The 111693-nt window shown below is 68.7% G+C and carries 109 protein-coding genes and 1 pseudogene (1 of these 110 only partly in view); 67 read left to right on the top strand and 43 right to left on the bottom strand.

Annotated elements, in window-relative coordinates; all coding sequences use genetic code 11:
• Positions 1 to 281: the 5' portion of a winged helix DNA-binding domain-containing protein gene (locus tag ACIA58_RS04580; RefSeq protein ID WP_396402195.1), read on the bottom strand. The gene continues 805 nt to the left of window position 1, outside the view; 281 of the gene's 1086 nt are visible here — the first part of the coding sequence; its start codon is at positions 279 to 281; its stop codon lies beyond the left edge, outside the window.
• A 155-nt stretch (positions 282 to 436) separates the two neighbouring features.
• Between ACIA58_RS04580 and ACIA58_RS04575 the strand changes: the two genes are divergently transcribed.
• Positions 437 to 1315 carry a hypothetical protein gene (locus tag ACIA58_RS04575; RefSeq protein ID WP_396402194.1) on the top strand — a complete coding sequence of 293 codons (879 nt, stop codon included), beginning with the start codon at positions 437 to 439 and terminating at the stop codon, positions 1313 to 1315.
• On the opposite strand, the gene ACIA58_RS04570 is transcribed toward ACIA58_RS04575, so the two are convergent.
• Entirely contained in the window at positions 1284 to 2456 is a 1173-nt protein-coding gene (locus tag ACIA58_RS04570; RefSeq protein WP_396403308.1) for a glycine C-acetyltransferase, read from the bottom strand. The genes ACIA58_RS04575 and ACIA58_RS04570 overlap by 32 nt on opposite strands.
• An 11-nt stretch (positions 2457 to 2467) precedes the next feature.
• On the bottom strand, positions 2468 to 3517 hold the full coding sequence (tdh, locus tag ACIA58_RS04565) for an L-threonine 3-dehydrogenase (RefSeq protein ID WP_396402193.1): 1050 nt from the start codon (positions 3515 to 3517) through the stop codon (positions 2468 to 2470).
• An 84-nt stretch (positions 3518 to 3601) separates the two neighbouring features.
• On the opposite strand from tdh, the gene ACIA58_RS04560 reads away from it, so the two are divergent.
• The 6 genes from ACIA58_RS04560 (at position 3602) to ACIA58_RS04535 (ending at position 10348) form a co-directional block, all read left to right on the top strand.
• Positions 3602 to 4222 carry a class E sortase gene (locus tag ACIA58_RS04560; protein WP_396402192.1) on the top strand — a complete coding sequence of 207 codons (621 nt, stop codon included), beginning with the start codon at positions 3602 to 3604 and terminating at the stop codon, positions 4220 to 4222.
• Positions 4223 to 4434: 212 nt separating this feature from the next.
• Positions 4435 to 4980, top strand: a complete 546-nt coding sequence (pyrE, locus tag ACIA58_RS04555; RefSeq protein ID WP_350865334.1) for an orotate phosphoribosyltransferase — start codon at positions 4435 to 4437, stop codon at positions 4978 to 4980.
• Positions 4980 to 5708: a DUF3137 domain-containing protein gene (locus ACIA58_RS04550; RefSeq protein WP_396402191.1), complete on the top strand. Its 729-nt coding sequence runs from the start codon at positions 4980 to 4982 to the stop codon at positions 5706 to 5708. The genes pyrE and ACIA58_RS04550 overlap by 1 nt, the downstream gene beginning before the upstream one ends.
• Positions 5709 to 5748: 40 nt before the next feature.
• The gene (locus ACIA58_RS04545) at positions 5749 to 6645 is read left to right on the top strand and encodes a LemA family protein (RefSeq protein ID WP_396402190.1); all 897 of its coding nucleotides are present in this window, start codon (positions 5749 to 5751) and stop codon (positions 6643 to 6645) included.
• A gap of 216 nt (positions 6646 to 6861) precedes the next feature.
• The gene (locus ACIA58_RS04540) at positions 6862 to 9843 is read left to right on the top strand and encodes an AfsR/SARP family transcriptional regulator (protein WP_396402189.1); all 2982 of its coding nucleotides are present in this window, start codon (positions 6862 to 6864) and stop codon (positions 9841 to 9843) included.
• Positions 9844 to 9937: 94 nt separating this feature from the next.
• A complete protein-coding gene (locus tag ACIA58_RS04535) occupies positions 9938 to 10348 on the top strand; it encodes a hypothetical protein (protein ID WP_396402188.1) in 411 nt (136 codons plus the stop codon).
• A 3-nt stretch (positions 10349 to 10351) separates the two neighbouring features.
• On the opposite strand, the gene ACIA58_RS04530 is transcribed toward ACIA58_RS04535, so the two are convergent.
• A complete protein-coding gene (locus ACIA58_RS04530; protein ID WP_396402187.1) occupies positions 10352 to 11062 on the bottom strand; it encodes a DedA family protein in 711 nt (236 codons plus the stop codon).
• A gap of 60 nt (positions 11063 to 11122) precedes the next feature.
• Here ACIA58_RS04530 and ACIA58_RS04525 point away from each other — a divergent pair, with 60 nt between their 5' ends.
• The 4 genes from ACIA58_RS04525 to ACIA58_RS04510 all read left to right on the top strand — a co-directional run bounded on the left by ACIA58_RS04525 (position 11123) and on the right by ACIA58_RS04510 (position 13836).
• Positions 11123 to 11749: a TrmH family RNA methyltransferase gene (locus ACIA58_RS04525; RefSeq protein ID WP_396403307.1), complete on the top strand. Its 627-nt coding sequence runs from the start codon at positions 11123 to 11125 to the stop codon at positions 11747 to 11749.
• A 423-nt stretch (positions 11750 to 12172) separates the two neighbouring features.
• Positions 12173 to 12367: a hypothetical protein gene (locus tag ACIA58_RS04520; RefSeq protein WP_396402186.1), complete on the top strand. Its 195-nt coding sequence runs from the start codon at positions 12173 to 12175 to the stop codon at positions 12365 to 12367.
• A complete protein-coding gene (locus ACIA58_RS04515) occupies positions 12357 to 13514 on the top strand; it encodes an alpha-amylase family glycosyl hydrolase (protein WP_396402185.1) in 1158 nt (385 codons plus the stop codon). The genes ACIA58_RS04520 and ACIA58_RS04515 overlap by 11 nt, the downstream gene beginning before the upstream one ends.
• Before the next feature lie 136 nt (positions 13515 to 13650).
• A complete protein-coding gene (locus tag ACIA58_RS04510) occupies positions 13651 to 13836 on the top strand; it encodes a hypothetical protein (protein ID WP_130442589.1) in 186 nt (61 codons plus the stop codon).
• On the opposite strand, the gene ACIA58_RS04505 is transcribed toward ACIA58_RS04510, so the two are convergent.
• Genes ACIA58_RS04505 through ACIA58_RS04495 form a run of 3 tightly spaced genes read right to left on the bottom strand, consistent with a single transcriptional unit; the run spans position 13833 to position 17528 of the window.
• Entirely contained in the window at positions 13833 to 15578 is a 1746-nt protein-coding gene (locus ACIA58_RS04505) for an FAD-dependent oxidoreductase (protein WP_396402184.1), read from the bottom strand. The two genes, ACIA58_RS04510 and ACIA58_RS04505, sit on opposite strands and share 4 nt — an antisense overlap.
• Positions 15575 to 16420 (bottom strand): intradiol ring-cleavage dioxygenase, encoded by an 846-nt coding sequence (locus tag ACIA58_RS04500; protein WP_396402183.1) that lies wholly within the window; start codon positions 16418 to 16420, stop codon positions 15575 to 15577. Before ACIA58_RS04500 ends, ACIA58_RS04505 begins: the two co-directional genes overlap by 4 nt.
• A gap of 16 nt (positions 16421 to 16436) precedes the next feature.
• Entirely contained in the window at positions 16437 to 17528 is a 1092-nt protein-coding gene (locus tag ACIA58_RS04495; RefSeq protein ID WP_396402182.1) for a maleylacetate reductase, read from the bottom strand.
• Positions 17529 to 17592: 64 nt separating this feature from the next.
• Here ACIA58_RS04495 and ACIA58_RS04490 point away from each other — a divergent pair, with 64 nt between their 5' ends.
• Positions 17593 to 18375: an IclR family transcriptional regulator C-terminal domain-containing protein gene (locus ACIA58_RS04490; protein ID WP_396402181.1), complete on the top strand. Its 783-nt coding sequence runs from the start codon at positions 17593 to 17595 to the stop codon at positions 18373 to 18375.
• On the opposite strand, the gene ACIA58_RS04485 is transcribed toward ACIA58_RS04490, so the two are convergent.
• From ACIA58_RS04485 to ACIA58_RS04475, 3 genes are all read right to left on the bottom strand, one after another.
• Entirely contained in the window at positions 18372 to 18791 is a 420-nt protein-coding gene (locus tag ACIA58_RS04485; RefSeq protein ID WP_396402180.1) for a VOC family protein, read from the bottom strand. The two genes, ACIA58_RS04490 and ACIA58_RS04485, sit on opposite strands and share 4 nt — an antisense overlap.
• An 87-nt stretch (positions 18792 to 18878) precedes the next feature.
• Positions 18879 to 19463 (bottom strand): GNAT family N-acetyltransferase, encoded by a 585-nt coding sequence (locus tag ACIA58_RS04480; protein WP_396402179.1) that lies wholly within the window; start codon positions 19461 to 19463, stop codon positions 18879 to 18881.
• A 4-nt stretch (positions 19464 to 19467) separates the two neighbouring features.
• A complete protein-coding gene (locus ACIA58_RS04475) occupies positions 19468 to 20487 on the bottom strand; it encodes an SIS domain-containing protein (protein ID WP_396402178.1) in 1020 nt (339 codons plus the stop codon).
• A gap of 139 nt (positions 20488 to 20626) precedes the next feature.
• Between ACIA58_RS04475 and ACIA58_RS04470 the strand changes: the two genes are divergently transcribed.
• Together ACIA58_RS04470 and fbaA are read left to right on the top strand one after the other, a co-directional pair.
• Positions 20627 to 21346, top strand: coding sequence for a GntR family transcriptional regulator (locus ACIA58_RS04470; RefSeq protein ID WP_130388014.1), 720 nt, complete (start codon positions 20627 to 20629; stop codon positions 21344 to 21346).
• A 207-nt stretch (positions 21347 to 21553) separates the two neighbouring features.
• Positions 21554 to 22579: a class II fructose-bisphosphate aldolase gene (gene fbaA, locus ACIA58_RS04465; RefSeq protein ID WP_396402177.1), complete on the top strand. Its 1026-nt coding sequence runs from the start codon at positions 21554 to 21556 to the stop codon at positions 22577 to 22579.
• 78 nt (positions 22580 to 22657) lie between these two features.
• On the opposite strand, the gene ACIA58_RS04460 is transcribed toward fbaA, so the two are convergent.
• Genes ACIA58_RS04460 through ACIA58_RS04450 form a run of 3 tightly spaced genes read right to left on the bottom strand, consistent with a single transcriptional unit; the run spans position 22658 to position 24874 of the window.
• On the bottom strand, positions 22658 to 23626 hold the full coding sequence (locus ACIA58_RS04460; protein WP_396402176.1) for a type IV toxin-antitoxin system AbiEi family antitoxin domain-containing protein: 969 nt from the start codon (positions 23624 to 23626) through the stop codon (positions 22658 to 22660).
• 45 nt (positions 23627 to 23671) lie between these two features.
• Positions 23672 to 24412 (bottom strand): N-acetyltransferase, encoded by a 741-nt coding sequence (locus tag ACIA58_RS04455; protein WP_396402175.1) that lies wholly within the window; start codon positions 24410 to 24412, stop codon positions 23672 to 23674.
• Between the two features lie 12 nt (positions 24413 to 24424).
• Positions 24425 to 24874 (bottom strand): HNH endonuclease, encoded by a 450-nt coding sequence (locus ACIA58_RS04450; RefSeq protein ID WP_396402174.1) that lies wholly within the window; start codon positions 24872 to 24874, stop codon positions 24425 to 24427.
• Positions 24875 to 25017: 143 nt separating this feature from the next.
• On the opposite strand from ACIA58_RS04450, the gene ACIA58_RS04445 reads away from it, so the two are divergent.
• The 3 genes from ACIA58_RS04445 to ACIA58_RS04435 all read left to right on the top strand — a co-directional run bounded on the left by ACIA58_RS04445 (position 25018) and on the right by ACIA58_RS04435 (position 27555).
• On the top strand, positions 25018 to 25425 hold the full coding sequence (locus tag ACIA58_RS04445) for a DUF3151 domain-containing protein (RefSeq protein WP_396402173.1): 408 nt from the start codon (positions 25018 to 25020) through the stop codon (positions 25423 to 25425).
• Positions 25426 to 25468: 43 nt separating this feature from the next.
• Positions 25469 to 26206 (top strand): 2-phosphosulfolactate phosphatase, encoded by a 738-nt coding sequence (locus ACIA58_RS04440; RefSeq protein WP_396402172.1) that lies wholly within the window; start codon positions 25469 to 25471, stop codon positions 26204 to 26206.
• 149 nt (positions 26207 to 26355) lie between these two features.
• Complete coding sequence (locus ACIA58_RS04435) at positions 26356 to 27555, top strand: MFS transporter (RefSeq protein ID WP_396402171.1); 1200 nt, start codon at positions 26356 to 26358, stop codon at positions 27553 to 27555.
• On the opposite strand, the gene ACIA58_RS04430 is transcribed toward ACIA58_RS04435, so the two are convergent.
• Entirely contained in the window at positions 27542 to 28360 is an 819-nt protein-coding gene (locus ACIA58_RS04430) for a DUF6597 domain-containing transcriptional factor (protein WP_396402170.1), read from the bottom strand. The two genes, ACIA58_RS04435 and ACIA58_RS04430, sit on opposite strands and share 14 nt — an antisense overlap.
• 54 nt (positions 28361 to 28414) lie before the next feature.
• On the opposite strand from ACIA58_RS04430, the gene ACIA58_RS04425 reads away from it, so the two are divergent.
• Together ACIA58_RS04425 and ACIA58_RS04420 are read left to right on the top strand one after the other, a co-directional pair.
• The gene (locus tag ACIA58_RS04425) at positions 28415 to 28900 is read left to right on the top strand and encodes a VOC family protein (protein ID WP_396402169.1); all 486 of its coding nucleotides are present in this window, start codon (positions 28415 to 28417) and stop codon (positions 28898 to 28900) included.
• Between the two features lie 296 nt (positions 28901 to 29196).
• Positions 29197 to 30477: an adenylosuccinate synthase gene (locus ACIA58_RS04420; RefSeq protein WP_396402168.1), complete on the top strand. Its 1281-nt coding sequence runs from the start codon at positions 29197 to 29199 to the stop codon at positions 30475 to 30477.
• A gap of 24 nt (positions 30478 to 30501) precedes the next feature.
• Here ACIA58_RS04420 and ACIA58_RS04415 read toward each other — a convergent pair whose 3' ends face one another.
• Positions 30502 to 32367: a protein kinase gene (locus ACIA58_RS04415; protein ID WP_396402167.1), complete on the bottom strand. Its 1866-nt coding sequence runs from the start codon at positions 32365 to 32367 to the stop codon at positions 30502 to 30504.
• Positions 32368 to 32457: 90 nt separating this feature from the next.
• Here ACIA58_RS04415 and ACIA58_RS04410 point away from each other — a divergent pair, with 90 nt between their 5' ends.
• A complete protein-coding gene (locus tag ACIA58_RS04410) occupies positions 32458 to 32790 on the top strand; it encodes a DUF1330 domain-containing protein (protein ID WP_396402166.1) in 333 nt (110 codons plus the stop codon).
• 78 nt (positions 32791 to 32868) lie between these two features.
• Positions 32869 to 33465, top strand: coding sequence for a DJ-1/PfpI family protein (locus tag ACIA58_RS04405; protein ID WP_396402165.1), 597 nt, complete (start codon positions 32869 to 32871; stop codon positions 33463 to 33465).
• Here the strand turns inward: ACIA58_RS04405 and ACIA58_RS04400 are convergent.
• Complete coding sequence (locus tag ACIA58_RS04400; RefSeq protein ID WP_396402164.1) at positions 33454 to 34155, bottom strand: SDR family oxidoreductase; 702 nt, start codon at positions 34153 to 34155, stop codon at positions 33454 to 33456. The two genes, ACIA58_RS04405 and ACIA58_RS04400, sit on opposite strands and share 12 nt — an antisense overlap.
• 88 nt (positions 34156 to 34243) lie before the next feature.
• On the opposite strand from ACIA58_RS04400, the gene ACIA58_RS04395 reads away from it, so the two are divergent.
• Both ACIA58_RS04395 and ACIA58_RS04390 read left to right on the top strand, forming a co-directional pair.
• A complete protein-coding gene (locus tag ACIA58_RS04395; protein WP_396402163.1) occupies positions 34244 to 34828 on the top strand; it encodes a TetR/AcrR family transcriptional regulator in 585 nt (194 codons plus the stop codon).
• Between the two features lie 16 nt (positions 34829 to 34844).
• Entirely contained in the window at positions 34845 to 35240 is a 396-nt protein-coding gene (locus ACIA58_RS04390) for a PPOX class F420-dependent oxidoreductase (RefSeq protein ID WP_396402162.1), read from the top strand.
• Here the strand turns inward: ACIA58_RS04390 and ACIA58_RS04385 are convergent.
• Positions 35218 to 36327: a glycoside hydrolase family 88 protein gene (locus ACIA58_RS04385; RefSeq protein WP_396402161.1), complete on the bottom strand. Its 1110-nt coding sequence runs from the start codon at positions 36325 to 36327 to the stop codon at positions 35218 to 35220. The genes ACIA58_RS04390 and ACIA58_RS04385 overlap by 23 nt on opposite strands.
• A gap of 177 nt (positions 36328 to 36504) precedes the next feature.
• Between ACIA58_RS04385 and ACIA58_RS04380 the strand changes: the two genes are divergently transcribed.
• Positions 36505 to 37701 carry an alginate lyase family protein gene (locus ACIA58_RS04380; RefSeq protein WP_396402160.1) on the top strand — a complete coding sequence of 399 codons (1197 nt, stop codon included), beginning with the start codon at positions 36505 to 36507 and terminating at the stop codon, positions 37699 to 37701.
• A 52-nt stretch (positions 37702 to 37753) separates the two neighbouring features.
• Here the strand turns inward: ACIA58_RS04380 and ACIA58_RS04375 are convergent, their stop codons facing one another.
• Positions 37754 to 38560: a siderophore-interacting protein gene (locus tag ACIA58_RS04375; RefSeq protein ID WP_396402159.1), complete on the bottom strand. Its 807-nt coding sequence runs from the start codon at positions 38558 to 38560 to the stop codon at positions 37754 to 37756.
• A gap of 150 nt (positions 38561 to 38710) precedes the next feature.
• Here ACIA58_RS04375 and ACIA58_RS04370 point away from each other — a divergent pair, with 150 nt between their 5' ends.
• The 5 genes from ACIA58_RS04370 (at position 38711) to ACIA58_RS04350 (ending at position 48058) form a co-directional block, all read left to right on the top strand.
• The gene (locus ACIA58_RS04370) at positions 38711 to 39784 is read left to right on the top strand and encodes a FecCD family ABC transporter permease (protein WP_396402158.1); all 1074 of its coding nucleotides are present in this window, start codon (positions 38711 to 38713) and stop codon (positions 39782 to 39784) included.
• A complete protein-coding gene (locus ACIA58_RS04365) occupies positions 39781 to 40818 on the top strand; it encodes a FecCD family ABC transporter permease (protein WP_396402157.1) in 1038 nt (345 codons plus the stop codon). Before ACIA58_RS04370 ends, ACIA58_RS04365 begins: the two co-directional genes overlap by 4 nt.
• Before the next feature lie 3 nt (positions 40819 to 40821).
• Complete coding sequence (locus tag ACIA58_RS04360) at positions 40822 to 41742, top strand: ABC transporter ATP-binding protein (RefSeq protein WP_396402156.1); 921 nt, start codon at positions 40822 to 40824, stop codon at positions 41740 to 41742.
• A 137-nt stretch (positions 41743 to 41879) separates the two neighbouring features.
• Complete coding sequence (locus tag ACIA58_RS04355) at positions 41880 to 43031, top strand: M48 family metalloprotease (protein WP_396402155.1); 1152 nt, start codon at positions 41880 to 41882, stop codon at positions 43029 to 43031.
• Entirely contained in the window at positions 43028 to 48058 is a 5031-nt protein-coding gene (locus ACIA58_RS04350; protein ID WP_396402154.1) for an AAA domain-containing protein, read from the top strand. The genes ACIA58_RS04355 and ACIA58_RS04350 overlap by 4 nt, the downstream gene beginning before the upstream one ends.
• On the opposite strand, the gene ACIA58_RS04345 is transcribed toward ACIA58_RS04350, so the two are convergent.
• From ACIA58_RS04345 to ACIA58_RS04335, 3 genes are all read right to left on the bottom strand, one after another.
• Entirely contained in the window at positions 48015 to 48659 is a 645-nt protein-coding gene (locus ACIA58_RS04345) for a hypothetical protein (protein ID WP_396402153.1), read from the bottom strand. The genes ACIA58_RS04350 and ACIA58_RS04345 overlap by 44 nt on opposite strands.
• Before the next feature lie 112 nt (positions 48660 to 48771).
• Positions 48772 to 49143, bottom strand: coding sequence for an FKBP-type peptidyl-prolyl cis-trans isomerase (locus ACIA58_RS04340; RefSeq protein ID WP_396402152.1), 372 nt, complete (start codon positions 49141 to 49143; stop codon positions 48772 to 48774).
• A 130-nt stretch (positions 49144 to 49273) separates the two neighbouring features.
• Complete coding sequence (locus ACIA58_RS04335) at positions 49274 to 50134, bottom strand: alpha/beta fold hydrolase (RefSeq protein ID WP_396402151.1); 861 nt, start codon at positions 50132 to 50134, stop codon at positions 49274 to 49276.
• Between the two features lie 107 nt (positions 50135 to 50241).
• Between ACIA58_RS04335 and ACIA58_RS04330 the strand changes: the two genes are divergently transcribed.
• Positions 50242 to 50964: a hypothetical protein gene (locus ACIA58_RS04330; protein WP_396403306.1), complete on the top strand. Its 723-nt coding sequence runs from the start codon at positions 50242 to 50244 to the stop codon at positions 50962 to 50964.
• A 47-nt stretch (positions 50965 to 51011) separates the two neighbouring features.
• Here ACIA58_RS04330 and ACIA58_RS04325 read toward each other — a convergent pair whose 3' ends face one another.
• The 3 genes from ACIA58_RS04325 to ACIA58_RS04315 are packed head-to-tail and all read right to left on the bottom strand — an operon-like array spanning position 51012 to position 54198.
• The gene (locus tag ACIA58_RS04325; protein WP_396402150.1) at positions 51012 to 52424 is read right to left on the bottom strand and encodes an ABC transporter substrate-binding protein; all 1413 of its coding nucleotides are present in this window, start codon (positions 52422 to 52424) and stop codon (positions 51012 to 51014) included.
• 17 nt (positions 52425 to 52441) lie between these two features.
• Entirely contained in the window at positions 52442 to 53284 is an 843-nt protein-coding gene (locus ACIA58_RS04320; protein ID WP_396402149.1) for a carbohydrate ABC transporter permease, read from the bottom strand.
• Entirely contained in the window at positions 53281 to 54198 is a 918-nt protein-coding gene (locus ACIA58_RS04315; protein ID WP_396402148.1) for a carbohydrate ABC transporter permease, read from the bottom strand. The genes ACIA58_RS04320 and ACIA58_RS04315 overlap by 4 nt, the downstream gene beginning before the upstream one ends.
• 76 nt (positions 54199 to 54274) lie before the next feature.
• Between ACIA58_RS04315 and purD the strand changes: the two genes are divergently transcribed.
• Entirely contained in the window at positions 54275 to 55552 is a 1278-nt protein-coding gene (purD, locus tag ACIA58_RS04310) for a phosphoribosylamine--glycine ligase (RefSeq protein ID WP_396402147.1), read from the top strand.
• Between the two features lies 1 nt (position 55553).
• On the opposite strand, the gene ACIA58_RS04305 is transcribed toward purD, so the two are convergent.
• A complete protein-coding gene (locus tag ACIA58_RS04305) occupies positions 55554 to 56066 on the bottom strand; it encodes a hypothetical protein (RefSeq protein ID WP_396402146.1) in 513 nt (170 codons plus the stop codon).
• Between the two features lie 72 nt (positions 56067 to 56138).
• On the opposite strand from ACIA58_RS04305, the gene ACIA58_RS04300 reads away from it, so the two are divergent.
• From ACIA58_RS04300 to ACIA58_RS04265, 8 genes are all read left to right on the top strand, one after another.
• Positions 56139 to 56627, top strand: coding sequence for a SigE family RNA polymerase sigma factor (locus ACIA58_RS04300; RefSeq protein WP_396402145.1), 489 nt, complete (start codon positions 56139 to 56141; stop codon positions 56625 to 56627).
• Positions 56620 to 57231: a hypothetical protein gene (locus ACIA58_RS04295; RefSeq protein WP_396402144.1), complete on the top strand. Its 612-nt coding sequence runs from the start codon at positions 56620 to 56622 to the stop codon at positions 57229 to 57231. Before ACIA58_RS04300 ends, ACIA58_RS04295 begins: the two co-directional genes overlap by 8 nt.
• Positions 57232 to 57246: 15 nt before the next feature.
• Complete coding sequence (gene purB / locus ACIA58_RS04290; RefSeq protein ID WP_396402143.1) at positions 57247 to 58683, top strand: adenylosuccinate lyase; 1437 nt, start codon at positions 57247 to 57249, stop codon at positions 58681 to 58683.
• A gap of 3 nt (positions 58684 to 58686) precedes the next feature.
• Entirely contained in the window at positions 58687 to 59043 is a 357-nt protein-coding gene (locus tag ACIA58_RS04285; protein WP_396402142.1) for a hypothetical protein, read from the top strand.
• A gap of 1 nt (position 59044) precedes the next feature.
• Positions 59045 to 59437 (top strand): hypothetical protein, encoded by a 393-nt coding sequence (locus tag ACIA58_RS04280; protein ID WP_396402141.1) that lies wholly within the window; start codon positions 59045 to 59047, stop codon positions 59435 to 59437.
• 63 nt (positions 59438 to 59500) lie between these two features.
• Entirely contained in the window at positions 59501 to 60721 is a 1221-nt protein-coding gene (locus ACIA58_RS04275) for a glycosyltransferase (RefSeq protein ID WP_396402140.1), read from the top strand.
• A gap of 1 nt (position 60722) precedes the next feature.
• Positions 60723 to 62771, top strand: coding sequence for a glycosyltransferase family 39 protein (locus ACIA58_RS04270; RefSeq protein WP_396402139.1), 2049 nt, complete (start codon positions 60723 to 60725; stop codon positions 62769 to 62771).
• An 836-nt stretch (positions 62772 to 63607) separates the two neighbouring features.
• The gene (locus tag ACIA58_RS04265; protein ID WP_396402138.1) at positions 63608 to 64030 is read left to right on the top strand and encodes a hypothetical protein; all 423 of its coding nucleotides are present in this window, start codon (positions 63608 to 63610) and stop codon (positions 64028 to 64030) included.
• Here ACIA58_RS04265 and ACIA58_RS04260 read toward each other — a convergent pair.
• Entirely contained in the window at positions 64014 to 64607 is a 594-nt protein-coding gene (locus ACIA58_RS04260; protein ID WP_396402137.1) for a TetR/AcrR family transcriptional regulator, read from the bottom strand. The genes ACIA58_RS04265 and ACIA58_RS04260 overlap by 17 nt on opposite strands.
• A 140-nt stretch (positions 64608 to 64747) precedes the next feature.
• On the opposite strand from ACIA58_RS04260, the gene ACIA58_RS04255 reads away from it, so the two are divergent.
• Both ACIA58_RS04255 and ACIA58_RS04250 read left to right on the top strand, forming a co-directional pair.
• Positions 64748 to 65806 (top strand): FAD-dependent monooxygenase, encoded by a 1059-nt coding sequence (locus tag ACIA58_RS04255; RefSeq protein WP_396402136.1) that lies wholly within the window; start codon positions 64748 to 64750, stop codon positions 65804 to 65806.
• A 9-nt stretch (positions 65807 to 65815) separates the two neighbouring features.
• Positions 65816 to 66691 (top strand): phosphoribosylaminoimidazolesuccinocarboxamide synthase, encoded by an 876-nt coding sequence (locus tag ACIA58_RS04250; RefSeq protein WP_396402135.1) that lies wholly within the window; start codon positions 65816 to 65818, stop codon positions 66689 to 66691.
• On the opposite strand, the gene ACIA58_RS04245 is transcribed toward ACIA58_RS04250, so the two are convergent.
• The 5 genes from ACIA58_RS04245 to ACIA58_RS04225 all read right to left on the bottom strand — a co-directional run bounded on the left by ACIA58_RS04245 (position 66688) and on the right by ACIA58_RS04225 (position 70392).
• Positions 66688 to 67176 (bottom strand): hypothetical protein, encoded by a 489-nt coding sequence (locus ACIA58_RS04245; protein WP_396402134.1) that lies wholly within the window; start codon positions 67174 to 67176, stop codon positions 66688 to 66690. The genes ACIA58_RS04250 and ACIA58_RS04245 overlap by 4 nt on opposite strands.
• A gap of 78 nt (positions 67177 to 67254) precedes the next feature.
• Complete coding sequence (locus ACIA58_RS04240) at positions 67255 to 67875, bottom strand: CDP-alcohol phosphatidyltransferase family protein (protein ID WP_396402133.1); 621 nt, start codon at positions 67873 to 67875, stop codon at positions 67255 to 67257.
• The gene (locus ACIA58_RS04235; protein WP_396402132.1) at positions 67872 to 69197 is read right to left on the bottom strand and encodes an FtsX-like permease family protein; all 1326 of its coding nucleotides are present in this window, start codon (positions 69195 to 69197) and stop codon (positions 67872 to 67874) included. The genes ACIA58_RS04240 and ACIA58_RS04235 overlap by 4 nt, the downstream gene beginning before the upstream one ends.
• Positions 69197 to 69877, bottom strand: a complete 681-nt coding sequence (locus tag ACIA58_RS04230; protein WP_396402131.1) for an ABC transporter ATP-binding protein — start codon at positions 69875 to 69877, stop codon at positions 69197 to 69199. Before ACIA58_RS04230 ends, ACIA58_RS04235 begins: the two co-directional genes overlap by 1 nt.
• Complete coding sequence (locus ACIA58_RS04225; protein ID WP_396402130.1) at positions 69874 to 70392, bottom strand: helix-turn-helix transcriptional regulator; 519 nt, start codon at positions 70390 to 70392, stop codon at positions 69874 to 69876. Before ACIA58_RS04225 ends, ACIA58_RS04230 begins: the two co-directional genes overlap by 4 nt.
• A gap of 113 nt (positions 70393 to 70505) precedes the next feature.
• Between ACIA58_RS04225 and purS the strand changes: the two genes are divergently transcribed.
• The 5 genes from purS to ACIA58_RS04200 are packed head-to-tail and all read left to right on the top strand — an operon-like array spanning position 70506 to position 76348.
• The gene (gene purS, locus ACIA58_RS04220; RefSeq protein ID WP_130387955.1) at positions 70506 to 70757 is read left to right on the top strand and encodes a phosphoribosylformylglycinamidine synthase subunit PurS; all 252 of its coding nucleotides are present in this window, start codon (positions 70506 to 70508) and stop codon (positions 70755 to 70757) included.
• Complete coding sequence (gene purQ / locus ACIA58_RS04215) at positions 70754 to 71425, top strand: phosphoribosylformylglycinamidine synthase subunit PurQ (RefSeq protein ID WP_396402129.1); 672 nt, start codon at positions 70754 to 70756, stop codon at positions 71423 to 71425. Before purS ends, purQ begins: the two co-directional genes overlap by 4 nt.
• Entirely contained in the window at positions 71425 to 73548 is a 2124-nt protein-coding gene (locus ACIA58_RS04210; protein ID WP_396402128.1) for a hypothetical protein, read from the top strand. Before purQ ends, ACIA58_RS04210 begins: the two co-directional genes overlap by 1 nt.
• A 1-nt stretch (position 73549) precedes the next feature.
• The gene (gene purL / locus ACIA58_RS04205) at positions 73550 to 75811 is read left to right on the top strand and encodes a phosphoribosylformylglycinamidine synthase subunit PurL (protein WP_396402127.1); all 2262 of its coding nucleotides are present in this window, start codon (positions 73550 to 73552) and stop codon (positions 75809 to 75811) included.
• A 42-nt stretch (positions 75812 to 75853) separates the two neighbouring features.
• The gene (locus tag ACIA58_RS04200) at positions 75854 to 76348 is read left to right on the top strand and encodes a DUF1707 domain-containing protein (RefSeq protein WP_396402126.1); all 495 of its coding nucleotides are present in this window, start codon (positions 75854 to 75856) and stop codon (positions 76346 to 76348) included.
• On the opposite strand, the gene ACIA58_RS04195 is transcribed toward ACIA58_RS04200, so the two are convergent.
• Positions 76337 to 77308 (bottom strand): LacI family DNA-binding transcriptional regulator, encoded by a 972-nt coding sequence (locus ACIA58_RS04195; protein ID WP_396402125.1) that lies wholly within the window; start codon positions 77306 to 77308, stop codon positions 76337 to 76339. The two genes, ACIA58_RS04200 and ACIA58_RS04195, sit on opposite strands and share 12 nt — an antisense overlap.
• A gap of 199 nt (positions 77309 to 77507) precedes the next feature.
• Here ACIA58_RS04195 and ACIA58_RS04190 point away from each other — a divergent pair, with 199 nt between their 5' ends.
• The 3 genes from ACIA58_RS04190 to ACIA58_RS04180 are packed head-to-tail and all read left to right on the top strand — an operon-like array spanning position 77508 to position 81165.
• Positions 77508 to 79904, top strand: coding sequence for a beta-L-arabinofuranosidase domain-containing protein (locus ACIA58_RS04190; RefSeq protein ID WP_396402124.1), 2397 nt, complete (start codon positions 77508 to 77510; stop codon positions 79902 to 79904).
• Positions 79905 to 79963: 59 nt separating this feature from the next.
• The gene (locus ACIA58_RS04185; protein ID WP_396402123.1) at positions 79964 to 80512 is read left to right on the top strand and encodes a GNAT family N-acetyltransferase; all 549 of its coding nucleotides are present in this window, start codon (positions 79964 to 79966) and stop codon (positions 80510 to 80512) included.
• Entirely contained in the window at positions 80509 to 81165 is a 657-nt protein-coding gene (locus ACIA58_RS04180; protein ID WP_396402122.1) for a hypothetical protein, read from the top strand. Before ACIA58_RS04185 ends, ACIA58_RS04180 begins: the two co-directional genes overlap by 4 nt.
• Here the strand turns inward: ACIA58_RS04180 and ptsP are convergent.
• The 3 genes and pseudogenes from ptsP to dhaL all read right to left on the bottom strand — a co-directional run bounded on the left by ptsP (position 81144) and on the right by dhaL (position 84079).
• A complete protein-coding gene (ptsP, locus tag ACIA58_RS04175) occupies positions 81144 to 83003 on the bottom strand; it encodes a phosphoenolpyruvate--protein phosphotransferase (RefSeq protein WP_396403305.1) in 1860 nt (619 codons plus the stop codon). The genes ACIA58_RS04180 and ptsP overlap by 22 nt on opposite strands.
• A gap of 42 nt (positions 83004 to 83045) precedes the next feature.
• Positions 83046 to 83456, bottom strand: a pseudogene (dhaM, locus tag ACIA58_RS04170) (dihydroxyacetone kinase phosphoryl donor subunit DhaM); the annotation flags it as partial.
• Positions 83453 to 84079 (bottom strand): dihydroxyacetone kinase subunit DhaL, encoded by a 627-nt coding sequence (gene dhaL / locus ACIA58_RS04165; RefSeq protein WP_396402121.1) that lies wholly within the window; start codon positions 84077 to 84079, stop codon positions 83453 to 83455. The pseudogene dhaM and the gene dhaL, both read right to left, overlap by 4 nt.
• 113 nt (positions 84080 to 84192) lie before the next feature.
• Here dhaL and ACIA58_RS04160 point away from each other — a divergent pair, with 113 nt between their 5' ends.
• Complete coding sequence (locus tag ACIA58_RS04160; RefSeq protein WP_396402120.1) at positions 84193 to 85374, top strand: RNA-guided endonuclease InsQ/TnpB family protein; 1182 nt, start codon at positions 84193 to 84195, stop codon at positions 85372 to 85374.
• Between the two features lie 36 nt (positions 85375 to 85410).
• Here ACIA58_RS04160 and dhaK read toward each other — a convergent pair whose 3' ends face one another.
• The 3 genes from dhaK to ACIA58_RS04145 all read right to left on the bottom strand — a co-directional run bounded on the left by dhaK (position 85411) and on the right by ACIA58_RS04145 (position 88313).
• Positions 85411 to 86415, bottom strand: coding sequence for a dihydroxyacetone kinase subunit DhaK (gene dhaK / locus ACIA58_RS04155; RefSeq protein WP_396402119.1), 1005 nt, complete (start codon positions 86413 to 86415; stop codon positions 85411 to 85413).
• A 43-nt stretch (positions 86416 to 86458) separates the two neighbouring features.
• Positions 86459 to 87688 carry an MFS transporter gene (locus ACIA58_RS04150; protein ID WP_396402118.1) on the bottom strand — a complete coding sequence of 410 codons (1230 nt, stop codon included), beginning with the start codon at positions 87686 to 87688 and terminating at the stop codon, positions 86459 to 86461.
• 64 nt (positions 87689 to 87752) lie between these two features.
• Positions 87753 to 88313, bottom strand: coding sequence for an RNA polymerase sigma factor (locus ACIA58_RS04145; protein ID WP_396402117.1), 561 nt, complete (start codon positions 88311 to 88313; stop codon positions 87753 to 87755).
• Between the two features lie 52 nt (positions 88314 to 88365).
• On the opposite strand from ACIA58_RS04145, the gene ACIA58_RS04140 reads away from it, so the two are divergent.
• Positions 88366 to 89931: a serine/threonine-protein kinase gene (locus ACIA58_RS04140; RefSeq protein ID WP_396402116.1), complete on the top strand. Its 1566-nt coding sequence runs from the start codon at positions 88366 to 88368 to the stop codon at positions 89929 to 89931.
• A 123-nt stretch (positions 89932 to 90054) separates the two neighbouring features.
• On the opposite strand, the gene ACIA58_RS04135 is transcribed toward ACIA58_RS04140, so the two are convergent.
• On the bottom strand, positions 90055 to 91197 hold the full coding sequence (locus ACIA58_RS04135) for an MFS transporter (RefSeq protein WP_396402115.1): 1143 nt from the start codon (positions 91195 to 91197) through the stop codon (positions 90055 to 90057).
• Between the two features lie 56 nt (positions 91198 to 91253).
• Here ACIA58_RS04135 and ACIA58_RS04130 point away from each other — a divergent pair, with 56 nt between their 5' ends.
• Complete coding sequence (locus ACIA58_RS04130; RefSeq protein ID WP_396403304.1) at positions 91254 to 91997, top strand: ArsR/SmtB family transcription factor; 744 nt, start codon at positions 91254 to 91256, stop codon at positions 91995 to 91997.
• Here ACIA58_RS04130 and ACIA58_RS04125 read toward each other — a convergent pair.
• On the bottom strand, positions 91994 to 92704 hold the full coding sequence (locus ACIA58_RS04125) for a hypothetical protein (protein ID WP_396402114.1): 711 nt from the start codon (positions 92702 to 92704) through the stop codon (positions 91994 to 91996). The two genes, ACIA58_RS04130 and ACIA58_RS04125, sit on opposite strands and share 4 nt — an antisense overlap.
• Positions 92705 to 92794: 90 nt before the next feature.
• Positions 92795 to 93508: a hypothetical protein gene (locus ACIA58_RS04120; protein ID WP_396402113.1), complete on the bottom strand. Its 714-nt coding sequence runs from the start codon at positions 93506 to 93508 to the stop codon at positions 92795 to 92797.
• A 301-nt stretch (positions 93509 to 93809) separates the two neighbouring features.
• Here ACIA58_RS04120 and ACIA58_RS04115 point away from each other — a divergent pair, with 301 nt between their 5' ends.
• The 5 genes from ACIA58_RS04115 to ACIA58_RS04095 are packed head-to-tail and all read left to right on the top strand — an operon-like array spanning position 93810 to position 101435.
• Complete coding sequence (locus ACIA58_RS04115) at positions 93810 to 95105, top strand: extracellular solute-binding protein (protein WP_396402112.1); 1296 nt, start codon at positions 93810 to 93812, stop codon at positions 95103 to 95105.
• The gene (locus ACIA58_RS04110; protein ID WP_396402111.1) at positions 95102 to 96031 is read left to right on the top strand and encodes a carbohydrate ABC transporter permease; all 930 of its coding nucleotides are present in this window, start codon (positions 95102 to 95104) and stop codon (positions 96029 to 96031) included. Before ACIA58_RS04115 ends, ACIA58_RS04110 begins: the two co-directional genes overlap by 4 nt.
• Entirely contained in the window at positions 96028 to 96849 is an 822-nt protein-coding gene (locus ACIA58_RS04105; RefSeq protein ID WP_396402110.1) for a carbohydrate ABC transporter permease, read from the top strand. Before ACIA58_RS04110 ends, ACIA58_RS04105 begins: the two co-directional genes overlap by 4 nt.
• Positions 96850 to 96851: 2 nt before the next feature.
• Positions 96852 to 100601 (top strand): hypothetical protein, encoded by a 3750-nt coding sequence (locus ACIA58_RS04100; RefSeq protein WP_396402109.1) that lies wholly within the window; start codon positions 96852 to 96854, stop codon positions 100599 to 100601.
• 48 nt (positions 100602 to 100649) lie between these two features.
• Positions 100650 to 101435 carry a hypothetical protein gene (locus tag ACIA58_RS04095; RefSeq protein WP_396402108.1) on the top strand — a complete coding sequence of 262 codons (786 nt, stop codon included), beginning with the start codon at positions 100650 to 100652 and terminating at the stop codon, positions 101433 to 101435.
• Here the strand turns inward: ACIA58_RS04095 and ACIA58_RS04090 are convergent.
• Positions 101432 to 102841, bottom strand: coding sequence for a glycoside hydrolase family 43 protein (locus ACIA58_RS04090; protein ID WP_396402107.1), 1410 nt, complete (start codon positions 102839 to 102841; stop codon positions 101432 to 101434). The genes ACIA58_RS04095 and ACIA58_RS04090 overlap by 4 nt on opposite strands.
• A gap of 120 nt (positions 102842 to 102961) precedes the next feature.
• On the bottom strand, positions 102962 to 103168 hold the full coding sequence (locus ACIA58_RS04085; protein ID WP_396402106.1) for a hypothetical protein: 207 nt from the start codon (positions 103166 to 103168) through the stop codon (positions 102962 to 102964).
• A 109-nt stretch (positions 103169 to 103277) separates the two neighbouring features.
• Here ACIA58_RS04085 and ACIA58_RS04080 point away from each other — a divergent pair, with 109 nt between their 5' ends.
• The 10 genes from ACIA58_RS04080 to ACIA58_RS04035 all read left to right on the top strand — a co-directional run bounded on the left by ACIA58_RS04080 (position 103278) and on the right by ACIA58_RS04035 (position 111384).
• Positions 103278 to 103523: a hypothetical protein gene (locus tag ACIA58_RS04080; protein ID WP_396402105.1), complete on the top strand. Its 246-nt coding sequence runs from the start codon at positions 103278 to 103280 to the stop codon at positions 103521 to 103523.
• A gap of 76 nt (positions 103524 to 103599) precedes the next feature.
• A complete protein-coding gene (locus ACIA58_RS04075; RefSeq protein WP_396402104.1) occupies positions 103600 to 104268 on the top strand; it encodes an excalibur calcium-binding domain-containing protein in 669 nt (222 codons plus the stop codon).
• Between the two features lie 311 nt (positions 104269 to 104579).
• A complete protein-coding gene (locus ACIA58_RS04070; RefSeq protein ID WP_396402103.1) occupies positions 104580 to 104813 on the top strand; it encodes a hypothetical protein in 234 nt (77 codons plus the stop codon).
• A gap of 137 nt (positions 104814 to 104950) precedes the next feature.
• Positions 104951 to 106309, top strand: a complete 1359-nt coding sequence (locus ACIA58_RS04065) for an FGGY-family carbohydrate kinase (protein WP_396402102.1) — start codon at positions 104951 to 104953, stop codon at positions 106307 to 106309.
• On the top strand, positions 106306 to 106923 hold the full coding sequence (locus ACIA58_RS04060; RefSeq protein ID WP_396402101.1) for a histidine phosphatase family protein: 618 nt from the start codon (positions 106306 to 106308) through the stop codon (positions 106921 to 106923). Before ACIA58_RS04065 ends, ACIA58_RS04060 begins: the two co-directional genes overlap by 4 nt.
• Positions 106920 to 107720 carry a DeoR/GlpR family DNA-binding transcription regulator gene (locus ACIA58_RS04055; RefSeq protein WP_396402100.1) on the top strand — a complete coding sequence of 267 codons (801 nt, stop codon included), beginning with the start codon at positions 106920 to 106922 and terminating at the stop codon, positions 107718 to 107720. The genes ACIA58_RS04060 and ACIA58_RS04055 overlap by 4 nt, the downstream gene beginning before the upstream one ends.
• A gap of 12 nt (positions 107721 to 107732) precedes the next feature.
• On the top strand, positions 107733 to 109193 hold the full coding sequence (locus tag ACIA58_RS04050) for an FGGY family carbohydrate kinase (protein ID WP_396402099.1): 1461 nt from the start codon (positions 107733 to 107735) through the stop codon (positions 109191 to 109193).
• Positions 109190 to 110209 (top strand): 2-hydroxyacid dehydrogenase, encoded by a 1020-nt coding sequence (locus ACIA58_RS04045; RefSeq protein WP_396402098.1) that lies wholly within the window; start codon positions 109190 to 109192, stop codon positions 110207 to 110209. The genes ACIA58_RS04050 and ACIA58_RS04045 overlap by 4 nt, the downstream gene beginning before the upstream one ends.
• A 22-nt stretch (positions 110210 to 110231) precedes the next feature.
• Positions 110232 to 110930, top strand: coding sequence for an MgtC/SapB family protein (locus tag ACIA58_RS04040; RefSeq protein WP_396402097.1), 699 nt, complete (start codon positions 110232 to 110234; stop codon positions 110928 to 110930).
• Positions 110931 to 110952: 22 nt separating this feature from the next.
• On the top strand, positions 110953 to 111384 hold the full coding sequence (locus ACIA58_RS04035; RefSeq protein ID WP_396402096.1) for a MarR family winged helix-turn-helix transcriptional regulator: 432 nt from the start codon (positions 110953 to 110955) through the stop codon (positions 111382 to 111384).
• The last annotated feature ends 309 nt before the right edge of the window (positions 111385 to 111693 follow it).

Genomic DNA, 111693 nt, shown 5'->3' with positions numbered 1-111693 from the left:
GTGGTCCGGAACCGCAGATAATCCGCCGCTGTCACCAGATGCAAGGTCCCCCGGAACATGGTCGCCCGGACGACTTCCCGCGCCTCGACCGACCGATCCAGCTCCGACTCCTCGAACCCGTCGATCCGCGACCACAACCCGACGTACGGATGCTTGGGCTCCTGCCCCTGCATCCCCGCCAGCCGCGCGACCACCTCGACCGCCGGGACGTTCGCCCGCTCGAGCAGCAGCTGCCTGGCCAGCGTTGCCCTGTTGACCGCCACCGCATTCAGAACCGACATGCTCACATCCTGCCTGTGTGGACCGACAAGTGGGGCAGTGGGCCGTCCGCATATCGCCCCGCCGGGATGAGTCGGGCCTGGCGCCGGAGGTGGGATCTTCGTCGTGAGAGCCCGAGCTGCGCACCATCGAGCCGGAGGGGATGGGGTGGCCACTGATGATGCGAGCGCTTGGTCTGGTGCTGGCGGCGTTCCTGCTCGTGTCTTGTGGCGGGTCCGGTGAGCGGCCGTCCGGCTCGTCGACGCGTACGCCGGCCTCGGCGCCGTCGGTGACCGCAACACTCCCGAGCGCGACCCGTACGCCCGAACGCCCGGAGAAACCGGCCGCAACGACGTCCACGCCAACCGAGCCGGAGACCTCCCGAACGACCAAGACACAGACGGAGACCGAGACCACCAGGGCGACGAAGACAGAGACGAGCAGGGCTACCGAAACCGAGACGACCAGGGCCACGGAGACCAGGAAGGCCACGCAGACCGAGACCACCACGGCGACCCGGACAGCGTCGGTCGTGCCGTCGGCGGCGACCACCTCCTCGACACAGCCCACCTCGGCCGAGACCGGCGGGGCGCCTACCTGGCTGTGGTGGGTACTGGGTGCGATCGCGGTCGCGCTCGCGGTGGGGATACCGCTGATGGTCAGGTCACGCCGTCGTCAGGCCTGGCGCGACGACCTCGCGTCCGGTGAGGACGAGGTGGCGTGGTTCGCCCGCGTGCTCGTGCCCGAGCTCCGCCGGCAGCCTTCGACGGCGCAAGCCGCCGGCGCGTGGAACGTCGAGTCCAGCCGGGTCGTGACGGCCGAGGACAAGCTCACCGCACTCGAACAGTCGGCGCCCGATCAAGCCGCCGGCACCCGTGCCCGCACCCTCCGGGACGCCGTCCGGGCAGCCCGCAGCGACATCGAGAACCTGCTGGTCTCCGCCACGCCGATCACGATGCCGCAGGACCTGGACGCGGTCGCCGCGCGGCTCGAACAAGCCCTCGGACAGCCGCGTCCGGAGGCGGCTACCCCGCCAGGGCCGCCCGGGCCTCGGTGAAGGCGGTGATGGCTCGTTCTACGTCCTCGGTGGAGTGGGCGGCGGAGAGTTGGACCCGGATTCGGGCCTTGCCCTGGGGGACGACCGGGTAGGAGAAGCCGATGACGTAGATGCCGAGGTCGAGGAGCTTGTCGGCCAGGCGGCCGGCCTCGGCGGCGTCTCCGATCATGACGGGGGAGATGGGGTGGTCGCCGGGGAGGACGTTGAAGCCGGCCTCGGTCATCTTGGTGCGGAACAGTGTGGTGTTGGCGGCGAGCTTGTCGCGCAGGGCGCTGGAGCTGCCGATCAGTTCCAGCGCCTTCAGGGACGCGGCGGTGACCGACGGGGCCAGGGAGTTCGAGAACAGGTACGGGCGGGAGCGCTGCCGCAGGAGCTCGACGATCTCGCGGCGGGCGGAGACGTAGCCGCCGGACGCGCCGCCGAGCGCCTTGCCGAGCGTGCCGGTGACGATGTCGACGCGGTCCTTCACGCCGAACAACGACGGCGTACCGGCGCCGTCCGAACCGACGAAGCCGACCGCGTGCGAGTCGTCGACCATCACGAGCGCGTCGTACCGCTCGGCCAGGTCGCAGATCTCGTCCAGCGGGGCGACGTACCCGTCCATCGAGAACACGCCGTCGGTCGCGATCAGCCGGTACCGCGCGTCGGCCGCGTCCTTGAGCTGCGCCTCGAGGTCGGCCATGTCGCGGTTCTTGTACCGGTAACGTCGCGCCTTGGACAGCCGTACGCCGTCGATGATGCTGGCGTGGTTGAGCTCGTCGGAGATGATCGCGTCCTCGGCGCCGAGCAGGGTCTCGAAGAGGCCGCCGTTCGCGTCGAAGCAGGAGCTGTACAAGATGGTGTCCTCGGTGCCGAGGAACTTGCTCAGGGCACCTTCCAGGTCCTTGTGGATCTGTTGGGTGCCGCAGATGAAGCGCACCGAGGACAACCCGAAGCCCCACCGGTCGAGGGCTTCCTTGGCCGCGGCGACAACGTCCGGGTGGTCGGACAGGCCGAGGTAGTTGTTCGCACAGAAGTTCAATACTTCGTTGCCTGAAGCAACTGAGATCAACGACTGCTGCGGTGAGGTGATCACCCGCTCGGACTTGTACAGCCCGGCGTCCCGGATCTCGCCGATGGTCGCCGTCAGGTCGTCCCGCATCCGTGTGAACATCAGTGCTTCTCCTCCAGAGATTCAGCCGTCCAGTCCATGATCACCTTGCCGCACTGACCCTGTCGCGCCACGTCGAAGGCGCGTTCGAAGTCGCCGTACCCGAACCGGTGCGTGATCACCGGCGTCAGGTCCAGCCCGCGCTCGAGCATCACCGACATCGAGTACCAGGTCTCGAACATCTCCCGGCCGTAGATGCCCTTGATCGTGAGCATGTTGAGCACCACCGTGCTCCAGTCGATCGCGATCTCGTCCGACGGCAGGCCGAGCATCGCGACCTTCCCGCCGTGGGTCATGTTCGCGAGCATGTCGCGCAGCGCGGCCGGCTGCCCGGACATCTCCATCCCGACGTCGAACCCCTCGCGCATCCCGAGGCTCTGCTGCGCCTGCGCGATCGTCTCCTCGGCCACGTTCACCGCGCGGGTGACGCCGATCTTGCGGGCCAGGTCGAGCCGGTACTCCGAGAGGTCGGTGATCACCACGTTCCGCGCGCCGGCGTGCAGCGCGACCGCCGCGGCCATCACCCCGATCGGTCCGGCGCCGGTGATCAGCACGTCCTCGCCGACCAGCGGGAACGAGAGAGCAGTGTGTACGGCGTTGCCGAACGGGTCGAAGATCGCGGCGACATCGAGGTCGACCGGATCCTTGTGGACCCACGCGTTGGTGGCCGGCAGCGCGACGTACTCCGCGAACGCGCCAGGCACGTGGACGCCCAGCCCGCGCGTCTTGATGCAGAGGTGCCGCCGGCCGGCCCGGCAGTTGCGGCAGCGGCCGCAGACCAGGTGGCCCTCGCCGCTGACCAGGTCACCGACCGCGACGTCGCGGACGCCGAGACCGATCTCGACCACCTCGCCGCAGAACTCGTGCCCGGTCACCATCGGCACCGGCACGTTCTTCTGCGCCCAGGGGTCCCAGTTCTGGATGTGCAGATCGGTGCCGCACAACCCGGTGCGGAGCACCCTGATCAGGACCTCGTCGGCCTCGACCTTCGGCTCCGGAACATCCTGCAACCACAGACCGGGCTTCGCCTCGGCCTTCACGAGCGCCTTCATGCCCACATCGTGGTCCCGGGCAACCATCCCCGTCCATCGACACGTCGTACACAGCCTTTGCAGCCGAACTGCATACTTGTCCACATGCGGGGAGTAGTCAGAGGGCTCGGAATCGTGTTCCTCGTTGCCGGGCTCGGGTTGCTCGGGTGGGTCGGCTGGCAGTACTTCGGTACCGGCATCAGCTCGAACCACCAGATGGGCAAGGCCGAGGACTCGCTCCGCAACCAGTGGAAAGCTCCCGCAGCCGTTGTGAAGCCATCGGCCGGGAAGCCTTTCGTCCTCCTGCGGATCCCGAAGTTCGGCGCCGGCTGGGAGAAGCCGATCGTCGAAGGGGTCGACGCGGACGACCTGGCCCGCGGCATCGGCCACTATCCACAGACCCAACTCCCGGGCCAGGCGGGCAACTTCGCGATCGCGGGGCACCGGGTCACGCACGGTTCGCCGTTCCGCAAGCTGCTCGAGCTGCAGAAGGGCGACCAGGTCGTCGTCGAGACGCAGGACGCCGTCTACACCTATGAGCTCGACGGCTCGCCCCGCGACCTGACCGTCAAGCCGACCGACACGTGGGTCCTCGACCCGGTCCCCGGCAAGCGCGACGCCCCGGCGAAGTCGATCATCACCCTCACCACCTGCCAGGACCTGTTCCACTCCCCGGACCGCTCGGTCGCGTTCGGCCACCTGGTCAAGGTGAGCAAGAAGTCGTGAAGTGACCCGCGCCATCCCCACCGCCCCGCTCCAACCGCCTCGCGCTCAGAGCTTCCGCCCGCCCCGCCTCCGCCATTTCAGAGGTGAACCCCTTAGCCCGCCCCTTCCACCGACGCATGCGGGCGGTGAAGGGGCCATTTGCGTGGTTCACCACTCGAATGGCGCAAGGGGCTCGGGGGCGGTGGACGGGGGGTCGCCTAGGCTCTGGGGCCATGAGCTACGACCGGGACGGACTGCTGGAGCAGGTCAAAAGCAAGGCGATCGTGCACGGTCGCGTGACGTTGGCATCGGGCAAGGAAGCCGACTACTACGTCGACCTGCGCCGGATCACGCTGGACGCGGCCGCGGCGCCGCTGATCGGCCCGGCGATGCTCGAGCTGACCAAGGACCTGGAGTACGACGCCGTCGGCGGACTGACCCTCGGCGCGGACCCGGTCGCGATGTCGATGCTGCATGCCGCTGCCCAGCAGGGCCGCACCCTCGACGCCTTCGTCGTACGGAAGGCAGAGAAGACGCACGGTCTGCAGCGGCGGATCGAGGGGCCGGACGTGAAGGGCCGCCGGGTGCTCGCGGTCGAGGACACCTCGACGACAGGGGGATCGGTGCTGACCGCGGTCGAGGCGTTGCGCGAGGCCGGCGCCGAGGTGGTCGCGGTCGCGGTGATCGTGGACCGGTCGACCGGCGCCCAGGAGCGGGTCGAGGCGGAAGGCCTGGAGTACCGGACGGTGTTCGGTCTCGACGACCTGGGGCTCAGCTGATGCAGAGCAGCACCATTCTGCTCGTAGCGGTGGCCGTGGTCGTCGGTGTCGGCCTCTTCTTCGTCAACTACTACCGGGAGAAGAAGCGCCGCGAACAGTTCTCCGGTCTCGCCGCGCAGCAAGGCTGGTCGTACGTGCCGTCCAACCCCTCGCTCGCAGGTCAGTGGTCGGGTACACCGTTCCAGACCGGCGACAACTGGCACGTCAAGAACGTGCTGTCGGGTCCGTACAACGGGCACCCGATGGTTGCCTTCGACTACAGCTACCAGACGCACACGACCAACGGGCGCGGCCAGCGGCGGACCACCACGCACCGCTTCGGTGTGGTGGTCATGCAGCTGCCCGGCGCCCTGCCGCATCTCGAGGTGACGCACGAGGGGATCTTCGGCGGCGCGGTGGCGAACGCGTTCGGCTTCCGCGACATCCAGTTCGAGAGCGAGCAGTTCAACCGGGCGTTCCGGGTCAAGGCCGACGACGAGCGGTTCGGGCACGCCGTGGTGACGCCGCGGATGATGGAGCTGCTGCTCGCCCGCGGTGAGATCGGCTGGCGCCTGGAAGGGAACTCGCTGGTCGGCTGGAGCAAGGGCGACCACGACCCGAACCAGCTGATGAGCCGCCTCGACCTGCTCCAGCAGGTGATCGGCAACGTCCCGCCGTACGTCTGGCGCGACTACGCCGGCATCGACCCCCGACCGCAGCAAGCCCACGGCGACACCCCCTACCCGTAGAGTCGCTGGCAGCAGCACTGCCAACCCTCGGGAGCTCGTCATGGTTTGGGTCATCATCGTGATCGTTGCGGTGATCGTCATTCTGGCGATCATGCTGATCACGTCGTACAACCGGTTCGTCAAGCAACGGAACCTGATCCAGGAGTCCTGGCGGCAGATCGACGTCGAGCTGCACCGCCGGTACGACCTGATCCCGAACCTGGTCGAGACCGTCCGGGCGTACGCCGCGCACGAGCGGCACGTGTTCGAGGAGGTCGCCCGGCTGCGTACCCAGGCTGTGAACGTGCAGGGCGCGACCCCGGAGCAGCGGGCCGCGGCGGAGGGCCAGCTGTCCGGCGCGCTGCGGCAGATGATGATCTCGGTCGAGCAGTATCCGCAGCTGCAGTCGAACCAGAACTTCCTCGGCCTGCAGCGTGAGCTGACCGACACCGAGGACCGGATCGCGGCCGGCCGCCGGTTCTACAACGCGAACGTCGGCGACTACAACACCCGGATCGAGGCCTTCCCGTCGAACCTGATCGCGGGCGGCTTCAAGTTCGAGAAGGCCGGGTACTTCGAGGTCAAGGACGAGCAGGTCCGCGCCGTACCGCAGGTGTCGTTCGGCACCATCGGCTCGGTCGCCGGCGAGCAGGCGCCGCCGCAGATGCAGCCTGGTGCGCCGTCGTCGGGGCAGATCCACCCGCAGATGCCGGGGGACCAGGGCAACTACCAGGCACCGCCGCAGCCGATCCCGGGCGGCTACCAGCAGCCCCCGGCGCAGCCGCCGTACCAGGGCCAGCAGGGTCAGCAGCAGGGCCAGCAGGGTCAGTACCCGCCGCCCGGCCAGTACCAGCAGCCGGGGCAGTACCAGGGGCAGGGAGAGCCACCGGTGGGCGGGCCGCCTGCGGGTTCCCCCGCGCCGCAGGACGGTCAGCCGCCATTCACCGGTGGCCAGTAGGCACCGGATCCCCGTAGCCCAGGACCCCCGACCCCGGACTCTCTCCCAGTGCCAGACCCGGAGTGACGGCGGTCAAGTCGCCACGCCCGGGCCTGCCCTCCCCCCGGTACCTGTGTCAACAGTGCCGCAGCGAGATACATCCGGCGTACATCGGGCTTCCGCAAGGTGCGACCGGATGACACGATAGGCCGGTTCAAGAGTGGAGAGGTCGGACGAGTGGACAGTCTGAGGTACGGGATCCTCGGACCTCTGCGGCTCGTCCACGTCCAGGGCCAGCCGCTGAAGGCCGCCAAACCGCGCCAGCTGCTGGCTACCCTGCTGCTGCACCCCAACCGCTTCGTCTCGACCGACCTGATCGCTGACGCGCTCTGGGAGAGCAGTCCGCCGCGGTCGGCCACCGCGAACATCCGGACGTACGTCCGCGCCCTGCGTGGCGTGCTGCAGGACGCCGGGCTGCCCGCGCCGATCGACACCTCCGCCGCGGGCTACAGCATCGAGGTGGGCGTCGACGAGCTCGATGCCAGCCTGTTCGAGTCGCTGCTCGCCGAGGGCGGTCACCTGCGGGACGCCGGTGACGGTCGCCAGGCGATGCAGGTCCTGTCCCGCGCGTACGGCCTCTGGCGCGGCCGTCCGCTCGACGATCTGCCGATGCCCGCGGCCTGGGAGGGCTCGATCGCCCGCCTGGAGGCGCAGCACCGCGGCCTGGTCGACAACCTGCTGGACCTGCGGCTCGAGCACGGCGACGCCAGCGGTGCCGCCGTACTGCTGAGTGCCCGCCTGAGCGACGATCCGTACGACGAGCAGCTCTGGCGGCGGTTGGTCGACGCGCTGGTCGCGGCCGGTCGGGTCGGCGAGGCGCGGGCGGCGTACCAGAAGGCAGTCCAGACGCTCGCGGACGAGCTCGACATCAAGCCCGGTTCGGAGCTCGAGGCGGCCGGTGCCCGGGCCGAGAACGGCCGCTCCGCCAACTGGCCGAACCCAGGCATCCCTGCCGACCGTACGGCGGAGCGCCCCGGACCGGCCACGCCACCCGGACCGATGGCCGCGCCCGAGCTGACCGATCCGGTCCGGCCGCCGAGCCAGCTGCCGCTCGACCTGGCTGACTTCAGCGGCCGGCAGGGTCATCTGGAGCAGCTGCGGGATCTGGTCTGCGGCCGTGACCCGGTGCGTCCACCGATCGCGGTCATCTCAGGAGCGCCTGGGACCGGGAAGACCTCCCTGGCCGTTCGGCTCGGCCATCTGGTCCGGGAACACTTCCCGGACGGGCAGATCTACCTGGACATGCACGGCGCGACGCATCCGCGCGATCCAGCCGCCGCGCTGACCGATCTGCTGCTCAGCCTGAATCTGCCTGACTATGCGATCCCGACGGACGCGGAGCGGCGGTCCGCGATGCTGCGTTCCGAGCTGGCCAGTCGCCGGGTGCTGATCATCCTCGACGACGTCGCCGCGGCCGGTCAGGTCACGCCGCTGATGCCCGGTACCGGCGCCTCGGCAGTAGTAGTGACGAGTCGCAACCGGTTGATGGACCTGGCCGGGGCGGACTCCATGCCGCTCGACACGTTCGACGACCGCGAAGCCGCCGTACTGCTGTCATCGGTCGCCGGGTCAGGGCGGATCGACGCGTCCTCGCCGGAAGCCGAGGAGATCCTGACCGCGTGCGCGAACCTGCCGCTGGCGATCCGGATCGTCGGCAGCCGGCTGGCGCAACGGCCCGATCTGAGCGCGCGGGAGCTGGCTCGGCGGTTGCGGGACGAGACCTCGCGCTTGGACGAGCTGAGCATCGGCGAGCTCGCCGTACGGACCAGTGCGGACCTGAGCTACGGCGCGCTCAGTCCGGAGGAGGCCCGGCTGTACCGGCTGATCGGCCACTTCGCGGTCGGCGTCTTCTCGGCCCGTGCGTTGGAGGCAGTCGCGTCGCCGGCCGCCGTACGGCGCAGTCTGGACCGGCTGATCGAGGTCAACCTGGTCCGGATCAGTTCGGTCGACCATCGCGGTACGGCGCGCTACCGCGTCCACGACCTGCTGCGGCTGCACGCGCTCGGGGTCGGCGACGACGAACAAAAGGCGCAGGCGGTCCGGGACGTCGAGACCGTCGTCGAGGCGATCCTCAACAAGATCCGCCGGGCCAACGACGCATTGTCCTTCGAGTACTTCGGCGTCCTCGAGCACACCGGCCCGTTGACGGCTCCGGACCCGTCGCCGTTCACCGAGGCCGATGCGATCGCCTGGTTGGACAGCGAGCGCAGTACCTTCGTGCCGGCGATCCGGGCCGCGGCGCAGAACGGGTTGCACGACCACGCCTGGCGGATCGCTGCGGCCTGGGGGCCGTACCTGGACCTGCGAGCCGGATTCGACGACTGGAACGGTTCGCACCAGCAGGGTCTGCAGAGCGCCATCGAGTGCGGGGACCGGCGCGGCGAGGCGATCATGCACCGCAATCTTGGCCAGCTCGCCGTCTACCAGGACGACTGGGACACCGCGCGGCGGCACTTCGACGCGGCCGCGGAGGTGTTCGCCGAGGTGGGCGACCGGCTAGGCGAAGGTGTCGCGGCCGTCGGACTCGGTACCTGGCTGCGGGAACGCGGGCAGCGCGACGAGGGGCTCGCGCAGTACGAGAAGGCGATCGAGGCGTTCGTCGAGGACGGCAACGCGAACGCCGAGGCGCTGGCACGGACCGCCGCGGCGAACGTGTATCTGGTCCGCGGCGACCTCGACACCGCACGGAGTCTCCTCGCCCAGGCGTTCCTGATCGCCGTACGCCGTGCCGACGCGCACCGCGAGGCGAAGGTACGACGCCGCATCGCAGCGCTCCGCGTCCGGCAAGGACGGCACGACGAGGCCGTGCGGCAGGTGCGCAAGGCGCTGGCGATCTTCGACGGGATGGGCGACGACCACTGTGCGGCGTACACCCGGGCGCTGCTCGGGCAGGCGCTGATGGAGCGCGGTGAGGTCGCCGCGGCCCGGAAGACGTTGCTGGATGCGATCGACATCGGCCACCGGTTGGGCGATCGCAGTGTCGAGGGGGAGGCCGCGCAGCACCTCGGCGAGCTCTACCTGTCCACGGGCAGCCTCGACCACGCCCGCCGTACCCTCGAGCGCGCCGCCCGCGTGTGGCAGCAGGCGGGCAACGATGCCGCCGCAAGCGAGTGCCGACGGTTGCTGGCCGGATCCGAAGCGGGCGTAGCGGCCGGCTGAGAAGCAATGTACGGCGGCTGTATCGGGGCCAGCCAGGATTCGATCATGCCACGGCACACCGGCCGAGGACGGGGGATCGGGGAGGAACACACCTATGGCCTGGGGGGAGGTTGCCGTGGAGCGCCGGAACGTCCCGCGGGTGGCTAACCCGCGGGACAGTGAGGCGGCGCTGAACTGGCAGCTGGAACGGGTTGGCTCGGCGGCCTGGCAGGACTGGCCGTTGAAGTTCCAGCGGATGGCGTTCGGCTATGCGCACGACAGCGGCTGGCACGATGCGGCCGACGCGGTTGGTTGGCTCAACCACCACGACCTGCTCCGTGAAGGGGCGGCGCCACGGGGGGCGCTGGTCTGGTACCAGGCGGCAGACCGGATCCGGGTGGCGTGTTCACTCGGCTCCGGTCAGGTGGTCGGCCCACTGCTGACCGGCCCGGTCGAGATCGCCGAACTGTCGCTACTCAGCACCGACTGCGTGTGGTCGGATCCACACTTCCCGTTCGGCCACTGACCTTCAGTCGTTGGGGACGGCGTGCTTCGGCGCCGCGTGCTTCGCCGCATCAGAGCCGCCGGAACCGCCTGAGCCGTTGGGGCGGTTGCGGCGCTTGGCCAGGACGTACTCGATGACCATCGGGATCAGCGAGACCAGGACCAGCAGGATCAGCGCCGACTCCAGGTGGTCGTGGATGAACTCGACGTTGCCGAGCGCATGGCCCAGCAGCGTGATGCCCGGCGCCCAGATCAGCGCGCCGACACCGGTCCAGAGGAAGAACTTGCGCGGCTCCATCTTCCCGGCGCCGGCGACGATCGTGATGAACGTCCGGACGATCGGGACGAAGCGGGCCATCACCAGCGCGCGCGGGCCGTACCGCTCGAAGAACTCGTGCGTGTGCTCGATGTACTGCGGTTTCAGGAAGCGGGCGTTCGGGTTGCGGAACAGCGACGTACCCAGGACTCGTCCGATGTAGTAGCCGGACACATTGCCGAGGAACGCCGCGACGGTCAGCAGCACGCAGGCCAGCCAGAGAGGTACGTCGATGGTGCCGCGCGCGATGAACAGGCCGACGGCGAACAGCAGCGAGTCACCGGGCAGGATCGGGAACAACAACCCGCACTCGATGAACACCACAACGAGCGTGCCCCAGAGGGCCCAGTTACCCATCCAGTTCAGGAGGTACTCCGGGTCCATCCAGTTCGGCATCAGCATCGCGACGATAGGAAGCACGCGGACAGGGTAGCGTCCCGACCTGTGCATGAGCTGAGCAGCGACCTTCGGGGTGCGGACATGGTCGGGCCGAGCGAGGTCGGCGTCGGTCCGTGGGAGGGTGACCGCCCGGACGACCCGCGGCTGGACCCGGAGCTGCTCGCGCACGGCGATCGCCGCAACGTCGTGGACAAGTACCGGTACTGGAAGCTCGAGGCGATCGTCGAGGACCTGGACCAGCAGCGGAACCCGTTCCACGTCGCGATCGAGAACTGGCAGCACGATCTGAACATCGGCTCGGTGGTCCGGACGGCAAACGCGTTCCTCGCCTCGGAGGTCCACATCGTCGGCAACCGGAAGTGGAACCGCCGCGGCGCGATGGTCACCGACCGGTACCAGCACGTCCGCCACCAGCCGACCCTCGCCGACCTCGCGTCGTACGCCGACGAGCGCGGGCTGCCGGTCCTCGGAATCGACAATCTGCCCGGCTCGGTCCCGCTCGAGACCTACGACCTACCGCGCGAATGTGTGCTGCTGTTCGGTCAGGAGGGCCCTGGGCTGACAGCTGAGGCCCACGAGATCTGCACAGCTGTCCTCTCCATCGCACAATTCGGCTCGACCCGGTCCATCAACGCGAGCGCAGCGGCCGCGATCGCCATGCACGCCTGGATCCGCCGCCACACCTTCGGTCAGCCGTCGAGCAGTTGATCGAGGATCCCCGCGGCTAGCTGCAGTACCGCGCGCTCGGTCGGATTGAGCCGCTCCTCGATGGCTTCGGCCAGCCAGTCATCGGAGCTCTGCACGTGTTGCATGAGCAATTCGCGGCCGCGGTCCGTCGATCGTGTGCCGGCGGTGGGTGCAGCTGCCCCAGCACGGCGACGCCCGTACTCCGCAGCCCATTGCCCGTCCGCTCAGCCCGCAACCGCCCCACCACCAACCACCTGATCCACACCTCCTTCGCGTCCCTCGGTGCCCTGGCCATCCCGCACCTTGTGCGCGTACCAACCGTTCGCGGGCCGCTCTTATGGTTGGCCGGCGCCCAAAGTGGCCTTGGAGCGGTGGGTGAGGTGATCGTGGTACGCCGTCGTGGTGGATTGTTGCTGCGGGCAACAGAGTGTTGCGTCGGGACCTGTGCGGGCGTCGTGGGGCATCGTGGCAGGCGGCAGCGTTCTTGCCGGAATGCGGCCGTTGCTGAAGGAACGCAACTACGCTGCTTACGCGACCGTCAAGCTCTCGACCGTCGGGTACCGGCTCATCGACACCGTGATCGGCTGCCTGATCGCGATCGTTCCTACTCTGCTGTTGAGGAGAAGAAATGTGGGCTGACCACGCGATCTGGTGGCAGATCTACCCCCTCGGCTTCACCGCCGATCACGCCGAGGTCCGCCTGGCGCACCTGGAGAACTGGCTCGACTATGCGATCGAGCTGGGCTGCAACGGTCTGCTGCTCGGTCCGATCTTCGCCTCCGAGACGCACGGCTACGACACCATCGATCACTTGCGCATCGATCCACGCCTCGGTGGCGACGTCGACTTCGATCGCCTGGTCGCCAAGGCGCACGACCGCGGCCTGCGGATCGCCCTCGACGGCGTCTTCAACCACGTCGCCCGCTCCTTCGCCCACCCGGAGTGGCTTCGCAGCGACGGCGCTACCTTCGAGGGCCACGAGCACCTGGTCGCCCTCGACCACAGCAACCCAGCCGTCGCGCAGTACGTCGGCGACGTGCTGCGCCACTGGCTGGACCGCGGCGTGAATGCCTGGCGTCTCGACGTCGCGTACGCGGTCCCGCCCGAGTTCTGGCGGGCCGTGCTGCCGCGAGACCGTGACGCCTGGTACTTCGGTGAGGTGATCCACGGCGACTACGCCGGGTATGTCGAGAAGAGCGGGCTCGACTCGGTCACGCAGTACGAACTGTGGAAGGCGATCTGGAGCTCTCTCAACGACCGCAACTTCTTCGAGCTCTCGTACGCGCTCGGCCGGCACAACGCGCTCCTCGACACCTTCGTCCCGCAGACGTTCGTCGGCAACCACGACGTGACCCGGCTTGCGACCCGTCTCGAGGACGAGCGGCATCTCGGGCACGCGCTGGCGATCCTGTTCGCGGTCGGCGGCGTACCGAGCATCTACTCCGGTGACGAGCAGGCGTTCCATGGGCTGAAGGAGGACCGTGCCGGCGGGGACGACGTGATCCGCCCGCCGTTCCCGGATACGCCTGACGGGCTCGCACCGGAGGGCTGGCCGACGTACCGCCTGCACCAGGAGCTGATCGGCTTACGGCGACGCCACTCGTGGCTCACCCGCGCCCGGACGACGGTCGAGCATGTGACCAATGAGTCCATCGCCCTGCGTGCTCGCCACGACGACGAATGGGTGCTGCTCCTGCTCAATGTCTCGGACTCGGATGCGGAGTTCCCGGTCGAGGACGCGGTCGTCGTTCCGCCGCACAGCTGGAAATTCTTGACACATCCGTAACGTGCGGCCGGGGTGGCGCGTTGTACCTGATGACAGAAGTGAGGCTTCTCGACCAAAGTCAGCCCCAACTCGGGGGGCTCGGCGTGCATCAAGCATGTCGTACTGGGTTTGCGACGGGAATCATGGGGGTTTGTTGATGAACGCTCTGTGGGACGAACTGATACACGAGCTGGGGACCGTGCGCGCCTTGAGCGCGGCGGCTCTGGAGGCGCGCACGGAGACGTCGCGGGTCGCGCTGATCACCCTGCTGGACGCCGAGACCGCGGAGATCTCGGCGATCCTCGACCAGATCCTCCGCTCAGAAGCGTCCTCCGCGGCTTAGGCGGAGCCGTCAGGCACCCCTAGTACCGCGCGGACCGCCTGCTGCAGCGCATCCGTCGGGTCGTCGAGCTGTTCGAACGAGCGGTAGGCGATGTGCGCGTCCGGCCGGACGAGGAGACAACCGTCGTCCGGGATCTCGCGCACCCGCGCCCAGTCGCCGTACAGGTCGTCCAGCTCACGACCGGGCCCGATCACGTACGGCTCGATCGGTACGCCGAGGTGCTCGGACACCGACTGCGCCGCCTTCACCCACGCATCGCCACCGATGCCGGTGAGCAGCGTGAACCGGCCCTTGCCGACCACGTCGAGCGTGCTGACGGTCTCGCTGCCTCGGGTCAGCCAGCAGTGCGGGATCCGGGCGCCCGGCCAGGTGGTGGGGTGGTAGTACAGCTCGTGATCCCGCTCGTACGGCGGCTCGGTCGTACCGTCCGTGATCACCGCGGACGACTTGTAGCGCTGGCCGAGCTCGACGCCGTGCGCGTTGAACTCGTAGTCCTTCAGCTCGATAGCCTGCCGCAGCTCCTCGCGCTGGGCGGCGCCTTCGGGAGTGTCGTCCTTGCGGGACTCGATCGTCCGCCCGCCCGGCGCGTCCGGCGTCATCCCGAGCGCGCGGAAGATCTGCCCGAACTGGTTGCGGCTCTTGTTGGCGCGGTCGACGATCTGCTTCGCGATCGGCGCCCGCTCGTCGTCGTAGGTGTCCAGCAGGCCGGGGGAGGCCTGGCCCTTCACGACCAGTGCGAGCTTCCACGCCAGGTTGTACGCGTCCTGGATCGACGTGTTCGAGCCGAGTCCGTTGCTCGGCGGGTGCCGGTGGATCGCGTCGCCCATACAGAACACGCGGCCCTTGGACGTCTTCTCTGCGTACATGTGGTTGACGCTCCAGACCGACGTGCTCTTCAGCTTCACGTCGATGGTGTCGTCGCCCACCAGGTTGTGCACGATCTCGGTCGCCATCGCCTCGTCGACCACCGGGGCGGGCTGGTTGATGTCGTAGCCCCAGACGATCAGCCATTCGTTCCACGGGCGGACCATGCGGACCAGGCCGGCGCCGATCCCGCCGATCTGCGCGCCCGGCTGCAGGACCCAGTACAGGACGCTCGGGCGATGGGCGACGTACCGGCTCAGGTCGGCCTCGAAGACGATGTTCATCGAACCCTCGATGTCCATTGCTCCGGCCATCGGCAGCTCGATGTCCTGGGCAACCTTGCTGCGCCCGCCGTCCGCGCCGATCAGGTACTTCGCCCGGATCTGGTACGTCGTGCCGCTCAGCCGATCGCGCACGGTCGCCGTGACACCGTCGTCGTCCTGCTCGAGTGACACGTACTCGGTGTTGAGGCGGAGTTGAGCGCCGCGGCTGGCCGCCGTACTGACGAGGATCGGCTCGAAGATCGTCTGCGGAAGGTCGCACGGCAGGCAGGGACTCGCCTCGGTGTAGTCGGCGAGCCGGCGCGGATGCGTGCCCCACGTGCGGATCCGGCCGATCTCCTCGCCCGCGAGGCTGGTGCAGAAGGCCGTCTGCCCCATCAGATCGTGGGCGGTGCCGTTGTCGATGATCTGGTCCTCGATGCCCATGTCGCGCATGAGCTCGATCGTGCGCTGGTTGGTGATGTGCGCGCGGGGCGTGTTCGCGGTCCAGCCGTACCGGGTCAGGACGATGTTGTCGACGCCGTACGTGGACAGGAAGAGGGAGGCGGCGCCGCCGGCGGGGCCGCTGCCGACGATGAGGACGTCTGTCGTGATCACTGCTGCGTCTCCTCGGTGGTGGCGAGCACCAAGTTGTAGTCGACGGTGTAGTAGGTCTTCCCGTCGTCGTGATGTTCGGTGAAGTCCGCGATGAGCGACTGCTTGACCCCGAAGACCGCGTCCGTGTCGAGGTACTCGTCACCCGCCGCGAAGACATGCGTGATGAGCCGGCTGTAGCCGGGGGCGGTGACCATGAAATGGATGTGGGCCGGGCGCATCGGACCGCGGCCGCCGGCCCGCAGCAGCTCGCCGACCGGGCCGTCGTCGGGGATCGGGTACGCGACCGGCTTCACCGCCCAGAACCGGTAGTTGCCTTCAGCATCGGTCGTCAGATGCGCCCGGTTCTGCGGGCCGTCCAGATCCTTCTGTACGTCGTAGAACCCGTCCTCGTCGGCCTGCCAGGTCTCGACCAGCGCGCCCGGGATCGGCTCGCCCTTGGTGTTGAGGACCTTGCCGCTCACCAGGCACGGCTGCCCGGGGGCGCCGTTCGCGATGTCGTCGCCGAGCTGCGCCTCGGGCGATCCCTCGACGAAGAACGGGCCGAACACGGTCGACTGCGTCGCTTCGGGCGGCTTGCGGTTGCCGAGCCCGACGGTGAGCATCGACAGTCCGAGTACGTCGGCCAGCAGCACGAACTCCTGCCGCGTGCCGGTGGAGATCTGACCGGTCCGGGTGAGGAAGTCGATCGCGGTGAAGTACTCGTCCTCGGTCAGCTCCACCTCCCGCGCGAACGCGTGCAGGTGGCGGACGAGGGCGCTCATCACGTCCTTGTAGCGCTCGCTCGCGCTGCCGTCGAAGCTGGCCACCACGGCCTCGGTCAGGTCATCGCCTTGCAGATCCATCCGGTCTCCTCGTTCGTCAAGGTCGCGTACCGGCCCAGGCGCGAGTGAGGATCTCGCGCACCAGGTCCTCGGTTACGGGGATCGGGTTGTCGGTGGGTTTGAACGCCTTCGCTGCTTCGACCGCCTGGTCCTCGGTCAGCCCCAGTTCCTTCAGACTCGTCGGGACCTGGGCCGCCGCGAACAGGTCGAACAGCCCGCCGGCCAGGTCCGCGCTGCCGAGTGCAGCTTCCAGACGCGCTTTCGATTGGGGCACGGCGGGTGCGTTGACGCGGGCGACCTGCGGCAGAACGGCCGCGTGTGTCTCGGCATGCGGGAGGTTGTAGGTGCCACCGAGTAGATGGCACAACTTGTGATGCAGTCCCGTCCCGGCTGTCGCCAACGCGGATCCGGCCAGGCATGCGCCGTACAGAAGGTTGCTGCGGGCATCTAAATCGGTGGGCTCAGGCAGCACTTGCCGCAGGCCACCGGCGAGCGCGCGGAGTCCTTCGACCGCGGACAATTCCGTGATCGGGTCCGCCTTCGGCGTCCAGACTGCCTCGACACAATGCGCGATCGCATTGGCGACGCTGGCCGCGGTGACCTTCTTCGGCAGGTGCTGAGTCAGCACGGGGTCGTACACGACAACCCGTGGCAGCACCCTCGGATCGGTGCCTGTCGTCTTGCTCCCGCCAGCAGTCTCACCCCACACCGGCGTCATCTCCGAACCCGCGTACGTCGTCGGCACTGCAACGATTGCCAGGTCGTCGGTGCTGGTGAGAGCGACTGCCTTCGCGAGTCCGATTGCCGAGCCGCCACCGATGGCGATGATTCCGTCGGCGTCGACCTCCCGTGCCTTGGCGCGCGCGTGGTCGGCGACCTCGCTCGGGACGTGCTGGGCTACGCCGTCGATCCGCCCCGCGAATCGATCGCCCAGCTGCTCCTCGATCACGTCAGCCGTATCCCGCGCCGATTTCGTCGCCACGACCAGCGCACGCCGTACCCCGAGGCTCTCGACCTCGTCGGCCACCAGGTCGAGCGCGCCGGCCCCGAGCACCACCCGTCCCGCCAGGAACGTGTGCACGAACCCGGCCTCAGGCCCCGCTCGTCCCGGGCCAACTGGACGCGGCATCGGCAGCTCCGATAGGATTTCGCTCAGCGAATAGTTCTTCTTTCAACGAAAAGTAGGCTAGCCGATGGCTGGTGACACGTCTACAGGCACGTTCCTGCAAGGCCTGGAGCGAGGACTCGCGGTGATCCGCGCGTTCTCCGCCGATGCGCCCTCCCTCACGTTGAGCGAGGTGGCGCGATCGGTCGGGATCACACCCGCGACCGCCCGGCGGATCCTGCTCACGCTGGAGGAGCTCGGCTACGTCCGCAGCGACCACCGCCGCTTCTCGCTCACCCCGCGCGTGCTCGCTCTCGGCTGGGCCTACCTCTCCTCGCTGGACCTGGGCGAACTGGCCGGCCCGTTCATGGAAGAGCTGAGCGCCAAGACCCGCGAATCCTGCTCGATCGCCACCCTCGACCTGCCGGACATCGTGTACGTCGCCCGCGTGCCGACGAGCCGCATCATGACGGTCGCGCTCGGCGTCGGCGCCCGGCTCCCCGCGTACCCGACCTCGATGGGCCGCGTCCTGCTCTCGGGCCTGCCGGACGACGAGCTCACGTCGTACCTGGACTCGCTGCAGGCCGAAGCGCTCACCGACCGCACGGTCACGTCCCCGGACGACCTGCGCGCCACGATCGCCAAGGCCCGCGCCGACGGCTACGCGCTGGTCGACCAGGAGCTGGAGCAGGGCCTCCGCTCGATCGCCGCTCCCATCCACAACTCCCGCGGCCGCGTCATCGCCGCCCTCAACGTCTCCGCCCACGCCTCCCGCTCGACCGCCACCTCGCTACGCACCGAGGCCCTCCCGCACCTCCAACAGGCCGCCGCCCAGATCACCACCGCCCTGACCCACCGCGGCAACTTCTAGGCGCTCTTCAGGCTCTCGACGACCTCCAGGTAGTGCGGGTTGTTCATGACCCCGATCAGGTTGCCGAACGGGTCCTCGACCGACGCCGTACGGAAGCCGGTGTTGCTGCCACGCTCGGCGATGCCCTCGACAACCGTCGCCCCGAGCTCAACCAGCCGGTCGACCGTCTCCTCGAGATCGTCCACGTGCCAGTAGACGATCGCCCCTGCCGGCGAGCCGACCTGGTGGGTCGCGTACTTGGCGTCGATGATCCCCAGCTCGCACTGGAAGTCGCCGAACCGGAACTCGACGTACGCCGGCTCCTCCGCGCTCGGCACCGCGTAGTACGCCGCGATCCCCAACAGCTCCTCGTACCAAGCCCGCGCCGTCTTCACATCGGCGGCGTAGAAGCTGACAGTCGCAAGTCCTCGCAACATCGTGGTGGTCCTCTCGCTAGGTCTCCCTGCTGATGACCACCACGATTCCAGTCAAAGTGCTCACCGAATGAGCACTTTGTTGGAGACTTATCGGGCGTCGATGCGCAGGCGGCCGTGGAGGTGCCAGTCGTGCCAGCCGTCGGCGTGCTTGATCGCCTGCCGCAACGTGCCCTCGGCGCTGTAACCGGTTCGCTCGGCGACTCGGCACGACGCTGTGTTGACGGTGGAGTGCTGAATGCTCAGCCGGTTGAAGCCGATCGACTCGAACGCCCAGGCGGATAACGCGTCGACCGATCTCGCCGCGACGGAACGGCCCCGAGCCGCCGGGGTCACCCAGTACGACAGGCTGGCCGACCCCTCCGCGAGCACGATGTTGCGCAGACCGATCTGTCCCAGCGGCTGATCATCGCCGTCGACAACCGCCCAGCTCGCCGCTGACTCGGCCGTCCAACGGTCGGCCCACTGCCCGACCCACTCGGCTGCTTCGTCGAGTGTGTCGAGCCGGCGGACGTGCCACCGCTGGATCTCGGGACACGCGAACGCCGTCATCACGGCAGCCGCGTCGTCGTGCAGCCACGGCCGCAGTACCAATCCGTCGTTCGTCGTCAGGCGCGGCTGGGTGGCACCGCGCAGAGTTCCTTCGGGTAGCGCAGGATCGACGAGCAGCGGCACGGCTTCAGTCCGTTTGGGTGACCTTGCGGAGGCCCCGGGGAGCGTCGGGGTCGAGGCCCAGCTTGCGGGCGAGGAGCTCGATGGCTCGTTGGGCCGGGATGACGAGGGCGAGCGGGGCGAGGGTCTCAGGGAGGTCGGGGCCGGCGAGGTTCACGTCGCAGCGAGAGGCGAACGTGGGGTCGCCGCCGATCCCCAGGATCTTGCTGCCCTTCTCGCGAACCAGGCCGGCCAGCTCGGTCATGCCAGGCAGTGCCGGCCCGTCGCCCGCCGCGACCAGGATCGTCACCAGGTCGGCGTCGACGACCGCGATCGGGCCGTGCTTCAGGTCGGCGTACGAGAGTCCGCGGACCGGCTGGAGGCAGGTCTCCTCGAGCTTCAGGGCGACCTCGAGGGTCGTGCCGAAGGTCAGGCCTCGACCGCTCGCGAGAACGTCGTGCGCCCCGGCCAGCAGGTCCGCAGCCGCCTCGACCGACCCGGACAGCATCTTGGCCGCCGCATCCGGCACCCGCGCGATGTCCGCGTCGAGCGTCCCCGGCCGCTGCGCGAGCGCGTCCACGGCAACCGTGATCGCGGCCAGCTGGGTCGTGTAGGTCTTGGTGGCCGGCACCGCGAGCTCCTTGCCGGCCTGCGTGATCAGCGCGACGTCGGCCGTCGAGGCCAGCGGGCTGTCGCCGTCGTTCGTGATGCCGACGATCGCGGCGCCGTTGCGCTTCGCCCACTCGGCCGTGTCGACGATCTCCTGGGTCGCGCCCGACTGACTGACCGCCACGACCAGCGAGTTCGACAGGTCGAGGTTGGCGCCGTACAGCGTCGCCACCGATGGAGCGGCCAGGGACGCCTGCCGGCCCGCGTGGATCTCGGTCAGGTAGCGGCCGTAGACGCCGGCGTTGTCCGACGATCCACGGGCCACGAAGATCACATGCCGCCGCCCGGCGGCCAGCCTGGTGATGTCGTGCCGCAGGGGCAGAACATGCTCGAACGTCGCCGCGAGCGCCGCCGGCTGCTCGGCGATCTCGCGCGACATCTGGGTTTCCTGGCCGGGCACAGACACCACTGGGATCACTGGTCCTATCTGGTCTTAACAGGTATGCTGCGCACGATAGCAGTGAGCGGCGTCCCGGGGCACCCCCGAGATCCGCCCAGGTCTGGAGGATCGAGATTCCATGGTGGCGACCAAGCGGGCCCAGGTCCGATCGGTGCTGGAACGGCTGATCGACGTCGAGCTGCATCCGGGCGACCCGATCCCCTCCGAGCGCGCCCTGGTGGACAAGCTCAACGTCTCCCGGGTGACCGTCCGGCAGGCGATCAGCGACCTGGTCGAGTCCGGCGCGCTCGAGCGGGTGCACGGCAAGGGGACGTTCGTCACCGGTCCCCAGGTCGACTCCCAGCTGCACCTCACCTCGTTCTCCCGGGAGATGCGGGCCCGTGGCCTCGAGCCCGGGACCGTGGTGCTGTCGGCCAGCGAGATCGAGGCCTCCGACGAGACCGCCAAGGGCCTGCGGGTCGCCAAGGGCACCAAGGTGATCCGGGTCGAGCGGCTCCGCACGGCCGACGCGTCGCCGATGGCCTACGAGGTCGGTTACTACCCCTCCGCGCTCTTCCCCGGCCTGCTCGGTCGCGAGCTCGGCACCCTGTACGACGTTTTTGCCAGTGAGTACGACGTCGTCGTCACCTCCGGTGAGCAGACCGTCCGGGCGGACAACGCCGACGGTCATGTCGCCCGGGTGCTCGGCGTGGCCAGGCGGGCACCCCTGCTGGTCCTCGAGCGCACCACCTTCGCCGGCCGCAAGGTCGTCGAGCTGTCCTGGTCGGCCTACCGCGCCGACCGCTACCGGCTGCACATGGCCCTGACCCCCCGCGGCCCGCGAACCGGGTCCGCCTGACCGGTCCCGGACCGGCCTCCACCCTCGGAGGACATCCGGACGCAACGAACTGGATCGGTCCTGTTCATCAACTGGTCTGCATCCCTGCCGATCGCTCCCCGGCCACCGGGCCGGCCCGGCAGGCGGGCCGCTGGTCACGACGAAGTGCCCGGCGGCAATACTGGAGCCGAACCCACAAGAACTGTGTTGTGAGGAGTACCGCGAGACATGCCTATTGCAACCCCTGAGGTCTACGCCCAGATGCTGGACAAGGCCAAGCAGAACCGCTTCGCCTACCCGGCCATCAATGTCAGCTCCTCGCAGACGCTGATCGCCGCGATCCGCGGCTTCGCCGAGGCGGGCTCGGACGGCATCGTCCAGGTCTCCACCGGCGGTGCGGAGTACCTGTCCGGGTCGACCGTGAAGAACATGGTGTCCGGTTCGGTCGCGCTGGCGGCCTACGCGCACGAGGTCGCCAAGAACTTCCCGGTGAACATCGCGCTGCACACCGACCACTGCCCGAAGGACAAGCTGGACGGCTTCGTCCGGCCGCTGCTGGAGATCTCCGCGGAGCGCGTCGCCCGCGGCGAGAACCCGCTGTTCCAGTCGCACATGTGGGACGGCTCCGCGGTGCCGCTGACCGAGAACCTGGAGATCGCCAAGGACCTGCTGGCCAGGACGGCCGCGGCGAAGATCGTCCTGGAGATCGAGGTCGGCGTCGTCGGCGGCGAGGAGGACGGCGTCGCCAACGAGATCAACGAGAAGCTCTACACCACCGTCGAGGACGGCCTGGCGACGGTCGAGGCGCTCGGCACCGGTGAGAACGGCCGCTACCTGACGGCGCTGACCTTCGGCAACGTGCACGGCGTCTACAAGCCGGGCGCGGTCAAGCTGCGGCCGGAGATCCTGGCGGAGATCCAGGAGCAGGTCGGCGCCAAGGTCGGCAAGGAGCGTCCGTTCGACCTGGTGTTCCACGGTGGCTCCGGCTCGACGCTGGAGGAGATCCGGGCGGCGGTCGACCACGGCGTCATCAAGATGAACGTCGACACCGACACGCAGTACGCGTTCACTCGGCCGGCGGCGGCGCACATGTTCACGAACTACGACGGCGTGCTGAAGGTGGACGGCGAGGTCGGCAACAAGAAGGCCTACGACCCGCGCGCCTGGGGCAAGGCGGCCGAAGAAGGTATGGCGAAGCGCGTCGGCGAGGCTTGCGAGAGCCTGCGCTCGACGGGCACGTCGCTGAACGGCTGAGATCATCTGGGTCCTCCTCAAGAGGGTCTGCGAAGGGCTCACCACCGCGCGAGGAACGCGTGGCGGTGGGCCCTTCGGTCACATCCGGGCTCGGGCCAGGTCGAAATGGCGGATGCCGGTGCGGCGGGCTGCTCGGGTGAACGTGGTGCGGATGCGGTCGGCCACGGTCGGTGGGTCGTCGAGATCGGTCCAGGAGATCCAGCAGTGCTCGACGGGTTGCGGTCCGTCGGGATCGGCGGCTGCCGGCTCGGGGAGTGGTTCTTCGGGGGAGGGCTCGAATTCCTCGCACCAGAAGGGGAAACGCGGCTCGAACTCGACGACGGTGCGTTCGTCGGGGAACCAGAGTCCCTCTGTCGGGAGGTCCGGGTCGTCGGCCTCGGGCGGTGGCGACGGGCTGGGGGTCGGCAGACCGGCGGTGGCGAGGATCAGGCGCAGACGGGACTCGGCGATCGAGGCGGCACCGGTGAGGTGGTCGAGGACCGTGAGCGCGCGTCGGTTGCCGTGGTCGAGTTGGGTGACCGCGCGTTTCAACGTGCGCATGCTGACGAGACCGGCATACAGAGCGGCGTCGGCCAGCGCGACCGCAGGAGCCGGTGGGGCGGTGGCGGCCACCTCGGCGATGGCGCGGGCCGGCGAGGCCAGGCGCAGGCCGTTCCACAGTTGGAGGCCGGCGCCGACCGGATCGCGGATGTGGCGATGGACGCCGCGTAGTCGGCCGGACCTGCCGTCGGAGGCCGTCACGTGGACGCGGGTCAGGTCGAGACCCCAGACAGGTAAGGCATGCAGGGCTGCCGCGGATTGGTGGCTGGCGAAGACGTTCGGCCCGGCGGCGCGGAGCACGCCGTACACACTGCGCAGGTGGAGGACCTCGTCGGTGACGAGCATGAGGGATCGTTGGGCGGCATAGGTCCCGCGCCGGATCCGGCGCCAGCAGCCGGTGTCCAGCAGGGAGTCGATATCAGCGTCGGGGTAACCGCAGGCCCGCGCGTCGGCGCGGGTGAACACGCCACCCCGGATCGAGGCCATCACAGCAAGTTGAGGATTCATGCCCTAGAACTTGCCGCGATCGGCCCCCGCCCGGACCGACGACTTTCAAGCTGTGGAGAACTTGTGCCGGACCCAGACATTCGGCTCGACGTAGACGGCGCGATCGGCGGCGACGTCGCACTCCACTGGGACGAGTCCGCCCGGGACCACGACGAGCCCGGTCCGATCGAACGGCAGACCGGTCCAGGAACGCCATTCGGCCAGCGATCCCGCGATCACCCAGGATGCGGATGCGACTCCGGCGAGCTGGCCGCCGGCGCGGACGTGGGTGCGCAGCCATGGGTCGCATGGCAGGCCGTCAGCGCGCGTACGAGCGACGTACTCGGCCATGGAGGTCCGAGGTTCGTGATGCTTGTGCGTCGGCCGTACAGGGGCATCCAGGACGTCCAGCCCGGCGTCTGCGGCCGCCTCGCGAAGGGCCGCGAGCATGAGGGCCGCGATGCCCTGGTTCTGCCAGTCGTGCGCGACGCTGATGTTGAGTGCGCAGGCGGTGTCGGGCCGGACGCCGCGGCGTACGTCGGTGAAGGCCCAGACCACAGCCAGCTCCCATCCACCGGGCGGAAACTCCGGGCGGCCCGCCCGCGCGAACTGCACAGCGTGGGCCTCGGCGATGACGCTCTCGCCCTCGGTGGCAATCAGGCAGGTTGTCGGGAAGACCGCCGGGACCTGACCGAAGTACGCCTCGGAGACGTGGTTGTGGCGCATGAAACCGGGCCAGCCGCGGACGTCGATGTCAGCGTTCGCGAGCTCGGGGCGATCAGCGACGGTGGTGATCTCCACGGGCATGAAAAAAGCTCGTCATCTTTCTATGACGAGCTCGGCGCGGGTTGGGACCCAGGGTTGCCAGAGGAGGGGCATGTCGGCTTCGGCGGGGGTGCGGTTGCCTTTGCGCTCATTGCAGGAGGCATGGGCGGCCACGGCGTTCAGCCACTCGGTGCGGCCGCCCCTGGATCTGGGTTGGACATGGTCCATGGTGTCGGCGTTCTCGAGACCGCAGTACGCGCAGCGGAACTTGTCCCGGCGCAGTACGCCGTGCTTGCTGTACTTCATCCGGCCGGCCGCGTAACGCCAATGCGTGACGACGTACCGGACCAGGCGTAGGACGCGGGGCACCGGGAATGGGCCGATAGTTCGCTCTCCGTGCGCTTCTTCGACCACTGCGACCTCCCGCACCAGCATCCGGATGGCGTGCTGGATCGAAACGGTGTGCAGCGGTTCGTACGACGCGTTCAGGACTATGACGCTCATCCGGTGCCTCCTTCCGGCCGTAGCTGGGAACCACGGCGGTTGACGCAGGGTCTCAAGCATCCGTGGCCGGTGGGTGAACGGTCAACGGATTTCGTCAGACGGTCACGTGCCGGTACGGCTGCGTGATCGGCGAAGATGTGCTTATGGAATTGAACAATCTGCTCTCAGGCCCACCCGAGACACTACTACCGGTCGACCCGGCCGCGGCGGAACTCGCCGACGGGGCTGCTCCGGCCGACGTCGCGGCCAAGCACCCGACGTCGTCGCTGGCCTGGGCCGTGCTTGCCGAGGGCGCCTTGGCGGACGGCCGGACCATCGAGGGGTACGCGTACGCGCGGACCGGCTACCACCGTGCGCTGGACCTGCTCCGGCGGAACGGCTGGAAGGGCCACGGCCCGGTGCCGTGGGAGCACGAGCCGAACCGCGGGTTCCTGCGCGCGCTGGCCGCACTGGGCAAGGCGGCCGCGCTCATCGAGGAGAAGGACGAGGCGGAGCGGTGCGCCACGTTCCTGCGCGACTCCTCGCCGACTGCTGCCGACGCCCTGAGCTGAAACCTGGTTGTGGGGTTGGTTGCCCGGCGGGATGATCTGCCGGGTGACCAGCCCTTATGCGCAAGACCGGTTCAGCGCCGGGTTCGACTGGGGGCCGGTGGGGGCGAGGGTCGTTGCCGGGGACATCGTGGCGGTAGTGGATGTGCTGTCGTTCACCACCGCGGTGACCGTGGCGGCCGATCTCGGGATCGACGTCTACCCGTATCGGTGGCGCGACGAGACAGCTGTTGCGTATGCCGAGCAGTTGGGCGCGAAGCTGGCGGTGGGGCGGTCCGAGGCTGGGCCGGGTGATGTGAGTCTGTCTCCGGCCACGATTCGGCGGGCGGAGGGTGTCAGCAGGCTGGTGCTGCCGTCGCCGAACGGGTCGACGATCGCCAAGCAGCTCAGTGACAGCGGCGCGACGGTGCTCGCGGTGTCGCTGCGCAACCGGCGAGCGGCAGCGGACTGGGTCAAGAAGCAGGGCACGGGACGTCGGGTCGTTGCGATCGCGGCGGGAGAGCGGTGGCCCGACGGATCGCTCCGGCCGGCTGTCGAGGATCTCTGGGGAGCAGGCGGGTTCCTCAGCGCGCTCGGCCGGGACGACCTGTCCCCGGAGGCGCGCGCGGCGGTGGCGGCGTACGACGCGGTTGCCGATCAGCTGCCCGAGCTGCTGCACGAGTGCGCCGGCGGTCGCGAGCTGACGCAGTACGGCTATCCGGAGGACGTCGCGATCGCGGCGGAGGTGGACGAGAGCCCGAGCGTGCCGGCGCTCGAGAACGGTACGATGTTCAGGTCAACCTGAACCAATGAATGCCCGTTGACAGTGCCGGCAGGTGGCGAGCGTCCCCGTTTCCTGCCGAACATGGACGGTTCTAGGCGGACGGACAGACCGGCGAAGCTGGACGCCCACGGTCGGGTCCCCCGCCCCTCCGGGCAGCGGAAGGTCACACCGTGCCGGCTCTCACCGGACGGATCGTCGCGCCCACTTACGCAGAAGTACTGCGGACCCCTGGCGCGTGGAAGTTCTACCTCGCAGCGGCCCCGGCAAGGATCGGGATCGCCATGACCGGCCTCGGCATCGTCTGGCTGGTCCACGGATCGACCGGCTCGTACGCCGCGGCCGGCAGCGTCACCGGCGGCTTCGCCGTCGCCGAGGCGGTCGCCGGGCCGCAGGTCGCGCGACTGATCGACCGATTCGGTCAGACCCGGATGTTGCCCGTCACGCTGCTCGCCCATGCGACGGCGATCGCTCTGCTCATCAGCCTCACCGTCTCCGACGCGTCGCTCTGGTCGCTTGTTGTCGCCGGCGTCCTCGCCGGCGGATCACTACCGCAGCTGAGTGCACAGACGGCAGCCCGGTGGTCGTACGCGCTCCGCGACACCCCACTGCTCTCGTCGGCGTTCGCCTTGGAGGCACTGAGCGTCGGCATCGCGTTCATGGTCGGCCCAGGGCTGGTTGGCATCGTCAGCTCGTCCACCACCCCGGCAGCTGGCTCGATCCTCGCGACGAGTCTTCTGCTGGTCGGCGGCCTCCTGCTGGCGATCCAACGCGGTACGGCGCCGCCGCCGACCGCACCCGGTGAGCACGGGAGCGCGAAACGCCTGCTGCACAAGCGATTCGCCAGCCTCGTCGGTACGAACATCGGCATCGGTCTGTTCTTCGGCAGCATGCAGGTGTCCGTCACGGCCTTCGCAGTCTCGAGAGGTACGGCGGGCCTGGCCGGACCGCTCTACAGCATCACCAGCCTGGTGAGCCTGTTCGCCGGACTCGTGTACGGCGCACGTCGCTGGCGGACTGCTCCGGAGACACAGTTCGTCATCGCCTTCATCTGGCTGACCATCAGCTGCGTGCCCTTGATCGCAGCGCACACCTCAGTGACCATAGCCGTCGCGTTGGTCCTTCCTGGCTTGGCGATTGCACCGTTCCAGACCCTGTCCGCGGTGTTGACCGAGTCGACCGTCCACCCTGCGATCCTGACCCAGGCATTCACCTGGGTGAACTCAGGCGGCGCAGCGGGCATGGCACTGGGCTCCGCATTCGCCGGCTGGGTCGTCGACGGGCACAGTGCGCAGTACGGCTTCGTCGTCGCGCTCGCAGCAGCGGCGACGGCAACGCTGATGGCGATGACGGTGAAGCTCAGCGGTAGGTGATCTGGCGTTCGGCGGCGGCTCTCGTGGCGTACTCCGCCGGGGTCAGACCGATCTGCTGCTTGAACTCTTTCGAGAAGTGGGCCTGGTCGAAGTAGCCGAGCGACGCGGACAGCTCCGCCAGCTCGGCTACTTCGCCCTGGGCAAGCAGCTCGGCGCCGTCGTGCAGCCGATAGCGCCGCAGGATCCACTTCGGCCCGACGCCGACGTACCGCCGGAACAGCCGCTGCAGAGTCCGGATCGGTACGTCGAATCGCTCGGTGATCTCGTCCACGCGTGCCATCGACCGGTCGGTCGTCATGGTCGAGACGATCTCGCGCACCAGCTCGTACGACGGGTCGGGCGGCGCGAGGTGGTCGCGCAGGAACGCCTCGAACACGGCGCGACGTCGCTCGTCGGACTCGGCCGTGAACATCAGGTCCGCCAGCCGATCGCCGTCCGGGAAGACCTCGCTCAACGGCAGCACCTCGTCGCGGAACGAACCAACGTCGAGTCCGGTGATCGCGCCGAAACCGCCGGCCCAGAACTTCACCCCGAACGCCCGTCCCCGGCCCACCAGCTCCCGCTCGAACTTGCGCGTGCAGACGCCGTTCACGAACGCGCCACCCGGCTGCTCGAACGTCACGTTCACGCTCGGGAACGGCAGCACCTCGGCCGTGTACGGCTCGTCCAGATCCCACTCGACGATCCAGTACCACTCCACGAACCGCCCCGCGTCCGGACCGGGCGCGAGGCGCTGCAGCGAGCGGTGCCGGGCCTGCTCCCGCGGATGCAGGATGCCCTTCTCGCTGTCCGGCGGCTGGGTCAAGGCTGTCGCTTTCTTACAAGACCGGTACGGCGGTCACACCGTTGACTAAGAGTCATGACGACGAACACGGTAAACCCCATCCCCGACGGTTATCACTCGCTGACCCCGTACCTCGCCGTCGCGGACGGGCCGAAGGCGATCGAGTTCTACCGGTCGGTCTTCGGGGCGGAGGTGATCAGCCGGCAGGACCTGCCCGACGGGCGGGTCGGCCAGGCGGAGCTGAAGATCGGGAACTCGATGCTGCAGTTGAGCGACCAGATGCCGCAGATCGGGCTGCGGGCGCCGAACGGCGAGTGGGTGCACTCCTCGCTGGTGCACTACGTGCCGGACGTGGACGCGACGTACGCGAAGGCGATCGAGGCCGGCGCGACGTCGGTCGAGGCGGTGCAGACCTTCATGACCGGGGATCGCTTCGGCACGGTGATCGACCCGTTCGGGCACCGCTGGGCGATCCTGACGAAGGTCGAGGACGTCTCACCGGAGGAGGCCGACCGCCGCGTGAAGGAGTGGCTCGCCTCGAACCCCGAGGGCCTTGAGTAAATGAGGAAGCGGCCCGCCGGAACCGTCCCCTGCGGCAGTTTCGGCGGGCCGCTGACTAAGAGTGTGCACGTGATCACGCAAGTTGGCAACCCATCGCTTGATGAAACAGCTATTTGAAACAGTCGCTTGGAGATTGTGGACAGGCCCGAAACGCCTGCGCCCGGTTCCGGTAGGCTTTGGTCGCAAGAGCCTGGATGCGTTACCGGATGAATGTCCGGTGAACGTCTCCGGGCTTCACCGTTTCCAGCACCGACCGCCACGGGGTGTGAAGTTGGTGCGTGAAGAGGAGGGCTGAGATGCCCGCAATCGTGCTCGTCGGCGCCCAGTGGGGCGATGAGGGCAAAGGCAAGGCGACCGATCTGCTCGGCAACACGGGCGAGGTCATCGACTACGTGGTGAAGTTCAACGGCGGCAACAACGCCGGCCACACGGTGGTGATCGGATCCGAGAAGTACGCGCTGCACCTGCTCCCGAGCGGCATCCTCACACCGGGCGTGACCCCGGTGATCGGCAACGGGGTCGTGGTCGACCTCAGCGTGCTGTTCGAGGAGCTCGACGCGCTGCAGGCGCGCGGAGTGGACACGTCGCGACTCGTGGTCAGCGCGAGCGCGCACGTCATCCCGCCGTACAACCGGACCCTCGACAAGGTCACCGAGCGGTTCCTCGGCAGCCGGAAGATCGGGACCACGGGCCGCGGTATCGGTCCGACGTACGCCGACAAGATGAACCGGGTCGGCATCCGGATCCAGGACCTGTACGACGAGAAGATCCTCGAGCAGAAGGTCACCGGCGCGCTGGAGCAGAAGAACCAGCTGCTGGTGAAGGTGTACAACCGGCGCGCGGTCGAGATTCGCGAGGTGCTGGACGAGCTGCTGGCCTACGCCGACCGCCTGCGGCCGATGGTCGCGGACACCAGCCTGCTGCTGAACAAGGCGCTCGACGACGGCAAGACCGTGCTGATGGAGGCCGGTCAGGCCACGTTGCTCGACGTCGACCACGGCACGTACCCGTTCGTCACCTCGTCGAACGCGATCTCCGCCGGCGCGTGCACCGGCACCGGCATCCCGCCGACCCGGATCGACCGCGTGATGGCCGTCGTGAAGGCCTACACCACCCGCGTCGGCGAGGGCCCGTTCCCGACCGAGCTGCTCGACGCGGACGGTGAGTGGCTGCGGCAGCAGGGCGCCGAGTTCGGTACGACGACGGGCCGCCCGCGTCGCTGCGGTTGGTACGACTCGGTCATCGCCCGGTACGCCGCTCGCGTGAACGGCGTCTCCGACTTCGTCCTCACCAAGCTCGACACCCTCACCGGCCGCGAGAAGATCCCGGTCTGTGTCGCGTACGAGGTGAACGGCGTCCGGTACGACGAGATGCCGATGACCCAGACCGACTTCCACCACTCGGTCCCGGTCTACGAGGAGTTCGACGGCTGGTCCGACGACATCTCCGGCTGCCGCACGTTCGAGGACCTGCCGAAGGAGGCGCAGTCCTACGTCCGCGCTGTCGAGTCGCTCAGCGGCGCTCGCATCTCCGCGATCGGCGTCGGCCCCGAGCGGAGCCAGATCGTCCAGCTCTGAGAAGGGCGCCCGGCCTCCCCGTCGTCAGTTGCCGATGATGGGGAGGTCGCGGATGAACGGGGCGTTGCGCAGGTCGCCGAGCGTCGGACGCTCGATGTTCGGCGTCTCGATCGGAGTGCGCGCCCAGCCTGCTCCTGCGCCCTGTGTGGCCTTGTAGAACGTGATACCACCGACCGCCAGCAGCACGACGGCCATCAGCGCAGACAGCCAATGCGCTCGGAACGTGTTGCGCGCCGTGATGTGGGCGCCTCGACGCAGCGAGCTGCCGCCGGGGCCCCACCATGACGTGAAGAGCGCGGTCAGTGCGGCGCTACCGAAGCCGACTGCCGACAGCGGCTGCCAGTTGAGGTCGTACGCCGTAGCGGCGACGCCGGTGACGATGCCGCCGACAACCACCGCCATGACCAACGGCAGGATCAGGCAGGGCAGAGTGATCAGCGCGGCCATCGCCAGCTGTAGCGGGCTCGCGGCTGCTGCGATGACGCCGTCCGACTTGCCGGAGCGTCCGCGGACCTGGCGGCGCCGCATCAACGCCGTGCTCGAACGGTCGACCGTGCGCGCGAGCACCAGCAGTACCATGGCGACTGTCGAGCCGACGAGCGGGGTGAGTGCGATCAATCCGGTCAGCGCGACCATGAAGCCGATGACGACCGCAGTACGTCGACCGGTGGGCGGAGCCTTCGCGGGCTGAGCAGGTTGCACAGGTTGGGCAGGCTGCGCAGTCGCCGGTGGACCGGCCTGCGGGTAGGGCTGCGAGTACGGCGCCGGCGGACCGCTCTGGTACGGCAGTGGCATCCCGGCCGGGGCAGCTGCGTTCGGGGCCGGGCTGTACGTCGCCGGGTGCGGAGGGACCTCGGCCACCGGCTTCTTCGCCGCGTCGCGGATCTTGTCGCGGATCGGTGTGAACGCCGACAGCGGTGGGATCACCGGCGGCACAAGCTGCGCCACCTGTGTGGGAGTCGGTCCGTCCGGCTCTTCCGTCGGCATGAGCTTCGTGACGAGCCGGGTCGGCGGTACGGCGGCGACAGTAGGCGTCTCGCGAGGCAGGAGCGCGTCGCGGCCCTCGGAGTACCGGCTGAGGCCGGTCATGATCTCTTCCTGCGTCGGCCGGTCGGCCTTGCCCGGCGACAGCGCCGCGGCGAGCAGTGGCTTCAGCCGCGGGTCCAGTCCCTCCAGGTCGGCCTGGCCGGAGTGCACCCGGGCGAGCACCGCCTCGAATGGGCCCTTGCCGAAAGGCCGGCGTCCCGTCGCGGCGAACGCGACAGTGGCCGCCCAGCCCCACCAGTCCGCGGACTCCGACACCATCTCGCCCTCGATCAGCTCAGGCGCCAGGTATCCCGGCGTACCGATCACCAGCCCGGTCTGGGTGAGCCGCAGGTCGTCGGCGGCCTGAGCGATGCCGAAGTCGATCATCACCGGCTTGCCGTTGAACATCATCACGTTGCCGGGCTTCAGGTCGCGGTGGATCACTCCGGCCGCGTGGATCGCCTGCAGCGACTCGGCCAGGCAGCCGGCCAGCGGCAGCCACTTGCGCGGAGTCAGCGGGCCGCGCTCGTCCACCTGCTCGTCCAGCGGCCGTCCTGGGACGAAGCGGGTCACCAGGTAGGGGCGCTCGGCCTCCAGGTCGTGGTCGAGGATGCCGGCCACGCCGGGGTGGTCCACCTTCTGCAATGTGTTCGCCTCGCGCTGGAGGCGGGCCCGTGCGATCGGGTCGTGCGCGACGTGCGGCCGCAGTACCTTGACCGCGACCTCCTGGTGCTCCGGTCCCTCGGCCAGGTAGACGACGCCCATGCCGCCCTGTCCGAGCCGCCGGATCAACCGGTACGGTCCGAGCCGCTCGTCCTCCACCTCCTCGGCATGGGTGGAAGGTGGCCCCCCTGACACTGACATGGCATCTACGGTACGTCGGAAGCAGATCAAGCCGTCCTGATGACCTCAGAGGTAATCGTCTGAATTCTGCGCGTGGTCAAAGCTGGAGCTATGACACAGAGAATGAAGGCATACGCGATCGCTTACCTGCGCAACGTCCGGATGGGCGCCGACATCGTCGAGTACCTGGAGCGGATCGACGAGACGCTCGCGCCGTACGACGGTCACTTCATCGTGCACGGTGCGGCACCCGAGCAGATCGAGGGCGAATGGGAGGGGGCGCCGATCGTGATCGAGTTCCCCGACTACGACCACCTGCGGGACTGGTACGAGTCGCCGGACTACCGCGAGATCCTGCCGCTGCGGACCGGGAACTCCGACGGCGTGGTGATCTTCGTCGAGGGCGTCGACCGCAAGCACAAGGCCACCGACGTCCTGGTCTGACGAGGTTGGCCAGATCCTTGCGAACACCGGCGTCGTGGCCACTGGCTGCCCCCGCCGCCGGACCGGTTGGGTGGGGGTATGCGAATCGAGATCCTGGTGTTCGACGGTGTGGACGAGATGGACGTGATGGGGCCGTTCGAGGTCTGGAGCCATGCGGCGCGGCGGCCCGGGTTCGACATGGCGCTGGTCGGGCTGGACGGGCCGGCCGAGCTGACCGGGCTGCACGGCCTGCAGTTCAAGGCGCCGGAAGGCCTGGGGCAGCCCGACGCGCTCTTCGTCCCGGGCGGCGGATGGATGAACCGCGCGGAGAAGGGCTCGTGGGCCGAGGCCCGACGCGGAGTCATGCCGGCGCGGATCGCCGGGCTGGCGCCGTCCCTGCAATGGATCGGCTCGGTGTGCACCGGCTCGATGCTGCTCGCCGAGGCCGGGCTGGTGAAGGGCCGCCCCGCCACCACGAACCGTGGCGCGTGGGCCGAACTGGAGGCGTTCGGCGCAGACCTGAAGACCAATCGGGTCGTCGACGACGGCACCCTCGTCACCGCCGGCGGCATCACCTGCGGGATCGATCTCGCGCTGCACGTCGTCGAGCGTGAACTCGGGGCGGACGTTGCCGACGGGATCGCGGGCGCGATGGAGTACGCCCGCGATCGCGACGTCTACGTCTCAGCCGACTAGCTCGGGATACAGCGCGGTCAGGTCGCCGGAGACGGCGGCCTTCGCGCCGCGGGCGGTGTCGTCGGCCAGGACCTCGTACGCACCGGACTCGATGCCGTCGAGGGCCTGCTTCGCGATGTCCTCGGGCCGGGACTTCGGGGCGGTGACCGCCGACGCCATGTCGGTGTCGACGTACCCCATGTGCAGGCCGGTGACGCCGATGCCGCGGTCGAGCAGCTCGAGGCGGATCGCGTTGGTCTGCAGCCAGAACGCCGCCTTGGTCGCGGAGTACGCGCCGTGGCGGGCGACCCAGGACAGCGCCGAGTGGGCGTTGAGGATGTGGCCGCCGCCGTTGCGCTCGATGATCGGCACGAACGCCTGGGTGAGCTGGAGCGGGCCGAAGAAGTTCGCGTCGAAGACGGCGCGGACGTCGTCGATCGACGCGTCCAGGTACGTGTCCGGCGAGCCGGCGCCGGCGTTGTTGATCAGGACCGTCACGTCCGGGGCGGCCGCGGCCAGAGCCTCGATCGACGCCGGGTCGGTGATCTCCAGCGGAAGCGGTACGACGCGTGGGTCGGTGCTCGGCTTCGGCGTGCGGGCGGTCGCGTAGATCTTGGCCGCGCCGCGGCTGAGCAGGTCGTCGACGATCGTCTTGCCGATACCGCGCTGGCCGCCGGTGACCAGGACGACGGCGCCTTCGAGTGTGGTCATCTGAAACTCCCTAGGAGGAAACCGATCTGTTTCGCACACAGTAAACCGATCGGTTTCCGTTTTCAAATCCAGCCGGTACCCTCATTGCATGAGCACTTCGGCGACACCCCGTGAGCGACTGCTGGACGCCGCGGGGGAACTCTTCTACCGCGACGGCGTCAACATCGGAGTGGACGCGCTCTGCAAGGCGGCCGGGGTGTCGAAGAAGTCGATGTACCAGCTGTTCCGGTCGAAGGATGAGCTGATCGCGGAGAGCCTGGCCAGCCGCGGTCCTGCGTACCAGGCGCTGCTGCAGCCGGGGGCCGAGGACGAGCGGTCGCCGCGGGAGCGGATCCTGACCGTGTTCGAGCGCCAGGACGAGCTGGTTGCGTCGGGCAACTACCTCGGCTGCCCGTATGTGAGTACCGCGGTGGAGCTGAAGAACCCGGAGCACCCGGGGTCGGTGGTGGCGCGGCACTTCAAGCAGCAGCTCACCGACTTCTTCCACCGCGAGCTGGTGAAGGCCGGAGCCGAGGACCCCTCCACGCTCGCCATCCAACTCACCATGATCTTCGACGGCGCGAGCGCACGAGCCGTGGTCCGAGCCCAACCTCTTGGCGGCATCGGCGTCGCAACCGCCTCGGCGCTGATGAACGCTGCCGGCGTCCACGCGAGCGAGTTCGCCCTCAGCTGAGTCTATTCTCGCCACCGTGGAGATTCCGGCGCAGTTCCATGACCTGTTGTCTTCGACGGCGATCGCGATGGTCGGGACGATCGGCAGGCGCGGTGAGCCGCAGGTGACGCCGCTGTGGTTCCTCTGGGACGGCGAGCGGGTCCGTTTCAGTCTGGTGGAGGGCCGGCAGAAGCTGCGCAACCTGCGGCGGAATCCGTCGATCTCAGTGGCGATCGTCGATCCGGCCCGGCCGACGTACTACGTCGAGCTGCGAGGCCGGATCGACGACCTGGTGGCGGATCCGGAGCTGGCGCTGGAGCAGGCGGTTGCGCGGAAGTACACTGGCGGCTGGACCAACGTCGAGCCGCCGGGCACCATGCGTTACGCGGCGAGCGTTGTCGTCGAGCGGATCACCAGCCAGCTTGGTCACTGAGGGCTGCGAGTTCGGCGCCGGCGAGGAGGAAGCCGCGGACGGCGAAGTCGGCGGTGGTGTCGTAGGTGATGGGTTGGCTGGATTCGGGGCGGTCGCCGACGCCTTGGGCGTAGCCGAGGAAGCCGTTGGGGTGGACGGCCGTGGTGACCATGCCGTTCCAGGCGCGGGCGGCGACCGGGAGGTAGGTTGCGCTAGGCAACAGTCCTGTCCGCACGGCGTACGCCGACGCGTACGCGAAGAACGCAGTACCGCTGGTTTCCGGGCCGGGTAGGTGCTGGGCGTCGGTGAGGTTGACGTTCCAGAAGCCGTCGGTGCGCTGGATCGGGCGTAGGGCGGTGACGAGCTGCTTGAGCGTGTCGGAGTACTCCTGGTTCGCAAGGGTTTTCAGGGTCTTGACGTGTGCGGCCGCGACCCAGCCGTTGCCGCGGGACCAGACGACGGGCTTGCCGTGCGGTGAGGTGATGCCGCCGGGCCGGAAGCGCTCGTCGCGGTACCAGAGTCCGCTCGACGGGATCCACAGCTGGCGGGTCCGCTTCGTGTGGTTGTAGAGCTGGTAGAGCTTCGTCGCGTACGCCGGATCGTTGCGAAGCTTCCCGAGCCGCGCGAACGGCGGCATCGCCATGTGGAGTGCGTCGCACCACCACCAGTCGTCGACCTTCGTGCTGTCGACCATCCGCTGGATCGTGTCGGTCGCTGCGGCCAACTTGTTGGCGGACGGCTCGAGTTCGTACAGGTCGAGGTACGCCTGGATGCAGTTGTGGTTGTCGGCGTGCCGGGTGGTGACGCCGCCGGGGATGCCGTAAGCGTGCTTCTCGGCCCACGCGCGGGTGTAGTCCAGGTACTGCGTTTCGCCGGTCAACCGGTACGCGGCCATCAGCCCGCTGAACAACGTCGACCGGGCCCAGCCGTTGTCGCCGGAGTCCGGGTGGGAGCCGATCCACTGGTCGGCGACGCGACGGACGGTGGCGACGATCGCGGCCCGGGACGGCAGGGTGCCGGGCGGTGCTGCGGCGGTAGCGGTGACGGAGGGTAGTGCCGGGGCGGCCATGACTGCGGTTCCGACTGCTAGGAACTGGCGTCGTTTCATGGGACAGATCCTCACTTTGTTCCACTGAGCTGGGAAAATCTCCTGTTTTGTTCCGAAGTGAACTTTCTTCCTGCTGAGATGTTGACGCCCTCACCGTCCGTCGTCAAACTTCCGAAAAGACCCTGCGCTAGTGGGGGAAGCGCACGTGTCCACCGCCCCGAAAGACAGGACACCGCCATGAGAAAGAAACCTCTGGTCCTGGCCGCAGCCTGTGCTGCGCTGGTTGCCGGGACCCTCAGCAGCCCTGCAGTCGCGTCCTCGAACGCGCCGGCGCGCGAAGACGCGCCGGCCGCGTTCACCCATCCCGGTGTCGGCGTGAGCGTTGCTCAGCTCGACTTCGTCCGGGCCAAGGTGCAGGCCGGCGCGCAGCCGTGGACCAGCGCGTTCAACCAGGCCAAGAGCAGCACGTACGCATCCCTGTCCCGTACGCCGAAACCACGTGCGGTCGTGGAGTGCGGCCCGTACTCGAACCCGAACCTCGGCTGTACCGACGAGCGCCAGGACGCCATCGCGGCGTACACGGACGCTCTGCTCTGGTACCTGACCCGTGACGACCGCTACGCGCAGAAGTCGATCCAGTTGATGGACGCGTGGTCGGCCACGATCAAGGACCACACCAACAGCAACGCACCGCTGCAGACGGCGTGGTCGGCCTCCTCGTGGCCGAAGGCCGCGGAGATCATCAAGCACGTGTACGGCAACTGGCCGAACTCGGGCCGCTTCGCCACCATGCTGCGCAACGTCTACGTTCCCGAGATCATCAACGGCTCCAACTCCAACGGGAACTGGGAGTTGAGCATGACCGAGGCCCTCCAGGGCATGGGTGTGTTCCTGGAGGACAAGACCATCTACGACAAGGCGATCGCGCTGTACCGGCTGCGCGTACCGGCGTACGTGTACCTGGAGTCCGACGGCGCGCTGCCGAAGACGGTGCCGAGCCAGAACCTCAACACCCGCGACAAGATCGTCAGCTACTGGCAGGGCCAGGGGACGTTCGTGACAGGCTTGACTCAGGAGACCTGCCGCGACTTCACCCACACCGGCTACGGCATCTCGTCGATCTCACATGTGCTGGAGACCGCCCGGATCCAGGGCATCGACATGTACCCGGAGTTCGGTGAGCGGCTTCGCCAGGCGCTCGGGTTCCAGTCCCGTTGGGAGCGCAACCTCGAGCCGGTGCCGTCCTGGCTCTGCAAGGGCACGGTGAATCGCGGCCTCGGCCCGATCACCGAGGTCGGCTTCAACGCACTGCACACCCGGCTGGGGATCGCGATGACGAACACCCAGGCGATCACCGAGTCCCGCCGCCCGGCGGGTTCGAACAACCTGTTCGTCGCGTGGGAGACGCTGACCCACGCGGAGAACCCGTCCTAGCAGAAGACTTCCGGGAGGGCTGAGCTTCTCCCCTTCGGCTCTCCCGGATCCTTCAGCAGTGGGCTTCGCCGCGCTTCCAGTAGCCCTGGAAGGAGATCGCGGCCTTCGGCATCCCGACGACGTTGACCAGGTGACGGCGCACCGACTTGATCATCGAGGACTCACCGGCGACCCAGGCGTAGTCCGGGTCGAACGGCAGTGCCGCCGACTTGAGCGCCTCCAGCAACGATCCGTCCGTGACCCAGGTGATGTCGGCGTCACCTGGCAGCGGTCGCATGTCAGCAGCATCCGGTACGGCGATGAACACGGTGGCATGTACTCCGGCCGGGAGCTCCTCGAGGATGCCGGCGACCGCCGGAAGCGCGGTCTCGTCCGCGACCAGGATCCGGCGCACGCTGGTCGCCGGCGGCACGTAGTCGACGCCCGAGTGCAGCAGACCCTTGGTGCTCGTGGTGTCGACCGCGAACGGCAGCAGCAGACCGACCTCGTCACCCGGCTGCGCCTCGCTCACCCACGCCGACGCCGGCCCGTTCACGCCGTGCAGGACGAACTCGACGTCCAGCTCGGCCACCTCCGGCCGGAGCGCGCGCACGGTGTACGTCCGCATGATGAAACGCTCGTCGACGGGTTGCGCGCACCATTCGGCGTACCACTCGGGGCCTGACGGCAGCTTGATCGCGGTCCCGTTCGGCGGGGCGAGCAGGACCTTGATCCGCTGATCAGGGCCGGCTGTGACCGCGTCCGCGATCCGCGGTGCGACGAACGTCACGCGACGCAGATGCGGGCTCAGGTCCTCGACGGCCCCCACAGTGGCCAGGAGCGAATCGAACTCGATCGGTCGCTCGAGCACAGTCGTCATACTGTGGTTTCACTCTCTCGTCTCTATGTCCGCCCAACTGCCCCGGTCAGGAAACTTCGCAGGGGGAGGCTCGGGTGCGCACCTGACGGCGGCCGGGTTATGGTGAAGAGCCTAGAGGTTAGCCTTACCTAAGAGGATCCCGAAAGTCCAATGCCCCCGCCTAGTGCTGTCGCCTCCGCCGACCCCGACGTGGCAGCCGCTTCCCCGCGTCCACGACGCCGGGCCAAGCGGACCACGCTCGTCGCCGGGCTGATCGGCTGCGTCGTCCTGCTGGTGCTGGTGTGTCTGCTCAGCATCGCGATCGGGTCGAAGCAGATCCCGCTGTCCACGGTGATCGATGCCCTGCGCCACTACAACGAGTCGAACACCGATCACGTGATCGTCAGGTCGCTGCGGGTGCCGCGGACGCTGATCGGTCTGATGGTCGGCGCCGCACTCGGGCTGTCCGGTGCGTTGATGCAGGGCGTGACCCGGAACCCGCTGGCCGATCCCGGCATCCTCGGCGTGAACGGCGGCGCCGCGTTGTTCGTTGTCGGGGGCATCTACTGGTTCGGGTTGTCGACGCTGACGGCCTACGTCTGGCTCGCGTTCGCCGGCGCGGCGGCAGCGTCCGTGGCGGTGTATTTCCTCGGCTCGCTGGGGCGGGAGGGCGCGACGCCGGTGAAGCTTGCGCTTGCCGGCGCGGCGCTGACGGCGATGCTCGGGTCGTTGACGACGGCCCTGCTGATCGGCGACGTCGACACTTTCGACCAGTTCCGGTTCTGGTCGGTCGGGTCGTTCGCCGGCCGCGGTCCGGACGTCGCGGAACAGGTAGCGCCGTTCATCGTGATCGGGATCGTGCTGTCGCTGTTCTGCGGGCGGGTGCTGAACGCGCTGTCGCTCGGGGACGACGTAGCCAAGTCGCTCGGGCAGCGCGTCGGTCTGGCGCGGTTGTTCGTCGCGGTGGTCGTCGTACTGTTGTGTGGCGCGGCGACCGCGGCGGCCGGGCCGATCGGGTTCGTCGGGCTGACCATCCCGCATGTGGCGCGGCTGGTGACCGGTCCGGACTACCGATGGATCCTGCCGTACTCGATGCTGCTCGCTCCGATCCTTCTGCTCGGTTCCGACGTGATCGGCCGGGTCGTCGCCCAGCCCGGCGAGCTGCAGGTGGGCATCGTGACCGCGGTCCTCGGTGCACCGTTCTTCATCGTCTTGGTACGCCGCAGGAAGCTGGCAGACCTGTGACGGCCGAAGCGGTTCAGATCATCGCCCGGGCCCGCGCTGCCCGGCAGACCCGTTCGCTCATTGTCATCGTCGTGCTTTCCGTTGTGGTGTTCGCGACCTTCTGCGTCTCGTTGTCGCTCGGGGACTTCAAGATCCCGGTGATCGACGTGGTGAAGACGTTGTTCGGCGGCGGCGACCACGCGACCGAGTTCATCGTCAACACCCTTCGGTTGCCCAGGGCACTCACCGGCCTGCTCGTCGGTACGGCGCTGGGTCTGTCCGGCGCGATCTTCCAGAGCATCGCCCGCAACCCGCTGGCCAGCCCGGACATCATCGGTGTGACGTACGGCGCGAGCGCGTTCGCGGTGTTCGCGATCGTGACGCTCGGCCTGACCGGGGTCGCGGTGTCGGCGTCCGCGATCGTCGGTGCGGTGCTGACGGCGTTCCTCATGTACGTGCTCGCCTGGCGGCACGGGGTGTCCAGTTACCGGCTGATCCTGATCGGCATCGGGATCGGTGCGATCGCGACCAGCATCACGTCGTACCTGCTGACCAAGGCGCGGGTGGAGATCGCTCAGCAGGCGCTGATCTGGCTGACCGGGAGCCTGAACGGGCGGGACTGGTCAAACGTACGGTCGCTGGCGATCACGTTCGTCGTACTGCTGCCGTTCATGGTGTTTCTCGTGCATCAGCTGCGGATCCTGCAGCTGGGCGACGAGACGGCGTACGGGCTGGGGTTGCGGGTGGAGGTGTCGCGGCTCGGGCTGATCGTGATCGCCGTACTGCTCGCCGCGGTGGCGACCTCGGCGGCGGGGCCGATCGGGTTCGTCGCGTTCGTCGCGCCGCCGATCGCGCGGCGTCTGACCCGGTCGCCGGGGCCGGCGATGATCGCGTCCGGGCTGCTCGGGGCGCTGGTCGTCGCGTTGTCGGATCTTGTTGCACAGCACGCGTTCGGGGACACGCAGCTGCCGGTCGGGGTGGTGACCGGCGTGGTGGGTGCGCCGTACCTGATGTTCCTGCTGGCCCGGGCCAACAGCGTCGGAAGTGGTGGCTGAGAGATGGAGAACTCTGTGGAACCTGTGACACCACACAGCTTGGCTGCCGACGGTCTTGCGGTCGGGTACGACCAGCGGGAGATCATCCACGACCTGTCGGTGCGGATCCCGACCGGGAAGATCACGGTGATCGTCGGCGCCAACGCGTGCGGCAAGTCGACGCTGCTGAAGACGCTGGCGCGGTTGCTGAAGCCGTCGCGCGGCACCGTTCTGCTGGACGGCAAGAGCATCCAGCAGATCCCGACGCGCGAGGTGGCGACCAAGCTCGGTCTGCTGCCGCAGTCGCCGACCGCGCCGGAGGGGATCACGGTCGCCGACCTGGTCGGGCGCGGGCGGTACCCGCGGACGCGGTGGATCCGGCAGTGGTCGAAGACCGACGACGAGGCGGTCGCGGACGCGATGACGTCGACCGACGTACTGTCGATCGCGGACCGGCCGATCGACGAGCTGTCCGGTGGTCAGCGGCAGCGGGTCTGGATCGCGATGGCGCTGGCGCAGGAGACCGACATCCTGCTGCTGGACGAGCCGACGACGTTCCTGGACCTGACGCACCAGTTCGAGGTGCTCGATCTGCTCGTCGACCTGAACAAGTCCGACGACCGGACGATCGTGCTCGTGCTGCACGACCTCAACCAGGCCTGCCGGTTCGGCGACCACCTGATCGCGATGAAGGACGGGGCTATCGTTGCCGAAGGCAACCCTCAGGACGTGATCAGCGAAGAGGTCGTGCACGACATCTTCGGTCTGGCCGTCAAGGTCGTTCCCGACCCCGTTGCCGGCACCCCGATGGTGGTGCCGATCGGCCGGCACACCACCCGAACGGATCGAACCGACACAGCGGATTCCCCGTCCGGAAACCTTGCGGCCGCGGCCCTGGCCGCCAGCGCCGCGGCCAACGGCATCTGCCGTCCAACACCCGACTGATCAGGGCATAAGGACAGGAGGTAATCGGGTGATGGGCGCTGCTCGTCGCCCGGCTCAGGCGTGCTGGTCGGGCCCTGTACGGACTACCTCCTGTCCTTAGCACCTTTTCGTCGGTCGGGGTGGTTATGGTGGCGGCCATGTTGTCCGTGCTCGGGTATCACCAGTCCGTCCTGGCGGTTGTGCGCCGTCAGGACGAGCGCGCGTGGGCGGCGTTGCACGGCGGGCCGGAGGGCGATCTCGGCGACGCACTGTTGCGGAACGCGTACCGTCTGGAGGAGGACGCGCACCCCGTCGTGCACCGGGCCGGGCGTCGCGCGGCGGAGGCGCTCGGGGTGGTGGCGGAGGTCGAGTACTTCCAGGTGAGCGGCGAGCCGAACGCGGCGTACCTTCACCAGGCCGAGCCAGTCATCCTGTTCCAGGGGCCGTTGCTCGATCGGCTGGACGAGGACGAGCTGACGGCGGTGATCGGGCATGAGCTCGCGCACCGGCTGTTGTGGGAGGCCGAGGACGGTGGGTACCTCGCCGTCGACAGGCTGCTCGACGCTGCGGCGGGCGACGCGCGGACACCTTCGCATTACCTCGAGACGCATCGGCGGTGGTCGCTCGCGACCGAGCTGTTCGCCGATCGGGGTGCGCTGACGGCTTGCGGTGACCTGAGTACGACGATCCGCGCACTGCTGAAGCTGGAGACGGGGCTGAGTACAGCAGACCCCGCCGCGTACCTGCGGCAGGCGGAGTCACTGGATCTACGCTCAGGGAGTCGCGGGACCACGCATCCTGAGGCGGTCGGGCGTGCCTGGGCGCTGAAGAACTGGGTCGAGGGTGAGTACGTCGAGGAGCTGGTGACCGGGCCGCTCGACGTGGACGCGCCGGACCTGCTCGACGCCGTGCTGTTGCGCGAGCTGAGCCGCGACTTTGCCGCTGTGATCGCGCAGACCGAGGGCCTGCGGACGGATGCGGTTGCGACAGCGGCTGCCGGGTTCGCGGATGCTCCTGGTGTGGCAGCGGGAACTGTGCGGTTCGACGAGCCGTTGACAGTGCGTCCGGTGGATGGGGCGCCGATGCCGCGACCGAGACCGCTGACGAAGGCGACGAAGCGGTACCTGTGTTACTTGCTGCTCGATCTCGCGACGGCCGATCCGGATGCTGGCGACGCCGGGCTGATCGCGTCGCTGGCCCTTGCGCGGCGATCAGGCCTGCCCGGGTACGTCGATGTCGCGGACGACGAGCTTGGGTGGAGCGACAAACAGCGCGCGAGATTTGTACGGGCTTCGGAGGTGATCGGATGAGCGCGGAGGATCTCGTCGCGCTGGCCGTCTCTCAGGGTGGCCTGGGCAACGACGCCCTACTCGCGGCTGTGCTGCCGCTGTTCCACGAGACGGCGGCTGTCCACGAGCGCGGGTTGGTCGCGCCGCTGCGTGGTCTGGATCGCATCGTCGTCGACGAGCAGAACCGGCTCGGCTTCGACGCTTCGGAGGCCGGTCGGCCGACGCGGGCGCCGGCCGAGATCGATGCGCGGCAGGGCAAGCGCCCGACGGCTGTCGAGGTGGTCGCGCACCGGCAGGCCGAGCTCGACCTGGGGGAGAGTGGCGGCCGGGAGGCGACCGTCGTGCCCGAGGCGGTGCCGGACGCGATCACGGCGCCGACGTTGGTGGCCGGCTGGCAGAGCTGGGAGCACGTGGTCGGTCACCACGACCAGCTCACCGACATCTTCAGCCTCGGCCAGCTGCTGCTCGCGCTCGGCTGCGGCCTCGATCTGTCCCGGACCGCGGACGTCGCCACCCTGATCGACGCCCGAGGCAACTTGTATCGGCTCGACCCGGATCTGCATCCGGTGATCGTGTCGGTCGCCGCGCAGATGATCGAGCCGGACCGGCACCGGCGCGCGCAGGACCTGCACTCGTTGATCGAACAGCTCGAGAACTACCGCGAACAGCCGCTGGACTTCGACGTCGAGGCGATCGTGCGCGGCGCGGCCGACCGGCGTACGGCGGTGCTCGGCGCGTTGCGGGACAGGCTGTTCGACCTGTCGCGGCGCAACCGGCTGATCAACTTCCGGCCGACCGCGCAGACGCTGAACCTCACCGAGGTGTCGGTGCCGCTGATGCTCGACGTACGGACGATCCGCTCGGAGCAGCTGTTCACGTGGCGGGACGAGCTCGCGGGTGACCTGCTGAAGAAGGCGCAGCCGCTGGGGAAGTGGATCAGGTACGACGAGGCGCCGTACGCCGCGAACACGTTGGACAAGCTGATCTCGACGGCTCGTCGCGACCGGGCCGACTACGGGCAGGATCAGCTGCGGCTGGTGCCGGCGTTCCTGCGGTGGCACGACTTGAAGAACGACCGCGATACGCGGATCGCCTCGCCGTTGGTGCTGGCGAAGGTCGAGCTGACGCGGAAGCGCGGTGTGCGGGATTCGTACACGTTGCGCGTCACCGATCCGATCGCCGAGGTCAATCCGACGCTGCGGCACAGCTTGCGGATCCTGTACGGGATCGCCCTGCCGGAGACCATCGACCTGTCTTCGCCTGGTGCGTTGCGTGGGCTGCACGAGCGGCTGGCGAAGGAGATCCAGGCGACCGAGCCCGGGCTGCAACTGCATCTGCGGGAGAAGCCGCGGATCGATCTGGTCCGGCAGCGGGCGATGACGCGGCTGCGGACGTACAACCGGCGGCGGCGCGGGACCGTGGCCACCGGGTTCGGCGGGAAGCAGTACCCGTATTCGTACCGGCGTACGGACTACCAGCCGCTGGGCGTGCAGATCTACCGGGCGCAGATCGCGGAGCAGGCGTTGCCGTTGGGGATCGCGCTGGGGGAGTCGCCACGGCCGGCGCGGGCGCTCGAGACCGATGTGTACTCGCTCGACACCGACGGCGGGCCGTACTCGTGGGACGTCGACCTGTGCGCGGTCTCTCTGGCGAACTTCAATTACCGCACGCTGGGGCTGGTTCGCGACTACGACGAACTGCTGACGAGTGGGGAGTCGGCGGCGTCGTTCGAGCAGCTGTTCTCGGACCGGCCGCGACCGATCGGCAGCACTCCGCCGGAGCTGGCTCCGGCCGATCGGCACCTCGTCGTGCCTGCCGATGGTTCGCAGGTGGCGGCGATCGCCCGGGCTCGGCGAGGCGAGAGCTTCGTGATCCAAGGGCCGCCGGGGACGGGGAAGTCGCAGACGATCACGAACCTGATCGCGGACTTCGTGGCGCGCGGGAAGCGGGTGCTCTTCGTCTGCCAGAAGCGGGCGGCGTTGGACGTCGTGCACGCCCGGTTGGCCAGCCGGCGGCTGGACGGGTTGTGTGCGCTCATCCATGACTCGCAGGGGGACAAGAAGGCATTCGTGCATGGGCTGCGGGAGACGTACGAGTCGTGGCTGGCTGCTGAGGACGACCTGGATGCCCTAGCTGTACGCCGCGCGGACTTGATCGCCCGTGTCGGCCGCCTCCTGTCCACGGTCGACGCCTTCGAACACCAACTGACTGCGGGCGCTCCGCCGCTCCGCGACCTCATCAACCGGCTGGCGGAGCTGCACGACTTCGCGTGGTCTCCTGAAGGTGAGGTTGTGCCGGGGGTCGAGGAGTGGTGGGCGGCGCGGGATGTGGTTCGGGAGGTTGCGCGGGAGTTGGCCTCAGCGGATCCGTCTACTGGTGGAGTGCTGGCTCGCAGTTCGCTGGCGTTCCTTGCGACAGAGCGGTGGGACGGCGCCGATGTGACCGCTGCCGCGCGTGAGCTCCGCGCGAGGTGGGACGTGGTGGCGAACACCTTGGCTGGGTTGGACACGTCAGGTGGTGTCGCGGGCTCGGGCGAATCCGTCGGTCTGAGTGTGCGACAGGCGCGGGCGCTGGCCGGCCTCGGGCGGTTGGTCGAGCCGTTGGCGGCGGTGGATCGGGTCGAGGCGATCGTTCCGCGGTCCGCACAGGCTCGTGAGCTGGCGGCTGCTGGTGACGAGCGGAAGCGGTTGGCGGCGGCTGAGCGTGCGGCTTGGAAGGACGCCGCCGGCTGGACCGAGCCGCTGTCCCCGGCCGACGCACGCTCCGCACTGAAGGTTGCTCAGAGCAAGGAAGGCGGCATCCTCTCCTTCCTCAGCGGCGATTGGCGCCGGGTGAAGAACCTCGTTCACACCCGCTTCGACGCCGGCAACCGCGCCGTCCAACCTTCCGTCACCGACACCCTCACCGACCTGGTGGCCGCGCACTCCGCATCGGCCGCCGTCGAAGAACACGCCGAGCAGACGCGCCGGGACTGGTTCGTCGACGACCCACGCGAGCTGATCGACCAACTGGCCGCCGCCCGCAAGACCGTCCCCGACTGGCGATTCGTACTGCGAGACGGCGCCCCGGCCGAGCTCTCCCGCCTGGCCGACGCCCTCGACGAGGCCGAGGAATCCACCCAGGACCTGCTCGCCGACCACTGGGACACGCTGACGGTCGACGGCGTCCGCGACTTGGCCGATCGGCTCGTCGCGGAGAGCGCCGTCGTACGCGCGGTCGGCCCCAAGCTCCGCGAGCTCGCCGGTGCTCCACCGTCCGTCCTCACCGCCGTTCGCCGGCTGGACGCCTCACCCGACCAGCTCGAGTACGCCGTCTGCGCCGCCGAATGGGAGCGCGTCCGCACCGCCGCGCCCTTGCAGCTCTCGTCGACGAGAGTCGACGCGATCGTCGGCGAACTGAGCATGGTGTATGACGATCTCACCGAGCTCAACGCCCAAGTGGTGACTGCCCAGGTCCGTCGCCGTTTCCTCGCCGAGGTCGCGCACTCCGAGCAGAGTGTGACCGGGATGTCGCCTGAGGACCGCGAGCGGAAGAAGGCTTTCGCATCCGGCCGGCGTGAGCTGGAGCACGAGTTCGGCAAGGTCATGCGGTACCGGTCGATCCGCGACCTCGCCTCCGGCGCACCAGGTGAAGTGGTGTCGATGCTTCGGCCTGTCTGGCTGATGAGCCCTTCGTCGGTCTCCGAAACGTTGCCGCTGACAACTTCATTCGACGTGGTGGTGTACGACGAGGCCAGTCAGATCCCGGTGGAGGAGGCGATCCCGGCGCTGCACCGCGCGCCGCAGGTGATCGTCGTCGGCGACCAGATGCAGCTCCCGCCGACGCAGTACTTCCGGGTGCGCACGTCCGATGAAGAGCTGGACGTCGAGGACGAGGCAGCCGAGCAGGTCGGGATCGCGCTGACCGAGGACAGCTTCCTCTCGATCAGCGCGCTGCGGCTGGCATCGACGATGCTCACGTGGCACTACCGGAGTCGGTCCGAGGCGCTGATCTCGTTCAGCAACTCGGCGTTCTATCAGGGCAAGCTCGCGACGGTGCCGGATCGGCTGCCACCCCATGCGGCGCCGCCGTGGACGGTGCGGTCGGACTCGCCGATGGTGTCCGACGTCTGTGACAACATGCTCGCCGGGAGCATCACGGCGGTGCGGCTCGTCGACGGGGTGTACGTGCGGCGTACCAATCCGGCCGAGGCGCGGTGGATCGCCGCGTTGGTGCGGGAGACTTTGATCCGGCAGACGGGGAAGAGTCTGGGCATCGTTGCGTTCTCCGAAGCCCAGCAGGGCGAGATCGAGCGGGCGCTCGACGAGTTGGCCGAGGCGGACCCTCAGTTCGCGGCGCTGTACGAGGCGGAGCAGGTGCGCACGCACGGCGAGCAGGACGCCGGCCTGTTCGTGAAGAACCTCGAGAACGTGCAGGGCGACGAGCGCGACATCATCCTGATGAGCGTCTGCTACGGCGCCGGCCCGGACGGCCGGATGCTGATGAACTTCGGCCCGATCAACACCTCCGGCGGAGAGAAACGCCTGAACGTCATCTTCAGCCGCGCCCGCGAACACATGGTGATCGTCAGCAGCATCGAACCCGAGGCGATCACCAACACCTACAACGACGGCGCCAACACGCTACGCCGCTTCCTCGCGTACGCCGCCGCGATCTCCCGGGGCGACCACGCCGCCGCGAAGGCCGCCCTCACGCCGTACGCCGTCAAGGCCGCCGCGCCTTCCGCGCGCTCAAGTGCGGTGATCGAGCAGCTCGCCGAGTCGCTCGAAGCGCGCGGGGTCGAGGTGGACACTGCCGTCGGGGAGTCGGTCTTCCGCTGCGATCTTGCGCTGAAGTTGCCCGGGGACACCGGCCACCGCCTCGCAGTACTCGTGGACACGCCTGACCGAGTCGCCGCCGACACGCTCCTGGAGCGCCTCACCACTCACCCCAGCGCTCTCACGACCACCGGCTGGCGAGTCCATCACGTCCTCACGACCGACTGGACTCGCTCACCGGAGAAGGTCACCTCGCATCTGATCGACGCACTCCACCGTCCAGCAGACTGATGCGGGCCTGGTAGACGACCAGGCCGGCCAGCAGAGCGCCGAGGGTGCCGAGGGCGAGATCGCCGAGGGTGTCGGTGTACGCCGTCTGCAGTTCGGGGGAGTTGCGAACGAAGGCGACGTACTCGCCCAACTCCCAGACGACCGCGGCGGTGGCGCCGAAGCCGAGGGCGACGAACGCGGTGAGACCTCGGGACAGGCCGCGAGGTGCGAACGCGAGCAGCACTCCGGCGGTGAGGAAGCCCCAGAGGACGAAGTGCATCGCGTCGTCCCACCAGTCGACGGTGTCGAACAGGTTCAGCCGGTTGCCGATCAGGTCGATCAGCCACGGCAGCGTCATCAACAGGTCCGCGTGCCACGGGAAGGCGCGGTGGAGTTTGCTGCGGGTACGACCGTAGGCCCACCACCACAGCGGGAGCACCATCGCGCCGATCGGGTACACCACCAGGCGGGCGGTCGACGCCTTGCCCTTGATCCCGCTCAGGTCCGGCCAGATCAGGGCCGAGAGCAACAATGCGAAGAGCAGCACCTTCGCGGCCAGGGCGGCGTACCGCAGCCAGTTCGCCCGGGTGCCGGGGATCGTGGTCACAGCCATCGTCGTCATACCTCCCAGTCAATCGGGCCGCTGGGCGAGGCGGATGAGTACAACTACGCGAAGAACCCCCGCGATCTCCGTCATTGTGACGGAGGCGCGGGGGTCCCGGACAGCGCTCGGATCAGCTGACGCTGACGAGGTCCACGACGAAGATCAGGGTTTCGCCCGGCTTGATCGCGCTGCCGGCGCCGCGGTCGCCGTACCCCAGGTGCGGCGGGATGACCAGCTTGCGGCGGCCACCGACCTTCATGCCCTGGACGCCGGTGTCCCAGCCCTGGATGACCTGGCCGACGCCGAGCTGGAACGCCAGCGGGGCGCCGCGGTTGTACGACGCGTCGAACTCCTCGCCGGTCGAGTGGGCCACGCCCACGTAGTGCACGTTGACCCGCGAACCGGCCTTCGCCTCGTCGCCGTCGCCAACGGTGATGTCGGTGATCTCGAGATCCGCCGGGGGCGGCCCGTCCGGAAAGTCGATCTCTGGCTTGTCAGTCATGCCACCAGCTAAGCAGACCCGTCGGTGGCGTCGAGTCCTGGACCCTCCATGTCAGCCTTGTTCCGCTGTTAGCGGAACGCCGGACACAACCGGTTGCGAGCTTGCGACCGGTTGTGTCCTCCGGGTGCGATCAGCCGAGGATCTGGCGCAAGGTGGTGGCGAACTCCTCCGGCTTGCCGGGCTGACCGTACTCGTTGCCGAGGAAGCCGCCGTGGCCGCTCGGGAACACGACCGGGTCCAGCCCCAGCTTCTCGGCCACGGCCTTGCCGCCACGGGCGGCCAGCTGGTTCGCCGACTCTTCGCCGACACCGAGGACGATCCGCTCCTTCGCCTTGGCCAGCGCGTCGAAGTCCGGCTGGTACGACGTACAGCCGCGAAGGTTCTGCCCGAGGAGGGCGTCGTTGCGGGAGCCGTCGTCCTCGGTCGGCAGGCCGAACATGGCCGGGTCCGGCGCGGGCTGCTGGGTGTAGTCGGCGGGGACCTCGCCGTCGTACCCGACGAAGGCGATGAACTTGGCCATCCCGGCGCCCATGCCGTCGCGCTGGTACGTCGCATACATGTCCTCGACCGCGGCCAGGGCACGCTCGCCGTCGGGGAGGATCGCGGCCAGCGGCGGCTCGTGGGCAACCAGGGTGTTGATCAGGTCGGGGCGCTTCGCGGTGAGGGCCAACGCGTTGACCGCGCCGCCGCTGCTGGCGAAGATGTCGACCGGGCCCGCGTCGAGGTGCTCGATCAGCGCGGCCAGGTCGGCGGCGTGATCGTCCGGGGACAGCTCGCCGAGGTCGCCGGTCCGCACGCTCCGCTCCACGCCGCGCGGGTCGTAGGTGATCACGGTGCGGTCGGCGAAATGCGAGGCCAGGGTCACGAAACCGCTGGCCGCCATCGGCGAGCCGATGACCAGCAGCACCGGCCGGTTCGCAAGGTCGCCGCGAACGTCGTACGTCAGCGTGGCTCCGGGCACGTCGAGCGTCTGGGTCACAGGCTCTGGCATCACAGCTCCTCAAGCGGTCGGTCTCGTGATCGAGAGCCTAGACCGCTCCGGCTGCGCGGAACAGGAACTCACCCGGAACCCGATCGGCACTAAAGTTGCCCTCCGTGATGAAGAGGCTCGCCTTCGTGATCGGTTTGTCCGCGGTGCTGACGACGACTGTGGCGGTGGTGGATCCGCGGAGCTCCGACGCTGCGACGGAGACCTATGCGCAGTACACGCTGATGTTCGAGAAGGCGGCCGGGCAGTACTTCGCCGGCGGGACCGCCGCCGGGCAATGGGCCTGGACCCCGCTGAGCGCCACCGAGTCCGACATCTCCTGGGGCGACCCGAAGGCCTGGCCACCGAAGTCCGCGGAACACTTCATCCACGACGGCGACTGGGTCCTGCTGGACGGCTACAACGACGGCGCCGGCCGACCCCTCACCCAGATCCAGCGCGTCACCACCGAAACCATCGGCGACGCGAACTGCGGCAACATGCAGCCGATCCCGACGGACGGCGGCCGCCAGCACTACGTCAAATGGGCCATCCCCACCACCGGCTACTGCCTGGACGCCACCGGCACCATCAAGCCCCCCAACGGCGCCACCACCGTCACCTTCCGCCACCTCCAGAAGTGGCTCCCGCCCCACCCCTGCACCAACCCGTACTACAAAGCCCAAACCTGCGTAACCCAGTCCGAACAGTGGTGGGACGACAACCAACACCCCTACGCCCTACAACTGGCCCGCACCGTAGAGCTGGCAAAGGGCCTGGGCATGGCCTTCACCAACCGCACCACAGTCCCCCTGGCCTGGAACGCCGACGGCCGCTACTACTGGCATTACTGAGGGGGTGGGGTCCACGAAGCGACCCCACCCCCTCAAGCCGGACCTGCTTACTTCTTGACTGTCTTGTTGTACTGGTCGATCTGGGGCTTGATGGATTCTGCCGCTGCCTTCATGGCGGTGGCTGGGTCGGTGCCCAGAACGGCCTTTTCGATGCCGTCCTCGGAGGCCTTGCGGGCCTGCGGCATGACGCCGAGGATGCAACCGGACGAGGCGTTGGTCGGCTTGGTGTTGTGGAGTTGGGTGATCGCGGTGGTGAACTGCGGGTACTGCGCCACCCAGGCCTTGTCGGCGGGCTCGTCGAGGGCCTTCTTGTTGATCGGGAAGTAGCCGGTGCCGGTGTGCCACGCGGCCTGTTGCTCCGGCGAGGACGCGAACTTCACGAACTCCCAGGAGGCGCGCTTCTCGGCGTCCGAGTGTCCCGGGCCGTCGATCCACAACGACGCCCCACCGATGATCGGGCCACCGGAGTCGGACGCGGTCAGGTGCGGGAACGGCGCGGTCAGCACGGTGAACTTGCCCTTCGCCGCATCCAGGTAGCCGCGCAGCGAACCGGTCGACTCCAGGTGCATCGCCGACGTACCGGACTTGAACACGGCCTGCGCGTCGTCGGTCTTCTTGCCCGTGTTCGGCATCAGACCCTGCTTGACCATCTGCTGGTACCAGGTCGCGACCTTGACGCCCTGCTCGTCGTCGAAGTTCACCTTCGACGCGAGATCCTTGCGCCCGTTCTCGTTGTCGCAGTACGTCGTCCCCGACTGTGCGATGAGCTGCTCCAGGAACCAGCCGTAGATGGCGGCGTTGAAGCCGTACTGGACGGTCTTGCCGCCCTGCTTGACGGTCAGCTTCTTCGCATCCGCCATGATCTCGTCGAGATTCGTCGGCGGCTTGTTCGGGTCGAGCCCGGCCTTCACGAAGGCTTCCTTGTTGATGTACAGCAGCGGCATCGACGTGTTGAACGGCATCGAGTTCAGTGCGCCGTCGATCGAGTAGTAGTTCGCGATGTTCGGCTCGATCGAGTCCAGCGAGTAGCTGTCCTTGTCGGCGAACTTCTGCACCGGAACGGTCTGCTTGGAGTCGATCATGAACCGCGACCCGATGTCGTAGATCTGCACGACGGCAGGCGTGTTGCCCTGCTGCACCGAGGTCTTGTACTTCGTGATCGTCTCGTCGTAGTCGCCCTGGTAGACCGCGGTCACTTCGATCTTGCCGGCGTGCGCGGTGTTGAACGCCTTCACCAATTTGTCGACGGCCGCGCCGTTGGCGCCCTTCATGCCGTGCCAGAAGGTGATCTTGGTGACCCCGGTCGCCTTGTCCAGGGCGTCCGCGCCGGGCACGTCCTGGGCGCCACCGTTGGAGTTGCCGGAGTCATTGCCGCTGCCCCCGCAGCCGGCTGCGACCAGCGCCAGTACCGCCAGGAGGGAAGCGCCGACCGCCGTACGCCGTTGTCGGACGGTTCGCATGACAACCACCTTTCTGATCAACGAATCGCGCCCGCGGTGAGCCCGCGGACGATGAAGCGCTGGCCGAAGATCACGATGGCCAGCGTTGGCAGGATGGACAGGGTGACGCCGGCCAGGATCAGTCCAGGGTCGGCCGCCTCCACGTCGTTGAGTTGGCTGATGCCGATCTGCAAGGTCCGGCGGGACGCCGAGTCGCCGATCAGCAGCGGCCAGAAGAACTGGTTCCAGGCGGACAGGAACACGTACAGCCCGACCGCCATCAGCGCGGGCTTGTTCAACGGCAGCAGGATCTGCCGCAGGAACCGCCCGTGCCCGCACCCGTCGATCGTGGCCGCGTCCCGCAGCTCGGTCGGGAACTGCAGGAACGACTGCCGCAGCAGGAACACCCCGAACGCGTTCGCCAGGAACGGCAGCACCAGCGCGATCATCGTCCCCGCATACGTCGCGGTCAGCCGCTGACCGCCGAGCTGCCAACTGGTGATGGTCAGGTAGTTCGGCAGCACGATCGACTCCCACGGCACCATCAGCGTGGCCAGGAACAGCCCGAAGAGCACCGTGCGCCCCCACATCCGCATGAAGACGAACGCGTACGCCGCCAGCACGCTCGTGATCAGCTGCGACAGCGTGATCACCGATGTCTGCAGGATCGAGTTCAGGTACTGCTGCCCGATCGGTGTGCCCGACGACGTGGCGCCCTTGTAGTTGCCGGTGAAGATCCCGTGCGGGAAGAGGTCCGGCGGGTACGACGAGATCTGTCCGGGCGACATGACCGATCCGGCGATGACGTAGTACACCGGGAAGATCACCAGCAGGGCCGCGCCGATGAGTACGACGTACGTGACGATTCGACCGATCTTCACTTGTAGTGCACCCGCCTCTCCAGGACGCCGAACTGGATCGCCGTGCAGATCAGCAGGATCACCAGCAGCACGATCGCCTGGGCCGATGCGGCGCCGAAGTCGCTGGCGTTGTTCGCGAAGGCGGTGTGGTAGATCGAGTAGACGAGCGTCTTCGTGGACTGCTCCGGCCCGCCCTCGGGGGTGAGGATCTTGATCTGCCCGAAGCCCTGCAGGGACTGGATCGTCGAGATCACGACCAGGAAGAACAGCTGCGGCCCGAGCAGTGGGATGGTGATGTACCGCGAGGCGCGCCAGCCGCCGGCGCCGTCCAGTGTCGCCGCCTCGTTGAGCTCGGCCGGAATCGCGCCGATGCCCGCGGACAGGACCAGCACGTTGTACCCGATGCTCATCCAGACCGTAGTGATCGAAACACTGATCAGCGCCCAGGACGGATCGGTCAGCCAGCCGATCCGGTCCACGCCGAACCGGCCGAGCAGACCGTTGGCGAGGCCGATCGCCGGGTTGTAGATGGTCGCGAAGATCACCGACGCGCTCGCGACCGAGAACGCGAACGGCAGCGCGAACGCGGTCCGGAAGACCCGGATGCCCTTGATGTGCTGCTCGAGCAGCAGCACGACCACCAGCCCGCCGAGTACGCCGGGGATCACGGTGAGCAGCACGAATGCGAACGTCACCCCGAGGATGTGCCGGAAGCCGGGCGATCCGAGCATGTCGCGGTAGTGCTGCAGCCCCACGTACGCGTCCGGCCGGCCGAAGAGGTCAGAGCCGTGCAGGGACAGCGAGACGGACTTCCCGAGCGGCCAGACGATGAACAGCGCGAACACCACCAGGCACGGCACGAGCATCAGCCAGGACAGCAGGGACGCCGGGGCCGGCCGGCGGCCGGCGCGCGCCGGTACGGTCGATGTAGTCAATCGCTCACCTCCAGTAAATCCGCAGTCTTACACCGCGCGGGGCCGCAAGGGCCAGGGCACGCTAGGCTGATGGCCCGTGAAGGTCTTGGTGATCGGCTCAGGTGGCCGCGAACACGCACTGGCCTGGGCGCTGACCCAGGACCCCGAGGTCGAGCAGGTCGTAGCGGCCCCGGGGAATCCTGGCATCGCGACGTTGCGCGCGGCGTACGACGGGCAAATGGTCAGTTGCCGTTCGGTGGACATTTCCGACCATGACGCCGTCGTCGCGCTCGCGCAAGAGTTGGATGCCGACCTGGTCGTCGTCGGCCCGGAGGCGCCGTTGGTGGCCGGCCTGGCCGATCCGCTGCGCGACGTCGGCATCGCGGTCTTCGGTCCGTCCCGCGAGGCGGCCCAGATCGAGGGTTCGAAGGCGTTCGCGAAGGACGTGATGGCCGCGGCGAGCGTGCCGACCGGCCGCGCGTACGTGTGCACGACGCCCGAGGAGGCCGCGACCGCGATCGACGCGTTCGGGCCGCCGTACGTCGTGAAGGACGACGGACTCGCCGCCGGCAAAGGCGTTGTCGTCACCTCGGATCGTGAGGAGGCGCTCGCGCACGCGGCCGGGTGCGAGCAGGTGCTGATCGAGGAGTTCCTCGACGGCCCCGAGGTCTCGCTGTTCGCGATCACCGACGGCACCACGGTGCTGCCGATGCAGCCGGCGCAGGACTTCAAGCGCCTCGGTGACGACGACGAAGGCCCGAACACCGGTGGCATGGGCGCGTACACGCCGTTGCCGTGGGCACCGGACGACCTGGTTGGCGAGATCACCGAGAAGGTCCTGCAGCCGACCGTCGACGAGCTCCGCCACCGCGGTACGCCCTTCAGCGGCCTGCTGTACGCCGGTCTCGCGCTGACGTCGCGTGGCGTCCGGGTGATCGAGTTCAACTGCCGCTTCGGCGACCCGGAGACGCAGGCCCTGCTGCCGATGCTGAAGACCCCGCTCGGCGGCCTGCTGCTCGCCGCCGCCACCGGCAAGCTGGCCGACCAGGGCGACCTGAGCTGGCGGGACGCCGCGTCGGTCGCTGTCGTCGTCGCCGCGAAGAAGTACCCGTCCAGCCCGCGCAAGGGCGACGCCATCGCCGGTGTCGAGCAGGCCGAGAGCGACGACGTACGGGTCTTCCATGCGGGTACTGCGCTCGACGGCGAGGAGCTCGTCACGGCCGGGGGACGCGTGCTCGCGGTCAGCGCGGTCGGCAAGGACCTCTCCGAGGCGCGGCAGCGTGCGTACGCCGCGGTCGGTCAGATCCGGATCAAGGGCTCGCAGCACCGCACCGACATCGCCCTGAAGGCCGAGCGCGGCGAGATCACCGTCTGACCTATCCGGCGGTCCAGGTGCCGGCGGAAGGCCCGATGGACCCGTCGAAGGTGTTGTCCCGCACAGGGTTGGCCGAGGCGACCTTCGGCATCGCGGGGCGGGGATGCTCGAGCATCTCGCGGAGCTGTGCGTCCTCGATGCCGGCTGTGCCGAGGACGGCGACGCGCCGAAGACCGCTGCCGGGCCGCTCGGCGAGATCGCGGTACGTCCGGCTGAACCAGCGGACGAACCGGAGCTGGCCCTTCGCCCGGACGGCGGCGTCGAGGGCCGCCACCTCCTCGGTGGCCGCGAGCTGGACGAGGAAGTCGGCCACGCCGACCCCGCTCTCCGGGACCAGAGCGAGGGCGGCGGCCTCGACCGGGTACGCCGACTCCGTGCGGGCGAGCTTGATCCGTTGCCGCTTGTGGGCGACCTCCAGGCGGCCGTCGGCGGCCAATGCCACGAAAGTGACCAGTGCGGCACGCTCCGCGCCGCCGACCAGCCACGCGACCTCGTACGTCGTCAGCTTGTCCATGTACTCAGAGTGACCTTCAATAGGGTCAGAATCCGATGGAACCGGATCGAAGGGTCGGGGGTGTCAGTGGGTATGGAGACGGAGGGGCTGCGGGAGTTCTACCGCGCGCACCAGCCACGGCTGGTCGGGGTGATCTCGCTGCTGACCGGGTCACGCGCCGAGGCGGAAGACATCGTCCAGGAGGCGTTCGTCCGGTTGGTGCCCCGCTGGCAGAAGGTCTCGCGGTACGACGCTCCGGAGGCCTGGGTGCGCCTGGTCGCCGTGCGGCTGGCCGCGAACCGGCACCGCGACGGCAACCGGTTCACGCAACTGTTCCACCGGCTGCCGGCGGAGCACGTCCCGGACCCCGCCGACAGGTACGCCGGTGACCTCGAGCAGGCTCTCGCCGGCCTGCCGATGCCGACCCGGCAGGTCGTCGTCCTCCATTACGTCTGTGACCTGAGCGTGGCTCAGGTGGCGGACACGCTCGGGATCGCGGAAGGCACGGTCAAGTCGCGCCTGTCCCGCGCCCGGGACGCCCTGTCCGATTCATTGCTGTTGAGGAGTGACGACCATGCCTGATCTGCAGGAGGACCTGCAGGCGCTCGCGGACCGCAAGGCCGCCGAGTCCGCCGGTGACTTCGACTCCGTCCTGACCGCGGCGCGTTCGCGCAAGCGCCGTCTGACCGCCGGCCTGACCGTGCTCGGCGCGGCCGTCGTGGTCGGCGCCGTCGCGGTCGTCCCCACCCTCCGGCCGGCCCACGACGCGCCCGTGGCCGACAGCCCGGTCCCGACGAACATGGTCGCGCCGCCCGAGGTGTCGGTCCAGCCGAACCCGGAGCCGGCTGTCAAGGCGGGTCCGCTGACGCTGACCTCGGCGAAGGCGCTGGTCGCCGGCGGCCAGGTCGTCGCGTCCTTCCCGGACAAGCAGGTCCGGGGCGTGACCTTCTCGCTGGCCTCGGCGGCCAAGCCGGACGTCCCGCTGTACACGCTGGTGTCCAAGGTCCCGGGTGACGCGACCCCGCCGTACGCGATCCGGATCAACGGTGAGATGGGCATCGCGATCCCGCAGTACAAGGGCGCCGGGCCGTACACGCTGGCCATGCCGAAGGGGCTCGCCGCCGGTTCCTACCAGGTATGCACCCTGTCGGGCGCCAAGCTCTGTGGTCTGGTGACCGTCAAGTAGTAGCCGTCTGGGAGAATGGGGCTCGTGACCAAGCCCCTGATCCCCAATGTTCTCGCCGCGCGCTACGCCAGTCTGTCGATGGCGGAGCTGTGGTCGCCGGAGCACAAGATCGTGCTCGAGCGGAAGCTCTGGGTCGCGGTGCTCAAGGCCCAGAAGGAGCTCGGGGTCGCGGTTCCGGACGGGGTCGTCGAGGACTACGAGCAGGTGATCGACCAGGTCGACCTGGCGTCGATCGCGGCCCGCGAGCGGGTCACGCGGCACGACGTGAAGGCGCGGATCGAGGAGTTCAGCGCGCTCGCCGGGCACGAGCACATCCACAAGGGGATGACGAGTCGTGACCTGACCGAGAACGTCGAGCAGCTCCAGATCCGCGCCGGTCTCGACCTGGTCCGGGACCGCGCGGTGGCAACCGCCGTACAGCTGGGCCAGAAGGCGGCCGAGCACGCGGCGCTGGTGCTGACCGGCCGGTCCCACAACGTCGCCGCGCAGGCGACCACGCTGGGCAAGCGGTTCGCGTCGGCGGCCGACGAGCTGCTGGTCGCGATCGCGCGGATCGAGGAGCTGATCGAGCGGTATCCGCTGCGCGGCATCAAGGGCCCGGTCGGGACGTCGCAGGACATGCTGGACCTGTTCGGTGGTGACGCGACGAAGCTGGCCACCCTGGAGACCACGATCGCGCAGCACCTCGGCTTCAGTCACACGCTGACCAGCGTCGGCCAGGTGTACCCGCGGTCGCTCGACTACGAGGTCGTCTCCGCGCTGGTGCAGCTGGCCGCGGGGCCGTCCAGCCTGGCCACGACGATCCGGCTGATGGCCGGGCACGAGCTGGTCACCGAAGGCTTCAAGGAGGGCCAGGTCGGCTCCTCGGCGATGCCGCACAAGATGAACACCCGGTCCTGCGAACGGGTCAACGGCCTCGCCGTCATCCTCCGCGGGTACGCCTCGATGGCGGGCGAGCTGGCCGGCAACCAGTGGAACGAGGGCGACGTCTTCTGCTCCGTCGTACGGCGGGTCGCGCTGCCGGACGCGTTCTTCGCGCTGGACGGGCTGTTCGAGACGTTCCTGACGGTCCTCGACGAGTTCGGGGTGTATCCGGCCGTCGTGTCGCGTGAGCTCGAGCGGTACCTGCCCTTCCTGACCACGACCAAGGTGCTGATGGCCGCGGTGAAGAACGGCGTCGGCCGGGAGACCGCGCACGAGGTGATCAAGGAGCACGCGGTCGCGACCGCGCTCGACCTGCGCAAGGGGCTGGCCGGCAACGACCTGTTCCACCGCCTCGGCGTCGACGGCCGGCTCGGCCTGACCGAGGAGCAGATCGTCGGCATCGTCGGCGAGCCGCTGTCCTTCACCGGTGCGGCCGTCGCCCAGGTCGGCGACGTCGTCGCGAAGATCGACGACCTCGCCAAGCGCTACCCGGAGGCGGCCGGCTACACGCCTGGTGACATCCTCTAACCCGTGTTCGCACCGCTCACCTGGATCCTTGTCGGGCTGTCGCTGGCCGCGGCCGTTTTCGCCGTCGTACTGGCGGCGCGCGACAAGCGGATCAACTGGACATTGCTCGGCGCGCTCGGCGTCATCGAGGTCGGCCTGCTCGTGCAGCTGGTGATCGGCATCGTGCAGCTGACCGGCACCGACCGCGATGTGTCCGGGCCGTTCTTCGTCGGGTACCTGATCGGGTCGCTGATCATCCTGCCGATCGGCGCGTTCTGGGCGCTGGCGGAGAGCAGCCGCTGGGGCGCCGGTGCGCTGGCCATCGCCTGCGTCGTGATCCCGATCCTCGAGCTCCGGTTGTACGACGTGTGGACGGCCTGACATGACCGATCCCGCGGCGACCAAGCACGGGCCCGGACGGATCCTGATCGCGGTGTACGGCGTGTTCGCGCTGGCCGCGACCGCACGGGCCGGCGTACAGATCGCGACCAAGTTCAGCGATGCGCCGATCGCCTACCTGTTGTCGGCTGTTGCCGCGATCATCTATTGCGCGGCGACGTACGCGCTGGCCAAGGCGACCAAGGTGTCCCGCAAGGTGGCGACGACGGCGATCGTGATCGAGCTGATCGGCGTGATCACGATCGGCGCGTTCAGCTACGCCGTGCCGGACGACTTCCCCGACGCGACCGTGTGGTCGCACTTCGGCCAGGGCTACGGCTTCGTGCCGGTGGTGCTGCCGGTACTCGGATTGCTCTGGCTCCGTCGCACGCGGTAACTGCCAGCGAACTGCCAGCCACACGCAGGGAGTGGCACAGGTTGACCGGACAGCATCGGTGTCATGCAGATTCCAGGTCATCCTCGGGTCGAGATCGTCGTACCCGTCAAGAACGAGGAAAACGACCTCGGACCGAACATCAGACGGTTGCGGGAGTTCCTCGACACCGCTTTCCCGTTCCCGGCCGAGGTCTGCATCGCGGACAACGGAAGCACGGACGCGACATATGAGATCGGCATGCTGCTCGCGAGCGAGCTGCCCGGGGTCCGGATCGTCCGGCTCGAGCAGTCCGGCCGCGGCCGTGCGCTGAAGCAGGTCTGGTCCGCGAGTGCCGCCGAGGTACTCGTGTACATGGACGTCGACCTGTCCACCAATCTGAACGCCCTCCTGCCGCTGGTGGCGCCGCTGCTGGCCGGGCACAGTGATGTTGCCATCGGTACCCGGTTGGCGAAGAGCTCCCGCGTGGTCCGGCGGCCGAAGCGCGAATTCATCTCGCGCTCGTACAACCTGTTGCTTCGGGCAACGCTGAGCGCGCACTTCTCCGACGCGCAGTGCGGGTTCAAGGCGATCCGCGCCGACGTGGCGCAGGAGCTGCTGCCGCTGGTCGAGGACACCAGCTGGTTCTTCGACACCGAGCTGCTGGTGCTCGCGGAGAAGGCCGGTCTGCGGATCCACGAAGTACCGGTGGACTGGGTCGACGACCTCGACTCCCGGGTCGCGATCGCGAAGACGGTCGGCGAGGATCTGCGGGGGATCGCTCGCCTGATGCGCAGCCGCGTCGATCTGGAGCCGATCCGGCAGAAGTACGGCCGGCCGCGGGTCCTCGACCCCCGGACGGCGATGGCGGCCCGGGTACTGCGCTTCTGCGCGGTCGGCGTACTCAGCACAGCGGCGTACGCGCTGCTCTATCTCGTGCTGCGCCAAGGCATGCCGGCCCAGGTCGCGAACCTGCTCTCCCTGCTGATCACCGCGGTCGGCAACACCACGCTCAACCGCCGGATCACCTTCGGCGTCCGCGGGGTGGAGGGTCGCTGGCGGCATCAGCTCCGCGGCCTGGTTGCCTTCGGCATCGGCTGGAGCCTGACCGCGGCCTCGCTGTGGCTGTTGCACACGGCAATCGTCGCGCCACACCAAGCGGTGGAGATCACCGTGCTCACCATCGCCAACCTGGCCGCCACCGTGGTCCGGTTCAGCCTCTTCCAGACGTGGGTGTTCGACGACGACGCGCCTACCCTGCCCGCCTTCGAACCCCCAGCGGTTCTCGACCAAACCCGGAGCAACTGAGATGACCACGCTGACTGATCCCGTCGAGGCCACCCGGCCTCGCTCGATCACAACGCAGTACACGCTGAGTCGGGACAAGGTCCTGTACGGCGGTCTGCTCGTGCTGACCGCGATCGCGTACCTGTGGGGTCTGTCCAAGAACGGATATGCCAACGAGTACTACGCGGCCGCCGTACAGGCCGGGTCGAAGAGCTGGAAGGCCTGGTTCTTCGGGTCGTTCGACTCGTCGAGCTTCATCACCGTGGACAAGACCCCGGGTTCGCTGTGGGTGATGGGGTTGTCCGCGCGGATCTTCGGGTTCAACAGCTGGAGCATGCTGGTGCCCCAGGCGCTGATGGGCGTCGCGAGCGTCGGCTTCGTGTACGTGTCGGTGCGGCGCTGGTTCTCCGCGAACGCCGGTCTGCTGGCCGGCGCGATCCTCGCGCTGACGCCGGTCGCGGTGCTGATGTTCCGGTTCAACAACCCGGACGCGCTGCTGATCCTGCTGCTGTGCGCCGGTGCGTGGGCGGTGACGCGGGCGGTCGACTCGGTGAAGCACTCGGCGCGGTGGATGATTCTTGCCGGCGCGCTCGTCGGGTTCGGGTTCCTGACGAAGATGCTGCAGGCGTTCCTGATCCTGCCGGCGTTCGGGATCGCTTACCTGGTTGCCGGGAGGCCCGCGTTGGGGAAGCGGCTGCTGCATCTGGTGTCGGCGACGGTCTCGCTGATCGTGAGCGCCGGCTGGTGGGTCGCGATCGTCGAGCTGCTGCCGGCGTCCGCGCGGCCGTACGTCGGTGGGTCGTCCAACAACAGCATTCTCGAGCTGACCCTCGGGTACAACGGCCTCGGGCGGTTGAGCGGCAACGAGTCCGGGTCTGTTGGCGGCGGTGTTGGCAACCCCGGCTGGGGCGGCGCGACCGGGCTGCAGCGGTTGTTCGGTGGCGAGTTCGGGTCGCAGATCTCCTGGCTGCTGCCGGCTGCGTTGCTGGCGACCGTCGTACTGGTCGTTGCCGCGGGCAAGGCGCCGCGGACGGACAAGACTCGTGCCTTCGCGTTGCTGTGGGGCGGGTGGCTGGTTGCCACCGCGCTGGTGTTCAGCTACATGCAGGGCATCATCCACCCCTACTACATGATCGCGTTGGCGCCGGCGTTCGGCGCGGTGATCGGTGGCGCGATGTCGATCCTGTGGCGGCGGCGGTCCGAGTGGTTGCCGCGGGCAACGCTCGCGGGTGGAGCGTTGCTGACGGCCGGTTGGAGCTTCGCGTTGCTGAACGCGACTTCGTCCTGGCACCCGTGGCTGCGGTGGCTCGTGCTGGTCACCGGTGTGCTCGCGGCCGGACTGATCATGCTGCTGCCCGAGCTCAAGCTGCATCGGACGGCTGCTCGGCGGGCTGGGGTGGCCGCTGCGGCGATCCTGACCTTCAGCGCATTGGCTGGGCCTACGGCGTACTCGCTGTCCACGATCAGCTCGGCGCACACCGGGGCGATCCCGACTGCCGGGCCTGGCGGAATGGGCGGTATGGGCGGTATGGGCGGTGGGCGCGGTGGTTTCCCTGGCGGTGGAGGAATGGGTACGCCGCCTGGTCAGACCGGCACCGGTACGGGGACCGGCACTGGAACCGGTACTACTGGGCAGCCTGGGACCGGTACGACGACCGGAGGCGGAATGCCTGGCGGTGGTGGTGGCGTCGGCGGGTTCCTTGGTGGCGGCGGGATCAGTGGGGTCTCGAGTGAGCTGGTGACGCTGTTGCAGCAGGGTGCGAAGGGGTACACCTGGGCCGCCGCGGCGGTGACCGCGAACGGGGCCGCGCCGCTGCAGATCGCCTCTGGCGAGCCGATCATGGCGATCGGCGGGTTCAACGGGACCGATCCGGCGCCGTCGCTGACCGAGTTCAAGCAACTGGTTGCCCAGGGCAAGATCCACTACTTCGTCGGTAGTGGCGGCGGCGGGATGATGGGCGGCCGCGACGGCACCTCGAGCGAGATCGCCACGTGGGTCAGTGAGAACTTCACCGCCCAGACCGTTGGCAGCACCACCGTGTACGACCTCTCCACCGGAACAGGAGCATGAAGATGACGCAACACCAGGAAGCCCAGTGGCAGGCAGCCAAGGCCGCCCAGCCCGGCTCCACTCCACAGCCTGAATCCGCCGGGGATGCTGCCCAGCAAGCAGGCTCCGCCTCGCAGCCCGGTGCCGCCTCGCAGCCCGGTGCCGCCTCGCAGCCCGGTGCGGCCCCGCAGGCTGGTGCTGCACAGGCTGGAGCTGCACAGCACGCAGGTGCTGTACCGCAGGCTGGATCCGCTTCCTACGGGGGTTCTGCGCCGCAGGAGGGATTCGCCCCGCACGCGGCGGGCTCCTCGGCGGGCGCTGCTTCACCCTCGACCCAGTCTGCTCCGGCGGCGCCAGGCTCGAAGCGGCCTAGCAACGTGGTCCTCGCCGGGGCCGGGTCGGTGCTTGCGGTGCTCGCATTCCTTGGTGGGATGGCGGTCGGGCACTCGTGGGACGGGACGAGTACCCAGCAGAACCAGTTCGGTGGGCCGGGCGGTGGTGGCGGCTTCGGTCGCGGATTCCAGGGACAAGGCAACGGACAGGGCAACGGACAAGGCACCGGGCAGGGAACTGGCCAAGGGACTGGACAGGGCGCCGGGCAGGGGCAAGGCACGCTTCCCGGTCAGGGCACCCTGCCGAGCCAGGGGACGCAGCAGGGTCAGGGAACCCAGCAAGGCCAGGGAACCCAGCAACAGCCAGGCACGACACAGAACGGGTGAACCTGCCTTGAAGTAGACAGCCCGGCGGGTCATGAGCGGACACTCGGCCCGCCGGGCGCCATTTCTGGACGGTCGTCAAGCCGTGGGACGACACGCGGAATGGTTCACCGGCCCGCGGGGTGGGGTAGGGATGGGGGCGTGGAATGGTCGAACGTCACCTGGTTCCTGACCGCGCTCGGTGCGGTCGTCGTGCTGATCACGCGCGTCCGGCTCGGCGGCACGGTGGTCGACGGCACCGCTCGCGGCGCGGGCCGGCACGGGTTTTCCGCTGCCCTGCTGCGGTTGCACACCGTCGTCGGCGTGATCACGCTGATCGGCTGGGTCGTTGCCCTGGTCACCGGTCGGCGGGAGATCGCGCTGCTGATGCTGACCGGCTGGTGGTTGCTGACGGTCATCGGATTGTTGCTTCTGGCCCGTTGGTTGCCGAGTGGAGGCAAGCATTCCGAAGACACGAAGAGTGACGCCTGGGGCTCCAGCGCCGGCCTGTCCGTCCTCGGGCACGTCGGCATGCTCGTCGGCGTCTGCTACTTCACCTTCGTCACCATCACCGAGCGCCTCTGAGCCCTGCGATCAGTGCCGTGACAGAGCGTCGTACGCCGGCCTCGAACGCCTTTGGTGACAGCGTCGCGCCCGCGCCCGCGACGCGGTCGTACAGCAGCCCGTCCATCATCGCGGCCACCGGCCACGCCGCAGCCTCCGGCTCGGGTACGCCGAGCCCGCCGAGCAGTTGCGCAAGCATCGCCCGCAACTGCTTCCCGCCGTCCTCGATCGCGGCTCGCAGTTCCGGCTGACGGCTCGCCTCCAGCGACAACTCGTACCGCGCGATCAGGTCGTCCGGCCGATCGTGTGCGAGCCCGACTGTCATCCCGACCATCAACTCGACCGGATCCGCACCGGCCGGCGGCATCCCGCTCACGTCCCGGGTGAGCATCCGGCTCACGCATGCGGTGAGGAGGGCGATGCGGGTGCGGAGGTAGTACGACGTGGAGCCGGGTGGGAGGCCGGCCTCGGTGTCGACCGCGCGGTGGGTCAGCCCGCGCAGGCCGCGGGTCGCGACCAGGTGGATGGCGGCGTCGGCGATCGCGTCCTGTCGATCCGCACCCCGCGGAACCTGCTTAGGCCCTGTCTGGTGATCCATCGCCTACTCCGCGGCACTCGGCACGGCACCTCGCCGCACCGAGCACCTGCTCGCTACGGCGCTGGATCACCAGACAGGGCCTATTCACGCGGTCAGTCTCGCACTTCCCAAGCCAACTCTACAGATGTAGAGTCAACGATATGAGGAAGGCGATCGTGGTCGGAGCGGGTATCGGAGGCGCCGCCGCTGCTGTTGCGTTGCAGCAGAGTGGATGGCAGGTCACAGTGCTGGAGCGTGCTCCGGAGCTGGGCGAGGTGGGGGCCGGGATCTCGGTCTGGCCGGCGGCGGTCGCGGTGCTCGAGGAGCTCGGGGTGAAGGGCGTCGAGAAGGTGTCGGTGCCGTCCAAGCCGGCCGGTATGCGCAGGCCGGACGGCCGGTGGGTGGTCAGTGCGGCCGAGCTCGGCGTCGAGCTGCCGGTGATGATCCACCGGGCGCAGTTGCACGACCTGATCACCGCCCAGTTCGGTCCGGCCGTGACGGTGCGGACCGGGTACGAGGTGCGGACGGTCGCGCAGGACGCGGACGGCGTCACGGTCAACGGTGAGCTCCACGCCGACCTCGTGGTCGCCGCGGACGGGATCCGGAGCGCGGTGCGCGGCGCGCTGTACCCGCAGTACAAGGGTCCGCGGTACTCCGGCTTCTCGGCGTACCGGGGGATCGCGGACGTGGATCTCGACGACGGTGGTGGGGAGACGTGGGGCCGTGGGCAACTGTTCGGGTTCGCGCGGCTGATCGACGGGCGGTTCTACTGGTACGGAACGGTGAACCAGCCGGCGGGTGCGACAAGCGAGCCGAACGTGTTCCAGAGCTGGCACGATCCGATCCCGAAGCTGATCGCCGGCAGCGAGAAGGTGCTGCAGAACGACATCTACGACCTGACGCTGCCGCTCGTCCCGTTCGTGCAGGGCCGGATCGTCCTGCTCGGGGACGCGGCCCACGCGATGACGCCGAACCTGGGCCGCGGCGCCTGCTCGGCGATCGAGGACGCCGGCGCCCTGGCGCGCCACCTGCAGGCCAGTGAACTGCCGGCGGCGCTGACGGCGTACGACGCCGAACGGCGACCCGCGACGACCAAGCTGATCAAACGGTCACGGAGTCTCGGCCGGCTCGCGCAGACCGAGAATCCGGTGGTGTGCGGGCTCCGTGACGGCCTGTTCGCTCTGGGGGGCAAGCTGATGGCGCTGCGCGCCCGCAAGTAGGCTCGCGGCGTGATCACAACGCCGCAGGCGCCGGAGCTCCCCGGCGCGAAGCACATCCACTCCGGCAAGGTCCGGGACCTGTACGAGTTGGCGTCCGGCGACCTGCTGATGGTGGCGAGCGACCGGATGAGCGCGTTCGACTGGATCCTGGAGACGCCGATCCCCGACAAGGGGAAGGTGCTCACCGCGATGAGCCTGTGGTGGTTCGAGCAGCTGGACGTGCCGAACCACATCATCTCCACCGACGTGCCCGAAGAGGTCGCGGGCCGGGCGGTCGTGTGCGAGAAGCTGGCGATCTACCCGGTCGAGTGCGTCGCCCGCGGGTACCTGAGCGGCACCGGCCTGCTCGACTACAACGCCACCGGCGCCGTCTGCGGCATCCCGCTGCCGGCCGGGCTGGTCGAGGGCTCGCGGCTGGACGACCCGATCTTCACCCCGGCGACCAAGGCCGAGCTCGGCGAACACGACGAGAACGTCTCGTTCGACGCAGTGGTGGCGACCGTCGGGGCGGACATGGCGTCGACGCTGCGCGACACGACTCTGGATGTCTACACGTGGGCGCGGGCGCTCGCCGAGGACCGCGGGATCATCCTGGCAGACACGAAGTTGGAGTTCGGCGCCCGCGCGGACGGCACGCTGGTGCTCGCCGACGAGGTGCTCACGCCGGATTCGAGCCGCTTCTGGCCGGCCGACCAGTGGTCACCGGGCAAGCAGCAGCCGTCGTACGACAAGCAGATCGTCCGCGACTGGCTGCAGTTCGAGTCGGGCTGGGACCGGACGTCCGGCGAGGCCCCGCCGCCCTTGTCCGACGAGGTGGTCGAGCGGACCCGGACGGCGTACATCAACGCCTACGAGCAGCTCACCGGCAACAAGTTCGAGGCTTAGAAGGCGCTGACGCCGAGGGCGAGCAGGATGAAGCGCGCGCCGCGGCCGGCGAGGACCGACAGCGCGAAGACGACGGTCCGCATCCGCGAGGCGCCGCCGATCAGCGCCACGCCGTACAGCGGGGGGACGCCGACGAAGGCGCTCAGCAGCGTGACCGGGATACCCCAGCGGCTGTCGCTCATGGCGTCCAGCAGGCGCTTGGTCAGGTCGCGGTTCCACTGGACGAAGCGGCCCCAGCGGGTGTCCAGGTTGACCGACTTGGGCTCCTTGGTCTTGCGGGCCGCGTAGCCGGGGCGGTACCGGACGGCCAGGAACATCGCGACCTTGCCGATGGTCTGGCCGACGGAGATCCCGGCCGCGGCGACGACCGGGTTCAGGGCGTGGGTGGCCCCGACGGCGAGGACGTACGCCTCGGCGTTCATCACCGGTACGACGGCGGACCCGATGCCGAAGCCCACCGCAAGTACCAGTTGCCACACCCACATGACTCCGAGGCTATGCGCCATGGCGGCCAATGCCACGCAACTCAGGCCTACCTACGGGGTAGACCAGGGTCCACCCCGTCATCGTGACTGCCCGGGGGAGGCGAGCCAGCGGCCGCAGAGGATCATGATCAGGCGGTGCGACGAGACCACTTTGACCGCCAGGGCGGCGATCGCGATGGTGTACGGCAGCCATTGGGCGCCGGTGTGGCCCGCGACGACCAGAGAGATGACCACCGCGCCGGTGTTCATCGCCTTGGCCGGCTTGGACCAGTTCCAGACGTAGATCGGCCGGTCGACCTTGTAGAAGTAGTTCGGGCTGAGCATCCACGGCCAGAGCAGGAACGAGAACGTCAGCATCGTGTCCAGTACGCCGAACTGCGCCAGGTAGATCGCCAGCGGGCCGATCGTGGCCGGGTAGGTCGCCATGAACGCGGCCGCGAGCAGGAACGAGCAGGCCCGGTCGCAGACGATGTCGAACACCGCGCCGGACAGCGACTCCTCGTTGCGGCGGCGAGCCGCCCAGCCGTCGAGGCTGTCGCCGAACCAGTACGAGAAGTACCCCACCACCAGCCACGCCAGGTCGCCGGTACGGAACGCGACCGTGGCGACCGCCATCGCGATCAGGGTCCGTACCAAGGTGATGCGGTTGGGTACACCCAGCAACAGGGCAGGCCGGACCGCCAAGGGGGTAGAAGTCATGCGGCCCTCAGATTCTCGGGATCCAGTGCGTCCCGGAGTTGGTTGCGGAGCAGGAAGCCGGCGGCCGCGCCGCCGAGATGACCGAGCAGCCAGCCCCCGGCCGTCAGGGCCGCCGCGATCAGCAGCGTGCCCGGCTCGAACGGATCCACCGCCCCGCCGACCACCCGCCCGAGGCCGATCAGCGTGCCCAGCAGCAGACCGCACGCGAGCGCCGGTGCGGCGACCGCGGTCAGTTGGCGCCGGATCACCCGGCGGAGGAACTGCTGGTCCACGCCCAGTGCGGTCAGACTGGCGAACTGGCGACGCTGGTCGACCAACTGGTCCGCGACACCGACGATCAGTGCGGCCATCGCGGTCAGGGCGAGCAGGACGAGGCCGGCGATCGTCAGCCCGAATCCCGTTGTGTAGAACGCAGTGCTGCCGCCGAGCTGGTCGTCGGTCTGCACGCTGGCGATCCCGTTGGCCATGGTGCCGACAAGGAAGCCGCAGCAGCCGAGCAGCATGCAGATGCGGGAGGCAGGGCGTGAGTCGGTGACCAGCCTGACGCCGGTCAGCAGGTACGCCGGGTCGCCCGATCGCTGCAGCCGCCGTCCGATGGCGCGGATCCACACCCCCGAAGTACTGAGGAAGAACAGCGCCATCCCGGCGAGTGCGACCGTCGACGCGACATAGCCCAGGTACCGCGAGCTCAGCAGGCCGAGCACGATCAGCACGGGTCCCGCGATGATGCCCGTACGACGCTGCGCCGCGGACTCCGGTCCCGGCGGCACAGGTCCGTCCCGGTGCAGCAGACTGCCGATCAGCGCACCGGCCGCCGTCATCACGATCACCACTGGGATCCACAGGGCGGCGTCCAGCACCTCCGCACCAGGGAGGATGCGAGCCATCCGGGGGAGCGCGCCGAAGAGCAGGCTGAGGACCAGGTACGCCGGTCCGGCGAGCAGTCCGCCCGCCAAGCCGGCCATCGTTGCATCGGTCACGGTCAGCTGGCGCAGCTGCTTCCTGGACGCGCCTGCCATCCGGAGCGCATCCAGTCGCCGTTCGCGGGCCGCCGTACCCAGGCGCAACGCCTGGACTGCCAGGCCTCCGGTGAGTGCGGCGAGGATGATGAGGATCGCGATCAGTCCGGAGCGGAGACCGCTCTCGGCGACGTAGTTGCTGTAGATGTCCTCGCTCAGCTCGCCGTCGCCCAGGCGCGCGATCCGCAATGCGCCGAGCAGCAGAGCACCGCTGAGTGCGAGAGTCCCAGTGGCTAGTTGAACCCGGCTACGGTCCGCCAGCGTCCGTGACCGTGCCAGCTGGACCAGCGTCTCGAGTGTCATCAGAGCGACACCTCGTGCTGGATGAGGCCGTCACGCAGCCTGATCTCCCGGTCCGCCGAGGCAGCGACGACGTTGTCGTGCGTCACCATCAGCAGAGCAGCGCCCCGGTAGCGGGCAGCCTGCAGCAGTATGTCGAGGAGCTCCTGGCCGGCGCGGCTGTCCAGACTGCCGGTCGGCTCGTCTGCGAGTACGACGGACGGTCCTGTGACCAGTGCGCGCGCCAGAGCAGCACGCTGGGTCTGACCGCCGGACAGCTCGGACGGAACCGCATCGGCGTCGTCGGCGATCCCGACCTGGTCCAGCCAGTGCAAAGCGGCCACGTGTGCCTCGCCGCGCTCATGACCGTCCAGGAGGAGTGGCAGCGCCACGTTGTCGATCAGTGGCAGGTCCGGCACCAGCTGGCCGAACTGCAGCACGATGCCGACCTTCGTACGCCGGAGCGACGCGCGCTGCTCCTCCGGCAGACCGGCCAGGTCCTGACCGTCTATCCGGACTGTGCCGCCGTCTGGAGTGAGGATGCCGGCCGCACAGTGAAGCAGCGTGGACTTGCCGCATCCGCTGGCTCCGGTCACCGCGACCACCTCGCCCGGCTTCAGCTGCATGCTGACGCCGCGGAGCGCAGTGTTCCGGCGGTACGAGTACTCGACGCCTTCCAGCTCCAGGACGGGTTGTGCATTCATCGAGCTCCCCTTTGCTCCGAGATGCGGTCCAGCGCGCTGTCCAGCCAGCGCAGGTCGGCGTCGAGGTGGGCCACGATGTACTCGCGGACCAGTGGTGAGGTCGGGTCGTCGTCGGCGGGAGTCTGGCGCAGCTCGCGGATCCGGCGCAGGTGGCTGGCGCGCTGACGGGCGAGGAACCCCGCCGCGTCCCCGCCGGTGCGGATTGCTGCCACGAGCTTCCGCAGTACTTCGTCGGCGCTGCCCCAGGCCGGCGGGACCGGATCGTTCAGCCAGTCGGCCAGGTGGTCGCGGCCCTTGCTCGTGAGCGCGTAGACGGTCCGGTCCGGGCCGCCGCCGGATGTCTTGTCGACCACCTCGACCAGGCCGTCGCGCTCCAGTCGCCCCAACGTCGTGTACACCTGGCCGAAGGCCAGCGGCCGGCTGTCGGGGAACCATGCGTCATGGCCGCGCTTCACGTCGTACCCGTGTGCCGGGCCGGCGGACAGTAGCCCGAGGACGAGCTCTGCGGTGGCCATATCAGTGACTATACACCGCGTGTATGTACTGAGTGAATAGTCCCGGGATGCGGCATTCTGGGCCTCGCTCGGTAGGATTCAGCCGTCACCCCGCAACGAACCTGGAGTAGTCAGTGGCTCGCGTTGTCGTCGACGTCATGCTCAAGCCCGAGATCCTCGACCCGCAGGGCAAGGCGGTGCACGGCGCGTTCGGCCGGCTCGGCTTCGACGGCGTGGCCGACGTCCGGCAGGGAAAGCGCTTCGAGATCACCCTGGACGGTGAGGCGACCGAGGAGCGGGTCGCCGAGATCCGCAAGGCCGCGGACACCCTGCTGGCCAACCCGGTGATCGAGGACTACACGCTGCACGTGGAGAACGGGCAGTGAAGATCGGGGTCGTCACTTTCCCGGGCTCGCTGGACGACGCCGACGCCCGTCGGGCGGCCGCGGTGGCCGGCGCCGAGGCGGTCGCGCTCTGGCACGGTGACGCCGACCTGCACGGTGTGGATGCGGTCGTCCTGCCCGGCGGCTTCTCGTACGGCGACTACCTGCGCGCCGGTGCCATCTCCCGGTTCGCGCCGGTGATGGAGACCATCATCAAGAAGGCCGGCGAGGGCCTGCCGGTGCTGGGGATCTGCAACGGCTTCCAGGTGCTCTGCGAGTCGCACCTGCTGCCGGGCGCCCTGATCAAGAATCACCACCGCAAGTTCATCTGCAAGGACCAGCCGCTGCGGATCGAGAACAACCGCACTGCCTGGACCAGCGACTACGACGCCAACCACGAGATCACCATCGTGCTGAAGAACCAGGACGGTTCGTTCGTCGCCGACGAGGCCACGCTGGACCGGCTGGAGGGCGAGGGCCGGGTGGTCGCCCGCTACCTGGACGAGAACCCGAACGGCTCGTACCGCGACATCGCCGGCATCAGCAACGAGCGGGGCAACGTGGTCGGCCTGATGCCGCACCCGGAGCACTGCGTCGAGACACTCACCGGACCGACCACGGACGGCCTGGGCTTCTTCACCTCGGTGCTGAAGGCCGTCGTCGCCTCCTGATGAAGCTGTTGCGGCGCTGGCGGCCCGGCCGGGCCTTGCTCCGTGCCGCCGCCGTGGCGGCCGCCACAGCAACCGCAATCACGCCGGCGGCCGCTGCACACGCCTCGCCGCGCGCGACGAGCGCCACACCCACGATGAGCGCCGCGCGGGTGCCGACCGGCGCGGCTGACTTGCTGGCCAAGGTCGTTGTTATTGGCGTGCCTGGGCTGTCCTGGAGTGACGTGCAGGCGTCGCCGGAGCTGACTGCCCTCGTCAACCAGTCGCACGTGGGTTCGATCTCGGTGAAGTCGGCCGGCCCGCACACCTGCCCCGTCGACGGGTGGCTGACGATCAGCGCCGGCACCCGTGCCTGGGGAAATGTCCCGGACCAGCCGTGTGGCGACCTGCCCGCGGTGACGGACGGCAAGATCGCCGGCTGGCAGACGTACGTCGACCGCCAGGCCGAGCACCACACCGGCGCACCCATCGGCCGCCTCGGCGTGAGCCGTGACCGGGTCTGTGGCTTCGGACCGGGCGCAGCAATCGCCGTGGCGAAGACCGACGGCACTGTCGCCAACTGGAGCCCCGACTTCGACGCCTCCAAGCTAGCCGGTAGTGCGTGCGGCGATGCGATCGTCGACGCAGGTGCGATGCCTCTACGCGAAGGGCGCGACCAGGCCCGCAAGCACGTGGCCGACCTGGTGGCGCAGGCCAGAGCCGCCGGTGGCTGGGTGCTGCTCGTCGGCGTCGGTCAGGAGACGGCCGACGCGCACCAGCAGACGCTGGTGGCGATGCAGCTTCCTCCGGACAACGGTCCCCGCTGGCTGACCAGCGATTCGACGCGCCGAGCCGGTCTGATCCAGCTGACCGACATCACAGCCACCGTCCTCCGCGGAGAGTCCAAGTCGGTGGACCCGGCTGGATCCGAGAAGGCCGGCCCGCTGGACGGCGCCGAGATCCACTTCACCGGAGACCTGCACACCGACGCGGACGCCGTGATCGAGGATCGCCTCGACGCCAATCAGCGGTTCGAGCAGCCGCGGCCGGTGTTGTTCGCGGTGGCGTTGACGATCGTCGGCGTGGAAGTGCTCGCACTGGTGTGGTTCCTGTTGAGGCGCAGCCCGGCGTCCCGGCGTACTGCGGTGTTCACGCTGCTGATGCAGGGCGGGTTCTACATCGCCGTCTTCCTCGCCCAAGCAACGGTCTGGTGGCGGTGGCCGTCGCCTGCGTTCTCGTTGTACGCCGTGACGATCGGCATCAGCGTGCTGTGCGCAGCGTTGGCGCAGGTGATCCTGAAGCGGTACGCGTACCTCGGGCTCGCGCTGGCGGCGTACCTGCTCTTGCTGGTGGACGGCGTGCTCGGTACGCCGATGCAGGTCGGCAGCATGTTCGCTGACGGACCTGTGATCGGCGGCCGGTTCTATGGCTTCGGCAACTCGACCTTCGCCACTCTGGCCGTCGGTGCGCTGGTCACCGCGGCCTGGGCTGCGCAGAGGCTGCTCGACAAAAGCAGAGTGCAGGCCGCGCTCGCAGTGCTGGTCATCGGCGGCGCTGCGATCGTCGTGGACGGCAAACCGGGCTGGGGCACCGACTTCGGCGGCATCATCGCGCTGACCCCGGCTGTGCTGCTGATGGCCTGGCTGACGTGGAAGGGCAGCATTTCGCTGCGCGCGCTGATCGGAGTGGGCGTCGCAGGGCTGCTGGCGGTGTCTGTGGTCGCCTTCCTCGACTACCTGCGTCCGCCCGAGCAGCGCAGCCACTTCGGCACGTTCGTCGCGCGGCTCCTCGACGGCGATGTGAGCGACGTACTGATCCGCAAGCTCCAGATGGCCGTCCAGTTCTTCAGTGGACCGGCTGGCTGGGCGATGCTCGTTGCTGTCGTCCTCCTGATGCTGGCCACGGTCCTACCGCACCGAGTGCCGTCGGTGTCCTATCGCGAGTTCTACAGCAGTCTGCCGATGATCCGGCCCACGCTGCTGGCCCTGTCGACCTGTGGTCTGGTCGGCATGCTTCTGAACGACGCCGGGGTCGCGCTGCCCGCGATCATGGCCGGCTTCGCTGTCCCACTGCTGGTGGCTCATCTCATCGCTTCCCGGCAGCCCGCTACCGTTTCACCTGAGTCCCACCTAGTGCAGGAGTCCTAACGTGTCCACCGACACCGTCAGCAACGCCACCAACACGCCTGAGGTCGAGCAGCCGTGGGCTGAGCTCGGACTGAAGCAGGACGAGTACCAGCGGATCCGGGACATCCTGGGGCGGCGCCCGACCAGCTGCGAGCTGGCGATGTACTCGGTGATGTGGAGCGAGCACTGCTCGTACAAGTCCTCCAAGGTGCACCTCAAGCGCTTCGGCGAGATCCCGCAGGAGACGCCGGCCGGGAAGATGCTGGCCGGAATCGGTGAGAACGCCGGCGTGATCGACATCGGCGAGGGGTACGCCGTCACGTTCAAGGTGGAGTCGCACAACCACCCGTCGTACGTCGAGCCGTACCAGGGCGCGGCCACCGGGGTCGGCGGCATCGTCCGCGACATCATCGCGATGGGCGCCCGCCCGGTCGCCGTGATGGACCCGCTGCGCTTCGGTCCGCTGGACGCCCCGGACACCAAGCGGGTACTGCCGGGCATCGTGTCCGGCGTCGGCGGCTACGGGAACAGCCTCGGCCTGCCGAACATCGGCGGCGAGGTCGTCTTCGACCCGACGTACCTGGGCAACCCGCTGGTGAACGCGCTCTGCATCGGTGTGATGCGGCACGAGGACCTGCACCTGGCCAACGCGACCGGCGTCGGCAACCAGATGATCCTGTACGGCGCCAAGACGGGCGGCGACGGCATCGGCGGTGTCTCGGTGCTGGCGTCGGAGACCTTCGCCGAGGGCGGCCCGACCAAGCGGCCGGCGGTCCAGGTCGGCGACCCGTTCATGGAGAAGCTGCTGATCGAGTGCACGCTCGAGCTGTTCGCCGCGAACGTGGTCGAGGGCATCCAGGACCTCGGTGGCGGTGGCCTGTCCTGCGCGACCTCGGAGCTCGCCAGCGCGGGTGACGGCGGCATGCGGGTGTCGCTGGACAAGGTGCCGCTGCGGGACGCCTCGCTGTCGCCCGAAGAGATCCTGATGAGCGAGTCGCAGGAACGGATGATGGCCTGCGTCACCCCGGACAACGTCGAAGCGTTCCTGAAGATCTGCGCGAAGTGGGACGTCCAGGCCGATGTGATCGGTGAGGTGACCGACACCGGGCGGCTGGAGATCGACTGGCACGGCGAGCGCGTGGTCGACGTGCTGCCGGAGACCGTCGCGCACGAGGGCCCGGTCTACAACCGCCCGTACGCGCGGCCGGACTGGCAGGACGGCCTGCAGGCCGACGGTGCGGAGAAGTTGCCTCGGGCAAGCAGTGGCGCGGAGCTGCGCGACACGTTGCTGAAGCTGATCGCGTCGCCGAACCTCTGCGACAAGTCATGGGTGACGGACCAGTACGACCGGTATGTTCTCGGCAACTCGGTGCTCTCGCAGCCCGAGGACAGCGGGATGATCCGGGTCGACGAGACCAGCGGGCTCGGCGTCGCGGTCTCGACCGACTGCAACGGCCGGTTCGCCAAGCTCGACCCGTACACCGGTGCGAAGCTCGCACTCGCCGAGTCCTACCGGAACGTGGCAACCACGGGCGCACGGCCGGCAGCCGTGACGGACTGCCTGAACTTCGGCTCGCCGGAGGACTCTGGCGTGATGTGGCAGTTCACCGAAGCGATCCGCGGTCTGGTCGACGGCTGCATCGAGCTGGGGATCCCGGTCACCGGCGGCAACGTGTCGTTCTACAACCAGACCGGTGACACCCCGATCCTGCCGACCCCGGTGATCGGTGTGCTCGGGGTCATCGACGACGTCACCCGCCGTACGCCGATCGGGTTCACGCCCGAGATGGAGGGCCACCAGCTGTACCTGCTCGGTGAGACCGAGGAGGAGCTGTCCGGGTCGGAGTGGGCGCACGTCGTCCACGGCCACCTCGGCGGACGTCCGCCGGCGGTCGACCTCGAGGCCGAGAAGCAGTTGGCCGACATCCTGATCAACGCGTCCCGCGACGGACTGATCGACGCGGCGCACGACGTCAGCGACGGCGGTGTCGCGCAGACGCTGGTCGAGTCCGCGCTGCGCGGCGGTGTCGGTGCGCGGGTGTGGGCGCCGGACGGCCTGGACACGTTCCTGTTCCTGTTCGCGGAGTCGGCCGGCCGTGCGGTCGTCGCCGTACCGAGGACCGAGGAGGTGCGCTTCACCGACATGTGCACCGCCCGCCGCTTCCCACACGCGAAGATCGGCGTCATCACCGGCGACACCCTCGACGTCCAGGACCAGTTCGAGATCCCACTGCCGGAGCTGCGCACGGCCTGGACGGCAACGCTGCCGTCCGTCCTCGGCTAGCCACCCGTCTGGCACACTCGATGGGGACGAGTGAGGTGAGGGATGGCGGAGCGGCGACCGGTCAAGCCGGGGGAGCTGATGGGGCTGGCGGCTGCCGCCGGCCAGGAGGCTCGGGCTGCGGCCGCGCGGCGGCGGATGGCTCAGATCCGGTTGACCGACGAGGAGCGGCGGGTCGCCACGGATGAGCTGGCGGAGCAGTTCGCGGTCGGGCGGTTGGACGAGGCGGAGCTGCATCGACGGGTCGACCTGCTGAACGACGCGGTGACGCACGGGGATCTGCAGCCGATCTTCGCCGGGTTGCCCGCGCCGGCGCTGTACAAGCCTGTCGCGCGGAAGCCGGGGAAGTGGCGGTGGGCAGGATTCGCAGCTGCCGCGTGGATGGCTGTGCCGTTCGTGCTGACCGGGCTGCTGCTCCTGGTGTTCGGGCGCGAGATCGCTGCGGCGATCCTCGCGTTGCCCGCACTGGCGTGGACGTTCTACGCGTACCGGTGGGCGTCGCGCCCCGCACGCGAGGAACGACGCCGGTCAGGCTCCTAGCGTCGACTCCCGCGTGACCAGCTGAGTAGGGAGCTCGAGTACGCCGTGGTGTGGCCTGCCCGCGATGGCTTCCAGGAGCAGTGTGGCGGCGCGGCGCCCGAGATCCTCGAGGCGGAGGTCGACGGTGGTGAGCGGTGGCCGGCTGGCCAGCGCCATCATCGGCCAGTTGTCGTAGCCGGTCACAGCGATCTCGTCCGGGACAGTGCGGCCCAGCTCGCGGAGGCGGTCACAGACGCCGCGGGCGATCTGGTCGCTGCCGCAGGTGATTGCGTCCGGGCGCTGACGCAGTACCAGGTCGGTGGCTTGGCGGCCCCAGAGCTCGGTCCACTCGCCGAAGAGTGGCTCGGCGCAGAGGGTAGCGGCTACGGCCTCAGCGCGTTCCGCGGCGGAGCGGTGGTGGGCCGGGCCGGTGATGTGGGCGATCCGGGTCCGGCCGAGGCCCTGTAGGTGGGTGATCGTCGAGGCGGCGCCGGCTGCGTCGTCGACGATGACCGACGCGTCCGCCGGATTGGTCGAGGCGGCGAGTGCGTAGACGACCGGCAGCGGTACGTCGATCGGCGGCCGCGGCTCGGTACGCCGGCCCGTCACGACGATGCCGTCGACGCCGCGTGCGACCAGTGCGCGTAGATAGCTCTGCTCGCGCAGCGGATCGTCGCGGGTGTCGCACAGAACGGTCGCCAGCTCGCCTGCGCTGAGCACGTCCTCGACGCCGCGCATGATCGGGATGCTGAAGCGGCCCGAGCTGTCGGTGGTCAGGAGCGCGACGGTGTACGTCCGGCCGGACGAAAGCGCGCGCCCGCGGGCATCCGGCGTGAACCCGAGCTGCGCGGCGGCACGTCGTACCCGGGCCCGCGTCTCCTGGCTCAGCTGGCCGGTGTTGTTCAACGCCTTCGAGGCGGTCCCGGCGGACACGCCGGCGAGCGCGGCGACATCGGTGATCCGCACACCTGGCCTCTTCATGGCGTTTCCTTCCGTTCTGCTGCGGAAGCCTAGCAGGAGCGTCTCAGAGCCTCGTTGACCTGCGCTTTGATCTTGACCGAGGCCGATTGCAGTCCTACGTTGTCAATGACGGAAAACGTGTGCGGCTTTTCCGTCGGTGTGATGTCCGCCCCCGTCACCCGAAAGGCATATCGCCATGCCCGAACCCACCCCAGAAGGAATGCCCCGACGTGACTTCCTTGGTGTCTCCCTCGCCGCGGCGGCGATCGTGACCGCCGTCGAACCGGCCGATGCGGCTCTGTCCTCAGCGCCACCGGCCGGCCGCGGCGGGCACTACGTCCCGCAGCGCGCGCCACTGCGGCCGGTCCCGTTCCAGAAGCTCCCGCCCGGTGCGATCGAGCCGCGCGGCTGGCTCGCGCAGCAGCTGGAGCTGCAGGTCGACGGGCTCTGCGGCCGGTACGACGAGATCTCGGACTTCCTGGTCTACGACACGAACGGCTGGGTCGACCCGGCGCAAGGAGCCTGGGAGGAGCTGCCGTACTGGCTCCGCGGTTTCGGCGACCTGGGATACGTGACCGGCAACACCGGCGTACTGACCAGGACACAGCGGTGGATGGAAGGCATCCTGGGGACCCAGGCGGCAGACGGATGGTTCGGTCCCGAGCGGTTGCGGACCTCACTGGAGAGCGGACCGGACTTCTGGCCGGGGATGCCGCTGCTGGCCGCGTTCCGGTCGTGGCACGAGTACTCCGGCGACGAGCGGGTCATTCCGTTCATGACGAAGTACCTGGGGTTCCAGAACACGCAGCCGCCGGAGGTGTTCAACCGGTCGTGGGGTGCGTTCCGCTGGGGCGACAACATCGACAGTGCGTACTGGCTCTACAACCGCACCGGAGACGAGTGGCTGCTCGACCTGGTGAGCAAGATGCACAGCGGGTCGGCGGACTACGTCAACGGCATCCCGACGTGGCACAACGTCAACCTGGCGCAGGGTTTCCGGGAGCCGCTGCAGTACTGGCTGCTGTCCGGCGACGAGAAGCACCGCGCGGCGACGTACCGGAACTATGCGACCGTGACGGGGCTGTACGGCCAGTTCCCGGGCGGCGGGTTCGCCGGGGACGAGAACTCGCGGCCTGGGTTCGGTGACCCGCGGCAGGGGTTCGAGACCTGCGGGATCGTCGAGCTGATGCACAGCTGTGAGCTGCTCACGCGTTTCACCGGTGACAGGGCTTGGTCGGACCGGTGCGAGGAGCTGGCGTTCAACTCGTTGCCGGCGTCGTACGACCCGCAGCAGCAGGTCATGCACTACATCACCTGTGCCAACAGCGTGCAGCTGGACGACCGGCCGAAGCACGGGCAGTTCCAGAACCCGTTCCCGATGCAGGCCTACAAGTACGGCGTACATCAGTACCGGTGCTGTCCGCACAACTACGGCATGGGCTGGCCGTACTACGCGCAGGAGCTCTGGCTGGCGACCACGGACAACGGACTGGCTGCGTCGATGTACGCCGCCAGCAAGGTGACTGCCCGCCTGGGAGCTGCCGGTGAGACGGTGAGCATCGTGCAGGACACGGAGTACCCGTTCTCCGACACGATTACGTTCATTGTGCAGGGGTCCGCGCGATTCCCCTTGTATTTAAGGCGTCCTGGCTGGGCGCATGACGTGTCGGTGAAGGTGAACGGTGAGGCGGTGCGGGTCAGCGGCGACTGGCTCAAGCTGGACCGCGCCTGGCGCGCCGGCGACCGCGTCGAGCTGGTGCTCCCGATGCGCACGACCACTCGAGTCTGGGACGACAACCAGCACTCTGTCTCCGTGGACCGCGGTCCGCTGACCTACTCACTGCAGATCGACGAGCGGTACGAGCGCATCGGCGGGACTGACGAGTGGCCTGAGCTCTCCGTCTATCCGGAGTCCCCCTGGAACTACGGACTGGTCGCCGGCGCGCGCTTTGACGTCGTACGACGGGATGCCGGCGCGAACCCGTTCACCAGCGACGGTGTGCCGCTCGCACTCACCACCCAGGCCAGGCGGATTCCGCAATGGGAGACCGACACCGAGGACGTGGTTGGGCTGCTGCAGCCCGGTCCGGCTCGGTCAGAAGAAGCTGTGGAGACGGTGAGGCTCATTCCGATGGGTGCGGCGCGGCTGCGGGTCACGTCGTTCCCACAGGTCTCTCCGCGTGGCAGGGAGTGGAGCTACCGGACACGGATCACCGCATCGCACGTCAACGACGGTGACTCCCTAGAAGCGCCTGACTCGGGGCGGGTGCCGGAGTCCTCCGCAGACACGTCGATTCCGCGCTTCACCTGGTGGGACCGTCGCGGGACGACGGAGTGGATCTCGTACGACCTGCGCTCGGTGCGCGAACTCTCGCAGGTCTCGGCGTACTGGTACGACGACACCGGCTCCGGGCAGTGCCGCGTGCCACAGTCCTGGCGCGTGCTGTGGCTGGACGGGGAGACGTGGCGGCCGGTGGACAACACCACGCCGTACGACGTGGCAGTTGACGGACTCAACACCACCACCTTCACGCCGGTCCAGGCGCAGTACGTCCGGGTGGAGGTAGTACTGCGTCCGACGTACTCGGGCGGATTGCTGCTTTTGACATTCGACTGACCGTGCTCGGGTGGAGACTCCTCGGAGGGCCTCGGCCGCAGTGAACTAGTCTCTGGGGCGTGGAGGCTGATTTGCGCTTGGCCGTGCTCGCCGATGGACCCGCTGTGGCTGAGCTGGCACGGGCTTCCGTGCTGGAGTTGTTCCCGGCGTACTACGACGCTGCGGAGACCGTCAGCGCCGCGGAGCACATCACCACGCTGGACACCGCGCTGATCGACGACGGCACCTACTACGTGTACGAAGCCGGCGGCGAGGTCGTTGCCTGTGGCGGGTGGAGTCGGCGGAACAAGCTGTTCAACGCGAGTACGGCGGGCGCGGACGACCGGCTCCTGGATCCAGCGACCGAACCGGCGCGGATCCGCGCGATGTTCGTGCGCAGCGACTGGACGCGGCGTGGACTGGGACGGGCGATCCTGACCGCGTGTACGGACGCAGCGCGTGCGGAGGGGTTTACCAAGTTGGCGCTGATGTCGACGCTGCCCGGAGTACCGCTCTACAAGGCCTTTGGCTTCACAGAGGTGGAGTCAGCCCAGCTACCGATGCCGGACGGCACTGTGCTCGCCGGTGTCGCGATGGAACGACCGATAGATCTTGAGGAGACAGCATGACCGCAGGCACCACCGTCACCGCCCCTGACGGCAGCGACGTCGTCCTGGGTGAGATCGGGACTCGCGTGCTGCTGAAGAACTCGCGCGTCCGCGTCTGGGAGGTCTCGCTGCAGCCGGGAGAGGCGCAGGGCTGGCACCTGCACCACAACCCGTACGTCGTGCTGTGCCTGTCGACGTCCCCGTGCCACATGGACTGGCTGGACGGCAGTCCGGCGCGGCAGCTGAGTGAGACCGTCGGCGGGTCCGTGTACCGCCCGGTGTCGCCGGTGCACATGCTCACCAACGACGGCGACGCGCTGTACCTCAACCGGCTGATCGAGGTGCTCGACCTGGGCGAGGAGGCCAGTGGCGACCCGTACTTCGGTGTCGCCGGCGTCCCGGCGGAGTCCGGCTTCGAGCAGGCGGGTGAGATCCCGGCCAAGGTGGTCGTCGACGAGGACGACGTACGCGTGCAGCACCTGACACCCGAGGCCGGTGAGTCCTACACCTGGCACACCGGCGCGTACCCGGCCCTCGTGGTCGACCTGGACCTCGAGCACCCGGACGTCACGTATCTGGAGCCTGGCGAGTCCTACACGCTCCCTGCCAAGCCCGACCGCACCTCCGGCTTCAACCTGGTCGAGCTGCGCTACTACAGCAAGCCGCGTACCTGATCCGCGTCCCGAGCAGCCAGCACTGCGGCAGTGTCGACCTGAGTGAGGTCGGACTGCCGCAGTCGTGCTTTCACCAGCGGTACCTGTGGTCCGACGGCGCTCAGCTCGCGGACACCAAGAGCTGCCAGCAGTACTGCGGCCTGTGGGTCGCTGGCCAGGTCACCGCAGACCGCGACGCGGACGCCGGCGTTGCGGACGACGTGGTCGATCAGTTGGAGTACGGCGGGGTCCAGACCGTCGGCGAGTGACGCGACCGCGGTGTTGGTGCGGTCGGCGGCGGTCGTGTACTGCGTGAGGTCGTTGGTGCCGATGCTGACGAAGTCGAGCTCCCGGGCGAGGGTGGCGACGCGCAGCGCGGCCGCTGGGACCTCGACCATGATGCCGACCTCGAGATTGTCCTTGGCCCCGAGCTCGTCCAGGGCCCAGGCGACCTCGTCGGCGGTGGTGACCATCGGGAACATCACGTGGACGGGTGTCTCGGCGGCAACACGTCGTACTGCTTCCAGTTGGTCGCGGAGGAGATCCGGACGACGGCGGAAGACGCGGAGGCCGCGTTCGCCGAGGAACGGGTTGGCCTCCTTGGCCTGCGGGAGGAAGGCCAGCGGCTTGTCACCGCCGATGTCCCAGGTGCGGATCGTGATCGGCTTGTTCCCGAGCGCCCGCGCGATCGCGCGGAACGCCTCGACCTGTTCGTCGACGGTCGGCGCGGTACGACGGTCGCCGAAGAGCACCTCGGTTCGCACGAGACCCGAGCCGTCCGCGCCGCGTGCGTCGATCGCGTCCTGGACAGCGCCGACATTGACCAGCACCTCGACCGTGGTGCCGTCGCGGGTGGTGGCGGGCTCGTTCGCCTGGCCAACTGCCTGCTCGCGCTCGCCCCGCCGCTCCGTGATGGTCGCCTGCACGCGGTCCTCGTCCGGCGCGACCTCGAACGAGCCGGTCCTGGCGTCGAAGGCGATCGTCGTACCGGGCCGTACGTCGACGTCGCCGATCCCGGTGATCAGCGGGATGCCGCGGGACCGTGCCACGATCACCCCGTGGCCGGTCGTCCCGGCGGCCCGTACCGCGATTCCCGCGATCCGCGTCGCGTCGAGGGTGGCGGCGGTGGCCGCGTCCAGCTCCGGTACGACGAGGATGCCGTCGGCGGGGGCTTCTTCGGTTGCTCCGACGAGGATCCGCAGTACCCGGTCGCGTACCGCACGGACGTCCTGTGCTCGTTCGCGTTGGTAGGCGTCGTCGAGAGCTTCGAAGGTGGTCGCGAGATCGTCGTACGCCTGCTGCCACGCAACCGGCGCCGAGGCGCCCGCAGAGATCGAATGCTCGACCGCATCGAGAATCTTCCGATCGCCGAGCAAGGCCAGGTGGGCTACGAAGATGTCGCCGTGGTCGGGGGTGTGGTCGCGTAGCTCGCGCAGTTGAACGCCCGCCACCTCCAGCGCTCCGTCGAGGCGCCCGAGTTCGTTGTCGCCGGCAACATAACCGCTGACGTCCACACCCGAACCCACCAGTACGGCAGGTCCGATCGCCACATCCAACCCAGATCCGCCGGTTGTGGGAGCAGCCTGCACAGTTGGTTCGTCACCAAAGCCGGCGGCGGCCAACTTCTCGATCGCGGCCAGCGCCTCGGACGCTTGCGGACCACTCGCACCTACGCGAACGCGATGACCCTGCTGGGCGTTCAGCGTCGCGACCATGCTCAAACTGCTCGCGTCCACCGGGCCTCGGCCGGTGTCCAGATCGGTGAGCGTGACGACGGCGTCGAACTCGTTCACCAACCCGACCAACCGAGCCGCCGGCCGGGCATGCAGACCGTGTTCGTTGCCGACAACAACCTCCACCGTCCGGTCGGCTTCTGCGACCGAAGCCGCGTCTGCGGTCGGGGTGTCACCGAGATGGTCCTGCTTACCGACCAGGCCGCGCTCCGCCTCGGCAACCACGGCGTCGAGGGTTGCGCCGGTGGAAGCAGTCACCACAGCAGCGACCAAGCCCTCCACCAGCGGAGCACTGGTGAGCCGGACGTGCTCCCCGACGGAGGGATCCACGAACTCCAGCGCCATCTCCGCGCTCAGGACAGCGCTGCCAAGATCCAGCAGCACCAGCACGCCGTCGGCACTGTCCGCGGTTGTGATCGCCTCCGACACAGCCATCGCATCGGTCCCGAAGGTCGTCGCATCCAGGCCGGCCGCGACGGCGATCACCGGACGCTTGTCCTCGGCAACCATCTCGGCGGCGAGCCCGACCGCCGCCTCGGCCAGCGCGCGGCTGTGCGACACCACCACGATCCCGATCATGCGAGCGTTCGGGCCGCAGACTCCAGAATCAGCGTCGTGCTCGTCGCCCCCGGATCCTGATGACCGGCGCTCCGCTCACCCAGATAGCTCGCCCGCCCCTTCCGCGCGACCAGCGGAACCGTCGCATCCCGCCCCTTCGCCGCCGCCTCCGCGGCCGCGGTCAACGCCGGACCGACCTCCGATCCACCCGCCACAGCGGCGTCGTACGCCTCCAGTGCCGGCGCCCAGGCGTCGTACATCGTCTTGTCGCCGAGCTCCGCCTTGCCGCGGGCAAGCACACCCTCGACCCCGGCGTGCAGCGCACGCCCGATCGCCTCCGCGGTGAGATCGGCCCCGGCCAGCGCGGTCCCGAACCGCAGGAAGAATGTGCCGTACAACGGCCCACTCGCCCCGCCGACCTTGCTGACCAGCGTCATCCCCGCCTTCTTCAACAGCTCGTCGGCCGTCTCGAACGACGCCTCGTCCAGCACCGCGACAATCGCCTGGAACCCACGATCCATGTTGGCACCGTGATCGGCATCCCCGATCGCCGAGTCCAACTCGGTCAGATACGCCGCATTCTCATGCAACACACCCGCGGCATCCCGCAACCAGTCGGCGAAACTGTCGACTTCTCTGCTCATATGGTTTGCCGCGGTGCTTCGTCGCCCATAGCGAAGCACCGCGACTACCTCCTTCGGAGATCGAGGAACTGTCGGTCCGGCCTGATGGGATACGTGGTGTGTCTCGGTTCCGGATGTATCCAACGCCCGAGCAACGATCCGCGTTGCTGGGTCTGTGTAAGCATGCCCGATACGTGTGGAACCTGGCGTTGGAACAATGGTCGATGTGGACCCGGGACAAAGGACCGACGCCGGGGTTCGCCGAGTGCTGCCGGCAGTTGACGGAAGCGCGAGCCGAGTGTGCCTGGCTGCGCGCTGGGTCGCAGACCGTGCAACAGCAGGCGTTGCGCGACTTCGACCAGGCTGTCAAGAACTTCCACGGTGGATCTCATCGGCGCCCGACCTGGCGCAAGTCCGGGTTGCACGAGGGTTTCCGGATCGTCGGCCCGCAGGCGTCCAGGGTCGCCAAGCTGAACCGGAAGTCGGCCCGGGTCCTTGTCCCGAAGGTCGGCTGGGTGCGAATCAGGCTTACCCGGCCTGTGCCTGAGGCGAAGTCCTATCGGATCCGGTGTGATCGCGCTGGGCGCTGGTACATCGCCTTCGCCGTCATACCGGAGCCGATACCGGCACCCGGTACAGGGGAGGTCGTCGGCATTGACCGCGGTGTGGCTGTTTCTTCTGCGCTGTCGACCGGTGAGCTCTTGTCCTGTCCGGTTCTGTCGGAGCGTGAGCGGACCCGGCTCGAGCGTCTGCAACGCAAGCTTGCCCGGTGCCGCCGAGGCTCGAAGCGATGCGGGCGGGTCAGGTCTGCGATAGCCGCGCTGCATACCCGCGCCACGGACCGGCGCAAAGACTGGGTGGAGAAGACCAGCACCGACTTGGCGAGGCGCTTCGACCTCGTCCGCGTTGAGGACCTGCGGATCCCGCAGATGGTCAGGCGACCCAAGGTCAAGTCGGACGGCGACCGACCGGGCGCCTACCTGCCGAACGGGCGTCGCGCGAAGGCCGGCCTCAACCGAGGGATTCTTGCCAACGGATGGGGCGACCTTGTGCTTCGCCTGGAGCAGAAGGCGCCGGGTCGGGTCGAAAGAGTCAATCCTGTTCGTACGTCGCAAACCTGCAGTGTCTGCGGGCATTGCGTGCCGGACAACCGCGAGAGCCAAGCGGTGTTCCGGTGCGTGGCCTGCGGGTACCAGGCACATGCAGACGTGAACGCGGCAACCAACATCGCGGCCGGGCGGGCCGTCAGTGCACGCGGAGAGGCGCCGTTGCGGGTCTCGCCGAAGCGTGAACCTCAACTGACTACCTCCGCGTAGTAGTTGGAATCCTCTCCTTGACGGGTGAGGAGGACGTCAAGCGCCCCAGCGTAGGCCGGGGGTGTTTACCGGGGCGTCCCAGAGGCGTACCAGTTCGTCGTCCACCTTCAGCAGGGTGACCGAGCAGCCGGCCATCTCGAGGGAGGTGATGTAGTTGCCGACCAGGGAGCGGGCGACGGTGATGCCGGCGCGGTCGAGCAGTTGGGCCACCTCGTTGTACATCAGGTACAGCTCGATCAGCGGCGTACCGCCCATACCGTTGACGAAGGCAATGACCGAATCGCCTTGCTGGTAAGGGAGATCGCTGACCACGGGGTCGACCAGCATGGCGGCGACCTCGCGCGCCGGGGCCAGCGGCAACCGTTGCCGGCCGGGCTCGCCGTGGATGCCGATGCCGACCTCCATCTCGTTGTCGGCCAGGTCGAACGTCGGCTTGCCCGCGGCCGGGACGGTGCACGACGTCAGTGCCATCCCCATGCTGCGGCCGTTGTCGTTCACCTTGCGCGCGAGGTCCGCGACCTCCTGCAGCGGGCGGCCCTCCTCGGCGGCCGCGCCGACGATCTTCTCCAGCAGTACGGTCACGCCGACGCCGCGCCGGCCGGCCGTGTAGAGGCTGTCCTGGACGGCGACGTCGTCGTTCGTCACGACCGACAGCACCTCGGTGCCGGCGTCGGCCGCGGCCAGCTCGGCGGCCATCTCGAAGTTCATCACGTCGCCGGTGTAGTTCTTCACGATGTGCAGTACGCCGGCGCCCGCGTCGACCGCCTTCGTCGCCGCCATCATCTGGTCCGGCACCGGGGAGGTGAAGACCTCACCCGCACAGGCCGCATCGAGCATCCCGGGCCCGACGAACCCGCCGTGCATCGGCTCGTGCCCCGACCCGCCGCCGGAGATGAGCCCCACCTTGCCCGCCTTCGGCGCGTCCTTGCGGTAGACGATCCGGTTCTCCAGATCCACCCGCAACCGATCCGGATGCGCTGCCGCCATCCCCCGCAGCGCCTCACTCACAACATCACCTGGGTCGTTGATGAGCTTCTTCATGTCCCCATCTGAGCACACGCCCGCCCAGAACGGGAGCCCCCGATCAGACGGCCTCCACCTCGGACAGCAACGGGATCGACCGGATCGATCGACTGACGGTGAGCAACACGGAGCCGACCACGAGCAGGCCGCCGAAGATGAGCAGCGCGGTCCTCGCGCCGAGTGTCTCCAGGAACAGGCCACCGAGGAACGGAGCCAACGGCATCGAGATGTTCGACAGGAACATGACCGCGCTCTGCGTCCGGCCCTGGAGGTTGTCGGGCGTGATCAGCATCTGGTAGCCGAACAGGCCCGAGTTCAGCGCCGGCAGCAGGAAGATCGCGAACGCCGGGAGCGCGATCAGTACGGCGGGCTGCGTGGTGGCGGCGGTCGCGGTGAAGGTGACGGTGATGATCCAGCAGGCGACGACCGTGATCCGGCCGGTGGTGAACCTGGACAGCAGCTTCGGCGACGCGATCGCTCCGGCCAGCCCGCCGAGGCCCATCGCGGTCTCCAGCAAGCCGATGACCGACGGCCGCACGCCGCGCTGCTGCATGCTGAGGATGAGGACCAGGATGGTCCCGTTCGCGGCGAAGTTGAGGATCGTGCCGACCACCGCGATCGTCCGCAGCGAGGCCTGCCGGAACAGCCACGTCAGGCCGGAACGGATCGCCTTGAGCATCGGCTCGTGCGCGTCGCCGTCCGGCTTCGCGGCCGGCAGCGGATGGCGGATCGTGACGAGCAGGATCGCCATCACCAGGTAGGAGATCGCGTCGAGGGCGACGGGGATGACCCGGCCGATCGAGAACAGCAGGCCGCCGAGCGGTGCGCCGGTCAGGCCGGCGATGTTCTGCCTGCCGTGCGCGGCCGCGAGGGCGGTGCTGATGTCCTCCGGAGCGACGATCTGCCGGAGCGCGCCGGACTCGGCGGGCATGAACATGGCGAACCCGGCGCCGTTGAGGAGGCTGACCGCGATCAGGTGCGGGAGCGTGAGGTGGCCGAGCCAGCCGGCGACCGCCACCGAGCCGAACAGGACGGCGCCGAGGAAGCTGTAGCCGACCAGGATCCGGCGCCGGCTCCATCGATCCGCCAGCGCACCCGCGGGCAGCGCCGCCAGGGTCGCTCCGAGCGCGTACGCCGTACCGACGAGGCCTGCCTGGACCGGGGAACCAGTGATGGCGAGACCGAGCAGGGTGAAGACGAACGAGCTCATCGCGGAGCCGATGGAGCTGATCGTCTGGCCGGTCAGCAGCTTCAGATAGTCAGCGTTGTGCATCAACCCCCGGGCGGACATAACTCGGAGGGTATGCCGGTGTCAGGTCAGTTATCCGGCCTGACGAGTTGCACGTTGCTGCAATTCAGTCCTTCGGGCGCAGCAGCGGGCGGACGACCTCGCGGGCGTCGTGGATGCGGGACTTGACCGTGCCGAGCGGTGCGCCGACCTCGGCGGCGATCTCCTCGTACGACAGCCCGTAGACGTCGCGGAGCACCAGCGGGGTGACCATCTGGGGACGGTCGCGCTCCAGGGTCTCCAGCGCCTCCAGGAGGTCCAGACGGGTGCCGGCGATCACGCTGGTGGTGCGCGGGTCCGGCTTCTCCATCTGCTCCGGGTTGTGTGCGGCCTGGGCGCTGCGCTTCAGCTTGCGGTACGTCGAGCGGGCCGAGTTCGCCGCGACCGAGTGGACCCAGGTGGAGAAGCTGCTGCGGCCGGAGTACGTGTGGATCTTGGTGGCGATGTTCAGCAGGGCTTCCTGGGCGGCGTCCTCGGCGTCGGCGGAGTACGGCAGGACACTGCGGCAGATGCGCAGGACGCGCGGGTAGATCTGCCGGAGCAGATCGTCCATCGCGTTCTTGTCGCCCGCCCTGGCCTGCTCGGCCAGTACGCCCAGGTCGTCGGTCGGGCTGGTGCTCTCGCTCATCTGCGCCTTTGCTGTCGATCGGCCCCGGCACGGGACACTCCAGTACTCCATAATGCCTTGTATGGGGGTCCCAACCAGACTCGGGCGTTACGTCGTGCGCCGACGCCTGGGCTCAGGCGGTTTCGCTACGGTATGGCTTGCTCACGATGAGCAACTGGATGCCGAAGTGGCGATCAAGGTGCTCGCGGACAACTGGGGCCACGACGACTCGGTCCGGCACCGGTTCCTCGAGGAGGGCCGGTTCCTGCGCCGGGTGGAGTCCGAGCACGTCGTCCAGGTGCACGACGTGGGCGAGCTCGAGGACGGCCGCCCCTTCCTGGTGCTGACGTACGCCGACCGCGGCACGCTGGCCGACCGGCTGAAGGAGAAGCCGCTCCCGCTGGCCGAGGCCGTCGACGTGGTGGTCCAGGTCGGTCGTGGCCTGCAGGCGCTGCACCGGCGGGGTCTGCTGCACCGGGACGTGAAACCGGCGAACGTTCTGTTCCGCAGCACGGACGACGGCGAGCGGGCCGTCCTGTCCGACCTCGGCCTGGGCAAGTCGCTCGACGAGATCTCCCGGATCACGATGCCGGGCGGCACCCCGTCGTACGTCGCTCCCGAGCAGGCGCTGGGGGAGCGACTGGACCAGCGCGCGGACCAGTACTCGCTGGGCGCGGTCGCGTATGCCGCTCTGACCGGGCGCTCGCCGCATCAGGTCGACGGGCTGGGCGCGGCCAGCCGGGTGGAGGTGGCGCCGCCGCCGAGCTCGCTCGGGTTCGAGCTGCCGGAGCAGGTCGACGCCGCGATCGTCCGGGCGCTCGATCCGGACCGGGAGAAGCGCTGGCCGGATGTCCAGTCGTTCACCCGGCAGCTGGTCGGCGGGCTCGACGAGACCACACACGACTTCCCGCTGTCGATCCGCGAAGTGATTGCCGTGGACACGGATCACCTGGGCGCGAAGACGGCGCTGAGCGACGAGAACCAGCCGACGATCGTGAAGCTCGCCGAGCCGTCGGAGTCGGTGGATGCCGCCGCGGGGGCCGTCGTCGTGGCGGAGGCGCCGGCCGAGGAGACGACGGAGAAGGTCGAGGAGCAGCCTGCTCCCGCGGCACCGCCGAAGCCGAAGCGGAAGCGCGGTCGCTGGGTCGTCGCGGCCTTGCTGACGCTGATCGTCGGCGCCGGCGCGGGGTATGCCGGCCAGTGGTACCTGTCCAGCCGTGAGGCGATCGTGGTCTCGCAGGGGAAGTTCCAGGTGACGATCCCGCGGGCCTGGGCGAAGTCGATGGCCCAGACGGACTGGCTCGCGCCGGGCAGCAGTGCCCGGATGCCCGCGTTCCGCGTCAGCCGGGACGCGAACTGGTCGACGGGGACGCCAGGCGTGTTCATCGGTCTGGCCGGATCGAAGCTGGCCCTGCCGGACAACACCGCACTCGGCTGCAAGCCCGGCCCTTCCTTCCCGGGCACGTACGATGACCGGCCGACCACGGACCGGGTTTCCAGTGGGTGCGCCGGGGCGGATATGGTCCTGTTCGAACGGGTCGTCGATCGCGGGGACGGCGGCTCGCTGCTTGTGCAGGTGATCACGCCGGATGCCGGCCGGGCTGCGAAGATCGCCGATTCGGTGAAGTACTCCGACTGAGGAAGTCCCCATGCGTTTTCCGACCGAACGGCGGCTGCTGCCGTCGCCGGCGCTGATCCAGTCTGCTCGCCGCAGGTTCTACCAGCTGCGCTCGACGATCTTCCGCGCCTTCTGGCCGGTCGACTAGTCGACCGTCAGCCAGGTGATGCCGAGCGCAACCAACCACAGGACGCCGCCTGTCCAGGCAAGGATGTGGAGACCTGTGGTGAAGGTCGCGGCGTGGCTCAGAACGGCGCTGTAGAGCGCCACGCCCGCTGCGCCGACAGCCTGCCGGGCGGTGTTGTTGACGCCGCTGGCCAGTCCGGCGCGATCCGGAGGCAGCGCCGCGATCGCTGCGTGCACCACCGCGGCGGTCAGTAGACCCATGCCGACGCCCAGGCCGATCTCTACGGGAATCACCGCCGCGTAGCCGCTGTCAGGGCGAACGATCATCAGACAGAACGACCCGACAGCGCCGAGAGCAAGGCCGAACGACATCGGGAGCCGGGAGCCGTACCGGGCGGTGATACGGCCTGAGATCGGGCCCAGGACGGAGAGCGGCAGCAGAACAGGCAGCAACTCCAGTCCGGCGCGCAATGCGCTTTGGTCCAGATGCTCTTGCAGATAAAGGGTCAGAGCGAGCAGCGTGCCTAGACCAACCAGATTCATCAGGCCGGAGACCACATTGGCGCCGACGAACGCTGCGCCGATTCGCAGCCGGACGTGTGCCTCGCGACGGGCGATCCGGTGTCGTGGCACCATCCGCCAGGCCATTGGCAGGACCAACGCGATGATCGGCAGGTTGACGAGGAAGACCGCGCGCCAGCCAAATCCGCTGACCAGTGCGCCCCCGAGGATGGGTCCGGCGACCAGGGCGAGTGCGCCTGCGCCGGCCCAGATCCCAACCGCGCGGGCCCTTGCGGCGCTGTCGACGTACTGGTCGGTGATGACAGCCAGCGTGCTGGGCAGGAGTAAAGCCGCGCCGACGCCCTGGAGCGCGCGTGCGGCGATCAGGAGCTCGATGTTCGGTGCTACGCCGCACACCAAGGACGCGCAGCCGAAAACCGTCAGTCCGGCGAGGACAGTACGGCGGTGGCCAATCCTGTCGCCCAGCGCTCCGCAGACCAGCAGGAGCCCGGCGAGCGCGATCATGTAGCCGCTGACGACCCACTGCTGCCCGGACGCACTGGTATCAAGACCGGTCCGGATGGTCGGCAGCGCGACGTTGATCACGGTTACGTCGAGCTGGACCAGGAAGATTCCGATGCACAGCAACGCGAGGAGCATGGTTCCAAGCTCCCACCGAAACACTTCGGGTTGCGCCGAAGTATGACGGTGTGACCATGGAGTACATGGGCGGAGATGCTGATGTGGCCCGCGTTGCCGGTCTGATGGCCGAGCCCGCGCGGGCGAAGGTCCTGATAGCGCTGGCGGATGGTCGCGCGCTGCCCGCGTCTTTGCTTGCCTCGGAGGCCGGTGTGTCACCGCAGACGGTCAGCGGGCATCTGCACAAGCTGCTGGACGGCGGACTGGTCGCGGTCGAACGCTCCGGGAGACACAGGTACTACAAGCTGTCCGGACCGGAGGTGGCTGCGGCCGTAGAAGCGTTGGCCCGCCTCGCGAAGCCCCAACCGATCAAGTCACTTCGCCAGAGCACCCGCGCCGCAGCACTCCGCGAAGCGCGCACCTGCTACGACCACCTGGCCGGCCGCCTCGGCGTCGCCCTGCTGGACGGTCTGGTACGCCGGGACGCCCTGACCCGCACCGACGGCGGCAGCGGCGCGGACCGCCGTCCGGACGACCCACTGGCCGCACAACTCCCTGATGGCCCGTATGCGTTGGGTCCCAACGCCACAGAGGTGTTCGCCGAGTTGGGCGTCGACCTGTCCGACCAGCCGTCGCGCCGCCAACTCCTGAGGTTCTGCGTCGACTGGAGCGAACAACGCCACCACCTGTCCGGCCAGCTAGGCGCATCCGTCGTAGACAGCTTCCTGACCCGCAACTGGCTCCATCGCCGCCCCAACCAGCGAGCCGTAGACCTAACCCCCACAGGCCAAAAGGCCCTCGCTGAGCTGGTGGTCCTCTAGATCGTCGAGTCGTCCCGGGTGGCCGAGTCGGCCGCGTGGTCCAGGATGTCCTCCAGTGCGTCCTGGTCCTGGGGCAGCCCGGTAACGGCGATCTCGAAGGTGCACAGGCCATCGCCGTTGGCGACCCACCGGATGATCACATAGCGAAGCGAATTCTCCGGCACGTATGTGTAGACCAGCGTCGCTTCCTTGGTGTCCGGATCCACTGTGTGGGACTTGATCGACAGCATCTGGGCCGCCGGCACCGTCGCGAGCTCCCCGAGCCTCGCGGCCATCGATTCCGACGGTGGCCGGCGGATGGTGAACCCCGCCTCGATCCGGATCCAGCGCTTGCTGGTCGGGTCGGTGTAGCGGCCGATCTTCGGCGGATCCGGCTGGGTGAAGCTCCACGTCCTCGGCACCTTCAGGCGGACGGTCGAACGCACGACGCTCGTCGCGGTGAACTCGCGCACCCGGTAGTCGAGATCGTCGGTCTGCAGGGCCTTGGTGTCGTCCGGGACGATCTTCTTCGGCGGCGGGGTCGGGGTGCTGGACGGCGTCGCCGATGGATCCGGAGTGAGCGTCATCGGAAGTGGCGCCGCGGTGCCCGCGATGCTCGGCTCCTCGGTGAGGAACAGGCCGACGCCGTACCCGCCGGCGCCGCCGACTCCGGCGAGCGTGAGCAGGCCGGCACCGAGCAGCGCCCGCCGCGACACGTTCCTCTTCACGCCCCCACCTTCCCCAGCTCCCTACTCAAAGAAGACACCTGAGTCCACTCTCAGGTTGCATGCTCCCGCGTAACGATTCCGTGAAAGCGATCAGCCCACTTCGTGGACCGAGGTCGTGGCGTGCTGGAGCACCTCGTCCAGGGCCGCGGCGTCCTCGGGGATGCCGGTGATGCTCATCTCGACGTTCGTCAGCTGCCCGTCGATCGCGATCCAGCGGACGATCACGTAGCGGAGCGTCTTGCCCGGGATGTAGGTGTAGATCAGTGTCGCGACCGGGCGGGCGTCGCCGTCCTCGCCGTCGACCACGTCGGTGGTGTGGCTGACGATCTGGACGTCGTTCTCCGGGGCCTGGCTCTTCTTCAGGTCGACGATGAGCTGGGCCATCTCGTCGGCCGGCGTCGTGTCAACCGGCTCGATGGCCTCGACCCGGACCCCGCGCTCCTTGCGGTCGTCCAGGTACTTCACCTCCTGCGGCCGCTTCGGGTCCCGCGTCAGGTGCCAGCCCTGTGGGGCGTCGATCGAGAGCTGGACGGAGGGCTCGTCCTGCGGGGTGACGGTGAAGGTGCGGCTGGTGTAGTCGAGGCCGGGCTGCAGGGGGTCGAGGTTGCTCGGCACCGGGGTCTTCACCGGCAGGGATGGCTCCGTCGGAGTCGGTGACGGGGACTGGGACACGGTGCCTAGGGGGCCTGCGGTGCCGGAGGCGGTTGGGTCGGGGGTGTCCAGGCGGTCGCCGGTGTAGTAGCCACCACCGACGCCGAGCGCCAGGGCCAGCAGCAGAAGGCCGGCCAGGAGGACTCGTCTCACGCTTGCACCGGTCCACAGGTCGGCCGGGAGGACATGGCGGGACCGCCGGGCAGCGGCACGAGGTACGGCGTACCGGCCGGACGTGGGGAGGCGGTCACGGGCACGTCGCCATCTTCTCAGGAGAGGTGGGCACGAGCCCAAAACCCCCGGCGGAGACCTTTTCACACCGACTAGGACTGAATCCTTTCAATGAGGCCTTGACACCCTCCATGGGTCGTCCGTACCGTCCCGGTGACAAAAGTAACACGATCTTTCGGTTACTTCACATTGTTAGCCGGTACGTCGGCGCTCAGGAGGAACCATGGCATTCGATCGGTCCATCAGCCGGAGGCGGCTCTTGCAGCTGGCCGGCGGGGCCACCCTCACCGCCACCGCAGCCGGCGCGCTGGCAGCCTGCGGCGGCGGCAACGGCAGTTCGTCCTCCGGCGGCACCCTCAAGGTGATCGGCGCGGGCAGCCAGGAAGCCGGCCTGCGGAAGGCCCTCGACGACTACAAGAAGGCGCACTCCGACCTCGACTTCAACCTCTCGTTCTCGCCGGCCGACCAGCTGCAGACCGCGCTCCGGGCGCAGCTCGCGGCCGGCAACGCGCCCGATGTGCATGCGGTCTACCCGGGCAACGGCAGCGCGATGTCGATGGTCCAGCTGAGCAAGGCCAACCTGCTCGCCGACCTCAGCGATCAGTCCTGGACGCAGAAGATCCCCACCGGGTTCAAGGGGGCGTTCCAGAACGACGGCAAGACCTTCATCTTCTCGCCCGGCACCAGCGTGCTCGGGGCGATCTACAACAAGAAGGCGTTCGCGACCGCGGGCGTCGAGGTCCCGACCACCTGGTCGGAGCTCTTGACGGTCTGCGACAAGCTGAAGAAGAAGGGCATCGTGCCGATCGCGCTCGGCGCGCAGACGCCGTGGGTCACCCAGCTGATCGACTATGCGCTTGTCCCCGGCACGGTGTACGCGAATACGCCGGACTTCGACGACAAGATGACCGCCGGGAGCGCGTCGTTCGTGGACTCCGGCTGGGCGGACGCGATGGACAAGTACCTGGAGCTGCAGAAGAAGGGCTTCTTCAACGACAACCCGAACGGCACGACGTACGAACAGGCCACGTCGATGGTCGGCACCGGCAAGGCGGCCATGGCCGTCCAGGTGTCCGCCGTGCTGCAGGCCTTCCGGGCCGCGTCGCCGACGCCGGACGACCTGGGCATGTTCCCGTTCCCGGCCACCGATGTCGCCGCCGACAACTGGATCCCCGGTGGAGTGGTGGTCGGTATCGCGATCAGCGCGAAGAGCAAGAAGGCCGAGCAGGCGAAGAAGTTCGTCGAGTACTGCGGTCAGCCGGAGGTCGTCAACGCCTGGGCCGAGGCCGTCGCGTGTGTGCCGCTGTACTCCGACGGCGACGCCAAGGTCGACCCGGTGCTCAAGCCGTTCCTGCCGTACCTGAAGGACAACAAGGCCGTTCCGTTCATGGACCAGCGCTGGCCGAACGCCGAGGTGCAACCGACGCATTTCGCCGTCGTCCAGGAGCTTCTCGGCGGCAAGACGACGGTCCCGGCCGCGTTGAAGAAGATGGACGAGGCCTACCGGAAGAGCGCATGACGATCACTGCGCAAGCGGTACGGCAGGACGCGGTCAAGGCGCCGCGGCGCCGCGGCGGGATCGCGCCGCCGTGGTTGTTCGCGGTGCCGGCGCTGCTCGTCTACGTGTTGGTGGTGCTGTACCCGGCGCTGTCCGGCGCCGGGTCCGCGTTCACCGACTGGTCCGGAGTCGGGGCGCAGCGGTCGTTCGTCGGCGTGGACAACTTCAAGCAGTTGTTCCACGACGACCAGGCGTTAGGAGCCTTGCGCAACACGTTGCTGCTGACGGTGGCGATCGTCGTCGTCCAGAACGGCATCGGGCTGCTGCTGGCGCTCGGCGTACACACCAACATCAAGAGCCGGATGGCCCTGCGGGTGGTCTTCTTCGCGCCCGTGGTGGTGAGTCCGGTGATGGTGTCGTTCCTGTGGAAGTACGTCTACAACCCGGCGCCGGGCGCGGGCCTGAACGCGGCGCTGGGCGCGATCGGCCTGGGCGCACTCCGGCAGGACTGGCTCGGCAACCCGTCGCTGGCGATCTGGTCGGTGGCCTTCACCGTGATCTGGCAGTGCGCCGGGTACTCGATGGTGATCTTCCTGGCCGGTCTGGAAGGGGTGCCGGCCGAGTTGCACGAGTCCGCGATGGTCGACGGCGCCGGCACGGTGGCCCGCTTCCGCCACATCACCTGGCCGCTGCTCGCGCCGGCGGTGACGATCAACCTGATGCTGTCGACAGTCGGCGGGCTGACGCTGTTCACCCAGATCATCGCGATGACCAACGGCGGTCCCGGGTACGCGACCGACACCTTGTCGACGGTGCTGTACAAGCAGGCCTTCGTCTACGGGAAGTTCGGCTACAGCACCGCGATCGCGCTGGTCCTGGCGATCTTCGTGGCAGCGGTGTCGTTCATCCAGATCGGGTACCTGCGATCGAGGGAGACGGCGGCATGAAATACCGTCCGCGGACGTTCGTGCTGGAAGTCGTGATGGTGGCAGTCGCCATCGCCTTCCTGTTCCCCGTGTATGCGCTGGTGACGCTGGCGTTCAAGGATCCGGGGCAGATCGCCAACAAGCCGCTCTCGCTGCCGGATCCGCCGTCGGTCGGGAGCTTCGGCGAGGCCTGGCGGTCGGCGTCGCTCGGATCCGCGTTGCTGAACAGCACGCTGATCACCGTCAGCAGCGTGATCGTCCTCATCGTGCTCGGCTCGCTGGCGGCGTACTTCCTGGCCCGGACGGCGAGCCGGCTCAGCTACAGCCTGTACATCCTGTTCCTGGTGGGCATCATCCTGCCCTTCCAGCTCGGGATGATCCCGCTCTACCAGCTGGTCAACAACCTGGGGCTCCTCGGCACGTATCAGGGCATGATCCTGTTCTACACCGGCATCCAGCTGCCCTTCACGGTGTTCCTCTACACCGGTTTCATCCGGTCGTTGCCGGCCGACTACACGAACGCCGCGCTGATCGACGGAGCCTCGCACCTGCAGGCGTTCGCGCACGTGATCTTCCCGCTGCTGCGGCCGATCACCGGGACCGTGCTGATCCTCAACGCGGTGCACATCTGGAACGACTTCTTCACCCCGCTGCTCTACCTGGGCGGATCCGGGCGGGAGACCGTGCCGGTCCGGGTGTTTGCCTTCGTCAACGAGTACACGTCCGACTACGGGCTGGTCGCGGCCGGTCTGGTGCTCGCGGCGCTGCCGATCCTGATCGTCTTCCTGCTTCTCCAGCGCTACGTCATCCGCGGCTTCTCGAGCGGACTGAAGGGATAACTGTGACTCTTCCGCCCAGCCTGGCAGCGGTTCTCGCCGATCCGCCCAGGGCGTTCTCGCCTGCACCGATCTGGTGGTGGAGCGGCGAACCGCTCGACCCAGAGCGGTTGCGCTGGCAGCTCGAGAGGTTCGTGGCGGGCGGCGTGTACCAACTCGTCGTACTCAACCTCGCCCCGGCCGGCACGGACCACGGTTGCGACGCCGACGACCCGCCGTTCCTGTCGGAGGAGTGGTGGTCGATCTTCCTCGGCGTCTGCGACGACGCGGCCGAGCTGGGGGTGTCGCTGTGGTTCTACGACCAGCTCGGGTTCTCCGGCGCGGACATCCAGGCGCGCCTGGTGGCCCGGCAACCGGCCTACGCCGGCCGGCGGCTGGAGCGGCTGACGACGACCGGATCCGGCCGGCTGGAGGTACGGTGCCCGGCCGGCGGCCGGGTGATCTCGGCAACCGTGGAGCCGTCGGGCCCGGTTGCCGTCGACGACGCCGGTGCTTGCGCGCGGGTCGACGCCGAGTCGCGACTGTCGTTGTACTACGAGATCGACCACGGATTCGACTATCTCGGTACGGCGGCGTGCAGGGCGCTCCTGGACCAAGTACACGGTGAGTTCGAGCGTCGGCTCGGTGATCGCCTGGGGAGCGTGGTTGTCGGATCGTTCCAGGACGAGCTGCCGTCGGTGCCCACTTGGTCCGCCGACTTCGCCGAGCGTTTCGAAGCCCGGTACGGCTACGACCTCCGGGACCGGCTCGGTGCGCTCTGGGATCTCGCCGTACCCGACGGGGACCGGGTCCGCCGCGACTACCACGCCTTGCGCGCCGCATTGGCCGAGGAAGCGTTCTTCCAGCCGTTGCACGCGTGGCACGACAAGCACGGGCTGATCGTGGGCTGTGATCAGCAGGATCCGGCCAGGACCGGCGAGCCGGTCGCCGGTGTCCAGTTGTACGCCGACTACGCCCGGACGCATCGCTGGTTCAGCGCCCCGGGCTCGGATCATCACGGCGACGCCCGGATCCACTCGTCGCTCGCCCACCTCTACGGCCGGCCACGGACCTGGCTCGAGGCGTTCCACTCGACCGGCTGGGGCGGGACGCTCGAGGAGACCTACGACTGGCTGCTGCCCTGGATCCGGACCGGCGCGACGCTCTACAACCCGCATGCCGTCTACTACACGACCCGGGCCGGGTGGTGGGAGTGGGCGCCGCCGTCGACCGACTGGCGCCAGCCCTACTGGCGGCACCACAAGCTCTTCGCCGACGCGGTGTCCCGGCTGTGTGCCGCTCTGTCGCTCGGGAGACACGTCTGCGATGTGGCAGTGCTGTTCCCGACTGCGGTCGCGCAGGCGGATCTCGGCTTCGACGGGCCGGGCGAGCGGGCCGAGCGCGCGCAACGGGTCTACCGCGAGCTCGTCGGGGACGCGACCTGGTTCGCGCCCGCGCCGGGTGTGCTCGACCGGGCCCGGATCGACGCGGACGTGATCGACGACGACTCGCTGACCGGCGCTGAGATCGGGCCCCGACCACAGCTGCTCGTGGCCGACGAGGCGTACGCCGCCATTGTGTTGCCAGCAGCAACTGTTCTCGAGGCGCCGGTGGCCGAGCGACTCGCCGGGTTCGCCGCCGCGGGCGGGTTGGTCGTGGCGGTGGGCGACGTTCCCGCCGAACTGACGAACCAGCCGGTGGTCAGGGTGGACTCGGCCGCGGACGTTCCCGAGGCTTTGGCCCGCCTGCCGCGACGAGTCGAGTCGGAGTTGCCGGTGCTCGCCCGGGAGGTGGACGGCGCGCTGGTCGTGTTCGCCACGGCGACCGAATGGAGTGCCACCCGGATCGAGGGGGAGCCGGTCGGACGGGGAATCAGCCACGAGTGGGCCGGTGTCGGGTACACCTTCGACCCAGGGCGGTACGAGCACTCGACGACGTTGCGGGTCCGCGAGGCGCCGGGCGCGCCACTGCTGGTCGACCCTGTCGACGGTACGTCGAAGCCCCTTCCGCACAAGGTGATCGGGGCCGTCACCGAGGTCGTCGTGCCGTTCGATGCCGGCCCGGCCGCGCTCGTGGTCTTCGCGCCGGGCGGTCAGGAGAGCGCGGCTGTTCACGCACCGGAGCGTGCGGTGGAGGTCTTGACGGGGTCGTGGGAGTCCACACTGATTCCCACGCTGGACAACTCGTGGGGTGATTTCGCCTGGCCGGCCTCGGCGCCGTCGGCCGAAGTTGTGGTCGAGCGCTGGGCGTTCGACCACCGGGTAGGGGATTCTCCGGACTGGCAGCCGGCGCATGCGACGTTCGGGCCGCACGGTCTGATCGACGGCGTGCAGGTGGAGTACTCCGAACGGCTGGGGATCCGCAAGGACCACATTCACCGCCACGCTCTCGGTCCGAAGGGGCATGTGCCGGAAGACTTCCTCGATCTCGGGACGGTGCCGGCCGGGCGCACCGTGACCTACGTCGCGACCTTCGACCTCGCCGAAGATCTGCAGGCCACGGCGGTCGTCAGTGCGGTCGCCGCCAAGGAGCTTCTGATCGACGGGCGGCCGGTGGCGATCACCGACAACGGCGGTCAGTTCGGCTCCGCGCCGGTAGAGCTGGCGGCCGGCGAACATCGCCTGGAGCTGCGGCTCACCCCGGCGGAGGAGCTGCGGCTGCGGGCGAATCTGGCCTTCGTTCGCGACCCCGCGGCGTACCGCCGTCCCGAGTGGATCGCCGCGACCGAGCCGCCTGCCGAAGGCAGCACGATCCGCTTCAGCACGACCGTCGTACCAGCGGACGAGACCCGGTTGACCGTCACGGCTCGAGGGTCCGCGCGGGTGCTGGTGAACGGTGCGGAGGTCGGCCGGCAGGGCGGCTTCCTGCCGTACGAGCGGCCGACTCCCCGGGTACGCCGGTACGACGCGGCCGCCGCGCTCCGGCCCGGAGCCGAGAACACGATCGCGATCGAGGTCACGCGGCCGTACCCGATCCTGGTGGACGGTCTGGTGGTCTCGGACGACGACTGGCAGGTCCACGTCGACGACTCGCCGGCAGGCGTGGTGAGGCAGCGGCCGTGGCATCGATCGCTGGCCGATCTGTACCTCGACCGTCGTCCGCATCCGCTCCCGCAGGCGGCCTGGCTCGACGGTACGGCCGGTGGCGTGGTCGAGCCCGTCACGTTCGCGGTTCCGCGGGAATCGGCGGAGCGGACCGAACAGCTGCGCTTCGACCTGCCGCCCGGAGCCGTCCGGCTGGAGGCCGACCTGGTGTGCGATGCGGAGCTGATCGTCGACGGACTGCAGTTGGCGGCAGGCCGCGGCTCCCTGACAGCCGCGGTTCCGGCCGGAGCGCGCACCGCGTCCCTCGTGGTCCGCACGAGGCCCGGTCATGAGGGCGGCGCCGTCCTCGCCGGTCCGGTCCGGGTCGTCGTTGGGACCGGGACGATCGAGCTGGGCGACTGGGCGGATCAGGGGTTGGCGGAGTACAGCGGCGGGGTTCGGTACAGCCGATCGATCGAGGTCCCGGCGGGCGGTCTCGCGAGCGTCGACCTCGGTCGCGTCCGTGGTACGGCCGAGGTCCTGATCGACGGCGTGAGTGTCGGGGCGCGGTTCTGTTCGCCGTACCGCTATCCGCTGGCCGGCATTTCGCCGGGACCGCACACGCTCACCATCGAGGTCTTCAACACCGCCGCTCCCTACCTGGATGCCGTCAGCCCAACCCACTTCGTCTCTGCCGGGCAGAACGTGTCCGGCCTCTTCGGCCCCGTCGTACTGCGGGAGTCATCCGGTTGAGCTGGCAGGGAGATAAGTTCTGGGCTCATCGAACGGAGGGGGATCTGCATGATGAAGAAGAGTTGGGCTGTGGTCGCCGGGGGCCTCGCGATGGCCGGTCTCGCGTTCTTCGCGAGCGCTCCGGCGGAGGCTGCTCCCACATCGGGCGCCACGGTGTCTGCTGTGAAGGACACGCTGCTGCCCGGGCAGAAGTTGCTGGCCGGTCAGTACATCCGGTCGCGGAGCGGGGTCTTCACGTTGATCATGCAGCCGCGCGGGGAGGTCCAGCTGCTCCAGCGCGGGGTGTCGTTGCCGTTGTGGAAATCCGGGACCTGGCGGCCGGGCTCCGTGCTGGTGATGGGTACGGACGGGACGCTCCAGGTGATCTACGGCCGGACGAAGATCTGGTCGATGAGCATCAAGAGCGCCGGCGCCAAGCTGGTGCTGCCGGACAACGGGAACCTGGCGATCTACAACACCCGCGGCAAGGCGGTCTGGAACCGGCACATGGTGATCGGCACACTGATGCCGCAGAGCCAGCTCCATGCCCCGGACCCAGCAGGACGTGAAGTGATCATGTACTCCGTCAACCGGGTCTACACACTCAAGTTCCTGACCACCGGCAACCTGGTCTTGCTGAAGAACGGCACCACCGTCCTCTGGAGCACCGGGAAGAAGGGCTGGCCGGAGTCCTACGGGTCGGTCGCACCGGACGGCACGTTCTACACCTTCAACAAGTTCGGTGACATCAGCTGGATGTACGAGACCCGCCGCGCCGGCAGCGTCGTCCAGCTCCGCGACGACGGGCACCTCGTGATGGTGAACGGCCGGACGGTCGTCGGGACGCTCTTCTAATAGACCTCGATCCGGTCGAGGCTGATGACCGTACTGCCCGACGCCGGGTTCTTGTCGCCGGTGACCCGCACCTTCAGCGTGTGGGCTCCGGCGGCGAGCGTCGGACTGATGTACATGAGCTGCTCGCCGACGCGGATCGAGCTGTAGTAGTCGATCCGCTGCTCGGGGCCGCCGTCGACGGAGATCGCCGCGATCCCGTTGCCGGTGTCGGCGACGCTGAGCAGGGCCGCGCGTGTGCCGGTGAAATGGATCGTGGCGGTCGCGTTCGTCTCACCGCTCCAGTGGTCGTTGCCCCAGAAGCACTGGTTGCCGCACCCCGATCCCGAGCTCCAGTTGCCGGCGTACTCGACCGCGGTGTCGGTGTCGTTGATCCAGTAGTTCGACGAACCCGGGTCGCCCGACGGCAGGTCCTGGGTGGCGCCGGCCGCGAGCGGCCGGCCGAGGTTGGGCGTGCCGTCGGCGTTCCAGCTGATCTTCTGGACCCGGGTCGTGCGGAACGAGTACGTGTAGGTGCTGGTGTTCTTCCCGTGGTACGCGATCCAGTCCTCGGTCCCGTCCGGCGACTTGAAGAACGAGTGATGCCCCGGACCCCACACGCCGGTCTCGTCGTTGCGGGAGAAGATCGGGCCGGCGTGCTGCACCCAGTTCGACGCGACCATCGGGTCGGCGCCGTTCGCGATGCTCTTCATCCACAGTTGGTAGTCCGGCTTGCCGGTGTCGCACGTCGAGTAGGTCAGGAAGGTACGCGTCGCGCCGTACAGCGGGGTGGGCCCTTCACGGACCTCCGAGCAGCCGCCGTCCGCCGGGATGGCGACCCGGTCACCGACTGACGTCCACGGATTGCTCATCCGGACGATGTACAGCTGCGCCGGTCCGCCCTGGCCCCGGCCGGGCCCGGTCCAGACGAAGTACTGCTCGCCGTTGACGGTGATCGGCTCGCCGTCGATCGCGTACTCGCCGAAGTCCGCGATCTTCGCCTCGAAGCTGTACGGCCCGAGCGGGTCGTCGCCGGCCGACTCGAGGACGTACATCCGGTGGTTGGCGTCCACTCCGTCCGAGGCTGTGTAGTAGATGTACCAGCGGCCGCCGACGTGGCGGAACGCCGGCGCCCACATCTGCGTGTTGCGGCTGGTGTCCGAGTCCCGCCACACCACCTGCTCGGGTTGCACGAGCAGCGTCGCGAGGCTCGGCGACGACCAGATCCCGATCCGGTCGCCGCGGGTGGTCGCGACGTAGTACCGGCCGTTGTAGAACATCAACGACGGATCCGCGGACGGATTCACCGGGTTCCGGAAGGTCTGCGAGGACACTGCGCTCTCCTGCTTCTCGGCGGCGGGAGCGTTGGCCCCGACCGAGCCGGTCAGGAGTACGGCGAGCAACGTGCTGAGGACGGGGCGGAACCTCATGACGGACACCTTCCGGGCTGTGGCGGACCAACTCCCTGGATGAACAGTCGTACGACGGTTTTACCATCGTTGTAAACCCTTCAAACAAGGATCGAACGGTCCGCCACGACGAACCCGGGGTCACCGCTCGTTCTGGACCGCCTTCTGCGCCGCCTTGACCGCCTTCTGGGCCTTGTTGATGTTGTCGGCGCTGGACTTGAGGGCCTCCTTGTAACCCGGCATCCCGCGCAGCTCACCGAGGTCCTTCTGGTGCTGCTTCGCGCCCTTGAGCTGCTCCTGCGCCGCCTCGAGTTGGTCCTGCGGACTGGCCTTTCCCCAACGTCCCATGGTGATTCCTTTCATCGGTTCGTCGTGCTGACGAGGGCTGGGACGAGACCGCAGAACCGCGAGTTCCGGGTGCGGCACCCTTTCGATCTGGGTCGAAAGGAACCTGGTGATGGGGTATGGCGTCTCACCGCACATGAAGCTCAAGGTGCGGGTCGTGCACTACCGGCACGACTGCTGGTACGCCGACATCGACGACGCGGACGATCGTCAGCCGGACGATCCCTACTGGTACGCCGACGGTTGCCGTACGCAGGCCGACGCGATCGCGCTCGCCTGCTCCCAGCTCGCCGCCCTCGACCAGGCCGTTGCCGCCGGCACCTTTCCGCACCGGATCAGCGAGACCGTCGCCGCCTGATCCCGCGACTCCCCCGGGGCGCGCCCGTAACACATCGTCACGGTGACTGGATGTAACCCCCGAGGGGGAACTCACCATGGCAACTTTCAACTCACCACCGGGCTGGCCGGCTCCGCCGACCCCTGGTTGGCAACCACCACCTGGCTGGCAGCCGGACCCGTCCTGGCCGCCTGCTCCGCCGGGATGGGCGTTCTGGCTGAACACCCGCGGATTGCGTGCCCGCGGACCGAACGGACGGTACGGCGCTGAGCCTCCGGTGAAGCTGATCGCGGGATGGGTCGCGGGTGCGATCGCGTTCATCGTGATCCTGGGGGCGATCGGGGCCAGCAACAGTCCGGCGGCGCTCTCGTCGACGCCGAAGCCGACGGTGACTGTCGCCGGTCCGACGACGACGGTGACTGTCGCCGGTCCGACGACGACGGTGACGGTTCCCGGGGCGCCGGTCACCGTGCAGCAGACGGTTCCGGGGCCGACGGCAACAGTGACCCAGCCGCCGCTGCCTGCTCGCACGGTGACGGTCACGGCGCCGCCGACGAGCAGCAAGACCACGCGGACCACCGCACCGGTGCCGCTGGCTCGAAACACCCAGAGCACCGAGCCCGAGAAGACGAGCGCTCCGTCGAGCACGACGTACTACGCCAACTGCGCGGCCGTCCGGGCGGCGGGCAAAGCGCCGCTGTATCGGGGCGATCCCGGGTACTCCGCGCATCTCGACCGCGACAACGACGGTGTCGCTTGCGAGTAGGCACCGCCCGCCACGCTGTGTATCCACAGAATTACCTGTGGATAAAGGGTGTGAGCTGTGGATATGTGGACGGTTGCTGTGGACAACCTGCGCATTGGCTGTGGATGAGGCAACTAATGCCGGTGCCGATGCACATGCAGTCCGGCTGGTGAGAGAGCGGTTGCCGGGCCGGGGTTCTGGTGGTGAGATAAGTGGCCGTGCGCCGGACGAAACTTTACGAAGATTTATCCGTGACCTTCGGCGCGCCAGGTCGTTGATCTGTCAGGCAGTTCGTGATCAGCGGATCGCTGGGGAATCCGGAGGGACCGCTCGTGCATAAATTCAACACACCACCCGACTGGCCTGAGCCGCCGAGCGAGACGTGGCGCCCACCGATCGGCTGGGAGCCCGACCCGGCGTGGCCCGAGGCGCCGGCCGGCTGGGGCTTCTGGACCAGCCGCAACGGCCGCCGCAGCAGCGGTCCGATCGGTGCGTACGGCGCTGTCGACGCGGGCCGCCTCGAGCTGGCCGCCGTCGACCCGGCTCTGGTGCTGATGCACGCCTGACCATCCATTCGGCTCCCGCAGGCACACTGGCTGCGGGAGCCGTGTTGTGTCCGCGTTCGGTCAGAGGGCTGGCGCGTTCTTATCGTCTTCTGGTGTTATGTTATCAACCTAGATAACACTCACTTGGGAGGCGCTTCGTGGGCTGGATCGGTCTCGACCTCGGCACGCAAAGTGTGCGGGCCGTGCTGGCCGATGCCAAGGGCCGCGTTCTGGCCCGTGCAACACGTCCGCTCGCCAGCCATCGTGACGGCGCACGCCACGAGCAGGATCCACAGACCTGGCTCGACGCCGTCGACGCGGTCCTGGCCGAGGTCGGCGCGGCCGAACTCGACGGCATCGCGATCTGCTCGACCTCCGGCACCTTCCTCCTCACCGACCGCGCCGGCCGGCCCGTCACGCCCGCCTTGATGTACGACGACGCGCGCGCGGCCGCCCGTCGCGACCACATCGTGGACGTCGACCCGGACCGCTGGGCCAACAGCATGCAACCCACCTGGGCCCTGCCGAAGATCCTCGATCTCGTCGCTGACGGTCACGACCTCGCCGACCGCCGAGTCGTCCACAGTGCCGACTTCGTCGCCGCTCACCTCGTCGGTCACCCGGTCGCGACCGACACCAGTCACGCCCTCAAGACCGGCTACGACCTGGTCGCCGACGCCTGGCCGGCCGCGGCCTTCGACAAACTCGGCCTCCCGCTGTCGGCCTTTCCCGAGGTCGTCCGCCCAGGTGCCGAACTCGGTCGCACTCCTTCCGGCGTCCCCGTCCACGCCGGCATGACCGACGGCTGCGCCGCCCAGATCGCCGCCGGCGCCCTGAGTCCCGGCGCCTGGAACTCGGTCCTCGGCACGACGCTCGTCCTGAAAGGCGTCAGCAACGACCTGCTCACCGACCCCACCGGCGCCGTCTACAGCCATCGTCATCCCGACGGCGGCTGGCTCCCTGGCGGTGCCTCCAGCACGGGTGCCGGCGTACTCACCGAGATCCTCCCCGGAGCCGACCTCGACGCCCTCGGCCGCGCAGCCGAGGTCGCAGGCCCGATCAATGCCGTCACGTACCCGTTGACCAAGACCGGTGAGCGGTTCCCGTTCGTCGCACCCCAGGCCGAGCGCTTCACCCTCGGCAGCACCCCCGACGACCTGCACAGGTACGCCGCCGTGCTGCAAGGAGTCGCCTTCATCGAGCGGCTCGCGTTCGAGCACCTGGAGACGCTCGGCGCCGACCCGGTCCGCTCGGTCTCGCTCACCGGGGGCGCCACCCGGAGCGACTACTGGAACCAGCTCCGCGCCGACGTCCTCGGCGTACCCGTCGAGCTTCCGGCCGTACCGGATCCGGCGTACGGGATGGCTCTGCTGGCCGCGTCCGGCGGGACCGATCTCACGGGCACCGCGCGCCGCATGGTCCGCGTGGACCGCGTCCTCGAACCGCGCGACCGACCACTCGACGACCTGTACGGCGAGTTCGTCGCGGAGCTCGACCGCCGGGGGTACCGGGGATGAGAACGACGATCGTCCTGGCCCGCCACGGCCGGACCGAGTGGCATCACGGCAACCGCTACACCGGCTCGACCGACCTCCCGATCGACGAGGTCGGCGTACGGCAGGCGCAGCAGTTGAAGGACTGGGCCGTCGACTACGCGCCGGACGCGCTCTGGGCGTCGCCGATGCTGCGGGCCCGGCAGACCATCGCGCCGACCGCGGAAGCCCTCGGCCTGACGCCGACCGTCGACGCGAGGTTGCGGGAGGTCGACTTCGGGTCGGCCGAGGGGAAGATGCTCAGCGAGCTGCCCCCGGCGGTGGCGAAGGCGTTCGTGCTGGACCCGGTCGTCGACCACTTCCCGGGCGGTGAGCATCCCGCCGACGCGGCCGACCGGGTGCACGAGGTGCTGGCGGAGATCGCCGAGCGGCACGAGGGCCGGCGGGTCCTCGTCGTCGCGCACAACACCCTCATCCGCCTGCTCGTGTGCAGGGTGCTCGGACTGCGGCTGAACGACTACCGCAGACTGCTACCTGCGCTCGGTCCCGCGGCGCTGGTGCGTTTCCGGTGGCAGGACGGCACAGTGGGTCTCGAGGCGTACAACGTTCCAGCACTACGTTTGGAGACCCAGGCATGACATCGGATGTCGATGGTGACACCACCGAACTGAGCCGTCCCGCGCGCCGGCAGGCCGAGATCGCGGCGTACGTCGTGAAGCACGGCTCGGTCTCGGCGAACGACCTGGTCGAGGCGTTCGGGGTGAGCGTAATGACGGTGCACCGCGACCTGGACGAGCTCGAGCGGCAGGGTGTGGTCCGAAAGTACCGCGGCGGCGTGAGCGCGCAGCCGACCAGCGTGTTCGAGAGCAACGTCGCGTACCGGCTGAACACCGCGCACGCGGAGAAGACCGCGATCGCCCGGCACGCACGGGCGATGATCGAGCCGGGGATGTCGGTGATGCTCGACGACTCGACCAGCGCCCTGGCCCTGGTCGACCTGTTCGAGGACATCACCCCGTTGACCGTGGCAACGAACTTCTTGCCGGCGATCACCCGGCTGGCCCAGCTCCGCGACATCACCCTGCTCGCCCTCGGCGGGATCTACTCCGCGACCCATGACTCGTTCGGCGGGATGCCGTGCGCGGAGGCGGTCGAGGCGCTGCACACCGACCTGCTGTTCTGCTCGGTGTCCGCGGTCTCGTCGACGCACGCCTTCCACCAGGAGGAGGAGATCGTCCTGGTGAAGCGGGCGATGTTGCGCTCGGCAAAGACCAAGGTGCTGCTGGTCGACCACGCCAAGCTGCAGCGCACCGCCCTGCACCGGCTCGCCCCGCTGACCGACTTCGACATCGTGATCGTCGACGAGAAGACCCCGCAGGACCTGATCACATCGCTGCGTGACCACGGCGCGACCGTGGAGGTCGCAAAACTCTAGGAGGGGGAGTGCATGGACGTCGGCGTCGACGTGGGCACCACCGTCACCAAGGCAGTCGCGTTCGACGCCGCGGGGCGCCCGCTGGCCGTGGCATCACGACCGACCAGGCTGTTGCACCGCGGTGCCGGGCGCTTCGAGCAAGAGGCTCTCGAAGTAGTTGCCTCGGTCAACGAGGTGGTCGGTGAACTCGCCGCCACAGTCGGAACGGAGCCCGGCGTACTGGCGATCACCGCCCAGGGCGACGGTCTCTGGCTGGTCGACGGCGCAGGTACGCCGGTGCGCCCGGCGATCTCCTGGCTGGACGCGCGGTCCAGTTCGATCCTCGAGGATTGGACCGCGGACGGTGTCGCCGAGCGGGTGTTCCGGCGGTCGGGGAATCGGATGTTTCCCGGGGCATCGGGTCCGCTGCTGGCCGCCGTACGCGCGGAAGAGCCCGAGGTGATCGAGCGCGCTGGTACGGCGGCGTACTGCAAGGACGTGGTGATGCAGGCGCTCACCGGGGTGCGGGAGACGGATGTGTCCGATGCCTCGGCGCCATTCCTCGATCCGAGGACTGGTGAGTACGACGACGAGGCACTCGCAGCAACGGGGTTGGCTGAGCTGCGGCACCTCCTCGCGCCGGTTGCCTCCGCCGGTCCGGTGGGCGAACTGCGTGATGACTCGACCGGGATGGCCCGCGGGACCAGGGTGTCTGCCGGGCCGTACGACCTTCCGGCCGCTGCCGCCGGCGCCGGTGTGACGGAGCCCGGTGACGCGCTCCTGACGGTCGGTACAACGTTGGCGTGTCAGGTCGTTACCCGTGAGCTGCCCGTCGACGGCGAGCCGGCCGGACTGTTCCTCGGCACCTGGACCCCCGGCGTCTGGCTGCGGGCGATGCCCGCCATGGTCGGTACGGCGGCCCTCGATCGCGTGCTAGCGCTTGTCGGCGTCGGCACCGACGACCTCCCCTCGCTGCTCGCGGGCAGCAGACCCGGCGCATCCGGCGTCACGGTTCTGCCCTACTTGTCAGAGGCTGGCGAACGCGCGCCGTTCGTCGACACCCGCGCCCGCGGCACGATCGACGGCATCTCGCTGTCCACGACCACGGCCGACCTGGTCCGCGCGACCTGCGAAGGGATCGCGTACGCCGCTCGTCACTGCCTCGAAGCAGCCGGCTGGAGCGGACGCTTGACGGTCTGCGGCGGCGGTGCCCGGAGCAGCGAGTGGACCCAGATCCTCGCCGACGTACTGAACGCGCCGCTGCACACCGCCGAGGCCGAACAGGTCGCCGCCCGCGGTGCGGTGATCTGCGCACGGCGGGCCGCCGAGCCCGACAGTGCCGGCGCGGAGTGGATCGCCGAGACCCGCCAGGTCGACCCGGATCCGGACCGCGCCACGTTCTACGCCGAGGGATACGCCCACTACCTGCGTCGGATCGAGGCGGCCCGCCCGCGCTGGTCCGACCCAGCACCTATCTACACAGGAGATCGATGAGAACCGTCAAGACTCTGCTCGCCGGCGACCACTTCGTGCGCAACGACCTGCTCGCGGCGGCGCTCAGCACGATCCCGGACGTCGCGTTCGAGTTTCGTGAGGTCACGTTGCCGTGGCCGCTGACGCCGTACGCGCGGGTCGCCGAGGTCGACGAGGCCAGCGATGTCGAGGACCAGCTGATCGAGGCGCTGGCCGGGGTCGAGCTCGCGGTGACACAGATGGGGCCGTTCACGGAGCGGGTGCTGGATGCCGCGCCCGACCTGCGGTTCCTGGTCGTCTGCCGGGGCGGGCCCGTGAATGTGAACGTTGCCGCCGCGGCCAAGCGTGGGATCGCCGTCGCGTCGACGCCCGGACGCAACGCGGTCGCGGCCGCCGAGCACGCGGTCGCGCTGATGATGGGTGCCCTGCGCAACCTTCCGCGGCTGCAGCGGACGCTGGAGCAGGGGGAGTGGCGCTCCGACCTTTATGCGTACGACGAGTGCGGGCTCGAGCTCGACGGATCCACCGTGGGGCTGGTCGGGTACGGCGCGATCGGGCAACGGGTCGCGAGGGTGATGCTGGCCTTCGGCGCGCGGGTCCTGGTCGCTGATCCGTTCGTGGATGAGGCACCGGAGGGCATCGAGTTGGTGGAGCTCGACGAACTGCTGCGGCGGTCCGACGTGGTGAGTCTGCATGCCCGGTTGACCGATCAGACCCGCGGGATGATCGGCGCGGAGCAGATCGCGTCCATGCCGCGCGGCGCCGTACTGGTGAACACTGCGCGTGGTGGGTTGCTCGACTACGACGCAACGGTCGATGCACTGGAGTCGGGGCAGCTGGGAGCCGCGGCGTTCGACGTGTTCCCGGCCGAGCCTCTTCCCGCGGGGTCGCGGTTGCTGACCGCGCCGAATATCGTGATGACGCCGCACCTGGCTGGCGCCACCCGCCAGACCGCCCTCCGCGCCGGCTCGATCGCGGCCGAGGCCGTGGCGGCCTTCCTAGCTGGAAAGGACCCGGTAGGACTGGTCTCCGCGTAGCCGGGGCACAGGGGACAGAACCATGAAACTGGCAACATCCAGCACCTGGATCGAACTTCTTCTGCTGCTGATCGCGTTCGTGCTGTCGATGATCATCGGGATCGAGCGGCAGGTGCGGCAGAAGAGCGCCGGGATGCGGACACATACGCTGGTCGGCACCGGCGCGGCACTGTTCACGCTGGTCTCCGGGTTCGGCTTCAGTGCCGTCCTCGGGACCGAGGTCAACCTGGACCCGTCCCGGATCGCGGCCCAGATCGTGTCCGGAGTCGGCTTCCTCGGCGCCGGCGTGATCTTCATGCGCCGCGACGTGGTCCGCGGTCTCACGACGGCCGCCACGATCTGGATGACGGCGGCGATCGGGATGGCGTGCGGCGCCGGGATGCCGCTGCTCGCGGTCGCCGCGACTGTCCTGCATCTGGTCACGGTCGGCCCGTTCGCCCGGCTCGGCCGGTTCCTGCCGTCGCCGGACCGCCGCCGCATCGTCACGGTGCGCTACGACGACGGTTCCGGCGTACTGCGGTCGATCCTGGCGACTGCTACGTCGATGGGGTTCGAGGCGTCGGTGCTCGGGACCGAGGTGCACGGGGACGGGGCTCGGCCGCAGGTCCGTGCATCGATGCGATTCACCGGGCGACCACCGTTGCAGGATCTGGTGGTCGCGCTGGACGACCTCGACGGGGTCACCGGGGTGCGGTTGCGGAACGACGACGACGAGGATTGAGATCATCAGCTAAGCTGATGGTATGAGCGCTTCTGACGACGCCGCGCACGAGATCCGCACCAGCCTGTTCCGGCTGGTGCGCAGGCTGCGTCAGGAGCGCCCCGAGGGTCAGCTCAGCTATTCCCAGTTGAACGTGCTCGGATGGTTGGAGCGCGAGGGGCCGATGACCAACGCCGACCTGGCCGCCGCCGAGCGCGTCACCCCGCAGACCATGATGCGCGCCACGACGGATCTGGTCACCGGCGGTTTCATCAGTCGTGCTGATAATCCCGCTGACCGTCGTCAGGTCCTCCTCGAGATCACGGCTACCGGCGCCACCCTGGTCCGGGACGACCGCCGGCGTCGCGACACCTTTCTCGCGAAAGCCATGGACGCCACCCTGACCCCCACCGAGCAGGACCTCCTCCACCTGGCCGCCCGCCTCATGAACCAGCTCTCCGAGGTACCGGAGTGACCCCCGACCCCCCGCCCATCCCACCCGCGCCACCCGCACCACCCGCACCACCCGCGCCACCCGCGCCGGCTCAAGCCAGGCGGTCGGCATCTGAGGGGTTGACCCCTCAGATTGTGGGTTGGCCCCTGGGAGTCGGGGTTCCGAACCCACCAACTGCGGGGTCAACCCCTCAGATGGCGCCATCCGCGCTCCCCGCGCTGCGGGCGCCATCCGCGCCATCCGCGCCATCCGCGCCATCCGCGCCATCCGCGCCATCCGCGCCATCCGCGCCATCCGCGCCATCCGCGCCATCCGCGCCATCCGCGCCAT

This window comes from Kribbella sp. NPDC051586 (assembly GCF_044453965.1).
Classification (GTDB): domain Bacteria; phylum Actinomycetota; class Actinomycetes; order Propionibacteriales; family Kribbellaceae; genus Kribbella.
Note: the sequence above shows the minus strand (reverse complement) of the source record. Positions and strands in the feature narration are given on the sequence as shown.

Excerpts from the sequence above, each read along its gene's own strand:
- ACIA58_RS04180 (WP_396402122.1), top strand. The coding sequence starts at position 80,509 with ATGACCGCAGGCACCACCGTCACCGCCCCTGACGGCAGCGACGTCGTC.
- ACIA58_RS04235 (WP_396402132.1), bottom strand. The coding sequence starts at position 69,197 with ATGACACTCGAGACGCTGGTCCAGCTGGCACGGTCACGGACGCTGGCG.
- ACIA58_RS04140 (WP_396402116.1), top strand. The coding sequence starts at position 88,366 with ATGCCTTGTATGGGGGTCCCAACCAGACTCGGGCGTTACGTCGTGCGC.
- dhaL (WP_396402121.1), bottom strand. The coding sequence starts at position 84,079 with ATGAGCAGAGAAGTCGACAGTTTCGCCGACTGGTTGCGGGATGCCGCG.
- ACIA58_RS04405 (WP_396402165.1), top strand. The coding sequence starts at position 32,869 with ATGCGAATCGAGATCCTGGTGTTCGACGGTGTGGACGAGATGGACGTG.
- ACIA58_RS04050 (WP_396402099.1), top strand. The coding sequence starts at position 107,733 with ATGGACGTCGGCGTCGACGTGGGCACCACCGTCACCAAGGCAGTCGCG.
- ACIA58_RS04135 (WP_396402115.1), bottom strand. The coding sequence starts at position 91,197 with ATGCTCCTCGCGTTGCTGTGCATCGGAATCTTCCTGGTCCAGCTCGAC.
- ACIA58_RS04370 (WP_396402158.1), top strand. The coding sequence starts at position 38,711 with ATGCCCCCGCCTAGTGCTGTCGCCTCCGCCGACCCCGACGTGGCAGCC.
- fbaA (WP_396402177.1), top strand. The coding sequence starts at position 21,554 with ATGCCTATTGCAACCCCTGAGGTCTACGCCCAGATGCTGGACAAGGCC.
- ACIA58_RS04335 (WP_396402151.1), bottom strand. The coding sequence starts at position 50,134 with ATGCCAGAGCCTGTGACCCAGACGCTCGACGTGCCCGGAGCCACGCTG.
- ACIA58_RS04400 (WP_396402164.1), bottom strand. The coding sequence starts at position 34,155 with ATGACCACACTCGAAGGCGCCGTCGTCCTGGTCACCGGCGGCCAGCGC.
- dhaK (WP_396402119.1), bottom strand. The coding sequence starts at position 86,415 with ATGAAGAAGCTCATCAACGACCCAGGTGATGTTGTGAGTGAGGCGCTG.
- ACIA58_RS04095 (WP_396402108.1), top strand. The coding sequence starts at position 100,650 with ATGATGAAGAAGAGTTGGGCTGTGGTCGCCGGGGGCCTCGCGATGGCC.
- ACIA58_RS04460 (WP_396402176.1), bottom strand. The coding sequence starts at position 23,626 with ATGAATCCTCAACTTGCTGTGATGGCCTCGATCCGGGGTGGCGTGTTC.
- tdh (WP_396402193.1), bottom strand. The coding sequence starts at position 3,517 with ATGAAGGCGCTCGTGAAGGCCGAGGCGAAGCCCGGTCTGTGGTTGCAG.
- ACIA58_RS04345 (WP_396402153.1), bottom strand. The coding sequence starts at position 48,659 with ATGACGACGATGGCTGTGACCACGATCCCCGGCACCCGGGCGAACTGG.
- ACIA58_RS04055 (WP_396402100.1), top strand. The coding sequence starts at position 106,920 with ATGACATCGGATGTCGATGGTGACACCACCGAACTGAGCCGTCCCGCG.
- ACIA58_RS04090 (WP_396402107.1), bottom strand. The coding sequence starts at position 102,841 with ATGAGGTTCCGCCCCGTCCTCAGCACGTTGCTCGCCGTACTCCTGACC.
- ACIA58_RS04305 (WP_396402146.1), bottom strand. The coding sequence starts at position 56,066 with ATGGACAAGCTGACGACGTACGAGGTCGCGTGGCTGGTCGGCGGCGCG.
- ACIA58_RS04145 (WP_396402117.1), bottom strand. The coding sequence starts at position 88,313 with ATGAGCGAGAGCACCAGCCCGACCGACGACCTGGGCGTACTGGCCGAG.
- ACIA58_RS04330 (WP_396403306.1), top strand. The coding sequence starts at position 50,242 with ATGAAGAGGCTCGCCTTCGTGATCGGTTTGTCCGCGGTGCTGACGACG.
- ACIA58_RS04200 (WP_396402126.1), top strand. The coding sequence starts at position 75,854 with ATGGCGGAGCGGCGACCGGTCAAGCCGGGGGAGCTGATGGGGCTGGCG.
- ACIA58_RS04550 (WP_396402191.1), top strand. The coding sequence starts at position 4,980 with ATGCAGAGCAGCACCATTCTGCTCGTAGCGGTGGCCGTGGTCGTCGGT.
- ACIA58_RS04395 (WP_396402163.1), top strand. The coding sequence starts at position 34,244 with ATGAGCACTTCGGCGACACCCCGTGAGCGACTGCTGGACGCCGCGGGG.
- ACIA58_RS04485 (WP_396402180.1), bottom strand. The coding sequence starts at position 18,791 with ATGTTGCGAGGACTTGCGACTGTCAGCTTCTACGCCGCCGATGTGAAG.
- ACIA58_RS04340 (WP_396402152.1), bottom strand. The coding sequence starts at position 49,143 with ATGACTGACAAGCCAGAGATCGACTTTCCGGACGGGCCGCCCCCGGCG.
- ACIA58_RS04295 (WP_396402144.1), top strand. The coding sequence starts at position 56,620 with ATGCCTGATCTGCAGGAGGACCTGCAGGCGCTCGCGGACCGCAAGGCC.
- ACIA58_RS04545 (WP_396402190.1), top strand. The coding sequence starts at position 5,749 with ATGGTTTGGGTCATCATCGTGATCGTTGCGGTGATCGTCATTCTGGCG.
- ACIA58_RS04510 (WP_130442589.1), top strand. The coding sequence starts at position 13,651 with ATGAACGCTCTGTGGGACGAACTGATACACGAGCTGGGGACCGTGCGC.
- pyrE (WP_350865334.1), top strand. The coding sequence starts at position 4,435 with ATGAGCTACGACCGGGACGGACTGCTGGAGCAGGTCAAAAGCAAGGCG.
- ACIA58_RS04040 (WP_396402097.1), top strand. The coding sequence starts at position 110,232 with ATGAAACTGGCAACATCCAGCACCTGGATCGAACTTCTTCTGCTGCTG.
- ACIA58_RS04415 (WP_396402167.1), bottom strand. The coding sequence starts at position 32,367 with ATGTCAGTGTCAGGGGGGCCACCTTCCACCCATGCCGAGGAGGTGGAG.
- ACIA58_RS04150 (WP_396402118.1), bottom strand. The coding sequence starts at position 87,688 with ATGTCCGCCCGGGGGTTGATGCACAACGCTGACTATCTGAAGCTGCTG.
- purB (WP_396402143.1), top strand. The coding sequence starts at position 57,247 with ATGGGGCTCGTGACCAAGCCCCTGATCCCCAATGTTCTCGCCGCGCGC.
- ACIA58_RS04075 (WP_396402104.1), top strand. The coding sequence starts at position 103,600 with ATGGCAACTTTCAACTCACCACCGGGCTGGCCGGCTCCGCCGACCCCT.
- ACIA58_RS04410 (WP_396402166.1), top strand. The coding sequence starts at position 32,458 with ATGACACAGAGAATGAAGGCATACGCGATCGCTTACCTGCGCAACGTC.
- ACIA58_RS04245 (WP_396402134.1), bottom strand. The coding sequence starts at position 67,176 with ATGTGGGTGTGGCAACTGGTACTTGCGGTGGGCTTCGGCATCGGGTCC.
- ACIA58_RS04380 (WP_396402160.1), top strand. The coding sequence starts at position 36,505 with ATGAGAAAGAAACCTCTGGTCCTGGCCGCAGCCTGTGCTGCGCTGGTT.
- ACIA58_RS04110 (WP_396402111.1), top strand. The coding sequence starts at position 95,102 with ATGACGATCACTGCGCAAGCGGTACGGCAGGACGCGGTCAAGGCGCCG.
- ACIA58_RS04470 (WP_130388014.1), top strand. The coding sequence starts at position 20,627 with ATGGTGGCGACCAAGCGGGCCCAGGTCCGATCGGTGCTGGAACGGCTG.
- ACIA58_RS04210 (WP_396402128.1), top strand. The coding sequence starts at position 71,425 with ATGAAGCTGTTGCGGCGCTGGCGGCCCGGCCGGGCCTTGCTCCGTGCC.
- ACIA58_RS04375 (WP_396402159.1), bottom strand. The coding sequence starts at position 38,560 with ATGACGACTGTGCTCGAGCGACCGATCGAGTTCGATTCGCTCCTGGCC.
- ACIA58_RS04195 (WP_396402125.1), bottom strand. The coding sequence starts at position 77,308 with ATGAAGAGGCCAGGTGTGCGGATCACCGATGTCGCCGCGCTCGCCGGC.
- ACIA58_RS04455 (WP_396402175.1), bottom strand. The coding sequence starts at position 24,412 with ATGCCCGTGGAGATCACCACCGTCGCTGATCGCCCCGAGCTCGCGAAC.
- ACIA58_RS04450 (WP_396402174.1), bottom strand. The coding sequence starts at position 24,874 with ATGAGCGTCATAGTCCTGAACGCGTCGTACGAACCGCTGCACACCGTT.
- ACIA58_RS04425 (WP_396402169.1), top strand. The coding sequence starts at position 28,415 with ATGACGACGAACACGGTAAACCCCATCCCCGACGGTTATCACTCGCTG.
- ACIA58_RS04060 (WP_396402101.1), top strand. The coding sequence starts at position 106,306 with ATGAGAACGACGATCGTCCTGGCCCGCCACGGCCGGACCGAGTGGCAT.
- ACIA58_RS04190 (WP_396402124.1), top strand. The coding sequence starts at position 77,508 with ATGCCCCGACGTGACTTCCTTGGTGTCTCCCTCGCCGCGGCGGCGATC.
- ACIA58_RS04035 (WP_396402096.1), top strand. The coding sequence starts at position 110,953 with ATGAGCGCTTCTGACGACGCCGCGCACGAGATCCGCACCAGCCTGTTC.
- ACIA58_RS04045 (WP_396402098.1), top strand. The coding sequence starts at position 109,190 with ATGAGAACCGTCAAGACTCTGCTCGCCGGCGACCACTTCGTGCGCAAC.
- ACIA58_RS04105 (WP_396402110.1), top strand. The coding sequence starts at position 96,028 with ATGAAATACCGTCCGCGGACGTTCGTGCTGGAAGTCGTGATGGTGGCA.
- ACIA58_RS04085 (WP_396402106.1), bottom strand. The coding sequence starts at position 103,168 with ATGGGACGTTGGGGAAAGGCCAGTCCGCAGGACCAACTCGAGGCGGCG.
- ACIA58_RS04280 (WP_396402141.1), top strand. The coding sequence starts at position 59,045 with ATGACCGATCCCGCGGCGACCAAGCACGGGCCCGGACGGATCCTGATC.
- ACIA58_RS04160 (WP_396402120.1), top strand. The coding sequence starts at position 84,193 with ATGTATCCAACGCCCGAGCAACGATCCGCGTTGCTGGGTCTGTGTAAG.
- ACIA58_RS04490 (WP_396402181.1), top strand. The coding sequence starts at position 17,593 with ATGGCTGGTGACACGTCTACAGGCACGTTCCTGCAAGGCCTGGAGCGA.
- ACIA58_RS04260 (WP_396402137.1), bottom strand. The coding sequence starts at position 64,607 with ATGGATCACCAGACAGGGCCTAAGCAGGTTCCGCGGGGTGCGGATCGA.
- ACIA58_RS04355 (WP_396402155.1), top strand. The coding sequence starts at position 41,880 with ATGTTGTCCGTGCTCGGGTATCACCAGTCCGTCCTGGCGGTTGTGCGC.
- ACIA58_RS04475 (WP_396402178.1), bottom strand. The coding sequence starts at position 20,487 with ATGTCGCGCGAGATCGCCGAGCAGCCGGCGGCGCTCGCGGCGACGTTC.
- ACIA58_RS04225 (WP_396402130.1), bottom strand. The coding sequence starts at position 70,392 with ATGGCCACCGCAGAGCTCGTCCTCGGGCTACTGTCCGCCGGCCCGGCA.
- ACIA58_RS04445 (WP_396402173.1), top strand. The coding sequence starts at position 25,018 with ATGGAATTGAACAATCTGCTCTCAGGCCCACCCGAGACACTACTACCG.
- ACIA58_RS04500 (WP_396402183.1), bottom strand. The coding sequence starts at position 16,420 with ATGGATCTGCAAGGCGATGACCTGACCGAGGCCGTGGTGGCCAGCTTC.
- ACIA58_RS04525 (WP_396403307.1), top strand. The coding sequence starts at position 11,123 with ATGGTCGGGCCGAGCGAGGTCGGCGTCGGTCCGTGGGAGGGTGACCGC.
- ACIA58_RS04300 (WP_396402145.1), top strand. The coding sequence starts at position 56,139 with ATGGAGACGGAGGGGCTGCGGGAGTTCTACCGCGCGCACCAGCCACGG.
- ACIA58_RS04360 (WP_396402156.1), top strand. The coding sequence starts at position 40,822 with ATGGAGAACTCTGTGGAACCTGTGACACCACACAGCTTGGCTGCCGAC.
- ACIA58_RS04270 (WP_396402139.1), top strand. The coding sequence starts at position 60,723 with ATGACCACGCTGACTGATCCCGTCGAGGCCACCCGGCCTCGCTCGATC.
- ACIA58_RS04420 (WP_396402168.1), top strand. The coding sequence starts at position 29,197 with ATGCCCGCAATCGTGCTCGTCGGCGCCCAGTGGGGCGATGAGGGCAAA.
- ACIA58_RS04240 (WP_396402133.1), bottom strand. The coding sequence starts at position 67,875 with ATGACTTCTACCCCCTTGGCGGTCCGGCCTGCCCTGTTGCTGGGTGTA.
- ACIA58_RS04385 (WP_396402161.1), bottom strand. The coding sequence starts at position 36,327 with ATGAAACGACGCCAGTTCCTAGCAGTCGGAACCGCAGTCATGGCCGCC.
- ACIA58_RS04575 (WP_396402194.1), top strand. The coding sequence starts at position 437 with ATGATGCGAGCGCTTGGTCTGGTGCTGGCGGCGTTCCTGCTCGTGTCT.
- ACIA58_RS04130 (WP_396403304.1), top strand. The coding sequence starts at position 91,254 with ATGGAGTACATGGGCGGAGATGCTGATGTGGCCCGCGTTGCCGGTCTG.
- ACIA58_RS04275 (WP_396402140.1), top strand. The coding sequence starts at position 59,501 with ATGCAGATTCCAGGTCATCCTCGGGTCGAGATCGTCGTACCCGTCAAG.
- ACIA58_RS04350 (WP_396402154.1), top strand. The coding sequence starts at position 43,028 with ATGAGCGCGGAGGATCTCGTCGCGCTGGCCGTCTCTCAGGGTGGCCTG.
- ACIA58_RS04255 (WP_396402136.1), top strand. The coding sequence starts at position 64,748 with ATGAGGAAGGCGATCGTGGTCGGAGCGGGTATCGGAGGCGCCGCCGCT.
- ACIA58_RS04230 (WP_396402131.1), bottom strand. The coding sequence starts at position 69,877 with ATGAATGCACAACCCGTCCTGGAGCTGGAAGGCGTCGAGTACTCGTAC.
- ACIA58_RS04515 (WP_396402185.1), top strand. The coding sequence starts at position 12,357 with ATGTGGGCTGACCACGCGATCTGGTGGCAGATCTACCCCCTCGGCTTC.
- ACIA58_RS04570 (WP_396403308.1), bottom strand. The coding sequence starts at position 2,456 with ATGCGGGACGACCTGACGGCGACCATCGGCGAGATCCGGGACGCCGGG.
- ACIA58_RS04495 (WP_396402182.1), bottom strand. The coding sequence starts at position 17,528 with ATGCCGCGTCCAGTTGGCCCGGGACGAGCGGGGCCTGAGGCCGGGTTC.
- ACIA58_RS04080 (WP_396402105.1), top strand. The coding sequence starts at position 103,278 with ATGGGGTATGGCGTCTCACCGCACATGAAGCTCAAGGTGCGGGTCGTG.
- ACIA58_RS04535 (WP_396402188.1), top strand. The coding sequence starts at position 9,938 with ATGGCCTGGGGGGAGGTTGCCGTGGAGCGCCGGAACGTCCCGCGGGTG.
- ACIA58_RS04115 (WP_396402112.1), top strand. The coding sequence starts at position 93,810 with ATGGCATTCGATCGGTCCATCAGCCGGAGGCGGCTCTTGCAGCTGGCC.
- ACIA58_RS04560 (WP_396402192.1), top strand. The coding sequence starts at position 3,602 with ATGCGGGGAGTAGTCAGAGGGCTCGGAATCGTGTTCCTCGTTGCCGGG.
- ACIA58_RS04325 (WP_396402150.1), bottom strand. The coding sequence starts at position 52,424 with ATGCGAACCGTCCGACAACGGCGTACGGCGGTCGGCGCTTCCCTCCTG.